The 111,370-nt window shown below is 71.7% G+C and carries 104 protein-coding genes (1 of these 104 cut by a window edge); 41 read left to right on the top strand and 63 right to left on the bottom strand.

All coding sequences use genetic code 11. The features are described from left to right. Nucleotides 1–213: 213 nt before the first annotated feature. From BLR02_RS06100 to BLR02_RS06040, 13 genes are all read right to left on the bottom strand, one after another. Nucleotides 214–957: a sulfite exporter TauE/SafE family protein gene (locus tag BLR02_RS06100; protein ID WP_090661423.1), complete on the bottom strand. Its 744-nt coding sequence runs from the start codon at nt 955–957 to the stop codon at nt 214–216. Continuing rightward, on the bottom strand, nt 954–2,285 hold the full coding sequence (locus tag BLR02_RS06095; protein WP_090661421.1) for a hypothetical protein: 1,332 nt from the start codon (nt 2,283–2,285) through the stop codon (nt 954–956). The genes BLR02_RS06100 and BLR02_RS06095 overlap by 4 nt, the downstream gene beginning before the upstream one ends. Next, nucleotides 2,282–2,656, bottom strand: coding sequence for a VOC family protein (locus tag BLR02_RS06090; RefSeq protein WP_090661418.1), 375 nt, complete (start codon nt 2,654–2,656; stop codon nt 2,282–2,284). The genes BLR02_RS06095 and BLR02_RS06090 overlap by 4 nt, the downstream gene beginning before the upstream one ends. After that, nucleotides 2,653–3,108, bottom strand: a complete 456-nt coding sequence (locus tag BLR02_RS06085) for a molybdenum cofactor biosynthesis protein MoaE (protein ID WP_090661415.1) — start codon at nt 3,106–3,108, stop codon at nt 2,653–2,655. Before BLR02_RS06085 ends, BLR02_RS06090 begins: the two co-directional genes overlap by 4 nt. Next, the gene (gene moaD / locus BLR02_RS06080) at nt 3,105–3,356 is read right to left on the bottom strand and encodes a molybdopterin converting factor subunit 1 (RefSeq protein WP_090661412.1); all 252 of its coding nucleotides are present in this window, start codon (nt 3,354–3,356) and stop codon (nt 3,105–3,107) included. Before moaD ends, BLR02_RS06085 begins: the two co-directional genes overlap by 4 nt. A 9-nt stretch (nt 3,357–3,365) precedes the next feature. Continuing rightward, nucleotides 3,366–4,052 carry a hypothetical protein gene (locus tag BLR02_RS06075; RefSeq protein WP_090661409.1) on the bottom strand — a complete coding sequence of 229 codons (687 nt, stop codon included), beginning with the start codon at nt 4,050–4,052 and terminating at the stop codon, nt 3,366–3,368. A gap of 91 nt (nt 4,053–4,143) precedes the next feature. After that, nucleotides 4,144–4,764 (bottom strand): CDP-diacylglycerol--glycerol-3-phosphate 3-phosphatidyltransferase, encoded by a 621-nt coding sequence (gene pgsA, locus BLR02_RS06070; RefSeq protein WP_090661407.1) that lies wholly within the window; start codon nt 4,762–4,764, stop codon nt 4,144–4,146. 57 nt (nt 4,765–4,821) lie between these two features. Beyond that, on the bottom strand, nt 4,822–6,693 hold the full coding sequence (gene uvrC / locus BLR02_RS06065) for an excinuclease ABC subunit UvrC (protein WP_245704625.1): 1,872 nt from the start codon (nt 6,691–6,693) through the stop codon (nt 4,822–4,824). 378 nt (nt 6,694–7,071) lie between these two features. Beyond that, the gene (folB, locus tag BLR02_RS06060) at nt 7,072–7,461 is read right to left on the bottom strand and encodes a dihydroneopterin aldolase (protein WP_408735504.1); all 390 of its coding nucleotides are present in this window, start codon (nt 7,459–7,461) and stop codon (nt 7,072–7,074) included. A gap of 5 nt (nt 7,462–7,466) precedes the next feature. Then, a complete protein-coding gene (locus BLR02_RS06055) occupies nt 7,467–8,246 on the bottom strand; it encodes an SDR family oxidoreductase (RefSeq protein WP_090566526.1) in 780 nt (259 codons plus the stop codon). A 205-nt stretch (nt 8,247–8,451) separates the two neighbouring features. Continuing rightward, nucleotides 8,452–9,714 carry a DNA polymerase IV gene (locus BLR02_RS06050; RefSeq protein ID WP_090661402.1) on the bottom strand — a complete coding sequence of 421 codons (1,263 nt, stop codon included), beginning with the start codon at nt 9,712–9,714 and terminating at the stop codon, nt 8,452–8,454. After that, on the bottom strand, nt 9,714–10,097 hold the full coding sequence (locus tag BLR02_RS06045) for a hypothetical protein (protein WP_090566531.1): 384 nt from the start codon (nt 10,095–10,097) through the stop codon (nt 9,714–9,716). Before BLR02_RS06045 ends, BLR02_RS06050 begins: the two co-directional genes overlap by 1 nt. Next, nucleotides 10,087–10,983 (bottom strand): ROK family protein, encoded by an 897-nt coding sequence (locus tag BLR02_RS06040; protein WP_090661399.1) that lies wholly within the window; start codon nt 10,981–10,983, stop codon nt 10,087–10,089. Before BLR02_RS06040 ends, BLR02_RS06045 begins: the two co-directional genes overlap by 11 nt. A 44-nt stretch (nt 10,984–11,027) precedes the next feature. Between BLR02_RS06040 and BLR02_RS06035 the strand changes: the two genes are divergently transcribed. The 4 genes from BLR02_RS06035 (at nt 11,028) to BLR02_RS06020 (ending at nt 14,184) form a co-directional block, all read left to right on the top strand. Beyond that, the gene (locus tag BLR02_RS06035; RefSeq protein ID WP_090566537.1) at nt 11,028–11,261 is read left to right on the top strand and encodes a sulfurtransferase TusA family protein; all 234 of its coding nucleotides are present in this window, start codon (nt 11,028–11,030) and stop codon (nt 11,259–11,261) included. Further along, a complete protein-coding gene (locus BLR02_RS06030) occupies nt 11,258–12,196 on the top strand; it encodes a histone deacetylase family protein (protein ID WP_090566540.1) in 939 nt (312 codons plus the stop codon). The genes BLR02_RS06035 and BLR02_RS06030 overlap by 4 nt, the downstream gene beginning before the upstream one ends. 119 nt (nt 12,197–12,315) lie before the next feature. Beyond that, a complete protein-coding gene (locus BLR02_RS06025) occupies nt 12,316–13,284 on the top strand; it encodes a methyltransferase (protein ID WP_090661396.1) in 969 nt (322 codons plus the stop codon). Next, nucleotides 13,285–14,184 carry an iron-containing redox enzyme family protein gene (locus tag BLR02_RS06020; protein WP_090661392.1) on the top strand — a complete coding sequence of 300 codons (900 nt, stop codon included), beginning with the start codon at nt 13,285–13,287 and terminating at the stop codon, nt 14,182–14,184. 3 nt (nt 14,185–14,187) lie between these two features. Here BLR02_RS06020 and BLR02_RS06015 read toward each other — a convergent pair whose 3' ends face one another. Then, nucleotides 14,188–14,445 (bottom strand): hypothetical protein, encoded by a 258-nt coding sequence (locus BLR02_RS06015; protein WP_090661389.1) that lies wholly within the window; start codon nt 14,443–14,445, stop codon nt 14,188–14,190. Nucleotides 14,446–14,508: 63 nt separating this feature from the next. Between BLR02_RS06015 and BLR02_RS06010 the strand changes: the two genes are divergently transcribed. Further along, nucleotides 14,509–14,931: a VOC family protein gene (locus tag BLR02_RS06010; protein ID WP_090661386.1), complete on the top strand. Its 423-nt coding sequence runs from the start codon at nt 14,509–14,511 to the stop codon at nt 14,929–14,931. A 102-nt stretch (nt 14,932–15,033) separates the two neighbouring features. Then, the gene (locus BLR02_RS06005) at nt 15,034–16,278 is read left to right on the top strand and encodes a Zn-dependent hydrolase (protein WP_090661383.1); all 1,245 of its coding nucleotides are present in this window, start codon (nt 15,034–15,036) and stop codon (nt 16,276–16,278) included. A gap of 193 nt (nt 16,279–16,471) precedes the next feature. On the opposite strand, the gene BLR02_RS06000 is transcribed toward BLR02_RS06005, so the two are convergent. After that, nucleotides 16,472–17,209 (bottom strand): VIT1/CCC1 transporter family protein, encoded by a 738-nt coding sequence (locus BLR02_RS06000; protein WP_090661380.1) that lies wholly within the window; start codon nt 17,207–17,209, stop codon nt 16,472–16,474. A 220-nt stretch (nt 17,210–17,429) separates the two neighbouring features. Here BLR02_RS06000 and tkt point away from each other — a divergent pair, with 220 nt between their 5' ends. From tkt to BLR02_RS05970, 6 genes are all read left to right on the top strand, one after another. Beyond that, complete coding sequence (tkt, locus tag BLR02_RS05995) at nt 17,430–19,376, top strand: transketolase (protein ID WP_090661632.1); 1,947 nt, start codon at nt 17,430–17,432, stop codon at nt 19,374–19,376. 48 nt (nt 19,377–19,424) lie between these two features. Further along, on the top strand, nt 19,425–20,465 hold the full coding sequence (gene gap / locus BLR02_RS05990; RefSeq protein WP_090561904.1) for a type I glyceraldehyde-3-phosphate dehydrogenase: 1,041 nt from the start codon (nt 19,425–19,427) through the stop codon (nt 20,463–20,465). A 55-nt stretch (nt 20,466–20,520) separates the two neighbouring features. Continuing rightward, complete coding sequence (locus tag BLR02_RS05985; protein WP_090661378.1) at nt 20,521–21,717, top strand: phosphoglycerate kinase; 1,197 nt, start codon at nt 20,521–20,523, stop codon at nt 21,715–21,717. 62 nt (nt 21,718–21,779) lie between these two features. Then, complete coding sequence (locus tag BLR02_RS05980; protein ID WP_176849393.1) at nt 21,780–22,073, top strand: hypothetical protein; 294 nt, start codon at nt 21,780–21,782, stop codon at nt 22,071–22,073. 37 nt (nt 22,074–22,110) lie between these two features. After that, nucleotides 22,111–22,656 (top strand): NUDIX hydrolase, encoded by a 546-nt coding sequence (locus tag BLR02_RS05975; protein WP_090561910.1) that lies wholly within the window; start codon nt 22,111–22,113, stop codon nt 22,654–22,656. Then, nucleotides 22,653–23,090 carry a hypothetical protein gene (locus tag BLR02_RS05970; RefSeq protein WP_090661372.1) on the top strand — a complete coding sequence of 146 codons (438 nt, stop codon included), beginning with the start codon at nt 22,653–22,655 and terminating at the stop codon, nt 23,088–23,090. Before BLR02_RS05975 ends, BLR02_RS05970 begins: the two co-directional genes overlap by 4 nt. On the opposite strand, the gene BLR02_RS05965 is transcribed toward BLR02_RS05970, so the two are convergent. From BLR02_RS05965 to BLR02_RS05940, 6 genes are all read right to left on the bottom strand, one after another. Beyond that, on the bottom strand, nt 23,084–23,884 hold the full coding sequence (locus BLR02_RS05965; RefSeq protein WP_090561913.1) for a creatininase family protein: 801 nt from the start codon (nt 23,882–23,884) through the stop codon (nt 23,084–23,086). The genes BLR02_RS05970 and BLR02_RS05965 overlap by 7 nt on opposite strands. A gap of 18 nt (nt 23,885–23,902) precedes the next feature. After that, nucleotides 23,903–24,361, bottom strand: a complete 459-nt coding sequence (locus BLR02_RS05960; RefSeq protein WP_090661369.1) for a hypothetical protein — start codon at nt 24,359–24,361, stop codon at nt 23,903–23,905. Beyond that, nucleotides 24,358–25,257, bottom strand: coding sequence for a signal recognition particle-docking protein FtsY (gene ftsY, locus BLR02_RS05955; protein ID WP_245704649.1), 900 nt, complete (start codon nt 25,255–25,257; stop codon nt 24,358–24,360). Before ftsY ends, BLR02_RS05960 begins: the two co-directional genes overlap by 4 nt. A 422-nt stretch (nt 25,258–25,679) precedes the next feature. Further along, nucleotides 25,680–26,918, bottom strand: a complete 1,239-nt coding sequence (gene mtaB / locus BLR02_RS05950; RefSeq protein ID WP_090661366.1) for a tRNA (N(6)-L-threonylcarbamoyladenosine(37)-C(2))-methylthiotransferase MtaB — start codon at nt 26,916–26,918, stop codon at nt 25,680–25,682. 10 nt (nt 26,919–26,928) lie between these two features. Next, the gene (dapF, locus tag BLR02_RS05945) at nt 26,929–27,738 is read right to left on the bottom strand and encodes a diaminopimelate epimerase (RefSeq protein ID WP_090661363.1); all 810 of its coding nucleotides are present in this window, start codon (nt 27,736–27,738) and stop codon (nt 26,929–26,931) included. 41 nt (nt 27,739–27,779) lie between these two features. Continuing rightward, nucleotides 27,780–29,393: a helicase HerA-like domain-containing protein gene (locus BLR02_RS05940; protein ID WP_090661361.1), complete on the bottom strand. Its 1,614-nt coding sequence runs from the start codon at nt 29,391–29,393 to the stop codon at nt 27,780–27,782. A gap of 155 nt (nt 29,394–29,548) precedes the next feature. Between BLR02_RS05940 and rpmI the strand changes: the two genes are divergently transcribed. From rpmI to pheT, 4 genes are all read left to right on the top strand, one after another. Further along, nucleotides 29,549–29,755: a 50S ribosomal protein L35 gene (gene rpmI, locus BLR02_RS05935; protein ID WP_043363447.1), complete on the top strand. Its 207-nt coding sequence runs from the start codon at nt 29,549–29,551 to the stop codon at nt 29,753–29,755. A 13-nt stretch (nt 29,756–29,768) separates the two neighbouring features. Further along, on the top strand, nt 29,769–30,149 hold the full coding sequence (gene rplT / locus BLR02_RS05930) for a 50S ribosomal protein L20 (RefSeq protein ID WP_043335970.1): 381 nt from the start codon (nt 29,769–29,771) through the stop codon (nt 30,147–30,149). Nucleotides 30,150–30,229: 80 nt separating this feature from the next. Then, a complete protein-coding gene (gene pheS, locus BLR02_RS05925) occupies nt 30,230–31,312 on the top strand; it encodes a phenylalanine--tRNA ligase subunit alpha (RefSeq protein WP_090561923.1) in 1,083 nt (360 codons plus the stop codon). Between the two features lies 1 nt (nt 31,313). Next, a complete protein-coding gene (gene pheT, locus BLR02_RS05920; protein ID WP_090661358.1) occupies nt 31,314–33,785 on the top strand; it encodes a phenylalanine--tRNA ligase subunit beta in 2,472 nt (823 codons plus the stop codon). 60 nt (nt 33,786–33,845) lie between these two features. Here the strand turns inward: pheT and BLR02_RS05915 are convergent, their stop codons facing one another. Next, nucleotides 33,846–35,105, bottom strand: coding sequence for a Y-family DNA polymerase (locus BLR02_RS05915; RefSeq protein WP_090661355.1), 1,260 nt, complete (start codon nt 35,103–35,105; stop codon nt 33,846–33,848). A gap of 190 nt (nt 35,106–35,295) precedes the next feature. On the opposite strand from BLR02_RS05915, the gene lepA reads away from it, so the two are divergent. After that, complete coding sequence (gene lepA / locus BLR02_RS05910; RefSeq protein ID WP_090561929.1) at nt 35,296–37,101, top strand: translation elongation factor 4; 1,806 nt, start codon at nt 35,296–35,298, stop codon at nt 37,099–37,101. A gap of 77 nt (nt 37,102–37,178) precedes the next feature. Beyond that, nucleotides 37,179–38,153 (top strand): tripartite tricarboxylate transporter substrate-binding protein, encoded by a 975-nt coding sequence (locus tag BLR02_RS05905; RefSeq protein WP_090661352.1) that lies wholly within the window; start codon nt 37,179–37,181, stop codon nt 38,151–38,153. 6 nt (nt 38,154–38,159) lie between these two features. Here BLR02_RS05905 and BLR02_RS05900 read toward each other — a convergent pair whose 3' ends face one another. Next, the gene (locus BLR02_RS05900; RefSeq protein ID WP_090661349.1) at nt 38,160–39,062 is read right to left on the bottom strand and encodes a LysR family transcriptional regulator; all 903 of its coding nucleotides are present in this window, start codon (nt 39,060–39,062) and stop codon (nt 38,160–38,162) included. Nucleotides 39,063–39,261: 199 nt separating this feature from the next. Here BLR02_RS05900 and BLR02_RS05895 point away from each other — a divergent pair, with 199 nt between their 5' ends. Next, nucleotides 39,262–40,470 (top strand): MFS transporter, encoded by a 1,209-nt coding sequence (locus BLR02_RS05895; protein ID WP_090661347.1) that lies wholly within the window; start codon nt 39,262–39,264, stop codon nt 40,468–40,470. A gap of 60 nt (nt 40,471–40,530) precedes the next feature. Here BLR02_RS05895 and BLR02_RS05890 read toward each other — a convergent pair whose 3' ends face one another. Beyond that, entirely contained in the window at nt 40,531–41,361 is an 831-nt protein-coding gene (locus BLR02_RS05890) for an alpha/beta fold hydrolase (RefSeq protein WP_090561937.1), read from the bottom strand. 163 nt (nt 41,362–41,524) lie between these two features. Then, complete coding sequence (locus tag BLR02_RS05885; RefSeq protein WP_090561939.1) at nt 41,525–42,394, bottom strand: HpcH/HpaI aldolase/citrate lyase family protein; 870 nt, start codon at nt 42,392–42,394, stop codon at nt 41,525–41,527. Between the two features lie 85 nt (nt 42,395–42,479). Between BLR02_RS05885 and BLR02_RS05880 the strand changes: the two genes are divergently transcribed. Together BLR02_RS05880 and tcuA are read left to right on the top strand one after the other, a co-directional pair. Next, on the top strand, nt 42,480–43,124 hold the full coding sequence (locus BLR02_RS05880; protein WP_090561941.1) for a GntR family transcriptional regulator: 645 nt from the start codon (nt 42,480–42,482) through the stop codon (nt 43,122–43,124). A gap of 52 nt (nt 43,125–43,176) precedes the next feature. After that, the gene (tcuA, locus tag BLR02_RS05875) at nt 43,177–44,694 is read left to right on the top strand and encodes an FAD-dependent tricarballylate dehydrogenase TcuA (protein ID WP_090661344.1); all 1,518 of its coding nucleotides are present in this window, start codon (nt 43,177–43,179) and stop codon (nt 44,692–44,694) included. Here tcuA and BLR02_RS05870 read toward each other — a convergent pair. After that, nucleotides 44,681–45,655: a Bug family tripartite tricarboxylate transporter substrate binding protein gene (locus BLR02_RS05870; RefSeq protein WP_176849392.1), complete on the bottom strand. Its 975-nt coding sequence runs from the start codon at nt 45,653–45,655 to the stop codon at nt 44,681–44,683. The genes tcuA and BLR02_RS05870 overlap by 14 nt on opposite strands. A 206-nt stretch (nt 45,656–45,861) precedes the next feature. Here BLR02_RS05870 and BLR02_RS05865 point away from each other — a divergent pair, with 206 nt between their 5' ends. Further along, on the top strand, nt 45,862–46,524 hold the full coding sequence (locus BLR02_RS05865) for a hypothetical protein (protein WP_090661336.1): 663 nt from the start codon (nt 45,862–45,864) through the stop codon (nt 46,522–46,524). Nucleotides 46,525–46,533: 9 nt separating this feature from the next. On the opposite strand, the gene BLR02_RS05860 is transcribed toward BLR02_RS05865, so the two are convergent. After that, the gene (locus BLR02_RS05860; protein WP_090561949.1) at nt 46,534–47,370 is read right to left on the bottom strand and encodes a flagellin; all 837 of its coding nucleotides are present in this window, start codon (nt 47,368–47,370) and stop codon (nt 46,534–46,536) included. A 197-nt stretch (nt 47,371–47,567) separates the two neighbouring features. Here BLR02_RS05860 and kdsA point away from each other — a divergent pair, with 197 nt between their 5' ends. Genes kdsA through BLR02_RS05835 form a run of 5 tightly spaced genes read left to right on the top strand, consistent with a single transcriptional unit; the run spans nt 47,568 to nt 53,512 of the window. Next, nucleotides 47,568–48,410, top strand: a complete 843-nt coding sequence (gene kdsA / locus BLR02_RS05855) for a 3-deoxy-8-phosphooctulonate synthase (protein ID WP_090661625.1) — start codon at nt 47,568–47,570, stop codon at nt 48,408–48,410. Next, a complete protein-coding gene (locus tag BLR02_RS05850) occupies nt 48,407–49,153 on the top strand; it encodes a 3-deoxy-manno-octulosonate cytidylyltransferase (protein ID WP_090661333.1) in 747 nt (248 codons plus the stop codon). Before kdsA ends, BLR02_RS05850 begins: the two co-directional genes overlap by 4 nt. Next, nucleotides 49,150–50,145, top strand: coding sequence for a KpsF/GutQ family sugar-phosphate isomerase (locus BLR02_RS05845; protein ID WP_090661330.1), 996 nt, complete (start codon nt 49,150–49,152; stop codon nt 50,143–50,145). The genes BLR02_RS05850 and BLR02_RS05845 overlap by 4 nt, the downstream gene beginning before the upstream one ends. A gap of 8 nt (nt 50,146–50,153) precedes the next feature. Beyond that, a complete protein-coding gene (locus BLR02_RS05840; protein ID WP_090661327.1) occupies nt 50,154–52,820 on the top strand; it encodes a sensor histidine kinase in 2,667 nt (888 codons plus the stop codon). Beyond that, nucleotides 52,817–53,512 carry a response regulator gene (locus tag BLR02_RS05835; RefSeq protein WP_090661324.1) on the top strand — a complete coding sequence of 232 codons (696 nt, stop codon included), beginning with the start codon at nt 52,817–52,819 and terminating at the stop codon, nt 53,510–53,512. The genes BLR02_RS05840 and BLR02_RS05835 overlap by 4 nt, the downstream gene beginning before the upstream one ends. On the opposite strand, the gene BLR02_RS05830 is transcribed toward BLR02_RS05835, so the two are convergent. Next, a complete protein-coding gene (locus BLR02_RS05830; RefSeq protein WP_090661321.1) occupies nt 53,466–54,707 on the bottom strand; it encodes an O-antigen ligase family protein in 1,242 nt (413 codons plus the stop codon). The two genes, BLR02_RS05835 and BLR02_RS05830, sit on opposite strands and share 47 nt — an antisense overlap. Further along, a complete protein-coding gene (locus BLR02_RS05825) occupies nt 54,704–56,098 on the bottom strand; it encodes an aspartate aminotransferase family protein (protein WP_090661318.1) in 1,395 nt (464 codons plus the stop codon). The genes BLR02_RS05830 and BLR02_RS05825 overlap by 4 nt, the downstream gene beginning before the upstream one ends. Before the next feature lie 178 nt (nt 56,099–56,276). Here BLR02_RS05825 and BLR02_RS05820 point away from each other — a divergent pair, with 178 nt between their 5' ends. Together BLR02_RS05820 and BLR02_RS05815 are read left to right on the top strand one after the other, a co-directional pair. Further along, nucleotides 56,277–58,586, top strand: coding sequence for a molybdopterin-dependent oxidoreductase (locus BLR02_RS05820; protein ID WP_090661315.1), 2,310 nt, complete (start codon nt 56,277–56,279; stop codon nt 58,584–58,586). Further along, nucleotides 58,583–60,103 (top strand): PhoX family protein, encoded by a 1,521-nt coding sequence (locus tag BLR02_RS05815; protein WP_090661311.1) that lies wholly within the window; start codon nt 58,583–58,585, stop codon nt 60,101–60,103. Before BLR02_RS05820 ends, BLR02_RS05815 begins: the two co-directional genes overlap by 4 nt. A 36-nt stretch (nt 60,104–60,139) precedes the next feature. On the opposite strand, the gene BLR02_RS05810 is transcribed toward BLR02_RS05815, so the two are convergent. The 8 genes from BLR02_RS05810 to BLR02_RS05775 form a co-directional block, all read right to left on the bottom strand. Continuing rightward, nucleotides 60,140–60,937, bottom strand: a complete 798-nt coding sequence (locus BLR02_RS05810) for an energy transducer TonB family protein (RefSeq protein WP_090661308.1) — start codon at nt 60,935–60,937, stop codon at nt 60,140–60,142. A gap of 5 nt (nt 60,938–60,942) precedes the next feature. Further along, nucleotides 60,943–61,434 carry a biopolymer transporter ExbD gene (locus BLR02_RS05805; RefSeq protein ID WP_090661305.1) on the bottom strand — a complete coding sequence of 164 codons (492 nt, stop codon included), beginning with the start codon at nt 61,432–61,434 and terminating at the stop codon, nt 60,943–60,945. Then, nucleotides 61,431–62,132 carry a MotA/TolQ/ExbB proton channel family protein gene (locus tag BLR02_RS05800; protein WP_090661302.1) on the bottom strand — a complete coding sequence of 234 codons (702 nt, stop codon included), beginning with the start codon at nt 62,130–62,132 and terminating at the stop codon, nt 61,431–61,433. Before BLR02_RS05800 ends, BLR02_RS05805 begins: the two co-directional genes overlap by 4 nt. Next, nucleotides 62,129–63,244 (bottom strand): PepSY-associated TM helix domain-containing protein, encoded by a 1,116-nt coding sequence (locus tag BLR02_RS05795; protein ID WP_090661299.1) that lies wholly within the window; start codon nt 63,242–63,244, stop codon nt 62,129–62,131. The genes BLR02_RS05800 and BLR02_RS05795 overlap by 4 nt, the downstream gene beginning before the upstream one ends. Then, nucleotides 63,241–63,924: a Fe2+-dependent dioxygenase gene (locus BLR02_RS05790; protein ID WP_090561975.1), complete on the bottom strand. Its 684-nt coding sequence runs from the start codon at nt 63,922–63,924 to the stop codon at nt 63,241–63,243. The genes BLR02_RS05795 and BLR02_RS05790 overlap by 4 nt, the downstream gene beginning before the upstream one ends. A gap of 27 nt (nt 63,925–63,951) precedes the next feature. Beyond that, entirely contained in the window at nt 63,952–66,081 is a 2,130-nt protein-coding gene (locus tag BLR02_RS05785; RefSeq protein WP_176849391.1) for a TonB-dependent receptor, read from the bottom strand. An 85-nt stretch (nt 66,082–66,166) separates the two neighbouring features. Continuing rightward, nucleotides 66,167–67,840, bottom strand: coding sequence for a peptide ABC transporter substrate-binding protein (locus BLR02_RS05780; protein ID WP_090661293.1), 1,674 nt, complete (start codon nt 67,838–67,840; stop codon nt 66,167–66,169). A gap of 15 nt (nt 67,841–67,855) precedes the next feature. Further along, nucleotides 67,856–68,575, bottom strand: coding sequence for an orotate phosphoribosyltransferase (locus BLR02_RS05775; protein ID WP_090561980.1), 720 nt, complete (start codon nt 68,573–68,575; stop codon nt 67,856–67,858). A gap of 60 nt (nt 68,576–68,635) precedes the next feature. On the opposite strand from BLR02_RS05775, the gene BLR02_RS05770 reads away from it, so the two are divergent. Beyond that, nucleotides 68,636–69,562, top strand: a complete 927-nt coding sequence (locus tag BLR02_RS05770) for a mitochondrial fission ELM1 family protein (RefSeq protein WP_090661289.1) — start codon at nt 68,636–68,638, stop codon at nt 69,560–69,562. Between the two features lie 41 nt (nt 69,563–69,603). Beyond that, entirely contained in the window at nt 69,604–70,563 is a 960-nt protein-coding gene (locus tag BLR02_RS05765; RefSeq protein ID WP_090661286.1) for a protein-methionine-sulfoxide reductase heme-binding subunit MsrQ, read from the top strand. On the opposite strand, the gene BLR02_RS05760 is transcribed toward BLR02_RS05765, so the two are convergent. After that, nucleotides 70,466–71,455, bottom strand: coding sequence for a phosphoribosylaminoimidazolesuccinocarboxamide synthase (locus tag BLR02_RS05760; protein ID WP_218127863.1), 990 nt, complete (start codon nt 71,453–71,455; stop codon nt 70,466–70,468). The two genes, BLR02_RS05765 and BLR02_RS05760, sit on opposite strands and share 98 nt — an antisense overlap. Before the next feature lie 97 nt (nt 71,456–71,552). Between BLR02_RS05760 and BLR02_RS05755 the strand changes: the two genes are divergently transcribed. Both BLR02_RS05755 and BLR02_RS05750 read left to right on the top strand, forming a co-directional pair. Next, nucleotides 71,553–72,629, top strand: coding sequence for a tartrate dehydrogenase (locus BLR02_RS05755; RefSeq protein ID WP_090661283.1), 1,077 nt, complete (start codon nt 71,553–71,555; stop codon nt 72,627–72,629). 178 nt (nt 72,630–72,807) lie between these two features. After that, entirely contained in the window at nt 72,808–73,056 is a 249-nt protein-coding gene (locus tag BLR02_RS05750) for a hypothetical protein (protein ID WP_408735465.1), read from the top strand. 3 nt (nt 73,057–73,059) lie between these two features. Here the strand turns inward: BLR02_RS05750 and cuyB are convergent, their stop codons facing one another. The 12 genes from cuyB to ruvX form a co-directional block, all read right to left on the bottom strand. Next, nucleotides 73,060–73,758 carry a cysteate racemase gene (gene cuyB / locus BLR02_RS05745; RefSeq protein WP_090561986.1) on the bottom strand — a complete coding sequence of 233 codons (699 nt, stop codon included), beginning with the start codon at nt 73,756–73,758 and terminating at the stop codon, nt 73,060–73,062. A gap of 17 nt (nt 73,759–73,775) precedes the next feature. Then, on the bottom strand, nt 73,776–74,333 hold the full coding sequence (locus BLR02_RS05740) for a hypothetical protein (RefSeq protein WP_245704624.1): 558 nt from the start codon (nt 74,331–74,333) through the stop codon (nt 73,776–73,778). A gap of 386 nt (nt 74,334–74,719) precedes the next feature. After that, the gene (gene gltA / locus BLR02_RS05735; RefSeq protein ID WP_090561988.1) at nt 74,720–76,039 is read right to left on the bottom strand and encodes a citrate synthase; all 1,320 of its coding nucleotides are present in this window, start codon (nt 76,037–76,039) and stop codon (nt 74,720–74,722) included. A gap of 130 nt (nt 76,040–76,169) precedes the next feature. After that, complete coding sequence (locus BLR02_RS05730; RefSeq protein ID WP_090561990.1) at nt 76,170–76,715, bottom strand: thermonuclease family protein; 546 nt, start codon at nt 76,713–76,715, stop codon at nt 76,170–76,172. Between the two features lie 68 nt (nt 76,716–76,783). Next, nucleotides 76,784–78,280: a S41 family peptidase gene (locus tag BLR02_RS05725; protein WP_090561992.1), complete on the bottom strand. Its 1,497-nt coding sequence runs from the start codon at nt 78,278–78,280 to the stop codon at nt 76,784–76,786. A gap of 17 nt (nt 78,281–78,297) precedes the next feature. Then, entirely contained in the window at nt 78,298–80,418 is a 2,121-nt protein-coding gene (gene rnr, locus BLR02_RS05720; protein ID WP_090661277.1) for a ribonuclease R, read from the bottom strand. Next, on the bottom strand, nt 80,418–83,210 hold the full coding sequence (topA, locus tag BLR02_RS05715) for a type I DNA topoisomerase (RefSeq protein ID WP_090661274.1): 2,793 nt from the start codon (nt 83,208–83,210) through the stop codon (nt 80,418–80,420). The genes rnr and topA overlap by 1 nt, the downstream gene beginning before the upstream one ends. A gap of 72 nt (nt 83,211–83,282) precedes the next feature. Continuing rightward, nucleotides 83,283–84,380, bottom strand: a complete 1,098-nt coding sequence (gene dprA, locus BLR02_RS05710; RefSeq protein ID WP_245704623.1) for a DNA-processing protein DprA — start codon at nt 84,378–84,380, stop codon at nt 83,283–83,285. 52 nt (nt 84,381–84,432) lie between these two features. Further along, on the bottom strand, nt 84,433–85,014 hold the full coding sequence (gene plsY, locus BLR02_RS05705) for a glycerol-3-phosphate 1-O-acyltransferase PlsY (RefSeq protein ID WP_090562000.1): 582 nt from the start codon (nt 85,012–85,014) through the stop codon (nt 84,433–84,435). Continuing rightward, on the bottom strand, nt 85,011–86,288 hold the full coding sequence (locus tag BLR02_RS05700) for a dihydroorotase (protein ID WP_090661268.1): 1,278 nt from the start codon (nt 86,286–86,288) through the stop codon (nt 85,011–85,013). The genes plsY and BLR02_RS05700 overlap by 4 nt, the downstream gene beginning before the upstream one ends. After that, nucleotides 86,281–87,231, bottom strand: coding sequence for an aspartate carbamoyltransferase catalytic subunit (locus BLR02_RS05695; protein WP_090562003.1), 951 nt, complete (start codon nt 87,229–87,231; stop codon nt 86,281–86,283). The genes BLR02_RS05700 and BLR02_RS05695 overlap by 8 nt, the downstream gene beginning before the upstream one ends. Before the next feature lie 16 nt (nt 87,232–87,247). Then, on the bottom strand, nt 87,248–87,730 hold the full coding sequence (ruvX, locus tag BLR02_RS05690; RefSeq protein WP_090661265.1) for a Holliday junction resolvase RuvX: 483 nt from the start codon (nt 87,728–87,730) through the stop codon (nt 87,248–87,250). A 44-nt stretch (nt 87,731–87,774) separates the two neighbouring features. Here ruvX and gatC point away from each other — a divergent pair, with 44 nt between their 5' ends. From gatC to gatB, 4 genes are read left to right on the top strand one after another with little or no spacing between them, the layout of a single operon-like run. Next, nucleotides 87,775–88,062: an Asp-tRNA(Asn)/Glu-tRNA(Gln) amidotransferase subunit GatC gene (gatC, locus tag BLR02_RS05685; protein ID WP_090562006.1), complete on the top strand. Its 288-nt coding sequence runs from the start codon at nt 87,775–87,777 to the stop codon at nt 88,060–88,062. Between the two features lies 1 nt (nt 88,063). Beyond that, entirely contained in the window at nt 88,064–89,551 is a 1,488-nt protein-coding gene (gene gatA, locus BLR02_RS05680; protein ID WP_090661262.1) for an Asp-tRNA(Asn)/Glu-tRNA(Gln) amidotransferase subunit GatA, read from the top strand. 1 nt (nt 89,552) lies between these two features. Beyond that, on the top strand, nt 89,553–89,915 hold the full coding sequence (locus BLR02_RS05675; RefSeq protein ID WP_090661259.1) for a hypothetical protein: 363 nt from the start codon (nt 89,553–89,555) through the stop codon (nt 89,913–89,915). Continuing rightward, nucleotides 89,912–91,360 (top strand): Asp-tRNA(Asn)/Glu-tRNA(Gln) amidotransferase subunit GatB, encoded by a 1,449-nt coding sequence (gene gatB, locus BLR02_RS05670; RefSeq protein WP_090661619.1) that lies wholly within the window; start codon nt 89,912–89,914, stop codon nt 91,358–91,360. The genes BLR02_RS05675 and gatB overlap by 4 nt, the downstream gene beginning before the upstream one ends. A 76-nt stretch (nt 91,361–91,436) precedes the next feature. On the opposite strand, the gene BLR02_RS05665 is transcribed toward gatB, so the two are convergent. Continuing rightward, nucleotides 91,437–91,706: an NINE protein gene (locus BLR02_RS05665; RefSeq protein ID WP_090562834.1), complete on the bottom strand. Its 270-nt coding sequence runs from the start codon at nt 91,704–91,706 to the stop codon at nt 91,437–91,439. A gap of 251 nt (nt 91,707–91,957) precedes the next feature. On the opposite strand from BLR02_RS05665, the gene BLR02_RS05660 reads away from it, so the two are divergent. Beyond that, nucleotides 91,958–92,587, top strand: coding sequence for a glutathione S-transferase family protein (locus BLR02_RS05660; protein ID WP_090562011.1), 630 nt, complete (start codon nt 91,958–91,960; stop codon nt 92,585–92,587). Nucleotides 92,588–92,671: 84 nt separating this feature from the next. On the opposite strand, the gene BLR02_RS05655 is transcribed toward BLR02_RS05660, so the two are convergent. Then, entirely contained in the window at nt 92,672–93,910 is a 1,239-nt protein-coding gene (locus BLR02_RS05655; RefSeq protein ID WP_090661256.1) for a metal-dependent hydrolase family protein, read from the bottom strand. Between the two features lie 134 nt (nt 93,911–94,044). Here BLR02_RS05655 and BLR02_RS05650 point away from each other — a divergent pair, with 134 nt between their 5' ends. Continuing rightward, nucleotides 94,045–96,129, top strand: coding sequence for a TonB-dependent receptor (locus tag BLR02_RS05650; RefSeq protein WP_090661254.1), 2,085 nt, complete (start codon nt 94,045–94,047; stop codon nt 96,127–96,129). A gap of 113 nt (nt 96,130–96,242) precedes the next feature. Here BLR02_RS05650 and BLR02_RS05645 read toward each other — a convergent pair whose 3' ends face one another. Next, a complete protein-coding gene (locus BLR02_RS05645; protein ID WP_090562016.1) occupies nt 96,243–97,196 on the bottom strand; it encodes an acetamidase/formamidase family protein in 954 nt (317 codons plus the stop codon). Between the two features lie 108 nt (nt 97,197–97,304). Here BLR02_RS05645 and BLR02_RS05640 point away from each other — a divergent pair, with 108 nt between their 5' ends. Further along, a complete protein-coding gene (locus tag BLR02_RS05640) occupies nt 97,305–98,066 on the top strand; it encodes a DUF169 domain-containing protein (protein WP_090661251.1) in 762 nt (253 codons plus the stop codon). Here the strand turns inward: BLR02_RS05640 and BLR02_RS05635 are convergent. The 9 genes from BLR02_RS05635 to BLR02_RS05595 form a co-directional block, all read right to left on the bottom strand. Continuing rightward, entirely contained in the window at nt 98,051–99,025 is a 975-nt protein-coding gene (locus tag BLR02_RS05635; RefSeq protein WP_176849390.1) for a sensor histidine kinase, read from the bottom strand. The genes BLR02_RS05640 and BLR02_RS05635 overlap by 16 nt on opposite strands. A gap of 69 nt (nt 99,026–99,094) precedes the next feature. Beyond that, entirely contained in the window at nt 99,095–99,691 is a 597-nt protein-coding gene (gene folE / locus BLR02_RS05630; protein ID WP_090562022.1) for a GTP cyclohydrolase I FolE, read from the bottom strand. Between the two features lie 53 nt (nt 99,692–99,744). Beyond that, nucleotides 99,745–102,846: an efflux RND transporter permease subunit gene (locus BLR02_RS05625; protein ID WP_090661247.1), complete on the bottom strand. Its 3,102-nt coding sequence runs from the start codon at nt 102,844–102,846 to the stop codon at nt 99,745–99,747. 2 nt (nt 102,847–102,848) lie between these two features. Beyond that, a complete protein-coding gene (locus BLR02_RS05620) occupies nt 102,849–105,995 on the bottom strand; it encodes an efflux RND transporter permease subunit (RefSeq protein WP_090661243.1) in 3,147 nt (1,048 codons plus the stop codon). 3 nt (nt 105,996–105,998) lie between these two features. Further along, on the bottom strand, nt 105,999–107,288 hold the full coding sequence (locus BLR02_RS05615; RefSeq protein ID WP_090661240.1) for an efflux RND transporter periplasmic adaptor subunit: 1,290 nt from the start codon (nt 107,286–107,288) through the stop codon (nt 105,999–106,001). An 89-nt stretch (nt 107,289–107,377) separates the two neighbouring features. After that, nucleotides 107,378–108,817 (bottom strand): efflux transporter outer membrane subunit, encoded by a 1,440-nt coding sequence (locus BLR02_RS05610; RefSeq protein ID WP_090562030.1) that lies wholly within the window; start codon nt 108,815–108,817, stop codon nt 107,378–107,380. A 1-nt stretch (nt 108,818) separates the two neighbouring features. Further along, nucleotides 108,819–109,256 carry a periplasmic heavy metal sensor gene (locus tag BLR02_RS05605; RefSeq protein ID WP_090661237.1) on the bottom strand — a complete coding sequence of 146 codons (438 nt, stop codon included), beginning with the start codon at nt 109,254–109,256 and terminating at the stop codon, nt 108,819–108,821. Then, on the bottom strand, nt 109,256–109,681 hold the full coding sequence (locus BLR02_RS05600; RefSeq protein ID WP_090661234.1) for a hypothetical protein: 426 nt from the start codon (nt 109,679–109,681) through the stop codon (nt 109,256–109,258). Before BLR02_RS05600 ends, BLR02_RS05605 begins: the two co-directional genes overlap by 1 nt. Beyond that, nucleotides 109,678–110,292, bottom strand: a complete 615-nt coding sequence (locus BLR02_RS05595) for an RNA polymerase sigma factor (protein ID WP_245704622.1) — start codon at nt 110,290–110,292, stop codon at nt 109,678–109,680. The genes BLR02_RS05600 and BLR02_RS05595 overlap by 4 nt, the downstream gene beginning before the upstream one ends. Before the next feature lie 241 nt (nt 110,293–110,533). Between BLR02_RS05595 and BLR02_RS29300 the strand changes: the two genes are divergently transcribed. Further along, nucleotides 110,534–110,692: a hypothetical protein gene (locus tag BLR02_RS29300; RefSeq protein WP_176849389.1), complete on the top strand. Its 159-nt coding sequence runs from the start codon at nt 110,534–110,536 to the stop codon at nt 110,690–110,692. A 3-nt stretch (nt 110,693–110,695) separates the two neighbouring features. On the opposite strand, the gene BLR02_RS05590 is transcribed toward BLR02_RS29300, so the two are convergent. Next, nucleotides 110,696–111,370, bottom strand: the 3' portion of a protein-coding gene (locus BLR02_RS05590; RefSeq protein ID WP_090661232.1) for a YdcF family protein. The gene runs 126 nt beyond the window's last position; 675 of the gene's 801 nt are visible here — the last part of the coding sequence; its start codon lies beyond the right edge, outside the window — the gene reads right to left on this strand; its stop codon occupies nt 110,696–110,698.

Raw genomic sequence — 111,370 nt, 5'->3', positions numbered from 1 at the left:
GTGCGCGACACTCCGTCGTAAACGGCAGCCAAGGCCAGCAGGCGACGGGCTTGGGCCGCATCCTTGGTCCGGCGAGCCGCAGCACGAAGCCCAGCTGCGTCAAAGTCAGCTCGGAGTGGGATGGGCATGGCGAAGCTCCCCTGTTCGCCATGTTGAATCAGAGCGACGCCAGTCTGGGAATCCCCAACGAGTCACGCTCTCGGAGACTTGGTATTAGGTGAAAGCGCGCAGCGCGAGGTAGAGGCCGAGCAGCCCGAGCGCTGCCTGCACCACCTTGCGGAACCGTGCCTCGGGCATGCCGCGCCGCAGGCGCTGGCCGAGGGCCATGCCGAGGAAGGCCGGCACCACCCCGGCCAGCGAGGCGAGGCCAATCTCCGGCGGCAGCAGCCCGCCACCGGCGAGGCCGATCGCCAGGGCACCCGTCGCCACGATCACGCCGAGGCCGAAGCCCTGGATGAATTGCTGAGGCGGCAGCCGCAGCGCGACAAGGTAAGGCGCCGCCGGCATCAGGAAGCTGCCCGTCATCCCCGTCACCAGTCCAGAGGCGAGTCCGACCAGAGGCGAGACCCACCGCTCCCGCTCCGGTCCGGGTTGGGGCACGGGCCAGCCGGAGAGGGAGAGCGCCGCCGAGGCCACCAGCAGCAGCCCAAGCAGGCCGGAGAGCATCACGGCGTCCGATCGCGCCAGGATGCCGGTGCCCGCCAGGGCCCCGAGCCCCGCCGCGAGCAGGAAAGGCCAGAGCCGCCGCAGCGCCGGCACCAGGGCCGGGCCGACGAAGCCCTGCCAGATATTGGTCGCCAGCGCCGGCACCAGCATCAGGGCCATCGCATCCGGCAGCGGCCGGACGAGGACGAGGAGGCCGAGGGTCACGGTCGGCAGGCCGAAGCCGGCCAAGCCTTTGACGAAGCCGGCAAGGAGGAAGGCGCCGATCACCGGCAGGGCATCGATCAGGGTCATGCCGGCAGTCTGGATGCGGCGCCCGCCGCTTGCTTCGGCACCGGCCGAAGCGCCAGCAGCGCGGCGAGTGGCAGGAGCCAAGCGATGCGCGCGCCGTAGCGGTCATGCGGGCCGGAAAGGGCTCCGGTCACCAGCGCATTCGCCAGCACGCCGACCAGCACTCCGACAACCAGCCCGAGCAGTGCCCGGTCCCCCGCCCGCCAGGCCCGCCAGCCGCCCAGCAGGGCGCCGGCGGCGCCGCATAGCAGGACGACCGGATGCACCAGCAGGAAGGGGGCCGCCGCCATCGGCAACTGGCCAACCGCCTGCAGCCCGGCGGCGAATCGCGCGCCCTCAGCCGTTGGGAAGCCGAGGCTCAATTGCCGACCGACCGATGCAGCCAGGTGTTCCGGCCCGAGCACGTCGCCCACCCTGTCCCGCCAAAGCTGCGCCCAGCCATTCGCCAGGGCCGCCCGCAGCACGCCGAAGGGCTCCCGCAGCAGCGTCTCAGCAAGGATGGCGCTGGCCTCCGGTGCGAGGCTGATCGGGCCGCCTGGAAGCGCGCCATCGCCGCGCGGGCTCCAGACCGGGCCGGTTCGGGACCACAGGAACTCGTCCGAGTCTTGTGGCAGGCGCCCAACCCAGCGGCAGAGCTCCCAGCCGGAGGCCGGGCAGCGCGCCGCGATAATCCGCGCGGCGGGCCCATCCGCCACCAGACGGGCGAGCGGGAAGACGGCGCCGAAGGGGGAGAGGGCAGGGCGCCCATGCAGGGCGAGATTGCCCGCCATCACCAACCCGAGCGCCACGCCCAGCGGCAGCGCGCAGCGCAGCACCGGGCGCCGCAGCGCGAGCACCGGTACCAGCAGCGCCATGCCGAGCGGCAGGTGGGAGGGGTGCGCCGCCATGGTGAAGGCCGCCAGCGCCTGGAGGCCAAGGCGTTCGGCCACCGACAGGCGCTCTCCGACGAAGCCAAGCAGGGCGATGGAGAGCACCAGGGCCGGCGCCAGGATATCCGGCAGCAGCAGCGCGGTGAACCAGGGCGCGGCCGTCCCGGCGGCGAGGCCGGCGCACAGCAGCAGGTGGCGCCCCGCGCCGGCCTCGCCAAGGAAGCCCCGCTGCACGAGCCGCAACAGCCAGGAGAGCAGCAGCCCCTGGGCCAGCGCCGGGCCCCAGAGGCCTATCCCGAGGCTGAAGGCGCGCAGCGCCAGCCCATAGGCGGGCGGCTTGTCCCAGACCGGCCAGCCCTCGACTGTCAGCGCAAGGAAGGCGCCGGTATCGCTGAAGACAAGCGGATAGCCGTTCAGCAGCGCCGGCCAGATCAAGAGCAGTGCCCCGAGGAGGAGGCTCACGCCGGGACGAAGAGCTCGATCACATTGCCCTCGGGATCGGCGACCCGCATCATCCTCGGCGGTGCCCCGGCCGGGCCCGGCGCATCCAGCACCGCGACGCGCAGCGTCAGCATGCGCCGGTGCCAGCGGTCCAGCTCGGCGTCCTCGACGGTGAGGGCGATGAGCGTGCCCGGCTCGCAAGGGCCAGCCGCCGAGGCGGGGAAGAGCACATCGCCCCGCGGCCGCAGCACCAGCGTCACCGGCCCCATGGCGAAGCTGAGCCCGGGCCCGGGGCCAAGTACCGGCAGCTGCAGGATGCGGGCATAGAATTCCCGTTGCCGCTGCAGGTCATGGCAGGCGAGTTCCAGGCGGGCCAGCGGGCCGAGGGTCAAGCCGCGGTCCAGCGCGCGGCGGCCGCGTCGTCAGCCGCCTTGGCCTCGACCCAGCGGGACTCGCCATCGGCGAGTTCCTCGCGCTTCCAGAAGGGCGCGCCGGTCTTCAGCCAATCGATCAGGAAGGCGCAGCTCTCGAGCGCCGCGGCGCGATGGGCCGAGGCGGTGAGCACGAGCACGATCGGCGCCCCCGGCGGCAACCGCCCGACCCGGTGGATGACAGTGATCCCGAACAGCGGCCAGCGCCCGGCGGCCTCCTCGGCGATTCGGGTGATCGCCCGCTCCGTCATGCCCGGGTAATGCTCGAGCACCATCGCCGCCAGCCCGTCATCGGCGCGGCAGAGGCCGACGAAGCTGGCGAGGCCGCCGATATCGCTGCGGCCCTCGGTCAGCCGCGCGGTCTCCTCGGCGAGGTCGAAGGGCGCCTCCTGGATGGCGATGCGGGGCGTCATCCGCCGGTCACCGGGGGGAAGAAGGCGATCTCGTCGCCCGCCGTCACCGGGTGGTCAGGCCCGGCGAAATCCTGGTTCACCGCGGCGCGGATCGTCTTGCGGTTGGCGAATGCGGCGGCATGGCCAGGGCTGCGTCCGGCCAGCCAGTCGATCAGCCCGGCCACGTCCCGCACCTCGGGCGGCGGGGCCACCTCCTCCTCCGCAACGCCGACATGCTGCTTCACCCAGGCGAAATAGAGCACGCGCACGGGTTGGCCTCAGCGCGGCGTGGGCATGGTCTGCACCTGACCGTTGGGGCCGACGAAGGTGGTGGTGTTGCCGTCATTATGCAGCGTGCCGGTGCCGCCGCCCGGGGTGACGTAGCCCTGCACCCGGCCGGTGCCGCCGGTGGTGGTGACGGGACCGGAGGGGGTCTGGATCACCCGCCCATCCGTCCGCGCCGGCGGCGGCGAGGTGGCGCCGACAGGCGGCGGAAGGACTGTGGCGCGCGGCGGATCCATCTGGCGGATCGGCGGCGGCGGCGGGGATGAGGAGCTGTTGATGCCGGGCGGGGCCCGTGGCGGAACCGGCGGGTCGGTCGGCTGCCAGGTCGAGCGGCCGGCCGGTGCCGACATGCGGTCCAGCTCGCCCGGACGATAGGCGGGGATGTTGCGCATGGCGGCGTCGGGATTGGCGAGGGTCGCGCGCGGGCCTTCCTGCGCCGGCCAGACATTGCCCTCCTCCGGCCGCAGCGAGGCGAGCTGCGGCGGCTGGCCGCTGATGCGGGCAATGGTCTCGCTCTGCTCCGGCGGCGTGGCGTCCATCCGGCCCCAGGGCATGCCGACGGATGCACCGGCATTGGTCACGCCGTTCACCGCCTTGTAGCTGGCCGTATTCGCCCAGCCGCAGCCCCCGAGCAGCGCGGCCAGGCCGAGTGCCGCCGCCGATCCGCCAATCCGTCGCATCGTCAACTCCTGTGGTCCCGGCCGAGCGTGCCGGCCGGGTGAATCGGCTGCACCATGCGCTGCCACCGGCCGCGCCTCAAGGGAAAGAGCGTCAAGGACGTATGGCTGGTTCCGTGCGGCGATCCGCCGGCTTGGGCGACGCCGTCGTCTCCGCATTGCGGATGCCCGCCAGCAGATAGTCCCAGCCGGTGACGAGCGTGAGGGCCGCCGCGGTCCAGAGCATCGCCTCGCCGATGAGCGCCACCGGCAGGAAGGAGAGATGCAGGACGGCGGCGCCGGTCTCGCCGGCCAGTAGCGTGCCCAGCGCGCCCATCTGGAAGCCGGTCTTCCACTTCGCCAACCGCGTCACCGGCAGGCCGATGCGCAGTTCGGCCAGGTATTCGCGGAGGCCGGAAACCAGGATCTCCCGCAGCATGATGAGAATCGCGGGGTAGAGCGACAGGCCCGGCAGGCGGCCGAGCCCGGCCAGCAGCATCAGCGCGGCGGCGACCAGCAGCTTGTCGGCGATCGGGTCCAGCATGCGGCCGAAGCCGGAGATGCTCTGGCGCTGGCGCGCGATCTTGCCGTCGAAATAGTCGGTGATGGCGGCGAGCGAGAAGACCAGGCAGGCGCCGACATCGCCCAAGGGCGTGCGCAACGCCACCAGCAGCACCAGCAGCGGGATGGCTGCGATACGCGACAGCGTCAGCAGGTTGGGCAGGTCGGTTGGCATGTCGGCGCAGTCATGGCGGAGCGGCGCGCGCCCGTCCAGTCATGCTGTGCCGCCCGATCAGCTCCCGCCCGGATGGAAATGCCCATGGATCTTCCGTGCCACGGCCGGGCCGATGCCGGGAGCATTCGCCAGATCCTCCAGCGCCGCGTTCCGCACCCCGCGGGCCGAGCCGAAATGATTGAGCAGCTTGCGCTTCAGGGCGCTGCCGACGCCCGGGATCTCGTCCAGCTCCGAGGTGGTCAATGCCTTCGAGCGCCCGGCGCGGTGGGTGGTGATGGCGAAGCGATGCGCCTCGTCCCGCAGCCGCTGCAGGTAATAGAGCACCGGGTCGCGCGGCGGGAGCTGGAAGGGCTGCTGCCCGGCACGGTGGAACCATTCGCGCCCGGCATCCCGGTCCGGCCCCTTGGCGACGGCGACCAGGGGAATGTCATGCGCGCCGAGCTCCGCCATGATCTCCCGCGCCGCGTTGAGCTGGCCGAGGCCGCCATCGATCAGCACCAGGTCGGGCCAGGTGCCGCTCTCCCGCTCCGGGTCCTCCTTCAGGGCGCGGCCGAAGCGGCGCTCAAAGACCTCGCGCATCATGCCGAAATCGTCGCCGGGCTTCACCGGGCCACGGATCGAGAATTTCCGGTAGGCCTGCTTCAGGAAGCCGCTCGGCCCGGCTGCGACCATCACCCCATAGGCATGCGCGCCCTGGATATGGGAGTTGTCATAGACCTCGATCCGCTCCGGCATGGAGGGCAGGTCAAAGAGGGTGGCGACGCCGGCCAGCAGGGTCTGCTGCGCCGTGCCCTCCGCCATGCGGCGCTCCAGCGCCTCACGGGCGTTGGTCTCGGCATGCTCGACCGCCGAGCGCTTGTCGCCGCGCTGCGGCCGGTGCAGCTCCACCTTCCGGCCGGCCTTGATGGACAGCGCCTCGGCGATCAGCCCCCGCTCCGCCGGCTCATGGCTCAGCAGGACGAGGGGCGGCGGCGGCAGGTCGTCATAGAGCTGGCCGAGAAAGGCGCCCATGACCTCCTCCGGCCCCTGCTCGCCCTTCGACAGGAAATAGGGCCGGTTGCCGTTGTTCCGCCCGCCGCGGAAGAAGAAGACCTGCACGCAGGTCTGCCCGGCAAGCTGGTGCAGCGCCACGACATCGGCATCGCCGATGCCTTCCATGTTGATCCGGTCACGGCCCTGGATATGGGTCAGGCCGCGGATGCGGTCACGTAATGCCGCGGCCCGTTCGAATTCCAGCGCCTCGGCGGCCTCCTCCATCTCGCGGGCGAGGTTCTTCTGGATGGAAGGCGTCTCACCGGAGAGGAACTGCTTCGCCTCCGCCACCAGCTCCGCGTAATCCTCCTTCGAGATGCGGTCGACGCAGGGGGCCGAACAGCGGCGGATCTGGAAGAGCAGGCAGGGCCGGTCGCGGCTGTCGAAGACCGTGTCCCGGCAGGAGCGCAGCAGGAACACCCGCTGCAAGGCCGTCAGCGTCTGGTTCACCGCCCAGGCGGAGGCGAAGGGCCCCCAATAGCTGGCGCCCTTCCGCCGTTCGCCGCGATGCTTGGTGATCTGCGGATAGGGGTGGTCCTCCGTCAGGACCAGCCAGGGATAGGATTTGTCGTCCCGCAGGACGATGTTGTAGCGCGGCCTCAGCCGCTTGATGAGATTGGCCTCGAGCAGCAGGGCCTCGGCCTCCGAGGCCGTAGTGATGACCTCGAGGCTGCGGGTCTCATGGACCATGCGGCGCAGGCGCTCGGGCAGGCGGCCGATCTGGGTATAGGCCACCACGCGCTTCTTGAGGGCACGCGCCTTGCCCACATAGAGGGCATCCCCCTTGGCATCGAGCATCCGGTAGACGCCAGGCGAGAGCGGCAGGGTGGCAAGCGCCGCCTCGATCACCCGCACGCCCTCCATCACGGGCGCCTCAGGGGCGGCCTCCTGAGGCATGTCCGGGGACACATCCGCAGGCATATCCGCCGCTTCGGTGTCGATCGGGGGCTCGGATCCGGCTTCCGTCATGCCGGGTGATAAGGGCAGCAGGAGTGTCGGGCACAACCCGTATTTCTCCACCGATCCTGTGGACAAGTCTGTGGACCGGATGGTGGTATCGAGCCGAAACTGGCTGTCATCCGCCAGTCATATGTGTTTGCGCGTTTTTTAAGCATCTGCGTAACATCTTGAAATCGCTCGTGTTTACGTTTTGGACGCGGTCATCGGCAGGTCAAGGGAGTTGTTGGGCTTGACAGGAATGCCGCCTTGGCTGCGTTCAATTTATCGGTGGATGGATTTTCGGGCGAACCGTTGCTGCCTCGCCGTGTCAGGCGCTCAGCCGCGGATCCGCTCGATCGTAACGCCTACGGTCGCGGCGTCCGGGAAGGCATCCGGCTTCTCCACAGTGACACGTGCCCGCACCACGCGCGGGTCCGCCAGCGCCGCGGCAGCGATCCGCTCCGCCAGGGTCTCGACAAGCAGGGTATGGCCATCCACGGCAGCGCGGGCGGCGCGCACGACGCTCTCGTAATTCACCACCCGCCGAAGGTCGTCGCTGCCGACCGAGGCCGGCGCCGCCTCATCCTCCACGGCCAGTTCCACGCCGATGATGACGCGTTGCGGTGCCGCCTTCTCGTGCGGATAGATGCCAAGCCGCGCCTGAAGGGCGAGGCCGCGGACGAAGACGAGGCGCAGCTGCCGCTCGGCATCGGGGGCAAATCCCATCCCGCTCATTCCTCCGGCGCCCCCGTCTCGGGGCAAGGAGCCCATTGCAGGTGCTGGCCGCCATCGAGGGCGATCATCTGACCGGTCATCGAAGGCAGGGCGAGGACCGCCAGTACGGCGCGGGCGATCTCTTCCGGACTGGTGCCGTGGCGAAGCGGGACCGAGAGACACTGCTTGCGGAACTGCTCCTCGGTCTGGCGGGGGCTCGGCAGCGCCGGGCCCGGGCCGATGCCGTTCACCCGGATGCGCGGGGCAAGCGCCAGGGCAAGGGTCTGGGTCAGGGTCCAGAGACCGGCCTTCGAGAGGGTGTAGCTGGTGAAATGCGGCGTCAGCGACCAGACCCGCTGATCGAGCATGTTCAGCACCAGCCCCTCGGCCCCGGCGGGCAACGCGCGAGCCATGGCCTGAGCAAGCAGGAAGGGCGCGCGGAGATTGGGCTCGATATGGCGGTCCCAGCTTTCCCGGCTCGCATCCTCCCACTCGTCGCGCTCGAAGGTGCTGGCATTGTTCACCAGCACGCCGACCGGGCCGAGCGCGGCGGTGGCCGCAGGCAGCAACGCCGCCGTCTCCGCCTCTGCCGCCAGGTCGGCTTTCAGCACCGTCGCACGGCGGCCGAACGCGCGGATCTCCTCGGCGGTACGTGCCGCCTCGTCGGCGCTGCCGGCGTAATGCACCGCGATGTCGAAGCCGGCCTCGGCAAGGCCGAGGGCAATGGCCCGGCCAAGGCGCTTGGCGCCCCCGGTGACCAGGGCCGCGCGGGGGATGGAGGGGGAAATGGGGAACATGGCGGCGCTGTAGCAGCCCTCCGGCCCGCTGTCGCCTGCCTGGTGGGGTGGTCAGCCGCCGGTGACGCAGGCGACAAAATCCCGCTGCGCCGCCGTCTCCGACCGGAAACCTCCAGCGGCGCATGGCGGCCTGGCACGGTGCCCGGATACAGCCGCCCTGGAATGCCAGCCGGCATGGGCAGGGGTCAGAAGCCGGCGGTCTCCGTCATGCGCGCGGCTTCAGCCCGCGGCCCTGCATCACCGCCGCCTCGCCGAAGCGTGCCCGCAGCGCCTCCACCGCCTGCCAGCGGGCAGCGCGGCGGGGCGCGTCCGGATCGGCCAGATCGCCGCGATCGGCGCCGATGGCTGGGGCGAGGGGCTGAGCGCCGATACCGATCAGCCGGAAGCGCGTGCCATCCGCCTCCCGCGCCAGCAGCGGCCGGGCAGCGGCGAAGAGCGTCTCCGGCAGCCGCGTGGGCGAGGGCAGCCGGGCATTGCGGGTGCGGAGCGCGAAGCCGGCCGTCTTCAGCTTGAGCACCACCCCGGCGGCGGCCAGCTCCTTCTCCCTCAACCGGCGGGCCAGTTTCTCGCACAGCCGCCAGAGCGGTGCTTCCAGCTCGGGGATCGCCGAGAGATCGTGGTCGAAGGTGGTCTCGGCGCTGATGCTCTTGGTGTCGCGCGCCGGGTTCACCGGACGGTTGTCCTCGCCGCGGGCGCGGGCGGCGAGGGAGGGTCCCTCCTCGCCGAAGCGCAGGGCCGCCTCGCGCGGGGTCAGCACCGCAAGCTGGCCGAGCCGGGTGAAGCCCGCCGCCTCCAGCCGCCGGGCGAGCGCAGGGCCGACGCCGGGCAGCAGCGTCACCGGCTGGGGCGCCAGCCAGGCCGCCGCCTCGCCGGCGCCGATCACGGCGAAGCCGCGCGGCTTGTCCCGCTCCGCCGCCAGCTTGCCCATCAGCCGGTTGGCGGCGAGGCCGATGGAGACGGTGACGCCGACCTGCTGCTCCACCGCGCGGGCGAAGCGGGCGAGCACGGCAGCGGGCGGGGCGCGGTGCAGCGCGTCGGTGCCGCGGAGATCGAGCACCGCCTCGTCGATCGAGAGCGGCTGCACCAGCGGCGTCAGCCCTTCCATCAGCCCGCGGATCTGCCGGGCGGCGGCCACGTATTTCGCCATGTCCGGCTTGATGACGACGGCATCCGGGCAGAGCGCCAGCGCCTTGAACATCGGCATGGCGCTGCGCACGCCGCGGGTACGGGCGATATAGCAGGCGGCCGAGACCACGCCCCGCTTGCCGCCACCGACGATGACCGGCAGGGCCAGCAGCTCCGGCCGGTCCCGCTTCTCGATGCTGGCATAGAAGGCGTCGCAATCGACATGGGCGACGGTGAGGGTCCACAGCTCCGGATGGCGCACCAGGCGGCGTGAGGTGCAGGCCGGGCAGGTGCCACGACCGTCAGGCACCTCGCGGAAGCAGTCGCGGCAGAGGCTCGGCATCAGCGGGGCCGCAGCGCCGGCATGGCGGCGAAGGCGGCGAGCAGGCCGAGGCCGATCCAGCCGGCCGGGCTCCGCATCCGTTCGAGCCAGAGCGTCTGGCCGCGCACCAGCACATCAAGGGCACTCTCGGCCAGGATCAGCAGCAGGAGGCCAGCGGCCCCCATGCCGAGCCGGGCGGGCAGCGCCGGCGGCACCGCCAGCCGGCCAGCGATCAGGGGGGCGAGAATCGCCATGCCGAGCAGCATCGGCACCGCCTCGATCGCGGCTGCGGCGGTGGCGCCGAGGCGGGGCGCGAGGACCAGCTCGCGCAGCAGGCCGAGCAGGGCGCCGAGCCCGAACATCGCCGCGGCATAGGCAGCGCCGGCGCGGAGCTCAGGCCGCATCCCAGAGCCTCGCCGCGCCGAGCACGCCGGAGCTGTCGCCGTGCTGCGCCCGGAGCAGGGGCGTCTCCACCACGTCGGAGAAGACGAAGTCGCGCCAGCGGCGCGGCACCTCCTCGTACAGATGCGCCATGTTCGACAGCCCGCCCGCCAGCACGATGCAGTCCGGGTCCAGCAGGTTGATCACATGGGCCAGCGCCCGGGCGAGCCGGTCGGCATGGCGTGCAAGCGCCGCAGCGGCGGACTGGTCTCCGGCCGCGGCTCGCAGGGGGAGGGGGCCGGCGTCGCGGGCGCCCCGTCCATCGGCATCGGCGGCGAGCGCCGGGCCGCAGAGGAAGGTCTCGATGCAGCCCCGCCGGCCGCACCAGCAGGCCGGGCCGGGATGCTCGGCCGGCGTCATCCAGGGCAGCGGGTTGTGCCCCCATTCGCCCGCGATGCGGTTGCGCCCCTCCACCAGCCGGCCGCCGATGACGATCCCGGCGCCGACGCCGGTGCCGAGGATCGCGGCGAAGACGGTGCCATGCCCCGCCCCGGCGCCGTCCGCCGCCTCGCTCATCGCCAGGCAATTGGCGTCATTGCTGAGGCGCACGGGCCGGCCGAGGCGCGCGGCGATGTCCGCATCCAGCCGCCCGCCATTCAGCCAGGTGGAATTCGCCCCGCGCACCAGACCCGTGGCCGGCGACAGGCTGCCGGGGATGCCGATGCCGACGGTGCCCTGCTGGCCGAGCTCCCGCTCCGCGGCCTCCACCAGCCCGCCGATGAGGGCGACCACCCCGGCATGGGCCGGTGGCGTCGGGGCGCGGCGGCGGAGCCGGATGGCGCCGGCCTCGTCGAGGGCCACGATCTCCGTCTTGGTGCCGCCGAGATCGATGCCGAGGCGTATCGCCATGACTGCTGCTTGTCATCCGAAGGGGCGGGTGCTGGACTCGCAGCATGTCGGAAACGCTGCTCGATGTGCAGGGGCTGTCCTGCCCCCTCCCGGTGCTCAAGGCCAACAAGGCGCTGCGCGGCCTGCCCGCCGGGGCGCGGCTGGTGGTGCTTGCCACCGACCCGGCGGCGGCGAAGGACTTTCCCGCCTATTGCGCCGAGACCGGGCACAGCCTGGACGAGGCCGGGGAGGCGGACGGGGTCTGGCGCTTCGTCATCCGCAAGAAGGAGACGGCATGAGCGTCCTGCTGCTGACCCATCGCGCCTGCCTGCGGCACGACCCCGGCGACTACCACCCGGAATGCCCCGACCGCCTGCGCGCCGTGCTGCGCGCGCTGGAGGCGGAGGAGTTCAGCGACCTGGTGCGCGCCGAGGCGCCGGAGGCAACGGTGGAGCAGCTGGTCCGCGTCCATCCGCGGAACTATGTCGAGGCCATCCTGGCGATCCGCCCGGCGGCCGGCGAGACCGTCGCGCTGGATGCCGACACGCTGATGAGCGATGGCAGCGCCGAGGCCGCGCTGCGCGCCGCGGGCGCCGCCGTCGCCGCGGTGGATGCCGTACTGGGCGGCCCCGCCGGGGGCAGCGTCCGCCGCGCCTTCTGCGCCACCCGCCCGCCCGGCCACCATGCCGAGCCGGCGCGGCCGATGGGCTTCTGCTTCTTCGCCAATGCCGTCATCGCCGCCCGCCATGCCCAGGCGATCCATGGCGTCGAGCGCATCGCCATCATCGATTTCGACGTGCATCACGGCAATGGCAGCCAGGCCTGCGTCGAGACGGATGGCAGCATCCTCTACGCCTCCTCGCATCAATGGCCGCTCTATCCGGGTACCGGCGATGCGCGGGAGCGCGGCGTCGGCAATATCTTCAACGTCCCGCTCCGCCCCGGCGCGGATGGCGCCGAGTTCCGCGAGGCCTGGCAGGGCCTGTTGCCGGCGATCGATGGGTTCGACCCCGGGCTGCTGGTGATCTCGGCCGGCTTCGATGCCCATGCACGGGACCCGCTGGCGCAGCTCCGCCTGCGGGAGCCGGATTTCGCCTGGCTGACGGCGGAGCTCTGCGCCATCGCCGAGCGGCGCTGCGGCGGGCATGTCGTCAGCCTGCTGGAGGGCGGCTACGACCTCGACGCGCTCGCCAGCAGCACGGCGGCGCATCTGCGGGTGCTGATGCAGGCCTGACAGCCCCGCCCGGGACCAGGGCGGCGAAGCCCGCCGCGGCTTGCGAAGGGATGTCCTGCCGGGGCATGCCGCACCCTTGTGCGGAACCTCGCGACGCGGTTGCCGTTCGCTCTGGCTGAATGTCCACTCCCGCCCCCCTCCTGTGCGAGGCCGATGCGTCGCTTCTTGCCCTGGCCAAGGCACTGCGAGACGGCGGCTACCGCTTCGTCACGCCGACGCCCGCGACCCATGCGCGGGTCAACCGGCGACCCGGCAACGAGGTTGCCCGTGACCTGCGCGGGGTGTTCGGCTGGAGCAGGCCGTTCTCGCCGGATGTGATGCCGGCCGAATTGTTCGCGCTGATGCAGCGTGCCGAGGTGGCGGTGCCGGAGTCCGAAGGCGGTCTCTGGCGGAGCTTGGTGCGGCTTTCCAGCCTGGACGGGGCGCTGTTCCTGCATTCCGCCTATCCGACCGATGCCGCCGATGCCGTGTTCTTCGGCCCCGACACCTATCGCTTCGCCTCGGCGATCCGGATCGAGTTGGCCGCCCGCGCCGCCCCCATCCACCGTGCCGCCGATATCGGTTGCGGCGCGGGTCCGGGCGGCATCCTCGTAGCCGCGGCCTGTCCGGGCGCGGCGGTCGCGATGCTCGACATCAACGATGCCGCGCTCCGCCTCGCGCGGATCAATGCCGTCCTGGCCGGCACGTCCAACGCCGCGGCCTTCCGCAGCGACCTGTTGTCCGGGGTACCGGGCGATTTCGATTGGATCGTCTCCAATCCGCCCTATCTGCTGGACCCGGCACGGCGTTCCTACCGGCATGGCGGCGGATCCCTCGGCGAGGGCCTGTCCATCGCCATCCTCGACGCGGCGCTGGAGCGCCTGGCGCCGGGTGGCACCCTGGTCCTCTACACCGGCGTTGCCATCGTGGAGGGGCATGACGCCTTCCACGCAGCGGCCGCGGGGCGCCTCGCCGGGATGGACATGGCCTGGCGCTACCGTGAGGCCGACCCAGACGTCTTCGGCGAGGAGCTTGAGGACGGCGCCTATGACCAGGCTGACCGCATCGCCGCAGTTGTACTCACCATCACGAAGCCAGGAGGGCGATGAATGCCGGAAGGCAGCCTGTATCCGATCACCACGCCCGAGGACGCCGCGCAGGACCGCCTGCAACGTCGGCTGTCCGGGCTGAACCGCCGCCGCTTCACCCCGGCGCTTCCCGACAGCGACTGGGACCAGGACCGGGAGGAGATGAGCGTCCTGGAGCGGGAGGAAGCCCGGTACCTGGAGGTGCGCCGTGCCGCGGTCGCCGCCCGCGCCGCCGAGGCCCCGACCGATCCCGACGGCTTCATCGCCTGGTTCGAAGCGCTGGACCGCACCGGCCCTGGCCAGGGCGACCCGCTCTTCCCCTGGCTGGCCGGGCAGGCCTCGATGGAGGAGATGCGCTGGTTCCTGACCCAGGAAGTCGCCGGTGAGGCCGGCTTCGAGGATCTGGCCGCCCTGACGCAGGTGCGGATGCCGCAACGGCCGAAGCTCGAGATCGCGCGCAACTACTGGGACGAGATGGGCCGTGGCAACCCGAAGGGCATGCACGGCCCGTTGCTGGACACGCTCGCCCACCGGCTCGGCCTCGAGCCGCGGATCGAGACGACGGTGTGGGAGGCGCTGGCGCTGGCCAATGTCATGGCCGGGCTCGCGGCGAACCGGCGCTACGCCTATCACTCGGTCGGTGCGCTCGGGGTGATCGAGCAGACGGCCCCTGGCCGCTCGGCCATGGTCGCGCGGGGGCTGAAGCGGCTGAAGGTGCCGGCGGGCGACCGGCACTATTTCGACCTGCACGCCATACTGGATGTGAAGCACTCATTGGCCTGGAATGCCGAGGCTATCCGACCGCTCGTCGCCGAGGATCCGCGCTATGCGACGGCCATGGCCGAGGGCGCGCTGATGCGGCTCGAATGCGGCGCGGCCTGTTTCGCGCGCTACCGGCAGGCCCTGCGCCTTCCGTTCTGAGGCTTAGAAGGGCGGCGGCGGGATTCCCCGCCGCCGGTCGTTCTGCCGGTTCCAGCGCTCGAACTGGTCGCGCGTCAGGTCGCGCCGCGCCTCGCGCGGGCCGTTGATGGCGCGGTCGGTCGCCTCCTTCTCGCGCTGCCGGGCCCACCAGGCGTCGAGCTGGCGCTGGCGCTCGGCCGGTGTCGCGGGGATGGGCGGGAGCTGCTGCGCCGCGGCCGGCAGCGCGGCGCCGATCAGGCCAAGGAGGAGGAGCCATCGCATCCCCATCATGTCGTGTGGCATGGCCGGCTTGCGAAGGGGCGCGGCGTGGAGGGAGGATGCGGCATGACCGATGCCCCGCCGCTCGCCGGATTGCTCGAGACCGCGCTCTATGCCGCCGACATGGCGCGGGCGCGCGGCTTCTACGAGGGCGTGCTCGGCCTTGCGCCGATGTTCGCCGATGAGCGGCTGACCGCCTATCCGGTCGGTGGGCGGAGCGCGCTGCTGGTCTTCCTCCGTGGCAGCACCACGGAGACGGTGCATCTGCCGGGCGGCACCATCCCGCCGCATGACGGCATCGGCGGGGTGCATGCGGCGCTCGCCGTCACGGCCGAGGCGCTGCCGGCCTGGGAGGCGCGGCTGGCCGGGCACGGCATCGCCGTCGAGGGGCGTACGCGATGGCCCCGCGGCAGCATCAGCATCTATTTCCGCGACCCGGACAGCAACCTGCTGGAGCTGGCGACGCCGGGGCTCTGGCCGGTCTGGTAGGGCGGGACCCTTCCGTGACCGACATGCGGGCGCAGCCAGTGTGCCGAGGCTTGCGGCACAGGCTGGCCCGGCCTATGGCGCCGGCAGCAAGGGGTCTTGGCGATGAGCGGCACCAATCAGCGGATCGACGGCAAGCGGCTGTGGGACAGCCTGATGAGCATGGCCGAGATCGGCGCCACGCCGAAGGGCGGCGTGAAGCGCCTGACCCTGACCGATCTGGACCGGCAGGGGCGGGAGCGGTTCCGCGGCTGGTGCGAGGCGCTCGGCCTCACGGTGCGGGTGGATGCCATCGGCAACATGTTCGCCCGGCGCGAGGGGCGCGACCCGACGCGGCTGCCGGTGCTGATGGGCAGCCATCTCGACAGCCAGCCCTCGGGCGGGAAATTCGACGGCGCGCTCGGCGTCATCGCCGGGCTCGAGGTGATGCGCTCGCTCAACGACCTCGGCATCACCACCGAGGCGCCGGTCGAGCTGGTGAACTGGACCGATGAGGAAGGCAGCCGCTTCGGCCATTCGCTGATGGGCAGCGGCGCCTGGGCCGGCATCTATCCGCTGGAGAAGGTCTATGGGCTGCGCGATGTCGAGGGCGTCTCGGTCGAGGAGGCGCTGACCTCGATCGGCTACAAGGGCGAGGTGCCGGCGAAGCCCTTCCCGGCGGATGCCTATTTCGAGCTGCATATCGAGCAGGGGCCGATCCTCGAGAAGGAAGGTAAGGCGATCGGCATCGTCACCGGGGCGCAGGCGCAGGTCTGGTACGATGCGGTGGTGACCGGGCAGGACGCGCATGCGGGCACCACGCCGCCCTCCGCCCGGCGCGATGCGCTGGTCTGCGCGGCGCGGATCATCGACCTCGTGGACCGCATGATGCGGGCGCGGGGCGAGGACGGGCGCGGTACCGTCGGGCAGCTGCATGTGCTGCCGAACAGCCGCAACGTGGTGCCGGGCGAGGTGCGGTTCAGCGTCGAATTCCGGCATCCGGATTTCGCCGAGATCGAGCGGTTGGCGGCGCAGTTTCCGCGCGAGGCGGGGTTCATCGCCCGCGACTGCGGGACGCCGCTGAAGCTGGAGGAGCTGTTCCGGCTGCCGGCGCAGCCTTTCGATCCGGGCTGCGTCGATCTGGTGCGGCAGGCGGCGGCCAGGCTCGGCCTGCCGGCACGGGAGATCGTCTCGGGCGCCGGGCATGACGCGGTCTATGTCGCGCGCAGCGTGCCGACGGCGATGATCTTCACCCCCTGCAAGGACGGGCTCAGCCACAACGAGGCGGAGAGCATCGAGCCGGGCGAGGCGGAGGCGGGGTGCCAGGTGCTGTTCGAGGCGGTGCTGGCGCGGGCGAACCGGGCGGTCTAGGGCCGGCCGTGGCTTCAAACCGCTTCAATTCCGCCGCCCCCGATGCGGCTCAAACCTTTGGAAAGCTTGGATTCAGGCGGCGGGATTTGAAGGTTTTAGGGATTGAGGCGGGTGGCCGGGCCACCGGGACGGCCGAAGCTTTAGGCGAGAATTCCTATACGCCCACCCTGCCGGGATGGCAAGCGCGGCTGGGTCAGCCGCCTACCCAACTCGCCACCGCATAGGCGACGGCCGCCGCCAGCCCGCCGATGCCGAGGGTCTGCAGGGCGCCCCGCAGCGGCGGCAGGCCGGTGGCGCGGGCCTTCAGCCAGCCGAAGCCGAGCAGGGCGAGGCCGGTCATCAGCGCCGAGACCTGCAGGGCGGCGTGGGTCTCGTCCAGCAGGATATAGGGCGAGAGCGGGATCATCCCGCCCACCACATAGGCGCCGCCGATGGTCGCGGCGGAGCGGGCGGCGCGGCCGGGCAGGGGCTCGGCGAGCTCCAGCTCGAAGCGCATCATGAAGTCGACCCAGCGGCGGCGGTCGGCGGCGATGGCCTCGGTCGCCCGGTGCAGCACCTCGCCGCGCAGGCCGTAGCGGTGGAGGATGACCGAGACCTCCCAGCGCTCGCGGTCCGGGTATTCGCGGATCTCCTGCTCCTCGCGGGCCCGCTCGGAGGCGAAGTGCTGGGCGTCGGTGCGGGCGGCGAGATAGCCGCCGAGGCCCATGGCGACGCAGCCGGCGGCGATCTCGGCGAGGCCGGCGGTGACGATCAGCGGGTTGGCGGCGACGGCGCCGGACAGGCCGGCGGCGAGGGCGAAGGGCACGGTCAGCCCGTCGGCCATGCCGATAACCAGGTCGCGCACCGTCGCGGAGGCGGTGAAGTGCTGCTCGCCCTCCGGCGGTCCCGGGGGCGGGGGCGGCAACTCCTCGCGTTGCAGGGCGGTGTCCATGCGCCCAGACTAGACTGCCGCGGCCTCCGTGTCGCCTCCGAGATCCCCCGCGGCCTGGCCGGGTTGCCGGCCCGGACCCGGCGTCCTATAGGGCGCGCAAGCCTGGAGGATACCCGTTTTGGCCAGCCTGGAGCCCGATTCCCAGCCGCAACCCAAGCCGAACCCGGCGCTTGCCCTGCAGGCCGAGATTCTCGCCCGACCGGCGACGGATGAACGGCGGATGGCGGATGCGATCCGGGCGCTCGCCATCGACGCGGTCGAGAAGGCGAAGTCCGGCCATCCCGGCATGCCGCTCGGCATGGCCGATGTGGCGACGGTGCTGTTCTCGCAATTCGTCAAATTCGACGCCGCCGACCCGCGCTGGCCGGACCGCGACCGCTTCGTGCTCTCGGCCGGCCATGGCTCGATGCTGCTCTATTCCATCCTGCACCTGACCGGGCAGCCTGGGATGACCATCGACGACATCAGGCATTTCCGCCAGCTGCACTCCCCGGCGGCGGGGCACCCCGAATTCGGCGAGGCGCCGGGCATCGAGACCACCACCGGGCCGCTCGGCCAGGGCATCGGCAACGCGGTCGGCATGGCGCTGGCCGAGCGGCTGATGGCGGCACGCTTCGGCAAGTCGCTGGTCGATCACCGCACCTGGGCGATCTGCGGCGATGGCTGCCTGCAGGAGGGGATCAGCCATGAGGCGGCCTCGCTCGCCGGGCATCTCGGCCTCGACAAGCTGACCCTGCTCTGGGACGACAACAGCGTCACCATCGACGGCGCGACCGATCTGTCCTTCACCGACGACACGCTGCGGCGCTTCCAGTCCTATGGCTGGGCGGTGCGGCGGGTCGACGGGCACGACACGGCGGAGGTGGCGGCGGCGCTGGCCTGGGCGACGCGGACGCCGCGGCCGGTGCTGATCGCCTGCAGGACCATCATCGGCTTCTCGGCGCCGAAGAAGGCGGGGACGGCGGCGAGCCATGGCAGCCCGCTCGGTCCGGAGGAAGCGGCGGCGGCGAAGTCGGCCCTTGGCTGGAACCACCCGCCCTTCGAGGTGCCGGACGGGCTGCGCGAGCGCTGGGAGGCGGCGGGCCGCCGCTCGGCAGGGACGCGGCGGGCCTGGCTGAAGCGGCTGGCCAAGCACCCGATGAAGGCGGATTTCGAGCGCGCCGTCGCGGGCCGGCTGCCCGAGGCCTGGCACGAGGCGCTGGCGGCGCTGCGGGCCAAGACCGCCGAGGACCGGCCGAAGATCGCCAGCCGAATCGCCAGCCAGCGCGCGCTCGAGGCGCTGGTGCCGGCGGTGCCGGAGATGGTGGGCGGCTCGGCCGACCTCACCGGCTCCAACAACACCAACGTGAAGGGCATCCCCTCCGTCACGCCGGAGAATTTCGCCGGGCGCTACGTGCATTACGGCGTGCGCGAGCATGGCATGGCCTCGGCCATGAACGGCATGGCGCTGCATGGCGGCATCATCCCCTATGCCGGCACCTTCCTGGTCTTCGCCGACTACATGCGCCCGGCGATCCGCCTCGCCGCGCTGATGCGCCAGCGCGTGATCCATGTGCTGACGCATGACAGCATCGGCCTCGGCGAGGACGGGCCGACGCACCAGCCGGTGGAGACGCTGGCCGGGCTGCGCGCCATCCCCAACCTCTTCGTCTTCCGCCCCGGCGACGCGATGGAGACGGCCGAGTGCTGGGAGCTGGCGGTGAAGCGGGCGGACGGGCCAAGCGTGCTGGCGCTGTCGCGCCAGAACCTCACCCCCTACCGCACCGAGGCCGGCGAGAACCGCTGTGCGCGTGGCGGTTACGTCGTCGAGGAGGCCAGCGGCACCCGCCGCGCAACCTTGATCGCCACTGGCTCGGAAGTGTCCCTCGCCCTGGTTGCCCGCACGGCGCTGGAGGCCGAAGGTATCCCGACGGCCGTGGTCTCGCTGCCCTGCTGGGAGCTCTTCGCCGCGCAGGATGCCGGCTACCGCGAGGCGGTGCTCGGCGATGCGCTGCGCGTCGGGATCGAGGCGGCGGTGAGTTTCGGCTGGGACCGCTGGCTGGGACCGGAGGGGCTGTTCATCGGGATGGAGGGCTTCGGCGCCTCCGGCCCGGCGGAGGAGCTGTTCCGTCATTTCGGCCTCACCGCCGAGGCGGTGACGGCAGCGGTGAAGAAGCGTATCGGTTGAGCATGGTGTCGAGCCCCCTGGCGGGGCTCCAAAAGAAGGACGACGATGATGGCCGTGAAGGTCGGGATCAACGGGTTCGGGCGCATTGGTCGCCTGGTGCTGCGCGCGATGATCGAGAGCGGGCGCGACGATGTCGAGTGCGTTGCCATCAACGACCTCGGCTCGGTCGAGGCGAATGCGCATCTCTTCCGCTACGACAGCGTCCATGGCCGCTTCCCGGGCGAGGTGCAGGTCGAGGGCAACTCGATGATCATCTCGGCCAATGGCCGCCGCTATGCGCCGATCAAGGTGACGGCCGAGCGCGACCCGACCAAGCTGCCCTGGCAGGGCGTCGATGTCGCGGCCGAGTGCACCGGCATCTTCACCAACTCGGACAAGGCCTCGCTGCTGCTGCAGTCGGGCGCGCGGAAGGTGCTGGTCTCCGCCCCCGTCACCTGGGCCGAGGCGCATGCCGATGACAGCGCCCAGGCGACCATCGTCTATGGCGTGAACCACAAGATCCTGAAGCCGAGCCACCAGATCGTCTCGAACGCCTCCTGCACCACCAACTGCCTCGCCCCCGTGGCGAAGGTGCTGCACGAGAAGTTCGGCATCCTGCGCGGCTACATGGTGACCATCCACGCCTATACGGGCGACCAGAACACGGTCGATACGCTGCACAAGGACCTGCACCGGGCCCGCGCCGCGGCGGTCTCCGCCATTCCGACCTCGACGGGCGCGGCGAAGGCCGTTGGCCTCGTGCTGCCGGAGCTGAAGGGCAAGCTGGACGGCACCGCCATCCGCATCCCGACGCCGAATGTCTCGCTCATCTCGCTCGACGTGAACCTGAAGGCGACCGGCGTGACCAAGGAGATGGTGAACGCGGCGATGAAGGAGGCGGCGGAGGGCGAGCTGCGCGGCATCCTCGGCTACAACACGGCGCCGCTGGTCAGCATCGACTTCAACCATGACAGCCATTCCTCGACCTTCGACGCGACGCAGACCCAGGTGGTCGATGGCGCGCTGGTGCGGGTGATGAGCTGGTACGACAACGAGTGGGGCTTCTCCAACCGTATGTCGGACACCGCCGCGCTGCTCGGCAGCCTCTGAGCCTGGACAACACGGCGCCTGCCCACCCGGCAGGCGCCGCATGAGGACCCACTGGATGGCCCGCTTCCGTACCCTCGACGACCTCGACCCCAAGGGCCGCCGCATCCTGCTGCGCGCGGACCTGAACGTGCCCATGAAGGACGGCGCCATCACCGACCGCACCCGGATCGAGCGGCTGGCGCCGACCATCCAGGAGCTGGCGGACCGGGGCGGGCGGGTCATCGTCTGCAGCCATTTCGACCGGCCGAAGGGCCAGCGCGTGCCCGAGATGTCGCTGCGGCCGATGGCCGAGGCGCTGTCGGTCGCGCTCGGCCGCCCGGTTGGCTTCGTCGATGACTGCATCGGCCCGGCGGCCGAGGCGGCGGCGGCGGCGCTGCAGGACGGCGAGGTGCTGCTGCTGGAGAACACCCGCTACCATGCGGGCGAGGAGAAGAACGACCCGGCGCTCTCCGCGGCGCTGGCGAAGCTTGCCGAGGCCTATGTGAACGACGCCTTCTCGGCGGCGCACCGGGCGCATGCCAGCACCGAGGGCGTGGCGCGGTTGCTGCCCGCCTATGCCGGGCGGCTGATGCAGGCGGAGCTCGAGGCGCTGGACGCGGCGCTCGGCAACCCGGCGCGGCCGGTCGTCGCCATCGTTGGTGGCGCCAAGGTCAGCACCAAGCTCGACCTGCTGGGCAACCTGACAAAGAAGGTGGATGTGCTGGTCATCGGCGGGGCGATGGCCAATACCTTCCTCGGCGCGCAGGGGCATGCCATGGGCAAGTCGCTGCAGGAGGCCGGGATGTACGACACGGCGCGCGAGATCCTCGCCGGCGCCAAGGCGGCCAATTGCGAGATCATCCTGCCGAGCGACCTGGTGGTGGCCGCCACCTTCGCCGAGAACGTGCCGACGCGTGAGGTGTCGGTCGATGCGGTGCCCGCCGACATGATGGCGCTGGATGTGGGGCCGGATACGGTGGCGGCGATCGAGGCGCGGCTGCGCCAGGCCTCCACCCTGGTCTGGAACGGCCCGCTCGGCGCCTTCGAGACGCCGCCCTTCGATGCGGCGACCGTCTCGGTGGCGCAGTCGGTGGCGGGGCTCACCCAGTCGATGGGGCTGAAGTCGATCGCCGGCGGCGGCGACACGGTCTCGGCGCTGAAGCATGCCGGCGTGGTCGAGCGGATGACCTATGTCTCGGCGGCGGGCGGTGCCTTCCTCGAATGGCTGGAAGGCAAGACCCTGCCCGGCGTGGCCGCGCTGGAAGTGGCGTAGTCCCAGGCAGGTGTGACCAAAGCTTACTGGACGGTTAACGGGGCGGGACGCCATGCTGCGGCATGCGCATCCCGCCCCGCGACCGTCGCCTTCCTGCCCATGCCTTTCGTGATCGGGCCTTTACCGTCGATTCAGGGCTGGAGGGCATGATCCGGCGCATGATCAGCACGAATGCGCTGGCTGCCTTCACCTCCCAGGTGGCCCAGACCCGACCGACCCAGCCGGTGCGCGGCGTCAACCCAACCCCGAACGGCCCGGCCGCCGAGGCCCAGCCGACCCAGCGGACGCTGGAAGCGGTGCCGGCCGCGCCGGGCCGGCCATTGCCGCGTGGCTCTTTGTTGGATCTACGGGTCTGAGCTTGCGCCGGCCGGGGGTGCCGCGCATCTTTATGCGATGGCGAGCTTTGTGCGCAGCATCCCCGAGGGTGAGGACCGCGAGCGGCTAACCTGCGCCGATTGCGGCTTCATCGCCTATGAGAACCCCAAGATCGTCGTCGGCAGCGTCGTCGAGGTGGAGGGGCAGGTCCTGCTTTGCCGCCGGGCGATCGAGCCCCGCCGCGGCTTCTGGACCCTGCCGGCCGGCTATATGGAAATGGCCGAGACGGTGGAGGAGGGCGCCAGGCGCGAAGCCTGGGAGGAGGCCCAGGCGCGGATCGCCATCGAGGGCGTGCTCGCCATCTATTCCATCGCCCGTATCGGGCAGGTGCAGGTGATCTTCCGCGCTGGCCTGGCCGAGCCGGGCTTCGCGGCGGGGCCGGAGAGCCTGGATGTGCGGCTCTTCGCCTGGGACGACATCCCCTGGGATGAGATCGCCTTCCCCTCGGTCCGCTGGGCGCTGCATCACTGGCGGGAGGCAGAGGGGGCGCCGCTCGGCCTTCCGGCCATGAACCCACCGGACGACATGCGCGGCATGCGGCCGCTGCCGGGGGATGGGTTATGAGGCTGGGTCCGGCCTTGCTGATGCTGGGCCTGCTCGCGGCGCCCGGGGCTTGGGCGGAGGAGGCGGCGGTCGTCGCGCCGGGCGGACCAGCGGCGGAGGCGCCGGCTCCGGCCGCGCGGCCGCCGGTGGTGCGGCGCCGCCCGGCGGCCCGGCCGGCCACGCGGAAGCCGCAGCCGCTCGACCTCTCGAAACATGCCGCCGTGCCGCCGCCGCCGCGCACGTCATCGCCGCTGGGCAGCCGGGCGCCGGTGCCGAACCGGGATATCGAGCGCCAACCGGTCCTGCCGGATGCGCGGACGACCCTCGGCCCGAGCCTGCTCTACCGGAACCTGCCGGGGCGGGGGCTCGCCGAGGAGGGCTCGCCGAACCTGCTGGAGGAGAAGCTCTACAAGCCGGCCCCTGGTGCCCGGCTGCTGGTGCCCTTCGCCTATTGAGGCCTGAGGCCCCGGCCGGCATCCCAGACCGGGTCCGGCGTGGTCCAGAGCACCGGGTCGCGCATGGCGGCGGCCAGCGCCCGGGTGACGGCGGCGAAGATGGCCTCGCCCTTCTCGGCCGTTGCCGCGCGCGGATCGCCGCGGACGCCGGTGCGGGGCGCGCGCTCCTCGAAGGAGTAGAAGCGGACGAAGCCGGCGGGTGGGTTGGGCGGCGGGTTGGAGAGGCTCTCGGCGATTCGCTCCTGGCGGACCTGCGCGGCGTCGAGGGCGAGCCAGAGGCTGGTCTCGCCCTCGCAGGCATGCTGCACGCCGGGCTGGGTGGTGAGGATCGCGGCGATCTCCTTCGCCGCCACCTGCGGCCAGGTGGTGGTGACGATGGGGATGCCGAATTCCACCGCCAGCTCCCGCCCGGCCACGGCCAGCGGGTCGATATTGCCGCCATGGCCGTTGACGATCAGCAGGCGGCGGAAGCCATCGGCGACCAGCGAGCGCACCACGCAGCGGAGCACGGCCTGGAAGGTGGCATGGTCGAGGGTGATGGTGCCGCCGAAGGGCAGGTGATGCTCCGAGAGGCCGAGCCAGATCGGCGGCAGCACGGCGACCGGCACCTCATCGGCGACGGCGGCGGCGGCGCGAAGGGCGAATTCATGAGCGCAGGCGCTGTCGGTCCAGACCGGCAGATGCGGGCCGTGCTGCTCGAGGCTGCCGATGGGCAGCACCACCAGCGCGTCGCGTCCGGCAAGGGCCTTGAGCTCGGGGCCGGTCATGCGGTCCCAGCGGATCTCGGTCGGCATCGGTGGTCCCTTTCTTCCCTACGGGGCGGCGGCGATGGCGGCCATCGCCTCGGCGACCGTCTCGCGCACCGCCACATCGGTGGCGAAGCGGAGCCCGGCGACGACGATGGCGGCGCGGGCGCCCGCCGCATGCCGTTCCTCCGAGGGGCGGAGGAGGACGATGCGGTCGAGCGCCAGATAGGTGCGGGCGCCATTCAGGTCGGTCAGCGCCACCAGGCGGAGTCCGGCGGATTGCAGGCGGCGCACGACCGCCTCCAGCGCCTCGCTGCTGCGCTGCTGCACATAGGCGGTGGTGTCGAGGATGGTCGCGCCGTCGAGCCGGGCGATGCGCACGACCTGCAGCGCGTTCAGGCGGACCGCGGCGCGGCCCTCCATGGGCTGCAGCTCGATGAAGCGGGCGGGCGGCTCCTGCGCCGCGGCGGCGGGGGCGAGCAGCAGCGCCAGGGAGGACAGGACCAGGGCGCGCCGCCGGATCACGGCAGGCCGACCAAGCCCCGGGCGTAGTCCCGCGCGGTGAAGGGGCGCAGATCGGCCGCCTTCTCGCCGACGCCGACGAAATGCACCGGCAGGCCGAATTCCTGGGCCAGCGCCACGACGACGCCGCCCTTGGCGCTGCCGTCGAGCTTCGTCACCGCGAGGCCGGTGACGGCGACCATCTCCTTGAAGACCTTCACCTGCTGCAGGGCGTTCTGGCCGGTGGTGGCATCGAGCACCAGCAGGACCGAATGCGGCGCCTCGGGATCGACGCGCCGCATCACGCGGATGACCTTGCGCAGCTCCTCCATCAGGGCGGACTTGTTGTGGAGGCGCCCGGCGGTATCGACCAGCAGCACCTGGGTTCCATCGGCGCGGGCGGCGGTCAGCGCATCGAAGGCGAGGCCGGCGGCATCGGCGCCTTCCTTCACCGGGGCGTGGACGCGGGCGCCGGTGCGGTCGCCCCAGATCTGCAATTGCTCGACGGCGGCGGCGCGGAAGGTGTCGCCGGCGACGAAGGCGCAGCGCAGGCCCGCCTCGCGGTATTGCTGGCCGAGCTTGGCGATGGTGGTGGTCTTGCCGGTGCCGTTGACGCCGACGACCAGCACCACATGCGGCGACCGGGCCGGCTCGATCGGCATGGGCGCGGCGACGGGGGCGAGGATGGCCGCGATCTCCTCGGCCAGCGCCGCCTTCACCTCCTCGTCCGTGACCTCCTTGCCGAAGCGGGTGCGGCGGAAGCCCTCGACGATGCGGTGGGCGGCGGCGACGCCGAGATCGGCAGCGATCAGCGTCTCCTCCAGCTCCTCCAGCGCCTCCTCGTCGAGGCGGCGCTTGCGGAACAGGGAGGTGACGCTGTCGGTCAGCCGGGCGGTGGAGCGGGAGAGGCCGGTGCGCAGGCGGGAGAACCAGCCGGTGCGGGCGGCCTCCTCGGCCTCGGCGGGGAGGACGGCCGGCGCCTCAGGCTGGGGCTCGCGCTCCGGCTCGGCCTCCTCCGTTTCGGCTGCGGCCTCGGCCTCCGCTTCGGCGGCCTCCACCTCGCGCAGGGCGGCGTCATCCTCGGCCGGGGGCAGGATCTCGGCGGGGGGCTCGGCCACCGTGCCGATGCGGGCCTGTGGCGATGGGGTGGTATAGGGTGGCGGCACCGGGACGGGCGGGACCGGGATTCCCGGCGAGGCCGGGGGCGGCATGGTCGGCGCGCCCTGCGGTGCCTCGGGCCCTGGCAGCTGGCCGGGCGCGGTGGTGAGCGGCGCTTCCGGCGGCGGCGGCGGCTCGGGCGCCTTGCCGCGGATGCGGCTGATCCAGTCCTTCAGCGCCATGGTCAGGCGGCCTCGGCCAGCAGGCCATCGGCATCGGCGCCGGTGACGCGCAGGTGGTGCAGCGCCCCCGGCTCCGCCCGGCCGGCGGCCAGGCGGATCGGGGCGAAATGTGCGGTGTGGCCGCGATCCTCACGCTCGAACAGCACCGCTTCCTCCTGACCCAGTCGCGCGGCGAAGAAGCGGGCCGCGCCCGCCGCCCCGGCCGCCCGCAGCCGGGCGGCGCGGGCCTTGCGCACCGGCACCGGCACGGGCGGCATGCGCGCGGCCGGCGTGCCGGGGCGTTCGGAATAGGGAAAGACGTGCAGGAAGGCGAGTTCCATCTCCGCGACGCAGTCGAGCATCTCGGCGAACTGCTCCTCGGTCTCGGTGGGGAAGCCGGCGATGAGGTCGGCGCCGAAAGCCATGTCGGGGCGGAGGGCGCGGGCTCGGCGGACCACGGCCAGCGCATCCGCCTTCAGGTGGCGGCGCTTCATGCGCTTCAGGATGAGGTCGGCGCCGTGCTGCATCGAGAGGTGGAGATGCGGCATCAGCCGCGGCTCCTCGGCGATGAGGCGCCAGAGGTCGTCATCGATCTCGACCGGGTCGAGGGAGGAGAGGCGGAGGCGCGGCAGCTCCGGCACCAGGGCGAGCAGGCGGCGGATCATCTGGCCAAGGCGCGGCCGGCCGGGCAGGTCCGGCCCGTAGCTGGTGATGTCGACGCCGGTGAGGACGACCTCCTTGTAGCCATGCGCGACCAGGGTGCGGACCTGCTCGACGATGGCGCCGATCGGGACGGAGCGGGAGGGGCCGCGGCCATAGGGGATGACGCAGAAGGTGCAGCGGTGGTCGCAGCCCTGCTGGACCTGGACGAAGGCGCGGGCGCGGCCGGCGAACTCGGTCACCAGATGGGCGGCCGTCTCGGTGGCGGCCATGATGTCCGTCACCGGCGCGGGGGGCGTGCCGAGGGCCCAGCTTTCCGGCTTCAGCTTGTCGGCATTGCCGATGACGCGGGTGACGCCGGGGAGGGTGGCCCACTTGTCCGGCGCGATCTGCGCGGCGCAGCCGGTGACGATGATCGGCGTGCCCGGATTCTCGCGGGCGGCGCGGCGGATGGCCTGGCGGGCCTGGCGCTCGGCCTCGGCCGTGACGGCGCAGGTATTGACGATGATGCCCTGCTGCCCGGCCTTGCCGGCGAGGTCGCGCATCGCCTCCGACTCATAGGTGTTGAGCCGGCAGCCGAAGGTCAGGAGTTCGAGCGTCACAGCGACCGTATCATTGGGGAAGACCGTCGAGGTCGATGGTGCCGGTGAAGGCGGTGGCGACGGGGCCGGTCATCAGCACATGGCCATCCGCGCGCCATTCGATATGGAGGTCGCCGCCGGGGAGGGTGACGGTGGCGGCCCGGCCGGTGAGGCCGCGGCGGGCGGCATTCACCAGGGCGGCGCAGGCGCCGGAGCCGCAGGCCAGCGTCAGGCCGGCGCCGCGCTCCCAGACGGTCAGGCGGATGTGCTCGGGGTTCAGCACCTGGACGAAGCCGATATTGGCACGGTCGGGGAAGAGCGGGTCGTGCTCCAGCCGGGGACCGAGCGTCTCGACCGGGACGGCGTCGAGATCGGGGACGAAGAGCGTCGCATGGGGGTTGCCCATGGAGCAGGCGGCGGCATCCTCCAGCGGCAAATGGAGGGTGTCCATGGCGCGGGCTAGGGGGATGTCCTGCCAGCCGAGGCGGGCGGGGCCCATATCGACGCGCCAGAGATCGCCGAGGCGCTCCGCCGGCAGGTCGCCGCTGATGGTGCGGACCACGACGCGGTCGGCGCCGGAGTCCCCGGCGACCAGGGAGGCGATGCAGCGGGTGGCGTTGCCGCAGGCGCCGGCCTCGGAGCCGTCCGGGTTGCGGATGCGCATGAAGACATCGGCGCCGTCCGTGCCCGGCTCCAGCAGGATGAACTGGTCGCAGCCGATGCCGCGCCGCCGGTCGGCGATGGCGGCGGCGCGGGCGGGCGTGACCGGCAGGGGCTGGGCGCGCGCATCCAGCACGACGAAGTCGTTGCCGAGGCCGTGCATCTTGCGGAAGGGAACCATCACGGGAGGAGATATGCCCTCTCCGCCGGAGGCTTCCAACCCTACCGTTTCAGGATGGAGCCCAGCACGCCGCGCAACACGGCCTGGCTGATCTGGCGGCCGACCGAGCTGCCGATGCTGCGGGCGGCGGATTTCGCCATGGATTCGGCGACGCCCTCCCGCCTGCCGCCGCGGCCGGTGAGGATGTCGCCGAGGATCTCGCCCATGCCTCCCCCTTGGCTACCGCCGCCAGCCTGGCGGGGCGGGATCTGCGGGATGCGGCTGCCGCGGGCTGGCGGGTGTTGCGGCTGTGGGCGCGGGGGCGGGGTGGCGCCGCCCCAGGGGTTGCTGTCGCGGGTCGGGGCGGGGCCGGTGCGCCAGGGGCCGGAGGCGGGGGCCGCTGTGGCGCGGCCCTGCAGCAGCTCATAGGCCGATTCGCGGTCCACTGCATGGTCGTAATGGCCGGCGAGGGGGCTCGCCTGCAAGGTGGCGGCGCGTTCCTCGGGCGTGATGGCGCCGATGCGGCCGCGCGGGGGCAGGATGCGGGCGCGCTCCACCGGGCTCGGCGTGCCGTCCTCCCGCAGCGTCGAGACCAGCGCCTCGCCAACGCCGAGATGGGTGATCGCCTCCTCGACGCGGAGCTTCGGGTTGGGGCGGAAGGTCTCGGCGGCGGCGCGGACGGCTTTCTGCTCGGCGGGGGTGAAGGCGCGGAGCGCATGCTGCACGCGGTTGCCGAGCTGGCCGAGGACGGTCGCCGGCAGGTCGAGCGGGTTTTGCGTCACGAAGTAGATGCCCACCCCCTTGGAGCGGATCAGGCGCACCACCGTCTCCACCTTCTCGACCAGCGCCTTCGGGGCGTCGCGGAACAGGAGATGGGCCTCGTCGAAGAAGAAGACGAGCTTCGGCTTCTCGATGTCGCCGACCTCGGGCAGCTCCTCGAACAGTTCGGAGAGGAGCCAGAGCAGGAAGGTGGCGTAGAGGCGGGGCGAGGCGATGAGCTTGTCGGCGGCGAGCACGTTGATGGCGCCGCGGCCATCGGGGGTGAGGAGCATGAGGTCGGCCAGCGAGAGGGCGGGCTCGCCGAAGAATTGCTCGCCGCCGGCCTGTTCCAGCATCAGCAGGCGGCGCTGGATGGTGCCGATGGTCGACTTGCTGACATTGCCGTAGGTCGCGCCGAGCTCGCTGGCGCGCTCCGCGACATGGGTGAGGATGGCGCGGAGGTCCTTGAAGTCGAGCAGCAGCAGGCCCTCGTCATCGGCCAGCTTGAAGGCGATGGTGAGCACGCCTTCCTGCGTCTCGTTCAGCTCCAGCATCCGGGCCAGGAGCAGGGGCCCCATCTCGGCGACGGTGGCGCGGAGCGGATGGCCCTGCTGGCCGAAGACGTCCCAGAGGATGGCGGGGGAGGGCTCATAGGCGAAATCCGCCTCGCCCAGCTCATGGGCGCGCTGCTCGAGCTTCGGGTTGGGCCGGCCGGGCTGGGAGAGGCCGGCCAGGTCTCCCTTGATGTCGGCGCAGAAGACGGGGACGCCGGCGCGGGAGAAGCCCTCGGCCAGGGTCTGCAAGGTAACGGTCTTGCCGGTGCCGGTGGCGCCCGCGACCAGCCCATGGCGGTTCGCGCGGGAGAGGAGAAGGGTGCAGGGGTGCTCGCCCCGGCCGATGAGGATGTTGTCCGGCATGAGATGGTTATAGGGCAGGAGGCTGGCGCTTGCATCCGGGGCGGTGCGCGGCTATACGCCCGCCTCTCTTTCCGCGCGACGGGCCTGTAGGGCATGCCCGGCCGCGGCTTCGCGCGCCCTCGCGGTGCGCATCCTGACCGGACAAGGAGGTCCAAATGCCCAAGATGAAGACGAAGTCTTCTGTGAAGAAGCGCTTCAAGGTGACGGCCACGGGCAAGGTGCTCGCCGGCCCCGGCAAGAAGCGGCACATGCTGCGCAACCGCTCCTCCAAGGTGAAGCGGCAGAACACCGGAACCCAGGTGCTGCGGCACCAGGATGGGCTGACGGTGTTGCAATGGGCGCCCTATGGGCTGGTCCGGTAAGGGGGTCTGAGCCATGGCACGCGTCAAGCGGGGCGTCACTGCGCACGCCCGTCACAAGAAGGTCCTCAAGCTCGCCAAGGGCTATGTCGGCCGGTCCTCCACGAATTTCCGCCCCGCGCTCGAGCGGGTCGAGAAGGCGCTGCAATACGCCTATCGCGATCGCCGCAACAAGAAGCGTGACTTCCGCGGCCTCTGGATCCAGCGGATCAACGCGGCGGTGCGCGAGCATGGGCTGACCTATTCGCAGTTCATCGCCGGCATCAAGGCGGCGGGGATCGAGCTGGACCGCAAGGTCATGGCGACGATTGCCTTCGACGATCCGACGAGCTTCGCGGCGCTGGTCGAGAAGGCCCGCGCGGCGCGTCCGGCCCCGGCGGCGACGCCGGCGGCCTGACTCCTTCCCCCTTGGGGGAGATCTTGCGCAAGGGCCGCTCCCGGAAGGGTGCGGCCTTTTGCCTGTTCGGGACCTGACGCATGAGCGATGACCTCGACACCCTGCGGGGCGAGACCGCCGACGCCCTCGCCGCCGCCGCCGACCTCCGCGCCTGGGATGCGGTGCGGGTCGGCACGCTCGGCAAGAGCGGGCGGCTGACCGGGCTGCTGAAGGGGCTCGGCCAGGTGCCGGCCGAGGCGCGGAAGGAGCGTGGGGCGGCGCTCAACCGGCTGAAGGCGGAGCTGGAATCGGCGATCGAGGCGCGGCGCGCGGCGCTGGAGGCGGCGGCGCTGGAGGCGCGGCTGGCCGCCGAGCGGATGGACGTCTCGCTGCCGCCGCGGGCGCATGCGCCGGGCGGGGCCGGGGAGGGCGGCATCCACCCGATCAGCCGGACGATCGAGGAGCTGACGGCGATCTTCGGCGCCATGGGGTTCCGGGTGGCGGAGGGGCCCGACATCGAGAGCGACTGGCTGAACTTCTCGGCGCTTAACATCCCGGACCATCATCCTGCGCGGCAGGACCACGACACCTTCTACCTGCCGGCGGGGGCGGATGGGCGGCGGCCGGTGCTGCGCACGCATACCTCGCCGGTGCAGGCGCGGACCATGCTGGGCCAGGAGCCGCCGATCCGCGTCATCGTTCCCGGGCGGACCTGGCGGGCGGACCATGATGCGACGCACAGCCCGATGTTCCACCAGGTGGAGGGGCTGGTGATCGACCGCGGGATCACGCTCGGGCACCTGAAGGGTTGTCTGATCGATTTTCTCCGCGCCTTCTTCGGCATCGGCGACCTGCCGGTGCGGTTCCGCGCCAGCTACTTCCCCTTCACCGAGCCCTCGATGGAGGTGGATATCGGCTGGAACCGCAGGACGGGCGAGCTGGGGAAGGGTGGCGACTGGCTGGAGATCCTGGGGAGCGGGATGGTGCATCCGCGGGTGCTGGCCAATTGCGGCATCGATGCGCGGGAGTGGCAGGGCTTCGCCTTCGGCATGGGGATCGAGCGCATCACCATGCTGAAGCACGGCATGCCGGACCTTCGCCCCTTCTACGAGAGCGACCTGCGCTGGCTCCGGCACTGGGCCACCGACCCGCTCTCGCCTCCCTCGCTGACGGAGGGTTTCTGAGATGAAGTTCACCCTGTCCTGGCTCCGCGCGCATCTCGAGACCGAGGCGCCGCTGGCCGATATCCTGGCGGCGCTGAACACCATTGGCCTCGAGGTCGAGGGGGTGGAGGATCGCGGCGCGGCGCTCGCCTCCTTCCGCATCGCCCATGTGGTGGAGGCGGTGCAGCACCCGAATGCGGACCGGCTGCGCGCCTTGAAGGTGGATGCGGGCGACGGCAAGTTGCTCTCCGTCGTCTGCGGCGCACCGAATGCGCGGGCGGGGATGAAGGGCGTCCTCGCCTTGCCGGGCGCCTTCATCCCGGGCACCGGCATCACTCTGAAGCGGGGTGAGATCCGTGGCGTCGCCTCCGAGGCGATGATGCTCTCGGCGCGGGAGATGGGGCTCGGCGACGACCATTCGGGCATCGTCGACCTGCCGGAGGACGCGCCGCTCGGCGAGAGCTATGTGCGCTGGGCCGGCATGGATGACCCGATCATCGAGATCAGCGTCACGCCGAACCGGGGCGATGCGCTCTCGGTCCATGGCGTGGCGCGGGACCTGGCGGCGGCGGGGCTCGGGCGGCTGAAGCCGTTGCAGCCGGCACAGGTGGCGGCCGCCTATCCGGCGCCGCTGCGCTGGGAGATCGCCGACCCGCGCGCCTGCCGGTGGGTCCTGGGCCGGGGCATCCGCGGCCTGCGCAACGGGCCTTCGCCGCAATGGCTGCAGGATTGGCTGGTGGCGATCGGGCAGCGGCCGATCAACGCGCTGGTCGATGTGACGAACCTCTTCACCTACGGCCTCGGCCGGCCGCTGCATGTCTTCGACGTGGCGAAGGTGCGGGGCGGGACGCTGACCCTGCGCATGGCGCGGGAGGGCGAGGAGCTCGCCGCGCTGAACGGCAAGACCTATGCGCTGACGGCGGAGGATGGCGTCATCGCCGACGAGGCCGGGCCGGAATCGCTCGGCGGCATCATCGGCGGCTCCCATACGGGCTGCGACGAGGGCACGCGCGAGTGCTTCATTGAATGCGCGGTCTTCGACCCGGTGCGCATCGCGCTGTCCGGGCGGCGGCACGATATCCGCACCGATGCGCGGGCGCGGTTCGAGCGGGGGGTGGACCAGGCGCTGCCGCCCGTGGCGCTCGACCTGGCCACGGCGCTGATGATCGAGCTCTGCGGCGGGGAGGCGAGCGAGGTCGCCGCGGCGGGGGCGGAGCCGGACTGGCGGCGGAGCGCCATGTTGCGCTTCGAGCGGCTGGCCGGCCTCGGCGGCGCCGAGGTGGCGCCGGATGAGGCGGTCGGCATCCTCGAGCGGCTGGGCTTCATGGTCGAGGCGCGGGATGCCGGTTCGGTGACGGTGGCGGTGCCGTCCTGGCGCAACGACATCGCAGCCAAGGGCGCGCTGGACCAGGCGCCGGGCCTGCCGGCCGAGCGGGCCCGGGCCGCGGCCGAGGGCTGCGCGCAGGTGGAGCCGGAGGCGGACCTCGTCGAGGAGGTGCTGCGGATCCAGGGGCTGGACCGCATCCTCCCGGTCTCGCTGCCCGTGGCCGGGATCGTGCCGCCGCCGGCCCTGAGCGCGAAGCAGGCGCGGGCGGTGCTGGCGCGGCGGGTACTGGCAGCGCGGGGGATGCTGGATTGCGTCAGCTTCGGCTTCATGGAGGCGAAGGTCGCGGCGCTGTTCGGCGAGGCGCCGGCGGCGCTGCGTCTCGAGAATCCGATCGCGGCCGATCTCGACCAGATGCGTCCCACCCCGGTCGCCAGCCTGCTGCAGGCAGCGGCCCGCAATGCGGCCCGCGGCTACCCGGATGCGGCCCTGGCCGAGCTGGGTGCGGCCTATCGCAGCGCCTCGCCCGAGGGGCAGCTCCAGGTGGCCGCCGGGATACGCACGGGCCATACGCCGCGGCATTGGGCGGAAGCCTCGCGCCCCGTCGATGCCATGGATGCCAAGGGCGATGCGCTGGCGGTGCTGGCGGCGCTCGGCGTGCCGATGGCTGCCGTCAGCGTCACCACGGATGCGCCGGGCTTCTACCACCCGGGCCGGAGCGGCGTGTTGCGGCAGGGGCCGAAGACCGTGCTCGCCACCTTCGGCGAGATCCATCCGCGCGCCAGGGCCGCGCTCGACCTCGTGGGGCCGGCGGTTGGCTTCGAGGTCTTCCTCGATGCCATCCCGGAGCCGAAGCGGCGGAAGCGGGGTGCGCCGGACCTGCCGGCCTTCCAGCCGGTGCGGCGCGACTTCGCCTTCCTCGTCGATGAGGGTGTCCCGGCCGAGGCGGTGCTGCGGGCGGCACGGGGCGCGGACAAGGCCCTTGTCACCGAGGTGGTGCTGTTCGACCGCTATGCGGGGGACAAGCTGCCGGAGGGCAAGGTGAGCCTCGCCATCCAGGCCGTGCTGCAGCCGCGTGCCGCGACGCTGACCGATGCCGAGATCGAGGCGGCGGCGGCGAAGGTCGTGGCGGCTGTGGGCAAGGCGACGGGGGCCGTGCTCCGCGGCTAGAGCAAACTCCGACCGGATGGCATCATCCGGTCGGAGGAATGTTCCCGTCTCGACAAAAGCTTAGTCCGGCACGCGGGAGAAGGCGACCTTGTGCTCGGCATAGGCGTCGCGGTCACGTGGCGCCGGGCCGAAGAGCAGGCTATCGCGGCCGAAGCGGCGGTGGATGCGCGCCATCGCCTCGGCAAGGCGGGGGCTGGACCGGCCCGCCGCCCAGTCCAGCAGGTCGGGCGTGGCGTTGGCGGCGGGGATGAGGCCGGCGAGCGTCACCGCGACGCGCCAGTAGCGGATGGGCGGGAGTTGCCCCCAGAGGCGATCGAGCTCGCCCAGCACCACGCGGTCATCATCGGTCTGGCGCAGGCGGGTCTCGCCTTGCAGGCCCTGCTCGCGCGTGGCGCTGCCGCGGGCCGGCTCGACATGAAGGATCAGGATGGTGGCGAGGCTGGCAGCGGCGCGCAGCCGGGCCGCTGCCTTCATGGCCAGCAGGCGGGTGACGTGGTGGGCGGCCTCGGCCTCGCGCAGGGCGGGGGGCAGGACCCGGGCATGGCCGATGGAGCGCGGGATGGCGGGGGCGCGGGGCTCCGGCAGGTCGGCGCCGCGGAGGCCGTACCAGAAACGCTCGCCCTCGACGCTGTTCCAGATCAGCCGGGCGCGCTTGGGGCCGAGGCTCCAGAGGCCGGCCATGTCCGTGATGCCGCAGCGCGCGAGGCGCGCCGCCATGCCGCGGCCGATGCCGGGAATGTCGCGCAGGGCGAGGTGGAGAAGGGGGCCGGGGAGATCCTCCGGGCGCAGGGCGACGAGGCCGTCCGGCTTCTGCAACTCGGTCGCCAGCTTGGCGAGGTGGCGGCTGGGGGCGAGGCCGATGGAGCAGCGCAGGCAGGAGCCGATGTGCTCGGCGAGGCCCGCCTTGATCGCGCGGGCGAGGGCGAAGGCCGCCTCCGGCCGGCGCTGCGGGCCGAGGAGGCGGGCGGAGACCTCATCGATCGACCAGACCCGCTCGACGGGGAGGTGGCGGTCGAGCTCGGCCAGGATGCGGCGGTGATAGGCGGTGTAGAGCGCATGGCGGGCGGGGCGGAAGATGATGCCGGGGCAGAGGCGGCGGGCCTCGTGCAGCGGGGTGCCGGTCTTCACGCCATGGGTGCGGGCCTCGATGCTGGCGGCGATGACGCAGGTGTTCTCGCCGGGGGCGGCGAGGATGCCGACGGGGCGGCCGCGGAGCTCCGCATGGTCCTGTTGCTCGACGCTGGCGAAGAAGCTGTTGAAGTCGAGATAGAGCCAGCGGAAGGGTCGGGACGGGTCGCAATCCAGCAGGGGGTCGGTCACGGGCGCCTCCGATGGAGGCGGCAGTCTGGAACAAATAGCGAACTTTAGGCAAGGGGAATGATCGCTCGGGGCGGTGCCGAAAGGGCGGGGCGCGGGGCGCCCATCAAGCTGCTATAGCTTTCCCTTCGCGCTCCGCTGCCTTATCTGCACCCCCAAAGGCCGGACACCCTGACCCGGCCGCCGGAATCCCATGCCCGACACCCCGCTCGCCCGCATCCGCAACTTCTCCATCATCGCCCATATCGACCACGGGAAATCGACGCTCGCCGACCGGTTGATCCAGGCCACCGGCACCGTGACCGCGCGGGAGATGAAGGAGCAGCTCCTCGACAACATGGAGTTGGAGCGGGAACGGGGCATCACCATCAAGGCGCAGACGGTGCGCCTCGCCTACAAGGCGAAGGATGGGGAGACCTACATCCTCAACCTGATGGACACGCCTGGCCATGTGGACTTCGCCTATGAGGTGAGCCGGAGCCTGGCGGCCTGCGAGGGCAGCCTGCTGGTGGTCGATGCCTCGCAGGGCGTCGAGGCGCAGACGCTGGCCAATGTCTATCAGGCGATCGACGCCAACCACGAGATCGTGCCGGTCCTGAACAAGATCGACCTGCCGGCGGCGGAACCCGAGCGAGTGAAGCAGCAGATCGAGGACGTCATCGGCATCGATGCCTCGGATGCGGTCGAGATCAGCGCCAAGACGGGCCTCAACATCGAGGGCGTGCTGGAAGCGATCGTCACGCGGCTGCCTCCCCCCACTGGCGATGCCTCGAAGACGACGACGGCGCTGCTGGTCGATAGCTGGTACGACGCCTATCTCGGCGTCGTCGTGCTGGTGCGGGTGAGGGACGGGCACCTGCGCAAGGGCCAGCGCATCCGCATGATGTCGAACGGCGCGGTGCATACCATCGAGCAGGTCGGCGTCTTCACCCCGAAGATGATCGCTGCCGAGAGCCTGGGCCCCGGCGAGATGGGCTATGTGACGGCGGCCATCAAGACGGTGGCCGACACCAATGTCGGCGACACCATCACCGATGACCGCAACCCGGCCTCCGAGGCGCTGCCGGGCTTCAAGCCGAGCATCCCGGTGGTGTGGTGCGGGCTCTACCCGGTCGATGCCGACGACTTCGAGAAGCTGCGCGAGAGCGTCGGCAAGCTGCGGCTGAACGACAGCAGCTTCCACTACGAGATGGAGACCAGCGCCGCGCTCGGCCTCGGCTACCGCTGCGGCTTCCTCGGCCTGCTGCATCTGGAGATCGTGCAGGAGCGGCTGTCCCGCGAGTTCGACCTCGACCTGATCGCGACCGCGCCCTCCGTCGTCTACAAGCTGAGGCGGACGAACGGGGAGGAGTTCGACCTGCACAACCCGGCCGACATGCCGGACCCGAGCGTGATCGAGGAGATCCAGGAGCCCTGGATCAAGGCGACCATCATGGTGCCGGACGAGTATCTCGGGCCCGTGCTGACGCTCTGCAACGAGCGCCGCGGCCGGCAGGTGGAGCTGACCTATGTCGGCACCCGCGCCATGGCGGTGTACCGGCTGCCGCTGAACGAGGTGGTCTTCGACTTCTACGACCGACTCAAGTCGCTCAGCCGCGGCTATGCCAGCTTCGACTACCAGGTCGATGGCTACGAGGCCGGCGACCTGGTGAAGATCTCCATCCTGGTGAATGCCGAGCCGGTCGATGCGCTGTCCTTCATGGCGCATCGCAGCCAGGCCGACCGGCGCGGCCGGCAGATCTGCGAGCGGCTGAAGGAGCTGATCCCGCGCCAGCTCTTCAAGATCCCGATCCAGGCGGCGATCGGCGGGCGGGTGATCGCGCGCGAGACCATCTCGGCGATGTCGAAGGACGTGACCGCGAAATGCTACGGCGGTGACATCAGCCGCAAGCGCAAGCTTCTCGACAAGCAGAAGGAGGGCAAGAAGCGCATGCGGCAGTTCGGCAAGGTCGAGATCCCGCAGAGCGCCTTCATCGCCGCGCTGAAAATGGATGCCTGACAGGGTTGGGGGTTGATTCCTGAACCCCATGTCATCTAAGCGGCCCGATCGGAACGACGCCGCACCGGGAGAACTCCATGATTCGAATCGCTCGCCGTGCCTTGATGGCGCTGTCGCTGGTCGCCGCAGGGCCGGCGATGGCCCAGCAATTCCCCAGCCGCACCATCACCATCATCGTGCCCTTCGCAGCCGGCGGGCCGACCGACACGGTCTCGCGCCTGGTCGCCGAGGCGATGGGGCGCGACCTCGGCCAGACCGTGGTGGTGGAGAATGCCGGCGGGGCCGGGGGCACCATCGGCTCCCAGCGTGTGGCCCAGGCCCGGCCGGATGGCTATACGCTGCTGCTGCACCATATCGGCATGGCGACGACGCCTTCGCTCTACCGGCGCCTCGCCTATGACCCGGTGGGCGGCTTCGAGCCGGTCGGCCTGATCACCGAAGTGCCGATGACGTTGGTGGCGAAGAAGGATTTCCCGGCGAACACCCTCGCCGAGGCGATCACGGTGATCCGGCGGGAGCGGGAGAACCTCAATTACGCCAATGCGGGCATCGGCGCGGCGAGCCATCTCTGCGGCCTGCTGCTGATGAAGGCCGTCGATGCGCCGATGACGACCGTGCCCTTCCGCGGCACCGGCCCGGCCATGCAGGAAATCCTCACCGGCCGCATCGACCTGATGTGCGACCAGACGACCAACACCACCGAGCAGATCAATTCGAACGCGCTGAAGGTCTTCTCGGTGACGACCGAGGCGCGCATCCCGGCGCTGCCGAATGTGCCGACCTCGGCCGAGGCGGGGCTGCCGGCCTTCCAGGTCAGCGTGTGGCACGGGCTCTACGCGCCGAAGGGGACGCCGGCACCGGTGGTGCAGCGCCTCTCCCAGGCGCTGCAGGTGGCGCTGCGCGACGAGAAGCTGGTTGCCCGCTTCGGCGAGCTCGGCACCGCGCCGGTGGCGCAGGACCGGGCGACGCCGGAGGCGCATCGCGCCTTCTGGCAGGCCGATATCGCCAAGTGGCGGCCGATCATCCAGGCGGCGGGGCAATACGCCGACTGAGCAGGGTCAGCCCCCGCGCCTCAGGAAGGCCTGCAGGCGCGGGACCATGAAGTCGAGGAAGGCGCGGACCCGCTGCGGCAGCAGCGGGCCGCCGAGATAGAGCGCGTGGATCTCCTCCTCGTCGCCCGAATCAGGCAGGACCTCGACCAGCCGGCCTGCCGCCATGTCGTCGCGGACATGGAAGTCGCCGAGCCGGGCGAGGCCGGCCCCCGCCACCGCCAGGCGCCGCACCGTCTCCCCGTTATTGGCGAGCAGCGTGCCCGTCACCATCCGGTCGAGGATGCGCCCGCCTTCGCGGATCGGCCAGACCGGTGCGGTCCGGCGGAAATTGAAGGCGAGGCAGTTGTGCCCGTCGAGCTCGGCGATGCTGCGCGGCGTCCCGTGGCGCGCCAGATAGGCGGGTGAGGCGACGATCTTCCGCCGCGCCACGCCGATCCGCCGCGCGATGAGGCTGCTCTCGGTCAGAGCGCCGACGCGGAAGGCGATATCCGTCCGGTCCATGTAGAGGTCGACAAGCTCGTCCGAGAGGGAGAGGTCGACCAGGACCCGTGGATAGGCCTCCCAGAATTCGGGCAGCAGCGGCTCGAGCGCGAGGGTGCCGAAGGGGACGGAGGCGTTGACGCGGAGCGTCCCGCCGGGCGTGCCGGCGCCCTGTGCCAATTCGCGCTCGAAGGCGTCGAAATCGGCGAGCAGCGCGCCGCCCCGTTCGTAGAGCAGCCTCCCCTCATCGGTGAGCGCGAGATGGCGGGTCGAGCGCTCGATCAGCTTCACGCCGAGCCGCGCCTCGATGCGGGCGATCAGCCGGCTGATGGTGGAGGGCGTCATCAGCAGCTGGCGTGCCGCCTCGGAGAAGCTGCCGGCCTCCGCCACGCGCAGGAAGACCTGCAATTCCCCGATCCTGTTGTCCATCCGTGCCCCTCGGCCATGACGGAGGGGATCATGCGCCGGCTGTGAATTGGATTCACGGCTGATGTGGCGGCGGGCCGGCTTATCGCCTGCCCCCGGCCTCGCCATCCTGGGTGCAAGGCTGCGCCATTGCCGCGATCACGCCGGTTCAAGCCGGGGAGCGGCCCGGGCGCGCAGCATGACGAATCCCGAGGAGAATCCCATGCCTTCACCCGCAGCCGGCGACCCGTCGCCGCAACCCGGATCACGTGCCGCCGCCACCTGGCCGCTGCTGGCGCTCGCCGTCGGTGCCTTCGGCATCGGCACCACCGAATTCGCGCCGATGGGGTTGCTGCCCGTCATCGCCACCGGTGTCGGTGTCTCCATCCCGACCGCCGGGCTGCTGGTCAGCGCCTATGCGGTTGGCGTGATGCTCGGCGCGCCGGTGATGACGCTCGCGCTCGGGCGGATGCGCCGGCGCAACGCGCTGATCCTGCTGATGAGCATCTTCACCATCGGCAACCTGCTCTCGGCCATCGCGCCGGACTACTGGACGCTGCTGGCGGCGCGCATCGTCACCAGCATGAACCATGGCGCCTTCTTCGGCCTCGGTGCCACGGTGGCGGCGAGCGTGGTGCCGAAGGAGCGCCAGGCAAGCGCGGTGGCGACGATGTTCATGGGGCTGACCATCGCCAATGTCGGCGGCGTGCCGGCCGCGACCTGGCTCGGCCAGACGATCGGCTGGCGCATGGCCTTCGCCGGCACGGCGGGCCTCGGCATCCTGGCGATGGCGGCGCTCTTCCTCGTCCTGCCAAGGGGCGAGCTGGGCCGGATGCCCGATATCCGGCGGGAGCTGACGGTGCTCATCCGCCCGGCCGTGTTGCTGGCGATGGCGACGACGGTGATGGGCTCGGCGGCGATGTTCACCCTCTACACCTATGTCGCGCCGGCGCTTGAGACGCTGACCGGAGCTTCCGCCAGTTTTGTCACCCTGGCGCTGGTGCTGATCGGCATCGGCTTCACCATCGGCAACGGTCTGGGCGGGCGGCTGGCCGACTGGTCGCTGGATGGAGCGACCAAGATCTTCCTCGGCGCGCTGGCGGCGATCATGGCGGTGCTGCCGCTGCTACTGACGAGCCATGTCGGCGCGGCGATCGGCCTGCTCGCCTGGGGCGTCGCGACCTTCGCCATCGTGCCGCCGGTGCAGATGCGGGTGATGCAGGCGGCGGCCGATGCGCCGGGCCTCGCCTCCTCGGTGAATATCGGGGCCTTCAACCTCGGCAATGCCCTCGGCGCCGCGGTGGGCGGCGGGGTGATCTCGCTCGGCTTCGGCTATGGCGCGGTGGCCCTGGCCGGGGCGGTGCTGGCGCTGGCCGGGCTGCTGCTGGTCGCCCTCGCCTCGGGCGGCCGCAAGGTGCCTGCGGCGGCCTGAGATGGGCGATGCAGGACACCGGGGGCGCAGGCATGGCCCGCGCCCCCGGTTGCCCTTCGCTCAGCCCCGGATGAAGGCGAGCAGGTCCTCGTTGATGACATCGGCATGCGTCGTGCACATGCCGTGCGGGTAGCCTTTGTAGACCTTGAGGACCGCGTTCTTCACCAGCTTGGCGGAGAGCAGCCCGGCATCGGCGATCGGCACGATCTGGTCGTCATCGCCATGCATGACGAGGGTCGGCAGGTCGACCATCTTCAGGTCCTCGTTGAAGTCGGTCTCCGAGAAGGCCTTGATGCCGTCGTACTGCGCCTTGGCGCCGCCGATCATCCCCTGGCGCCACCAATTCTGGATCACGCCCTGGGAGACCGCCGCGCCCGGCCGGTTGAAGCCGTAGAAGGGGCCGCTCGGGAGGTCGAGGTAGAATTGCGCGCGGTTGGCGGCGAGCTGCTGGCGGAGGCCGTCGAACACCTCGATCGGCAGGCCGCCTGGGTTGGAGGGCGTCTTCACCATGATCGGCGGCACGGCGCTGATCAGCACCAGCTTCGCCGCGCGGCCGCGGCCATGGCGGACGACGTAGTGCAGCGCCTCGCCGCCGCCGGTGGAATGTCCGATATGGACGGAGTTCCGCAGGTCGAGATGCTCGAACACCGCCGCGGCATCGGCGGCGTAGTGGTCCATGTCATGGCCGTCTCCGACCTGCGTCGAGCGGCCATGGCCGCGCCGGTCATGCGCGACGACGCGGAAGCCCTTGCCGAGGAAGTAGAGCATCTGGGCGTCCCAGTCGTCCGAGCTGAGCGGCCAGCCATGGTGGAAGACGAGGGGCTGGGCGTCCTTGGGGCCCCAGTCCTTGTAGAAGATCTCGACGCCGTCCTTGGTGGTGATCATGCCCATCGGATTGGTCCTCGCAGTGGATGGAACGGATTGGCGAAGGCGTTGCGGCAGCCCGAAGCCCGGTGGGGGCCGAGCGGTCGATGCCGGGCGGTCAGCCTCGGGCCTGGCGGGCCGCCTGGCTTGTCTGGTTATGAGGCGATGATGCGAGCGGGCCGCAGCAGCGTCAGCGGTCCCCGGCGCGGGCGAGGAGGCGGCGGGCGCGTTCGACCACCGGCTCGTCGATCATCCGGCCCTCGAAGCTGACGGCGCCGATGCCACTGGCGAGTGCGGCCTCGAAGGCGGCGACCATGCGGCGGGCCTGGTCTATCGCCTCCGGGCTGTCGCCATACTCCTCGTTGATCACCGGGACCTGCGACGGGTGGACGCAGCTGGCGCAGGCGAAGCCGAGCTTGCGCGAGCGGCGGAGCATGGCGCGGTAGCCCTCCGGGTCGGAGAGGCCGGCGACGGTGCCGATGAAGCCGAGTGGCAGGATTCCGGCGGCGCGGGCGGCCAGCACCGCCATCATCTTCGGCACATAGAGCGCATCGGGCGAGGGCTCGGCACCGAGATCGGTCGCCAGGTCCTCGCCGCCGGCGCCGAGGGCGACGAGGCGCGGGTCGGCGCGGGCGATGGCCTCCATGGAGGAGAGTGCCTCGGCGGTCTCGACCAGGCCGATGCAGCGGGTGCGGCCGGGCGGGATGCCGTGGGCGGCCTCGCTCTCGGCGATCAGCTCCGACAGCAGGCGGACATGGTCGGGGCCCATCAGCTTGGTGAGGACCAGCGCATCGGCGCCGGCGGCGATGGCGGCCTCGATGTCGAGCGCGGCCATCCGCAGCGGACGGTTGATGCGGACGCAGGCCTCGGCGCCGCCCTGCCTCACGCGCGGGATGGCGCCGGCCAGCGCGGCGCGGGCGGCGGGCTTCTCGGCCGGGGCGACGGCATCCTCGAGGTCGAGGATGATGGCATCGGCGCCGCGGGTATGGGCGCGGGCGATGAAGCTCTCCCGCGTCGCCGGGACATAGAGCAGGGATCGCCAGGTCGGGAGGGTGCGCATGGGGGATGGTTGCCCCGGCGCGCGGCCCGGTCAATGTTTGCGGGCCATGCTTGCGGGAGCCTTGCATACGGCTGTATCCAGAGCCATGCCCCGTATAGCCGGAAGCCTCGCCGACCAGGCCTATGACCGATTCCGCGAGGGGCTGCGGAGCGGCGCCTTCCGGCCGGGCCAGCGGGTGGTGGAGGTGGAACTGGCGGACTGGCTCGGCATGAGCCGGACGCCGGTGCGGGAGGCGATCCGCCGGCTGCAGGCAGAGGGTCTGATCGCCCACCGTCCGGCGCGCGGCCTCTGCGTCGCGCAATACGACCATGCCGAGGTGGATGAGCTCTACGGCATGCGGGAGGCGCTGGAGGCCACCGCGGCCCGGCTTGCGGCGCGGCATGCCGGGCGACCGGACATCATGCTGCTGCAAAGGCTGGTCGAGGAGGAAGCACGCATCCCACCCGAGGCGGTGGCGGAGCACAACCGGCGTTTCCACCGCGCGCTGCACCAGGCGGCCCATAACCGCTACCTGCTGCGGGCGCTGGCCCCGATCAGCGATGCGCTGCTGCTGCTGGGCCCGACGACGCTGGAGGAGCCGGGCCGCGCCGCCGCGGCGCGGGAGGAGCATGGGCGGATCGTCGCTGCCGTGGCGGCGCGGGATGCGGCGGCGGCGGAGGCGGCGGCGCGGGCGCATATCGCCGCGGCGCATGAGGCAAGGCTGGCGATGGCGGCGGCGGAGCCGGCCTAGACAGCCGCTCCAGCCGATGTATACATCGGTGCACAAATTTTGGAGGGCGGGCATGGCCGAGGAATTCGATGTCATCGTGGTCGGCGGCGGGAACGCGGCTTTCTGCGCCGCCCTCTCGGCGCAGGAGCAGGGCGCGCGGGTGGTCGTGCTGGAACGGGCGCCGGAGGAGGAGGCGGGCGGCAATACCCGCTTCACCGCCGGCAACATCCGCTTCGCCTATCGCGGCGTCGAGGACCTGAAGGCGATCATGCCCGACCTGACGGAGGCCGAGATCGCCATCACCGATTTCGGCACCTATACCGAGGACCAGTTCTTCGACGACATGTTCCGCGTCACGCGGAACCGCACCGACCCCAACCTCTGCGAGATCCTGGTCCGCCAGAGCTTCGAGACGATGAAGTGGCTGCACGGCAAGGGGGTGAAGTTCGCGCCGATCTGGGGCCAGCAGGCCTTCAAGGTGGATGGGCGCTTCAAATTCTGGGGCGGGCTGACCGTCGCCGCCTATGGCGGCGGGCCGGGCCTGGTGCAGGCCGAGACCGAGATCGCCAGGAAGAAGGGGATCGAGATCCGCTACGCGACGCGGGCGCAGAAAATCCTTTATGACGGCTTCAAGGTGCTGGGCGTGCAGGTGAAGTCGCCCGGCCGCATCTACGACATCAAGGCGCCGGCGGTGATCCTGGCGGCAGGCGGCTTCCAGGGCGATGCCGAGATGCGTACCCGCTATCTCGGCCAGGGCTGGGAGCTGGCGAAGGTGCGCGGCACCCGCTTCAACACCGGCGACGGGATCAAGATGGCGCTCGAGATCGGCGCCTCGCCCTTCGGCAATTACTCCGGCTGCCATGCGGTGCAGTGGGACTTCAACGCGCCGGAATATGGCGACCTGGCGGTGGGCGACGCCTTCCAGAAGCATTCCTACCCCTGGTCGGTGCTGATCAACGCGAACGGCAAGCGCTTCCTCGACGAGGGCGCCGATTTCCGCAACTACACCTATGCGAAATACGGCCGCGTGGTGCTGGAGCAGCCGGGCAATTTCGCCTGGCAGGTCTTCGACCGGAAGGTCGAGAAGCAGCTTCGCGACGAGTACCGCATCAAGCAGGTGACGAAGGTGAAGGCGGATACGCTGGAGGAGCTGGCGGGCAAGCTCGAGGGCGTGGACGGCCGCGCTTTCCTCGAGGAGATCCGCGCCTACAACGCCGCGGTGCGGAAGGACGTGCCCTTCAACCCGAACATCAAGGATGGCCGCTGCACGGAAGGCCTCGCCGTCAACAAGTCCAACTGGGCGAACACCATCGATGAGGGGCCTTTCGAGGCCTATCAGGTGGGTTGCGGCATCACATTCACCTTCGGGGGCCTGCGCATCGATACCGAGGCGCGGGTGCTGGATGACGACCAGCAGCCGATCCCCGGCCTCTATGCGGCCGGGGAGCTGGTGGGCGGGGTGTTCTACTTCAACTATCCCGGTGGCTCGGGCCTCATCAACGGGATGGTCTTCGGCAAGCTGGCCGGCGCCACGGCGGCGGGCGACATGAAGACCAATGCCGGGGGGATGGCGGCGCCTATTCCAGCCTGACATTCGCCGTGCGGATGACGGGCGCCCAACGTTCGTACTCCGCGGCGACGAAGCGGTCGGTCTCGGCCGGGTCCATCCAGATCGGCTCGCTCGCCATCTCGGTGAGGCGGGTGCGGATGGCGGGCATGGCCAGGATCTCCCGCAGGGCCGGGGCGAGCGCCTCGATGACCGGGCGGGGCGTGCCGCGGGGGGCGAAGAGCCCGGTCCAGGAGCGGACGGCGTAATCCGGCACGCCGCCCTCCTGCATGGTTGGGATATCGGGCCGGCTGGCGACCCGCTGGTCCGTGCCGACGGCGAGGATCACCACCTGGCCGGACTCGGCCGGGCCGATCACGGTGGGCAGGTTGAGGAAGACCATCGGCACCGTGCCGGCCACGAGGTCGGTGATGGCCTGGCCGCCGCCGCGATAGGGGATATGGGTCAGGTCGAGCCCGGTCCTCAGCCGGAAGAGCTCCCCCGCCAGGTGGTTGGAGGAGCCGACGCCGGAGGAGCCGAAGCTCATCCCGCGCGGGTCCGCCTGCACCTTGGCGATCAGCTCCGGCACGGTCCGCACCCCGAGGCCCTTCGTGGCGGCCAGCACATTCGGCACATCGACCAGCATGGCGATGCCCTGCAGCGCCTCCCGGGGGTCATAGCCGAGGTCGCGGGCGATGAGCGGGTGGAAGACATGGTTGGAGGCGGAGGAGACAAGGAGGGTGAGCCCGTCCGGCCGGGCCCGCGCTACCAGCCCCATCCCGACGCTGCCGCCGCCGCCCGGGCGGTTCTCGATGATGAAGGGCTGGCCGAAGCGGGCCTCCAGCTGAGGGGTGAGCAGCCGGGCCACCACGTCATTCGAGCCGCCGGGCGCCCAGGGGACTATCAGCGTGACCGGCCTGCCGGGCCAGCCGGGCTGGGCCCGGGCGCCGCTGGCCAGCAGCATGGCCGGCGCGGCCAGCGCGGTACGGCGGGTGATAGCGGCCATGATGCTCCTCTCCGACCAGTCCTGATGGTCCGCGGCAGCATGCGCCACGCGGCGGCCGCAGGCGAGAGTGGCCGGCCTGTCACGCATGAGGGGAAGCCGGACCGCTGGCGATCCCGCCCTGCGTTTTGCGCTGCCGTCCGCCTCACTAAACCGTTACAAGGCGGCCGGGCAGGGGAGTCAGGGGGCGGATGCGGGCGGCAGCATGGATGGCGATCGCGATGGGGGTGCTGGCCGGCTGTTCGCCCCCGCGCTCCTCAGGCGTGACACCGCTGGCCGATGGCAACTTCCGGCTGGCCGTGGCGAGCCGCGACCTCGGCGGCGCGGCCCGGCAGGCGCTGAACGAGGCGGCCGCGCATTGCGGCAGCCTTGGCCGCCAGGCCCAGATGCTGCGCCGGCAGATCAACCCGACGGATTACGACCTGATCTATCGCTGCGCGGATGGCGCGGCGCCGCTGCAGGCCGGGGCGGCGCCGATCCTGTTGGCGCAGCCCATGCCGGCCGGCCCGGCAGCCCTGCCTGCCGCGCTGCCAACGGGCCGGGCCAGCCTGCTGCCGGCCGAGCCGCCCTCGCTGGCGGCGCTGACGGGCAGCCCGGTGGCGCCGGCATCCCCGCCGGCCGCGGCCGTCAGTAGCGGGCCAATCTTCAGCGAGCCGGTCTTCGCGCCGGTGCCGGACGTGTCGCCCCGCCCGCCGGCGCCACGGTCCTATGAAGCCCTGCCGCCCGTCACCGGCACGCCCGGAGGGCCGCCCCAGCGTCCGCTGACGCCCTTGCCGCCGATCGCCGAGCCTGCCCCGGTTGGGCCGCCGCCGCGCCTCGGGGCTGCAAGCGCCACGCCGCCGCCCGGCTTCTGGGCCATGCGGCGGAATTGAGCGGCGTGCTCAGCCGCGGAACAGGCTGACCAGGGACTGCGGCGCCTGGTTGGCGATGCCGAGCGCCTGGGTGCCGAGCTGCTGGCGGATCTGCAATGCCTGGAGGCGGGCGCTTTCCTTCGCCATGTCGGTGTCGATCAGCGCGCCGAGGCCGCTCTGCTGCGCATCCAGGATCGACTTGTTGTAGTTGATCTGGCTGTCGATGTAGTTCGAGTAGCTGCCGAAATTATTGAGCTGGGTAAGGGTGTTGGTGATGGCCTTGCCGACCGCGCCGGTCTTGGTCAGCGCGGCGGAGGCGGCGCCGCGCGTCCAGGTGCTGGCAGCGGAGACGCTGTTGAAGACATTGGTCAGCGCCTTGAAGCCGCTGAAGGTGTAGTAGGTGCCGCTGCCGTTGGTGACGACCTGCACGGCGAGGGTGCCCGGGTCGTTCAGCACGTTCAGGCCGTTATAGCTGGCGTCCTTGATGAAGGACTTGATGTTCTTCGTCAGCTCGCCGGCCTGGGACTGGTACTGGCTGCGCTGCTCCGGCGTGATGGTGCCGTCCGCCAGCTTCACCGTCACGGCCTGCAGCTTGTTCAGCGTGGAGGAGACGTTCTCGAGCGCGGCGTTCGAGACATCGAGCAGGCCCTTGACGCCGCCCAGCTGTTCATTGGCCGAGGTGGTGGCCGCAACCGCGCCGCGGATGCGCTCGGCGACCGCATAGGCCGCGCCGTCATCCTTCGCATCGGCAACGCGGTAGCCGGTCGAGATGCGCTTCTGGGTTGCGGATAGCTCGTCGCCGGTACGGTTCAGCGACTGGAGCGCCACCATGGCGCCGACATTGGTGTTCACGGAATTCAGCGGCATCGGGCTTTTCCCTTGGCTGGCGACCGCAATCCTCGGGCCGGTTGAGGCGATGATTCCCGTTCCGGGTAAAGAACCGATGAAGCGGGCCGGGGAATTCCGCGGCGCCGCCGATAATCCGCCCTGTCTTGATCCGGCCGGGCGGAATGGGGGATACCGGCGCCACGGCGCGCATCCGCGCCCTGAGGAACAGCATCGCCATGTCCGCCCCAGATCCGGTCGTCACCATCGGCCAGGTCCGCATCGGCAACCAACTGCCGCTCGCCGTCATCGCCGGCCCCTGCCAGCTGGAAAGCCGCGCGCATGGGCTGGAGATGGCCTCGGCGCTGCGCGAGATCGCCGCCGGGCTCGGCTTCGGCCTCGTCTTCAAGGCGAGCTTCGACAAGGCCAACCGCACCAGCGCCGGCGGCGCGCGCGGGATGGGGATGGCGCAGTCGCTGCCCGTCTTCGCCGAGATCCGCGAGAGCCTGCGCCTGCCGGTGCTGACCGACGTGCATGAGCCAGGCCAGTGCGCGCCCGTCGCCGAGGCGGTGGATGTGCTGCAGATCCCGGCCTTCCTGTGCCGGCAGACCGACCTGCTGGTGGCGGCCGCCGCGACCGGGCGGGTGGTCAACGTCAAGAAGGGCCAGTTCCTGGCGCCCTGGGACATGAAGAATGTCATCGCCAAGGTCACCGGCGCCGGCAACCCGCGCGTGCTGGCGACGGAGCGTGGCGCCTCCTTCGGCTACAACACGCTGGTCTCCGACATGCGGGCGCTGCCGATCATGGCGGCGATGGGCGCGCCGGTGATCTTCGATGCCACCCATTCCGTGCAGCAGCCGGGCGGGCAGGGCACCTCCTCCGGCGGCCAGCGGGAATTCGTCCCCGTGCTGGCGCGCGCCGCGGTCGCGGTCGGCGTCGCCGGCGTCTTCATCGAGACGCACCAGGACCCGGACCATGCGCCCTCGGACGGGCCGAACATGGTGCCGCTGCGCGACTTCCCGAGGCTGATCGAGACGCTGATGGAGTTCGACGCGCTGGCTAAGCAGCGGGCGGGGGCATGAACCCCATCGTCCTGATCCCGGCGCGGCTGGCCGCCACGCGCCTGCCGGGCAAGCCGCTGGCCGATATCCATGGCCTGCCGATGATCGTCCACGTCCTGCGCCGGGTGCAGGAGGCCGATGCCGGGCCGGTGGCGGTGGCGACCGACAGCCCCGCCATCGTCGAGGCGGTACGGGCAGCGGGCGGGCAGGCGGTGATGACCGGCGCGGACCACCCTTCCGGCTCCGACCGGATCCATGAGGCGCTTGGCCGGCTCGACCCGGACGGCCGGCATGACCTGGTCATCAACGTCCAGGGCGACCTGCCGACCATCGACCCGGCGGCGATCCGCGCCGCGGCGGCGCTGATGGCGGCGCCCGAGGTGGCGCTCGGGACGCTGGTCGCCGAGATCGTGCGGGAGGAGGAGCGCACCGCCCCGCAGGTGGTGAAGATGGTGGGCAGCCCGCTCGGCGGCGGACGGCATCGCGCGCTCTACTTCACCCGGGCGACGGCGCCCTGGGGCGAGGGCCCGCTCTACCACCATATCGGCCTCTATGCCTGGCGGCGGGAGACGCTGGCGCGCTTCGTCGCCCTGCCGCCCTCGGCGCTGGAGCGGCGGGAGCGGCTGGAGCAGCTGCGGGCGCTCGAGGCCGGCATGCGGATCGACGCGCAGGAGGTGGATGTGGTGCCGCTCGGCGTCGACACGCCGGAGGACCTGGCGCGCGCCCGGGAGATGCTCGCCCGCTGCGAGATGCCCGCCCGATGAGCGCGGCGCTGAAGCACGGCACGGATGCGGGCCGCATCCGCGCCACCATCGCCCGCACCATCGCGGTGGAGCAGGAGGGGATGGCGGCGCTCGCCACGGCGCTCGACGGCCCGCTCGGCGAGGCGCTGGCGCGGGCGGTGGAGACGATCTTCGCCGCCACCGGCCGCGTCGTCGTCACCGGCATGGGCAAGAGCGGGCATGTCGGCCGCAAGATCGCGGCGACGCTCGCCTCCACCGGCACGCCGGCGCTGTTCCTGCATCCGGCCGAAGCCAGCCATGGCGATCTCGGCATGCTGACGGCGGCGGACGTCGTGCTGGCGCTCTCCTGGTCCGGCGGCACGGCGGAGCTGCGCGACATCATCCATTACTCGCGCCGCTTCGGCGTCAGGCTGATCGCCATCACCGGCCGGGCCGAGAGCGCGCTCGGCCATGCCGCCGACATCCCGCTGATCCTGCCCGGCGTGACCGAGGCCTGCCCGCATGGGCTGGCGCCGACCACCTCCACCCTGATCCAGATGGCGATCGGCGATGCGCTGGCCATGGCGCTGCTGGAGCGGCGCGGCTTCACCCCGGCCGAGTTCCACCGCTTCCATCCCGGCGGCAAGCTCGGCGCTCAGCTGCTCACCGTGGGCGAGGTGATGCAGCGCGCGCCCGACCTGCCGCTGGTGCGCGAGGACGCGGCGATGGGCGAGGCGATCATCGCCATGACCGGCCACAGCCTCGGCTGCGCCGTGGTGGTGGATGCGGCGGGCGAGGTGGTCGGGATCGTCACCGATGGCGACCTGCGCCGGCACATGCATCCCGGCATCCTGGCCGAGCCGGTCCGGGCGGTGATGACCCGCGCGCCGCGCCATACCGTGCCGGAGGAGATCGCCAGCGCGGCGCTCGCCGAGATGAATGCGCGGAAGATCAACGTGCTGGTGGTGCAGGACGGGCGGCGCCCGGTCGGGCTGCTGCATGTGCAGCAGCTGCTCTCGGCGGGGGTGGTCTAGCCGCCCCCATGGAGGAGCCGGCGCGCCCCGACCCGGATGCGCTGCTGGCCCTCGCGCAACGGGAGGGGCGGGGACGGCTGAAGGTCTTCCTCGGCGCGGCGCCCGGCGTCGGCAAGACCTTCGAGATGCTGGCCGAGGCGCGGCGGCGCCACGCCGGCGGGGCGGATGTGCTGGTCGGCATCGTCGAGACCCATGGGCGGGCGGAGACCGCGGCGCAGCTCGGCCCGCTGCCGGTGCTGCCGCGTGCGGCGATCCCCTACGCCGGGCCGGGCGGCAGCCGCAGCCTCGAGGAGTTCGACCTGGACGCGGCGCTGGCGCGGCGGCCCGGCATCCTGCTGCTCGACGAGCTCGCCCATAGCAACGTGCCGGGCAGCCGCCACCCGAAGCGCTGGCAGGATGTGGAGGAGCTGCGCGAGGCGGGGATCGAGGTCTGGACGACGATGAACGTCCAGCATCTGGAAAGCCTCGCCGACCCTGTTGCCCGTGTCACCGGCATCCGCGTCGCCGAGACGGTGCCGGACCGCGTGCTGGCCGAGGCGGATGCGGTGGAGCTGATCGACATCCCGCCCGCCGAATTGCTGGAGCGGATGCGCGCCGGCAAGGTCTATCGCCCCGACCAGGCGGAGCGGGCGCTGCGCGGCTTTTTCCGCGAGGGGAATCTCGCCGCCTTGCGCGAGATGGCGCTGCGGCGCACCGCCGAGCGGGTCGATGCCGATGTCACCGGCTATATGCGCGCCCATGCCATCGCCGGCCCCTGGCCGAGCGGTGAGCGGGTGCTGGCGCTGGTCGGCAGCGAGCCGGGGGCGGAGGCGGTGGTGCGGCATGCGCGGCGCATCGCCGATGCGCTGCGGGCGCCGCTGCTGGCGCTGCATGTCGAGCGGCCCGCGGCGCCGGGCGATGGCGGCGCCGCTGCCGCCGCCCTGCGCGAGGCGGAGGCGCTCGGCGCCCAGGCCGAGACGGTGGTGGCCACGGACCTGCCCCGGGCGATCCTCGCCGAGGCCCGGGCGCGCAACGCGACGCATCTCGTCCTCGGCCGTGGCCGCCCATCGGCCTGGCGGCGCCTGACGGGCCGGACGCTCTCGGCGGCGCTGCTGCGGCAGGGGGTGGATTTCGCCCTGCACCTGGTGCCGGAATCCGCGCTGCCGCCACCGCCGCCGCGCGAGGCGCGGGCCTGGCCGGCATGGCTCGGCTGGGCCGCGGTGCCGGGGCTGGTCGGGGCGGCGACGCTCGCCGCCTTCGTCCTGGATGGCATCGTGCCGGAAGGCGCGATGGGGATGATCTATCTCGCCGGCATCGTCGCGGCCGCTGTGGGCTTCGGCGCGCCGCACGGCCTGGCGGTGGCGGCGCTGTCCTTCCTCGCCTGGAACTACCTGTTCCTGCCGCCGCGCTACAGCCTGACCATTGCGGCGGCGCAGGATATCGTCGGCGCCGCTGTCTTCAGCCTGGTGGCGCTGCTGCTGGCGGGGACGACGGGCGGCCTTGGCCGCTCGGTGCGGGCGGCGCGGGCGCGGCTGCTCGGGCTGCGGCGGCTGGTGGAGTTCAGCCGGCGCCTCGGCGCGCCCGGCACCCTCGGGGACCTGCTGGAGGCGGTGGCGCGGGAGGCGGAGCGGATCGCCGGCCGCCCGGCCTGCGTGCTGATGCCGCTGCCGCCCGCGCCCGGCCAGGCGGAACCGGAGCCGGTGCTGCGCGCTGCCATCCCCATCGATGCCGAGCCGGATGACGCCGCCATGGCCGCCGCTCGTTGGGCCATGGCGCATGGCCGCCCGACCGGGCGCGGGACGGATACGCTGCCCGCCGGCACGGCATGGCAGTTCCGCCCGATGCGGACGGCGCGCGGGCTTGTCGGGCTGGTCGGGCTGCGGCTGGGCGAGGCGGCACGGCTCGAGCCGGAGACGGACCGCAGCCTCGCCGCGCTGCTGGACCAGGCGGCGGTCGCCATCGAGCGCATCGAGCTGGTCGAGGCGGCGGCCCGCGACGCGGCGCGGGCGGAGACGGAGCAGCTGCGCCTGGCCCTGCTCACCTCGCTCGGCCACGACCTGCGGACGCCGCTGACCTCCATCCGCGGCGCGCTCGGCGCGCTGCGCTTGCCGGGCGAGGCGCTGGCCCCGGCGGTGCGGGACGACCTGCTGGCGACGGCGGAGGAGGAGACGGTGCGGCTGACCCGCACCCTGGCCAATATCCTCGACATCGTCCGGCTGGAGAACGGCCAGGTGGAGCCGCGGCGGGAGCCGGTGGATCTGGTCGAGGCGGTGGAGGCAGCGGCGGGGCGGCTGGAGCGCGCCACCGGCCGGCGGATCGCGCGACGCTTCGACCCGCGCCTGCCGGCCCCGCGGCTGGACCCGGCGCTGCTCGACCAGGTGCTCGGCAACCTGCTCGACAATGCGCTGAAATTCTCGGGCGCCGCGGGCGAGGTCTCGGTGACGGTGCGGCGCGAGGGGCATGAGGTGGCGGTTGCCATCGAGGATAGCGGGCCGGGCATTCCGGCCGAGGCGCTGGGTCGGGTTTTCGATCCCTTCTTCCGGGCCAGCCGCACGGACCGGATCGTCGCCGGCACGGGGCTCGGCCTCGCCATCGCACGCGGGCTGACCGTGGCGATGGGCGGGCGGATCGGGGCGGAGAGCCCGGTGGTGGCGGGCGGGCAGGGGACGCGGGTGACGCTGCGCTTCCCGGCATGAGTGGCGCGGGGCCGCGCGTGCTCGTCATCGACGACGAGGCGCAGATCCACCGCTTCCTCGGCCCGGCACTGGCGGCGGCGGGCTATGAGCCGCTGCGGGCGGAGACGGCGGCCGAGGGGCTGCGGCTGGCGGCGACGCGGGCGCCGGCCCTGGTGCTGCTCGATCTCGGCCTGCCCGATCTCGACGGGAAGGAGGCGCTGGCCCGGCTGCGCGCCTTCAGCGCCGCGCCGGTCATCGTCGTCTCGGCCCGGGACCGCGAGGCGGAGAAGGTGGCGGCGCTCGATGCCGGGGCCGATGACTATGTGGAGAAGCCCTTCGCCCTGGCGGAGCTGCTGGCGCGCATCCGTGCCGGGCTGCGCCGCGCGGCGGCGGCGGCGGGGGAGCCGGATCCGGGCGGGGTGGTGCGGCTCGGGCTGCTCGAGGTCGATCTCGGCCGGCGCCTCGCCCGCCTGGCCGGCGAGGCGCTGAAGCTGACGCCCCGGGAGTGGGAGCTGCTGGTCGTGCTGCTGAAGGCGGGCGGCCGGGTGGTGACCCAGCGCCAGCTGCTCACCGCCGTCTGGGGCCCGGCGCATGCCGAGGACGCGCAGTATCTCCGCGTCTATGTCGGGCATCTCCGGCAGAAATTGGGGCCGGCCGCCGCCCTGGTCAGGACGGAGCCGGCGGTGGGCTACCGCCTGGCGGAGGAAGGCTAGGCCGCCGCCGCACCCCAGCCGCGGCGGCGACGGCCAGCAGCTCCGCCCCGACCCACCATTCCTGCCAGGCGCCGAAGCTCAGCATGGCGGTGACGGCGCCGGCCGCCAGCATCGCCAGCGCCACCGGCGAGACGCAGGCCAGCGCCAGCGCGGCCGCCAGCGCCGCGGCGATCAGCACGCCGGGCCAGCCGAGCTCCAGCCGCAGCTGCAGCGCGCCGTTATGCGGGTGCAGCGGCAGCAGCTCGGCGCCGGACAGCCAGGCGGTCCGCTCCGTCAGGCCGAGGCCGAAGCGGACCATGGCCTCGGGGCCCGGATGGCTGCGGTGGCCGGGCACGGCGCGGCTCGCCTCCATCCCCCAGCCGAGCAGGGGGCGGTCGGCGATGCGGGTGATGACGAAATCCCAGATCAGCAGCCGGTGCGCCGCCGAGGGCGGGATGCCGGCGGCGGGCACGCCGCGGGCCAGCACCGGGCCGAGCAGCATCGGCATGGCGATGAGGGCGATGGCCAGGACGGCGCCGAGCGCAATGCGGCCACCACGCGGCAGCAGCAGGGCGAGGCCGCCGACCAGCAGGCCGGAGAGCACGGCGAGCTTCGCCGCCTCGCCGGGCAGCAGCACCAGCACGGTGGCGCCGGCCGCGATGACGGCCGCCCGCAGCCAGCGGCTCAGCGGCGCCGCCGCGACCAGCGGCAGCCAGAGCGCCATGGCGGAGGCGGCCGGCTTGAGGCCGAAGGCCAGCGTCGGCGGGATCTCCTTCAGCCCGCGCACGGCGGCGCGGATGGCATTGCCCGTCGCGGCATCGAGGCCTGCGAGCAGGATGCCGGCGGTGAGGCCCCCGGTCGCCGCCAGCATCAGCCGGCGCCTGGCGGCCTCGTCATCCTCCGCCACCGCCCGCGCCGCCGCGGCGCCGAGGGCGACGAAGCCGCCGAGCTGGAGCGAGGTGCCGAGGGCGCGCAGCGGCTCGATCGCCCAGAGCGCCGTCACCGCCGCCCAGCCGAAGAGGCCGATCGCGAGCCAGGCCGCGGCGCCGCGCGGCCAGGGCCAGGCGCCGTGCCGCCGGCGATGCGCCAGCACGGAGAGGAGGAGCGCCGCCACCGCGATGGGCGCCAGCGCCTTCGATTGCAGCACCCCCGCCGCCGGGCCGACCGCGAGGGCTGCGGCGACCGGCAGCGAGGGGGACCAGGCGAGGCGCGTCAAACGGCGGAGAGGCTCTCGCGGCGCACCTGCACCATGACCTCGTCCAGCGACTTCGCCACCCGGTTCAGCATCTCGTCCACCTCCTCCTCGCTGATGATGAGCGGCGGGGAGAAGCCGATGCTGTCATTGGTCATGGCGCGCATGATGACGCCGTTCTGCTCGCCGAGCTTGGTCAGGCGGGCGCCGACCTTCTGGGCCGGGTCGAAGTTCCGCTTCGCGTCCTTGTCGGCGACCAGCTCGATGGCGCCGATCAGGCCGGTGCCGCGCACCTCGCCCACCATCGGGTGGTCGGCGAAGCGGGCGCGGAGCTGCGCCTGCATATGCGCGCCAACTTTCTTCACATGGCCGCCGATATCCATCTCGTCATAGATCTTCAGCGTCTCGATCGCGACGGCGGCCGGCACCGGATGGCCGGAATAGGTGAATCCATGGCCCCAGGTGCCGACGGAGGAGGAGCCCTCGGCGATGCCCTGGAAGACGCGCTCGTTCACCAGCACCGCCGAGATCGGCAGGTAGGAGGCCGAGAGCGCCTTGGCGCAGACCAGGATGTCCGGCTGGATGTCGAGCGTCTGGCTGCCCCAGTAGCTGCCGGTGCGCCAGAAGCCGCAGATCACCTCATCGGCGACGAAGAGCACGTCGTACTTCTTCAGCACCGCCTGGATCTTGGGGAAGTAGCCGGCGGGCGGCAGGATGACGCCGCCGGCGCCCATGATCGGCTCGGCCCAGAAGGCGGCGACCGTCTCCGGCCCCTCGGCCAGGATCTTCTGCTCCAGCTCCTCGGCGAGGCGGGTGGCGAAATCCTCCTCCGACTCGCCGGGCAGGGCGTTGTGGTAGTGGTGCGGCGTCGAGACGTGGTGGAAGCCGGCGATCGGCAGGTCGAACAGCTTGTGGTTCGCCGGCAGGCCCGTCAGCGAGGCGGCCGCCAGGGTGATGCCGTGATAGCCCTTCAGCCGGGCGATGATCTTCTTCTTCTCGGGCCGGCCGATGGCGTTGTTCATGTACCAGATCATCTTGATCGCGCTGTCATTCGCCTCCGAGCCGGAATTGGCGAAGAACACCTTGCTCATCGGCGAGGGCGCGCGCTCGATCAGCATCTCGCTGAGGTCGATCAGCGGCTCGTGCGACTTGGCGGTGAAGGCGTGGTAGAAGGGGAGCTTCCGCATCTGGTCGGTCGCGGCCTGCACCAGGCGCTCATTGTCGAAGCCGAGGCTGGCGCACCAGAGGCCGGCGACGCTCTCGATGTATTCCTTGCCCTGCTCGTCGAAGACCCGCACGCCCTTGCCGCGGCTGATCACCAGCGGGCCGTTCTGCAGATGCGCCTTGTGGTCGGTGTAGGGATGCAGCGCATAGGCGATGTCGCGGGCGGCATTGGAATTGCGGGGCGGGGTCATGGCAGTGGCCTTCCTGACGGATGGGGGAGTGTAGGCGCGGAATGGCGGGCAACCCAAGTCCCGGCGACGCGGCGTGTTCGCGGCGCGGCCGAACACCAGGCCGCGAAGGTCTGGCCGCCCCCGTGGACGGCATCGGCCATCAGGTGGCAAGGTCCGCGGCCAAAGCAGAGTTCGAACCATGACCGAAATCAAGCCGCATGCCTCCCATTGGGGCTATTTCGATGCCGTGGTGGAGAATGGCCGCGTCACCGGCGTCCGCCCCTTCGGCCCGGATCCTTTCCCCGGCAGCCTGATCGAGGCGGTGCCGGATGTGGTCCACGCGCCGTCGCGCATCGACCGGCCCTATATCCGCCGTGGCTGGATCGAGGGGCGGCGGCGCGGGCATCTGCGGGGCGGCGATCCCTTCGTGCCCGTCTCCTGGGACGAGGCGACGCGCATCCTCGCCGAGGAGACGGCGCGCATCCGCGCGGAGCATGGCGCGACCTCCATCTTCGGCGGTTCCTATGGCTGGTCCTCGGCCGGGCGCTACCACCATGCGAAGACGCAGCTGCAGCGCTTCCTCGGGCTCGGTGGCGGCTTCACCTCCTCGGTGCATGCCTATTCCTATGCGGCGGCGCAGGCGCTGCTGCCGCATGTGCTCGGCACCAACGAGGTGCTGCTGGGCCGCACCACGGATTGGATGGCGATCGCGCGGCATGCGCGGCTGATGCTCTGCTTCGGCGGGCTGGCGGCGAAGAACGGCATGGTCGCCTCGGGCGGGCAGGGGCGGCACGAATACGGGCCGCTGATGCGGCAGGCGGCGGCGGCCGGGGTGCGCCTCGTCAACATCTCGCCCTTCCGCGGCGATACCGAGGCGGAGCTCGGCGCCGAATGGGTGTCGATCCGGCCGGGGACGGATACCGCGCTGCTGCTGGCGATGGCGCATGTGCTGGTGAGCGAGGGGCGCGAGGATCGCGGCTTCCTCGCCACGCATTGCACCGGCTGGCCGCAGCTGCGGGCCTATATCCTGGGCGAGAGCGACGGGCAGGCGAAGACGCCTGACTGGGCCGCGCCGATCACCGACATCCCGGTGGAGGTGATCCGCCGCCTCGCCCTCGACTGCGCGGCGCAGCCGACCATGCTGACCGCCGCCTGGTCGCTGCAGCGGGCGGATTACGGCGAGCAGCCCTACTGGATGCTGGTGGCGCTGGCGGCGATGCTGGGTGCCATCGGCAAGCCGGGGCAGGGCGTCGCCTTCGGCTATGGCAGCATCGGCGGCATGGGCGTGCCGCGGCGGGAACTGCCGGCCGTTTCCTCGCCCGGCATCCGCAACCCTGCGGGGCTCGCCATCCCCGTGGCGCGGGTGACGGAGCTGCTGGAGCGGCCGGGCGAGGTGCTGGAGTTCAACGGCCAGCGCATCACCCTGCCCGATATCCGGATGATCTGGTGGGCGGGCGGCAACCCCTTCCACCACCACCAGGACCTGCCGCGGCTGCAGCGCGCCTGGGCACGGGCCGAGACGATCGTGGTGCAGGAGCCCTGGTGGACGGCGCTCGCCCGGCAGGCCGATATCGTGCTGCCGGCGACGACGACGCTGGAGCGCAACGACATCGCCTCGAGCAACCGCGACCGCTTCGTCCGCGCCATGCACCAGGCCATCCCGCCCCAGGGCCAGGCGCGCAACGATACCGACATGCTGGCCGATATCGCCGATGCGCTCGGCTACCGCGACCGCTTCACCGAGCAGCGCGACGAGGGCGCCTGGCTGCGCCACCTCTATGGCCAATGGCGGGTGGCCTGCGGCCGGCTCGGCTTCGAGGCGCCGGAATTCGAGCGCTTCTGGGCGGAGGGCCATGTCGAGGCACCGCCCGTCGCGCCGGGCGAGGAATACACCCAATTCGCCGATTTCCGTGCCGACCCGGAGGGCGAGCCGCTGAATACGCCCTCCGGCAAGGTGGAGCTGTTCAGCGAGACCATCGCCAGCTTCGGCTATGACGACTGCCCGGGCCACCCGGTCTGGCGTGAGCCGCGCGAGTGGCTCGGCGCGCCGGCCGCGGCCGAGTATCCGCTGCACCTGCTCTCCTTCCAGCCGGCGACGCGGCTGCACGGCCAGCTCGACCCCGGCCGCGTCGCGGCGGCGGGGAAGATCCAGGGGCGGGAGCCGATCCATCTGAGCCCGGAGGATGCTGCGGCGCGCGGGCTGCGCGAGGGCGATATCGTCCGCGTCTTCAACGCACGCGGCGCCTGCCTCGGCGGTGTGCGGATCAAGGAGGGGATGCGGCCCGGCGTCGCCGCCATGGCGACGGGCGCCTGGTACGACCCGCAGGTGCCGGGGGACCCGGATGCGCTCTGCGTCCATGGCAACCCGAATGTGCTGACGGCGGATGTCGGCACCTCGCGGCTGGGCCAGGGACCCTCGGCCCAGTCCTGCCTCGTGCAGGTGGAGCGCTGGGACGGGCCGCTGCCGCCGGTGACCGTGCACCAGCCGCCGCCGATGGTGCCGGCATGATCGGCCGCCGCCCCCTCCTGGCGGCCGGGGCCGTGGCGCTGGCCCGCCCGGCCTCCGCCCTCGACCTCGGCCCGCTCGCCCTGCCGGTGAAGCAGGATGACACCGTGGCGCCCGGCTACCGGCGCGACGTGCTCGTCCGCTGGGGCGACCGGGTGACCTTCGATGCGCCGCGCTGGACGCCGCGCACGCCCGACCCGACCGCGGCCGCGGCGCAATTCGGCTGGGATGCCCGGGTGCTCGGCATCGCCGTGCCGCAGCAGCCGGCCGCCGATGGCGTGCCGCGGGCCATCCTCGCCGTTGCCCACCCGACCGTCGAGGCGGCCATGGCCTTCCCCGGCGGGCAGGACCAGCCGGCCGCGGCGGCCGCCATGCAGGGCGTGTCGCTGCTGAACATCGAGCGGCAGGCGGGGCGCTGGGTGGTGGTCGATGGCGGCTACCAGAGCCGGCGCCTCGGCATCTCCACCCTCTGCCGCGTCTCGGGCGGCGGGGCGGTGCGGGGCGTGCTCGGCGTCGGCGGCGGCTGCGTCACGCCCTGGGGCACGCTGCTGCTGGCCGAGGGCGACCCGGGCTTCTGGCAGGCCCGGCTCGGCGGGCTCGACCCGGCCATCGCCGATGGCTCGGGCTATGGCTTCGTCACCGAGCTGAACCCCTTCGACCCGCAATCCGTGCCGGTGAAGCGCCGCGCGCTCGGCCGCTTCGCCCATGGCGATGCCGCGGCGGCGCTCAGCCGCGACGGGCGGGCGGTGGTGTACCTGACCGACAGGCGGGTGGGCGGCTTCCTCTTCCGCTTCGTCTCCGCCGGCCCGGCGACGGCCGAGCATGCGCTGGATGCCGGCACCTTCTTCGTCGCCCGGGTGGAGGGCGACCGGCTGAGTTGGCTGCCCCTGCCGGATGGCGCCGGGCCCCTGGCCGCGGCCCAGGCGGCGGGCGGCAGCCCCTTCGATGCGCCCTCCGGCCTCGGCCTCGACCCGATGGGGCCGCGGCTGCTGCTGGCCTGCCATGGCAGCCCCGCCCGGCCCGCCGGCCATGTGCTGGAATTCTCGGCCGATGGCGGCGATGACGGGGGGGCGGGCGCGGCGGCCCGGCTGCTCTTCGCCGCCGGCAACCAGCGCAGCCCGCAGGCCCGCTACGGCGCCGCCGGCCTGCCGGCGGGCAGCGCCTGGCCGGAGAACCCGGATACGGTGACGGTGGATGCGCGCGGGCGGGCCTGGATCGGCACCAACCGGGGCGGGCGCGTGGGCCAGCAGGCGGAGGGGCTCTATGCCTGCGACCTCGCCGGGCCGGATCGCGGCGTGCCGGTCCCGATCTATGGGGCGCCGCGCGGTGCCTCGGTCGGCGGCGCGGCCCTGACGCCGGACGGGGAGACGCTGTTCACCGCCATCCGCCACCCCGGCGCCGAGCCGGGGGCCACATTCGACCGGCCCGGCACCCGCTGGCCCGAATTCGAGCCCGGCGTGCCGCCGCGCAGCGTGCTCGCCGGGCTGGTGCGCACCGCCGGCGGCGCGGCCGGGGGCTGACCCCGGCGGGCGCGGCACCCCGCAGGCACGAGGCGGTCAGCGCAGGCTGAACCGCACCGGGACCGTCAGCTCCACCGGATCGCCCGACATCTCGGCCGGCGGGGCGGGGAGCGGCGAGGCGTTCTGGATCATCGTCTGCACCGCCTGGTCCAGCGCCGGGTCCCCGGCGCTGCGCTCGATGCGGTAGCCGACCACCGTCCCGTCCCGCTTCATGCGGAAGCGCAGCAGGGCCACGCCCTGGGCGTGGCGCCAGCGCGCCTCGTCCGGATAGCGGCGATGGCGCTCCAGCGCCCGCATCAGCATGGCCGTGTAGCTGGGCGGCGGCGCGGATGCGACCGGGGCGGCGGTGGGTGCTGGCGCCGCGGGTGCGGCCGGGGCGGGTGGCGCCTCGGCGATGGTGGGCGTTGCCGGCCGCGGCGGCGGCGGGGGCCGGCGGGGCTGGACGACCGGCTTCGGCGCCGGCTCCGGTGGCGGCGGGGGCGGCGGCATCGGCAGCTCGGCGACCTCCGCCGGTGGCGGCGGCTCGGGCGGGGGCGGCTCCGCCTGGGGCGGTGGCTCGGGCGCCATGGGCTCGGGCGGTGGCGGCTCGGCCATGGCGACGGGCTCGGGCGGCGGCGGCTCCGGCGGCGGGGCGGGTTGCGGCGGCGGTGCCTCGGCGACCGGCTCGGGCGGCGGCTCGGCTTCGGGCTCGGGCGCGGCCGGCTCAGGCATCTCCACCAGCATCACCGGCGTCACCACCTCCGGCTCGGCCGGCAGCCCATGCAGCAGGGCCGTGGCGCCGGCGGCATGCAGCCCCAGCGAGATGGCCCAGGCGATATGGCGGGCTTGGGCCATGCGGCTCAGCGCCCCGGCGCGGCGGTGGGGGATGGTGCCGGCGGCGAGGCGTCGGGGGCAGGCGCCACCGGGTCGCCGCCCGGCATCGAGACCAGGGCGAGCTTCGAGATGCCGGCCCGCTGCACGAGGCCCATGACGCGCAGCACCTCGCCATAGTCGATGCCGCGATCGGCACGGAGATGCAGCGCGCGATCCGGCGCCTCGGCATGCAGCGCGGCGAGGCGGGGCTCCAGCGCCTCCTGCGGCACCGGTTCCTTGTCGAGGAACAGCGCGCCCTCCAGGGTGATGCTGAGCTCGAGCGGCGGCTTCGGCGGGCTGAGCGGGGCCGCGGCCGTCCTCGGCAGGTCGAGCGGGATGCCGGCGGTCATCATCGGCGCGGTCACCATAAAGATGACCAGCAGCACCAGCATGACATCGACCAGCGGCGTGACGTTGATATCGGAGACGGGGCTGCCCTCGTCATCCGAATCCCCGCCGGCGGGGAGCTGCATGCTCATGCGGATTCACCGGCCTTCCGCCGGCCGTCCAGCACCGCTGGGCGGCGGGCGAGGCGGCTGGCGAGGCTGGCGGCGGCGCCCAGCGCCTCCTGCCGGATGCGGGAGAGGCCGATGCTGTAGCGGTTGTAGGCGATCACCGCCGGGATGGCGGCGACGAGGCCGATCGCCGTGGCGAAGAGCGCCTCGGCGATGCCGGGGGCCACGGTGGCGAGGCCGGTATCCTGCTTCGCCGCGATGCCGAAGAAGCTGTGCATGATGCCCCAGACCGTGCCGAACAGCCCGACGAAGGGGCTGACCGAGCCGATGGTCGCCAGCAGCGGCAGGCCGGGCTCGGCGCGGCGCAGCGTCGCGGTGACGGCGGCGCGCATGGCGCGCTCCAGCCGGTCGCGGAACTCGCCGGCGCTCTCATGCTGGTCGCGGCCCTCGCGCCATTCCGGCAGGCCGGCCCGCAGCACGGCGCCGGAGAGGCTGTCCTTCGCCGCATCGCCCTCGGGGGGCTGGATGGCGCCGGAGGCGGCGAGCGCCGCGAGGCTGCGCGCCTCGCGCTTCAGCCGGCCGAACAGGATGGATTTCTCGATGATGATCGCCCAGCAGGCGAGCGATGCCAGCACCAGCATCGCCATCACCCCCTGCACGACCGGGTCGGCATTGAGGATGAGGCTCTGGATGGTGAAGTCGGGGACGGACGCGGGATTCATGCGGGTCTCCCTTGGGGGACGGCGAGACGGCGGCGGTTGCGGCGGCGAAGCAGCCAGGCTGCGAGGCCGGTGACGAAGAGAGCGGGCATGGCGATGCCCGAGGCGAAGACGAGGAGCCGCCCGGTCCAGCCGAGCAGCGCGCCGCCATGCAGCCAGCGCTGCATGGCCAGCACCTCCTCGCCGAGGCTGCGGGTGCGGGGGCCGCGCTCCTCGACCACCGCGCCGGACCAGGGGTCGATGGCGAGGAAGCTGCGGACCCTGACCTCGGTGCTAGCATCGGCCGGGCGCAGCGTCACCTGCCAGGCCTGGCGCTGGCGGGATGGCAGCGTCACGCCGGTCGCCACCTGGCCTGGCAGATGGGCGAGGGCGGCGGCGACGGCGGCATCGGCATCGACCGTCATCGGCTCGCGGCGCGGCGGCACCGGCGCGGGCGGCGTGGCCCCGGCGATGCCGAGCAGCGGGCGGAACCAGCCGGGGAAGATGATGGCGGTGCCGGAGACGGCGACGACCGACAGCACCACCGCCATCCAGATGCCGATGACGCGGTGCAGGTCGAGGTTGAGCACCACGCTTGGGCGCCGGCGGATGGTGACGAGGGCGGCGGCAAGGGATCCCTGGCGCGGCCACCACAGCCAGATGCCCGAGAGGCAGAACAGCAGCAGCAGCACGCCGAACCAGCCGACCGCCTCATGCCCGCTCCATTCGCGCAGCAGCAGCGCCTCGTGCAGCTGGCGCGTCACGCCGATGAAGCTGCCGCGGCCGTCGCGCTCGCCGAGCAGGGTGCCGGTGGCGGGGTCGAGGAAGGCCGTGGGGCCGGGCGGGGTGCCGCGCATGCGGGGCGGCGAGACGACCCAGACCGGCCAGACGGCATCCGGCGCGCGGATGCTGCCGGGCGCGCGGCCTGTGGCCTGCTCGGCCAGCTTCAGGATGGCGGCGTAGCCGAGGTCGGGGTTGGGCGGGCCGCCCGGGCGGAACAGGGCCGGGTTCAGCGCGGCGTCGATCTCGCGCTGGAAGGAGAGGATGCTGCCGGTCACGCCGAGCAGCAGCATCACCAGGCCGAGGATCAGGCCGAGCCAGCGATGGCCGAGCAGGAGGGCGCGGCGGATGGTCATGCGTCGGCCCAGCGGCGGAGCAGGTTGTGGTACACGGCGGTCAGCTCCGTCGGCGAGGAGTGGCCGGCCGGCAGGTCGCCACGGGCCCGGTTGATGGCCATGTCGAGATCGAACAGCAGGGCGCGCTGCCCGTCGTCGCGGACCATGCTCTGGATCCAGAAGAAGCTGGCGAGGCGGGAGCCGCGGGTGACCGGCGAGACGCGGTGCAGGCTGGTCGAGGGGTAGATCACCGCATCGCCCGCCGGCAGCTTCACCCGCTTCTCGCCATAGGTGTCCTCGACGATCAGCTCGCCGCCGTCATAGCTCTCGGGCGGGGCGAGGAAGAGGGTGCAGGAGACATCGGTGCGGATGCGCGAGGTGGTGCCGGTGACCTGGCGGATGGCGTTGTCCACATGCGCGCCGAAGGTCATGCCCGGGTCGTAGCGGTTGAAGAGCGGCGGGAAGACCCGCAGCGGCAGCACGGCGGAGATGAACAGCGGGTTCCGCTCCAGCGCGCCGAGCACGATGTCACCGAGCGCGCGGTGCTCCGGGCAGCCTTCGGGGATCTGCAGGTTGTCCTTCACCTGCGCGGATTGGTGGCCGGCGGTCACGCGGCCATCCACCCAGGGCGCACGCGCGAGCAAGGCCTGCGCTTCCGCAAGCCTTGCCGCGTCCAGCACCTCGGTGATGTGCAGAAGCACCTGGTCAGCGTCCTTTCGGTGCGCGGCTCAGTAGCGCGCGGTGAGGCTGGCGATGAAGGTGCGCCCGGCACCGGGGGTGATGTTCCCGGCGTAGACGCCCTCGTAGAAGCGCTTGTCGGTCAGGTTCAGGGCGTTGAGCCGCACGCCCAGCTGCTCGGTGATGGCCCAGGAGATGGCCGCGTCGTAGCGCATGTAGGCGGGGGCGATCACGGTATTGGCGTTGTTGCCGTAGCGCTTGTCGATGTAGCTGAGGCCGCCGCCGACCTGGACGCCGCGCGGCAGGTCATAGCTGGTCCAGAGCGTCGCGGTGTGGCGCGGCGTGTTCAGCAGCTCCTTGCCGACCTCGGCGGCCGTGCCGGAGCGGGTGATCTGCGAGTCGATGTAGGTGTAGCCGGCGATGACGTTCCAGTCGCGCGTGATGCGGCCGGCGGCCGAGATCTCGAAGCCGTCCGAGCGCTGCTCGCCGTTCAGCACGTTCAGCGTGCCATTGGCCGGGTCCGGCGTGCGGGCATTGGTCTTCTCGATGCGGAAGATGGCGCCGCGGATGGCGAGGTCCGGCGTGATGTCCCAGCTCGCGCCGATCTCGAAGGAGCGGTTCTTCTCGGGCTCCAGGTTGGTCGTGTTGGCGGCGAGCGTCAGCGACTCGGCGCTCGGGTTGAAGGAGGTGCCGGCCGAGAAGTAGGTGCGCACCGTGCTGATCGGCTTGAAGACCAGCGCGCCGCGCCAGCTGAACATGTCATCGGTGCGGTTGAAGTTGCTCCGCGCGCCCGTGGCGCCGGCGAGGCTGGTGTAGTCGGCGTCGAACCGGTCGTAGCGGCCGCCCAGCAGCACCTCGAAATACTCGCCGACGCGGATCTGGTCGGCGACGAAGGCGCCGAAGGTGTTGGCGGTGGTGTCGGTGTCGGTGTTGACCGAGAGGGTCTGGTCGAAGGCCTGGTAGAAATTCGGGTTGAAGAGCGTGGCGGCGGGCCGGTTGTTGCTGGTGAAGCGGGTGAGCTGCGAGGTCTCGCGCCCGACCTCGATGCCGGTGACGATCTGGTGCCGCAGCGGGCCGGTATTGGCCACGGCCCGCAGCTCGGTCTGGTTCTGCAGGATGGTGTCGGTGCCGCGCCGCACCTGGGGCTGGCGGTTGACCAGCACGGTGGAGAGGTTGGTCGCCGGCGTGATGGCGCCGATGATGCGGGGCGCCGTCGCGTTCAGGTCGCGGTCGTAATTGCCGTAGCGGAAGGTGTTGCGGAGGCTGATGCCGTCGGCGAAGCGGTGCTGCGCCGTCAGCGTCATCACATTGGTCTCGGTCCGCTCCCGATCGACGCCGGCGAGGCCGTAGAAGGTGCCGTAGGAGACGGGCGCCGGGCGGCCGCGCAGGATGGGCACGCCGAAATCGGGGATGTTGTCCTCCGACTGGTGGAGGAAGTGCAGCGAGACCTGCGTGTTGGTGCCGAGGCCCCAGGTGACGGAGGGGGCGACGCCCCAGCGCTCATTCCTCACATGGTCGCGCCGGGCGATGTCCTGGCGCGTCGCCATGGCGTTCAGCCGCACGCCGACCGTGCCGGAATACATGCCGATATCGGCGGTGGAGCGGAGGCCGAAGGGCGACATGCCGGTCAGCGACAGCTCGCCGAAATTGCGGGCCTGCGGCATGCGCGTCGAGAGGTTGATGGCGCCGCCGGTGGAGCCACGGCCGAACATGACGGAGGAGGGACCCTTCAGCACCTCGACGCTGTCGAGGAAGAAGGGGTCGCGGGTGTACTGCGCGCTGTCGCGGATGCCGTCGATGAAGAAGTCGTTGCGGGCGCTGAAGCCGCGCAGCGTGAGGTTGTCGCCGGAGAAGCCGCCCTCGCCGGCGGCGAGGCTGATGCCGGTCACGTTGCGCAGCGCCTCGCGCAGGGTGGTGGCGCCGCGCTCCTCGATCAGCTCGCGCGGGACGACGGTGATGCTCTGCGGCGCCTCGCGCACCGAGGTCGGCATGCGGACCACGGGGGTGTCGTCGGCCCGGTAGCGGGGCGGGTTGGCGCCCTGGACATTCATCTCCGGCAGGGCGACGGCACCGGCCGGCGCCGCATCCTGCGCCAGGGCACCGGGACCGGCGGCGAGCAGGCCCATGCCGGCCAGGCCGAGGCTCGGTTGCAGACGAGGAAGCGGTGCGCGGAGTGACATCAGGGCAGGTTCCCAGCGGAAGCGAGGCTGGGGTACCGCAACTGATAATGACTCGCAATGCCAATTCGCAACGCGACGTTGCAGGTCACGGTTGCCTGACGCGCCACTCCTCGGCCCAGAGGGAGGTCGGGTTGAGGTGCCCGGTCGGCCGCACGCCCTCCAGCCAGCGGGGCCAGACATGCGCGTCCGCACGGAACCAGAGCGGCAGCTGGGGCAGGTCCTCGGCGAAGATCGCCTGCAGCCGCGACCAGAGGGCGCGGCGCCGCTCCCGGTCCAGCTCCTGCGGGATGGCTTCCAGCAGCGCATCCATCTCCGGGTTGCGGTAGCCGGTGTAGTTCTGGCCGGACCAGTTGCGCGCCGCGGTCGGGATCTCCTCCGAATGCAGCGTGCTGCGCGGCACGTTCTCGGGCGATGAGATCCAGGCGAAGAGGGCAGCCCCGGTGAAGCGGCGGCGCGACAGCGTCTCGCCGAACAGCACGCGCGGCGGCTCGTTGCGGATGCGCGCCTCGATGCCCGCCTGCCGCCACATGCCCTGGATCACCTGCTGCACCGACTCGCGGGCGCGGTTGCCCGCCGTCGTCATCAGCTCGAGGGAGAGGCGCTCGCCGGCCGCGTTGCGGCGGATGCCGTCCGGCCCCGGGCGCCAGCCGGCCGCCTCCAGCAGCGCCGCGGCCCGCACCGGGTCATGCGGCCAGCGCTGCACCTGCGGGTCGTGCATCGGGTCGAGCGGGTTGACGCCGCTATCGGCCACCACCTGCCGGCCCTCGAACAGCCGGGCGACGATCTGCGCCCGGTCGATCGCCAGCAGCAGCGCCTGGCGGACCCGGCGATCCGCCAGCAGGGGCTGGTCGAGGCGGAGGTCGAGATGCTCGTAGATCAGCCCGGGCTTGTACTCGATGCGGAAGCGCCCGGCGGTGCGCCGCTCCAGCGCCGCCGCCTGCTCCACCGGCAGGCCGAGCTCGCCGGCGACCATGTCGAGCTGGCCGGCGAGCAGTTGCGCCTCCATCGCCGCGGTGTTCTCGATGGTGCGGATCTGGATGCGGCGGAAGGCCGGGGCGGGGCCCGCCCAGGCCTCGTTGCGCTCCAGCGTGACGCCGGCGCCGGGCTGCACGGCGGTGACGCGCCAGGGGCCCGACCAGAGGCCGGGATTGGTGGTCTCGGTGTCGTAGGCGGTGCGGTTGCGGTAGCCGCGCGGGTCGTCCTGCCAGCGGGCGCGGTCGATATGCGCCGGCAGCGGCTGGAAGTCGCCGGCCGAGTTGTACTCGAAGGTGACCTTGTCGTAGCGCAGCGTGACGGTGCGCGCGTCCTCGACGATCAGCTCATAGGCCGAGCGGTAGAACTCGGCCGGGCCGAAGCCCGTCGCGCCCTCGCGCCCCGCCTCCCAGGCGAAGCGGAGATCCTCGGCCGAGACCGGGCGGCCGTCGCCCCAGCGGGCATCGGCGCGGAGGCGGTAAGTGACGCGGATGCCGGGCTTGCCGTCCGGCGTCGTCTCCAGCCGCGCGCCGCCATTCCCGAGCGTCGGCAGGCTCTCGCAGCCGAGGCAGGCGAGCTGCCAGTCGGGGCCATAGGCGGTCAGCGGCCGGCGGGTGAAGCCGAGCACGTAGGATTTCGCCGCCATGGCTTCGATATTCGGGTGGAAGGTCGAGGGGTACTGGCTGATGCCGATGGTCAGCGTCTCGCGCGGCTGGGCGAGGGCGGGGCCGGAGGCGGCCAGCGCCAGCAGGACGGCGCCGGCCAGGGGCCGCAGGAGATCCGTCATCGGCGTCGCCACCCGCTACTCCGCGTCCTTCGCGCGGGCCTCCGCGGCCGAGCCGATGCCGCCATGGGACTTCGACCAGCTCACCGGGTCCTCGAGGAATTTCCGCACCTCCTTCAGCGCGGACTCGCTGAAATAGGGCCGCTCGCGGCAGACCTCGAGCACGTCCCACCAGGTGCAGAGATGGTGCAGCGAGAGGTTCATGCCCTTCATCGTCTCGAAGCTGCCGGGGAAGACGCCGTAGAAGAAGACGACGAAGGTGTGGTCGCAAAGCGCGCCGGCATCGCGCAGCGCCTGGGCGAAGCGGATCTTGGAGGCGCCGTCGGTGGTCAGGTCCTCGACGAGGAGGGTGTTCTTGCCCTCGGGCACGTCGCCCTCGATCTGGGCGTTGCGGCCGAAGCCCTTCGGCTTCTTACGGACATAGGCCATGGGCGCCATCATCCGGTCGGCGATCCAGGCGGCGAAGGGGATGCCCGCGGTCTCGCCACCCGCCACGGCGTCGATCGACTCGTAGCCGATATGGCGGCCGATCTTCTCCACCGCCAGGTCGCAGATGCGGTTCCGGGCGCGGGGGAAGTAGATGATCTTGCGGCAGTCGATATAGACGGGGCTCTTCCAGCCGCTGGTGAAGGTATAGGGCTCCTCGGGGCGGAAATTCACCGCCTTGATCTCGAGCAGGATGCGCGCCGTCGTCAGCGCGGCGTCCCGGTCCCAGTCGGAAGCATGTTGCATGGCCATGACGCATTCCCCTGCCGGCGGCGTTCGGCCCATCCGTAACCGCGGCGCGGGACGGCGTCCATGACCGAACCATCGGTCTGGGTGCTGGCCGATCCCCGCGCCGGGACGGCGGCGCAGGCCCTCGGCATCGCCGAACGGCTGGGCCTGCCCTTCCGGACGGTCGAGCTGCGATGGGGGCCGTGGGCCCGGCTGCCCATTGCCTGGCCGAGCCTCGCCGGGCTGGCGGCGGAGGTGCGGGGCGGGCTGCGGCCGCCCTGGCCGAGCCTCACCCTCTCGGCCGGGCGGCGCTCGGCCCCGGTCGCGCGCTGGCTGCGGCGGCACGGGGCGCGGGCGGTGCATTGCATGCGCCCCGGCCTCGGCGCGGCGGATCTCGACCTGCTGGTGGTCGGCGCGCATGACCGGCCGCGCCCGGCGCCGAACCTGATGGAGATCCTCGGCGCCTGCCATCGCATGGCGCCCGGCCGGCTGGCGGCGGCGCGGGCGGAGTGGGCCGGGCTGGCGGCCTTGCCCTCGCCCCGTGTCGCCCTGCTGGTGGGCGGGCCGGTGCGGGCGGAGGGGATGCGGCCGGAGGTGGCGGCCGCCATCGGGCGGCAGGTGGCCGGGATGGCGGCCAGCGTGCTGGCGACCACCAGCCGGCGGACCGGCGCGGCGGCGACCGAGGCGCTTTCGACCGTGCTGGCGGACCGGCCGCACCGGCTGTTCCGCTGGGGCGAGGCGGGGAGCAACCCCTATGCCGGCTTCCTCGCCTGGGCGGATGCGGTGGTGGTGACGGGAGACAGCGTCTCCATGCTGTCGGAGGCGCTGGCCACGCCGGTGCCGGTCTTCATCGCCGATCCGGGCGGGCTCGGGCCACGGCATCGGCGGCTGCGCGAGAGCCTGGTCGCCGCCGGCCAGGCGCGCATGCTGGGGGAGGGGATGTTCGAGCGGGTGCCGCTGGATGAGAGCGCGCGGGTGGCGGCGGCGATCCTCGCGCGGGGTTGGACATGACAAGGGGTTACCGGACGGGTGGCCGGGGCGAAATAGGGGACATGATTCAGGCCATCCTCCGCACCGCCTTCCCGCCCGCCCTGAGCCGGGGGACGCGACCCTTTCCCTGGCCATGGCGCGACCGGGCCGGGCGCCTCTCCGCGCTGCGGGCGGTTGTGCTCGCCCTGCTGCTGGCGCCGGCCGCCTGGCTGCTGGTGACCGCGCTGACCGAGGGGCTGGGGCCGGAGCCGGCCAAGGCGGCGCTGCGCGAGATCGGGCTCTGGACGATCCGGCTGCTGCTGGTGACGCTGGCGGTGACGCCGCTCGGGCGCATCCTCGCCGCGCCGCGTATCCTGGCGCTGCGGCGGATGCTGGGGCTGGGGACGCTCGCCTATGCGCTGCTGCACCTGCTGCTCTATGCGGCCTACCAGGACTTTGCGCTGCCGCGCATCGCCTCGGAGATCGCGCTGCGCTTCTACCTGACGATCGGCTTCGTCGCGCTGCTCGGCCTCGCGGTGCTCGGCTGGACCTCGACCGATGGCTGGATGCGCAAGCTCGGGCGGCGCTGGAAGCGGCTGCACCTGCTGATTTTCCCGGTCGCCGCGCTCGGGGTCTTCCACTTCTTCCTGCAATCGAAGTCGCAGCTCTGGGAGGCGGTGCTGGCGGCGGGGCTGCTCGCCTGGCTGATCCTCTGGCGACTGCTGCCGGCGGAGGCGCGGCTGCACCCGGTCGCCCTGCTGCTGCTGGCCCCGGCCACCGGGCTGGCGGCGGCCGGGGTGGAATATGCCTGGTACGCGCTGGCGACCAACCTGCCGGCCGGACGGATCCTCGCCGCCAACCTGGATGTCGCCTTCGGGCTGCGCCCGGCGGTCTGGGCCGCGGTGGCGGTGGTGGTGCCGCCGCTGCTCGCCCTGCCGGGCTGGATCAGGGCGCGGCGAGCGGGAAGAACGGCGCCAGGTTCCGCCGCACCCGGTCCAGCACCGGCTCATCCGCCGGCGGCAGCGGGAAATCCTGCCCGGTGATGGTCTCGAAGACGCTGACATAGATGCGTGCGGCCTCGAGCACGATCTCGGTCGGGATCTCCGGCAACTCGTCCCGGTAGGGGTCGCAGCGGGCGGTGACCCAGCGGCGGATGAAGTCCTTGTCGAAGCTCTCCGGCGGCTCGCCGGCCTCGAAGCGCGTCGCATAGCTGCCGGCGAACCAGTAGCGGCTGGAGTCGGGCGTGTGGATCTCGTCGGCGAGGATGATGCGGCCCTCGGCGTCGAAGCCGAATTCGTATTTGGTGTCCACCAGGATGAGGCCCTGCCGCGCCGCCAGCTCCCGCCCGCGGGCGAAGAGGTCGAGGGCGAGTGCCGAGACCTCGGCCCATTGCGCCTCGGTCAGCAGCCCGCCCTCGATGATGCGCTCCGGCGTCAGCTCCTCGTCATGGCCGGCATCGAAGGCCTTGGTGGTCGGCGTCAGGATGGTCTGCGGCAGCTTCTCGTTGGCGCGCAGCCCCTCGGGGAAGCGGTGGCCGTACATCTCGCGCCGCCCGGCCTTGTACATCGAGAGGATGGAGGTGGAGGTGGTGCCGGCCATGTAGTCGCGCACCACCACCTCGACCGGCATGATCCTGAGCCCCTGGCAGAGCAGGACATTCGGGTCCGGGTAGGCGATGACGTGGTTCGGGCAGATGTCCCGCGTGCGGTCGAACCAGAAGCGGGCGATCTGGGTCAGCACCTGGCCCTTCAGCGGCACGGCGGTGATGGCGCGGTCGAAGGCGGAGAGCCGGTCCGTCGCGATGATCAGGCGCCGTCCGTCCGGGAGGTCGTAATTCTCCCGCACCTTGCCGCGGTAATGACCCGGCAGTTCCGGGATCGCAGCGTCGCGGAGGACGAAGCCGGCATAGGGGGCGAGGTCGGCGGTGCTGATCATCCGGCTTGGGGTCCTTGGCGGCGAAGGGCCTGAGCATAGCCCATCCGGTTGAGCCGCGCCGCCCTCTGCGCCATGGTGCCGGCGAGGAGACCAGCGCATGAGCACCCCCAGGAAACACCGTATCGCCGTCATCCCGGGCGACGGGATCGGCAAGGAGACCACGCCCGAGGGGCTGCGCGTGCTGGATGCCGCCGCCCGGCGCTTCGGCTTCGAGCTCGAGCTCAAGCATTACGACTGGTCCTGCGAGACCTATGCGCAGACCGGCAAGATGATGCCGGATGACGGGCTGGACCAGCTGCGGGACTCGGACAGCGTCTTCCTCGGCGCGGTGGGCTGGCCGGGCGTGCCGGACCATGTCTCGCTCTGGGGCCTGCTGATCCCGATCCGCCGCGGCTTCGACCAGTATGTGTCACTCCGCCCCTGCAAGCTGCTGCCGGGGTCGAAGTCGCCGCTGGCCAATCGTGGGCCGGAGGATATCGATTTCTACGTGGTGCGGGAGAATACCGAGGGCGAGTACAGCTCGATCGGCGGCCGCATGTTCCCAGGCACCGACCGGGAATTCGTCTCGCAGCAGAGCGTGCTGACCCGGATCGGCTGCGACCGGATCATGAAATATGCCTTCGAGCTGGCGATGACGCGCAAGCGCAAGAAGGTGACGAGCGCCACCAAGTCGAACGGCATCACCTTCACCATGCCCTACTGGGACGAGCGCTTCGCCGAGATGGCGACGAACTACCCGGAGGTGACGACCGACCAGTTCCATATCGACATCCTCTGCGCGCATTTCGTGCAGCACCCGGACTGGTTCGACGTGGTGGTCGGCTCCAACCTGTTCGGCGACATCCTCTCCGACCTTGGCCCGGCCGTCGCGGGCTCCATCGGCATCGCCGCCTCGGCCAATATCAACCCGGAGAAGGCCTATCCCTCGATGTTCGAGCCGGTGCATGGTTCGGCGCCCGACATCGCCGGCAAGTGGATCGCCAACCCGATCGGGCAGATCTGGTCGGGGGCGATGATGCTCGAGCATCTCGGCGAGAAGGCGGCGGCGGATGCCATCGTCCAGACCATCGAGCGGCTGCTGGCCGAGGGCGGGCCGCGCACCCGCGACATGGGCGGGCAGGCCGGCACGGTGGATGTCGGCAAGGCGATCGCCGAGGCCGTGGCGCGGGCCTGAGGACGGCGCGGCCGCCCCGGCCATGGCCGGGGCGGCCCCCTACCGCAGATTGCATCGAAGATTTCGATCGGTCCCGGTGATGCTCTCGATGGGCCCTTGAAGGATCGGGAGCGCATCGCTAGCATGCTCTTCTGTTGCGAGTGATTCTCAACTCGCTTGCGACCGAAGGAGTGGGTTGATGGGTCAACTGGCCATTGAGACCAGCGTCATAGCCCGCCGCTGCGAACGCGCGGTGGTGACCGCCTATCGCGAGCTGCGCGACACCGGCAATGACGACCTCTCAGCCTTCCGTGCCTGCACCACGCTCTATCGCGTGCATCACCCGGAGTCCTCGGTGCAGGAGGCACGCCGCCTGGTGGCCGAATGGATCGACCACCACGTCATCCGCGGCGATACTGGCCCGACCGACGGCTGCGACTGCGACTGATCCTCAGTCGGAACGCGCCCAGCGGATGGCCGCCCGGGCGAGCGCATCGATGCTGTCGGCCACGGGGAATGGCAGCGCCGGCCCGGCCGCGATGCCGAGCGGGATCTCGGTACAGCCCAGCACCACCGCCCGCGCGCCACGATCGACCAGGCGCTGCGCGACCTCGGCCAGCGGCGCATAGGCCTCCGCCACCCGGTTGGCCTTCACCAGACCGATTCCGGGCGTGACCCGCTCGGCCATCTCGGTCCCATCCGGCACCAGGCAGCTCCAGCCGCGCCCTTCCAGCCCCTGTTGATAGAGCCTCATGGCGAGCGTCGCCGCGGTGCCCATCACGCCGATCGGGCCGGAGGGCACGCCGAGCCGCTCCAGCTCCGCCGCCGTCGCCTCGACGATATGCAGGATGGGCAGCCGCGTGGCCGCCTGCATCTCCGCATGCCAGCCATGGGCGGTGTTGCAGGGGATGGCGATGGCGCCGCACCCCGCCGCCTCCAGGCCGCGGAGGCCGTGGAGCAGGGCCGGCAACGGGTCCGTCCCGCCGGCGAGGCGGGCCGCGGTGCGGTCGGGCACGCGCGGGTCGGACCAGAGCACGGCCGGGATATGCTCCTGGTCGCGCTCGGCCGGGGTCAGCAAGGTGAGGCGGAGCATGAAATGCGCGCTGGCCAATGGGCCCATGCCGCCCAGGACGCCGAGGATCTTGGTCATCCCGCCAGCATGCCCGATCAGGGCAGGCGCATGAAGTTGGCTGTTGCGCTGGCGCGGGCGATCAGCGCGCGCATATCCGGATTCTCATGCCCATGCTCGGCGGTCAGCGCGTCCATCGGGCAGTAGAATTCATGCGGCTGCGCCACCTGGTAGCGGACGAAGCCCTCGTAGTGGCGCGTCTTCAGCCCGAAGACGACCCGCACGTCGCGCACCGGCAGGATCATCGGCCCGGCCGGCTCCGTCCGCAGCATGCGGATCAGCCGCCAGCGCGGCGTCTCGTCATTCGGCTGCGCGGGGCCGAGCAACCAGTCGAGCGGGCAATAGGCCATCAGCGAGGAGGTGGTCGGCGAGAAGCGGGACCGCTTGTCGAGCAGGTTCTGCAGCGAGGAGCAGGCCTCGATGCAGAGGATGTCGACATAGGGGTCGACCGGGGAGGGTGAGAAATGCAGCCAGAGCCCGTCTGGCAGCGTCCGCAGCCGGTTGGAGCCGGGCAGCTTCAGGAAGGGCTGGTTGGTCGCCGCCCAGTCGCCGGGCCGCCCGCGAAGCCAGGTGCCCGGCTGCTTCGGGCTGGGCATCACCCCGGGCGGCCGTTGCGGCCATTTCCGCAGTTGCGTACGCACTTGTTGGTCGAGGGAGTGAGGTGGTGCGGACCGCAGAGTCTCGCTCATGAAATGTATCCCAGGCCGTTTATGCAACCAGCGCCGCATCTTGCGCTGAATTGATTCGAAAACGCAACATACAACCGGCAGGTTTTCGCCCTGTTCTGAGAACGACCAAGAATCGAGCCGAGAAACATTCGGAGACACTTAAAGAAAGGGCGGTAACGACTTGTCCCTTCTCAGAATTACACGGCTGCTATCCTGGCATCCTTCGCGCCCTGGGCTGCGGGTCCGGGCAGCGGACATGAAAAAACCGGCCGGGGTTGCCCCCGGCCGGCCTGTTGCAACCGCCGAATCCGCGATCAGCCGCGCTGGGTGACCGGCGTGTAGTCGCGCGTCCCGGCGCCGCTGTAGATCTGCCGCGGCCGGCCGATGCGCTGCGCCGGATCCTCGATCAGCTCCTTCCACTGGCTCACCCAGCCCACCGTCCGGGCGACGGCGAAGAGCACGGTGAACATGTGCGTCGGGATGCCCATCGCCTTCAGGATGATGCCCGAGTAGAAATCGACGTTCGGGTAGAGCTTGCGGGAGACGAAGTAGTCGTCCTCCAGCGCGATCCGCTCCATCTCCATCGCCATGTCGAGCAGCGGCTCGTCCTTGATGCCGAGCTCGGCGAGGACCTCGTGGCAGGTCTCCTTCATGATCTTCGCCCGCGGGTCGAAATTCTTGTAGACCCGGTGGCCGAAGCCCATGAGCTTCACATGGCTGTTCTTGTCCTTCACCTCCTTGATGAAGGCGGGGATGTTCTCCGGCGTGCCGATCTCGCCGAGCATCTTGAGCACGGCCTCGTTCGCGCCGCCATGCGCCGGGCCCCAGAGGGCGGCGATGCCGGCGGCGATGCAGGCAAAGGGGTTGGCGCCCGTCGAGCCCGCCAGCCGCACCGTGCTGGTGCTGGCATTCTGCTCATGGTCGGCATGCAGGACCAGGATGCGGTCCATGGCGCGCGACAGGATCGGGTTGTTGACATAGGGCTCCGCCGGCACGGCGTTGAGCATGTAGAGGAAATTCTCCGCATAGCTCAGGTCGTTGCGCGGATACATGAAGGGCTGGCCGATCGAGTACTTGTAGGCCCAGGCCGCGATGGTCGGCACCTTGGCGATCAGGCGGAAGGCCGCGATCTCGCGCTGGCGCGGGTCATTGATGTCGAGGTTGTCGTGGTAGAAGGCGGCCAGCGCCCCGACCACGCCGCAGAGGATCGCCATCGGGTGCGCGTCGCGGCGGAAGCCGTCGAAGAAGCGCCGCAGCTGCTCGTGCAGCATGGTGTGGTAGGTGACGTTCTTGCGGAAGTCGGCGAGCTGGCCGGCGGTCGGCAATTCGCCCTCGAGCAGCAGATAGGCCACCTCGATGAAGTCGGACTTCTCGGCCAGCTGCTCGATCGGGTAGCCGCGATAGAGCAGCACGCCGGCATCGCCGTCGATATAGGTGATCTTGCTCTCGCAGGAGGCCGTCGCACCATAGCCCGGGTCGAAGGTGAAGACGCCGAGATCGCCGTATAGCTTGCGGATATCGGCCACTGCCGGACCCAGCGTGCCGGTCAGCAGCGGCAGGGTGGTGGTGCGGTTGGTCCCGTCCAAGGTGACGGTGACGGACGCTTTCGCCGCCCCGGGTGCCGTGCTGCTCATTCGCTGTGTCCTCGGATGTTGCGGCCGCGCCAGGAGACGCGGCCGGATGGTGCAGTGCAGGATATCGGGTGGTGTCGCGGCTTGGCAACGCGGCCTGGAACGGGCCAGGAACGCCTTGGTTGCCAGCGGCTCAGCGGCGGTTGCGCCAGCTTTCGGCGGAGGGGCCGTCCGTGCTCCAGAGGCCGCGCCCGGCGCGGCGCGCCACGGCTTCAGCGGGCTGCAGCGCCATTGCGCCGGGCTCGGCGAGGGCCCAGCCGGCCTCGACCAGCGCCTGGTTCAGCCCGGCCTCGCCCGCCTCGCAGGTGCCGAGTGCCCGGCCATGCCGGTCCCGGCCGTGCAACACGCAATCCACGGCCCGGCCGCGGACCAGATGGGCCAGCGCATCGGCCGCGGCGGCGGCGCAATCCTCCGCGCCGCAGCGGGCCGCGCCACGCGCCGGCACGCTGAGGCCGGCGAGCCGCAGCACCCGGTCGCCGAGGCGGAGCGCGTCGCCATCCAGCACCATCACCTCGGGCGCCGCGGCCGACCAGCGCTGCTCCGGCGCGGCGGAGCCCAGGAGGTCGCGCGGAACGGCCACCGCCAGCAGGGCCGCGGCGCCGAGCAGGCCGCAACCCAGCGCGAACGCGCCCCACCGACGCGGAGCAGGGGCAGGGCGGAAGATGCGGCGCTGTCGCATGCGCCAAGGCCTAGCAACTTCGTGATCGGCCCGCAATCAACCATGTGGCAAGGAGTGCGGCGCGCCCCTCAACGTGCAAGCGCCGCCTCGTAGGCATTCGGTTCGGTGAGAAGGATGCGGGCGATGGCGGCATCGCCGGGGCGGCCCTCGGCGGGCGGGCAGGCGCTGCGGAGGGCGGCCACCTCGCTGGCCGGCACCGGGGCCCGCGCCGCCCGCTCCCGGGCCAGCACCGCGGCCATCGGCGGATCGTCGAGGCGGAGGCGGGCAAGGGCGGCGGCCGTGGCCTCCTCGCCAAGGCTGGTGCAGAGCGCCGGCAGCACGCCGAGCCCCTGGATCGGCCAGCCCTTCGGCGCCAGCACCCGCGACCAGGTCACCAGCAGCTCCCCCCCATTCGGCAGCGGCATGACAAGCTGGACGAGGCCCTTGCCGGTGGTGGCGCTGCCGACCACCACCGCGCGGCCCTGATCGGCCAGCGCCGCGGCCACGATCTCGGCCGCCGAGGCGGTGCGGCCATCGACCAGCACCACCACCGGGGCGCCGGCGGTGCGGTCGCCGAGCGCCGCCAGGTAGATCCGCGCGGCATCGGGGTGGCGGCCGGCGGTCTGCGCCACCACGCCGCCGGGCAGGAAGGCGCCGGCCACCGCCACAGCCTGGCCGAGCAGCCCGCCGCGATTGCCGCGCAGGTCGAGCACCACGCCGCGGGGCCGGGTGGCGCGGGCGCCATCGGGCGGGAAGCCCTCGGTCAGGGCCTGGAGGACGTGGCGGTCCGTGGCGGTCGAGAAATTATCGAGCCGCAGCCAGAGGATATCGTCCCGCCTTTCGACATGGACCGTCTCCGGCGGCAGCAGGCTGCGCAGCAGGCGCACCTGGAAGCGCCGTCCGCCGCGTTGCAGCCGGAGCACCACCTCGGTCCCGGCCGGGCCCTCCAGCAGGGCGGCGGCACCGGCGAGGTCCTGCGCCGAGACGGGCTCGCCATCGATCGCGATCACGCGGTCGCCGGGCCTGAGCCCCGCCTCGATGGCCGGGCCGCCCGGCGTCACCGTGGCCAGCACCACCTCCCGCCCCCGCCCGGCGGCAAGCCGCAGGCCGAGTCCCACCTGGCCGATGCGCCGCCCGCGCGCGGCCTGCGCCTCCTCCGGCGTCAGGTAGCGGCTATAGGGATCGAGATGGTTGAACAACTCCTCGAAGCCGCTGCGCAGCATCCGCTCCGGCCCGGCCCGGCGCAGCAGGGGGGAGGCCTGCCAGGCTGCCTCGAACAGGGCGGCGAGGCCGAGGGCAAGGGCCGGGGCCGCGGCATCCGGCGGCGCATTGGGCAGGGGCGGGGGCAGGGGGCGGGCGGCCAGCAGCCGGTCCCCCGCATTCAGCAGCAGCGTGCCGGACTGCATCTCGGCCTTCAGCTGCGGGTCCAGCACCTCGAGCCCGCGAAGGGTCCAGAGGCCGAGATCGGCGGGTGGCGCCGCGTCGAGGTGGCGCTCCAGCACCGCGCCGAGGGCGGCGGCGAGCACGGCCTGCACCGGCTCCCGCGGGAAGGCCTCCTGCGCCGCCGCGCCGTGCCCCAGCAGCACGGCCAGCAGCAGCAGGATCAGCGCCGCCGCGCGCCGCGGGGCTTCGGGGGCGGCAGGCCCTGCATGAGGTGGAAGACCAGCCCGCCGGTACGCGGAACCGCCTCGGCCAGACGAACCTCGACCGCCTGCCCCAGGGCAAAGCGAAGCCCGGTCCTCTGGCCCGCCAAGGCGTGCCGCGGCAAATCCTGCAACCATCGGTCGTCCGGCAGGGACGCGAGAGGAACAATTCCCGCCGCGCCATTCGCCTCCACGGTGACGAACAGCCCAAAGCGTGTCACCCCGGAAATGTGTGCCGGAAACACGTCTCCGATACGATGTGCCATATAGGCCGCAAGGTAGCGCTCGATGGCATCCCGCTCCGCCGCCGCGGCGCGGCGCTCGGTGGCGGTGATGTGCTCGCCGGTATCGGGGAAGCGGGCCGCCTCCTCCTCCGCCAGCCCATCCGGGCCAAGCCGCAGGCCGCGGATCAGCGCCCGGTGGACCAGCAGGTCGGCATAGCGGCGGATCGGGCTGGTGAAATGGGCGTAGCGCGGCAGGGCCAGGCCGAAATGGCCGATATTGTCCGGCGCATAGGCGGCCTGGGACTGGCCGCGCAGCAGCGTCTCGTTGACCAGCCGCTCCTCCGGCGTGCCACGGACGCGCTCCAGCACCCCGGCGAAATCGGCCGGGCGCACCCGGTCGCCGGGCGGCAGGCTGATGTCGAAGGTGGCGAGGAAGCTCCGCAGCCCCTCCAGCTTCTCATCCGAGGGGCGGTCATGCACCCGGTACATGCAGGGCTGGCCGAGCCGTTCCAGCTCCTCCGCCGCGCAGACATTGGCGGCGACCATGAATTCCTCGATCAGCCGATGGGCGGCGAGGCGGCTGCGGGGCTCGACCGAGAGCACCTGGCCGGCCGGGTCCAGCACGACGCGGCGTTCCGGCAGGTCGAGATCGAGCGTGCCGCGGCGGTCCCGCGCCGCCTGCAGCGCCTGGTAGGCGCCGAGCAAGGCCCCTCGCGTCCCGGCCGGATCCTCGCCGGACTCGAACCCCTCATAGGTGAGGCGGGCGGCGCTCCGCATGATCCCCCGGCCGAAGCGGTGGCCGGTCTTGGTGCCCGCCGCGTCGATGGTGATCTCGGTGAAGAGGCAGCCGCGGTCCTCGCCCGGCTTCAGGCTGCACCAGCCATTGGACAGCGCCTCGGGCAGCATCGGCACGACGCGGTCGGGGAAGTAGACGCTGTTGCCGCGCAGCCAGGCCTCGCGGTCGAGCGCGCTGCCGGGGCGGACGTAATGCGCCACATCGGCGATGGCGACCAGCAGCCGCCAGCCGCCGGAGGTAGGCTCGGCCCAGACCGCATCGTCGAAGTCGCGCGCATCCTCGCCATCGATGGTGACGAGGGGGATGGCGCGCAGGTCCTCGCGGCCCTCGGGCGGGGCGCCGCGGGCGGCCTCGGCCTCGGCCAGCGCCGCATCCGGCATCCCATGCGGGATGCCATGGACATGGATGCAGAGGAGGGAGACCGAGCGCGGCTCCCCCATCCGCCCCAGCCGCTCGACGATCCGGGCGGGGCGGAGGCCCATGGGCTTGCCGGGCAGGGGCTCGGCGAGGACCAGCTCGCCATGCTCGGCACCGCCGGCAGAGCCGGCCGGCACCTCCCACTCCGCCTTGTGGCGGCGGTCCACCGGCTTGATCCGGCCCTCCTCGTAGAGGCCGAGCAGCCGGGCCGGGGCGCTGCCGATGCGCTTGACGGTGGTGCCGTCATAGCGCCCGCGCCCGGCATTCTTCAGCCGTGCCAGCACCCGCTCGCCGGGGGCGAGGGCCGGCTGGCCCGGGCGTTCAGGGCGCATATAGACGATCGGCATCTCGCCCTGCGCCGGCTTCCAGCCGAGCGGGCGGGCAATCGGGTCGCCATCCGGGTCGGTGCCGAAGACCTCGACCACGGCCATCTCGGGCAAGCGGCCCGGAGCGGCGAGGCCGCGGCGGCCGGCGGGCATCGCCGAGCCCTCCTCCTGCAAGGCTTTCAGCAGGGCGCGGAGGGCCGAGCGCTGATCGGAGCTCAGCCCGAAATGCCGGCTGATCTCCGACTTGCCGACCTTGCCCGGCGCGGCCGCGATGAAGCGGCGCAGCTCCTCCTTCGAGGGGAGGGGGCGTTCCGCCATCAGGCCTTGGCGGCCGGCTTCCGCGCCGGCGCCTTGCGGGCGGCGGGCTTCGCCGCCGGCTTGGCCTTGGCGGCCGCGGGCTTCTTCGCCGCTGCGGCGGCCGGCTTGCGCGCGGCCGGCTTGGCGGCGGTGGCGGCCTTGCGGGGCGCGGGCCTGGCCGGGGCGGCATCGGCGGGCGCGGCGGCGCCATTCGCCTTGGCGGCCGGCTTGGCCTTCGCCTTGCCCTTGCCGCCCTTGGCCATGGGCTTCAGCTCCTTGCCCTTCTCGGCCAGCAGCGCGACGGCCTGCTCCAGCGTCGCATCCTCCATGGCGAGGTTGCGCGGCAGGTTGGCGACGACCTTGCCGTGCTGGACATAGGGGCCGAAGCGCCCCTTGCGGATCTCGACCGGTGCCTGGTCCTTCGGATGCGGCCCGACCAGCCGCACCTTCGCCCGGGCTTTCGCCAGCAGCTCCATGGCCCGGTTCATGCCGAGCGAGAGGACGTCATCCCCCGGCTCCAGCGACTGGAAGATGGAGCCCACCTTGATGTAGGGACCGAAGCGGCCGAGCCCGGCCTGGATCTCCTCGCCCGATTCCGGGTCCCGCCCGACGACGCGCGGCAGGGAGAGCAGCTTCAGTGCCCGGTCGAGGTCAAGCGTGTCGGGGTCCATATCCCGCGTCAGGCTGGCGCGGCGGGGCTTGGTCGGCTTGCCCTTGGCATCCGTGCCCCCCTCGCCGAGCTGGACATAGACGCCGTAGGGGCCGCGGCGGACCGTCACCTGCTCGCCCGAGGCCGGGTCGCTGCCCAGCTCGCGTGGGCCTTCGGTGAGGCCGGTCGCGCCCTCGCCCTCGGCGCCCGGCGCGATCAGCGGGCGGGTATAGCGGCATTCCGGGTAGTTGGAGCAGCCGATGAAGGCGCCGGTGCGGCCGAGGCGGAGGCCGAGCCGCCCGCCGGCGCAGGCCGGGCAGACGCGCGGGTCTGCGCCGTCGCCGCGCTCGGGGAAGAAGTGCGGCCCCAGCTCCTCGTCCAGCGTGTCGATGACGTCGCTGATCTTGAGGTCCTTGGTGGCGTCGACCGCCTTGCGGAAATCGTCCCAGAAGGCGCGCATCACCGCGCGCCAGTCGATCTTGCCGCCCGAGATGTCGTCGAGCTGCTCCTCGAGCCCGGCGGTGAAGCCGGTATCGACATAGCGCTCGAAGAAATGGACGAGGAAGGTGGTGACGAGCCGGCCGCGGTCCTCGGGGACGAAGCGGCGCTTGTCGAGCTTCACATAGTCCCGGTCCTGCAGCGTCTGCAGGATGGAGGCGTAGGTGGAGGGGCGGCCGATGCCGAGCTCCTCCATCTTCTTGACCAGCGTCGCCTCGGAGTAGCGGGGCGGCGGCTGGGTGAAGTGCTGGAGTGCCGAGATCTCGCCGCGCTTCAGCGGGTCCCGCTCGCGCATGGGCGGGAGGGTGCGGCTCTCCTCGTCCTCCTGGGCCCCGGTGACGAGGCCGGCGCGGGCATCGGCGGCGCGGTCGTCCTCATCCTCGCGGTAGAGCTTGAGGAAGCCGTCGAAGGCGATGACGGAGCCGGTGGCGCGCAGCACCGTCTTCCGTGCCGGGTCGGCGATCTCGACCGTGGTCTGGTCGAGCTCGGCCGACTGCATCTGGCTGGCGACGGCGCGCTTCCAGATCAGCTCGTAGAGCCGGCGCTGCCGGTCGTCGAGGAAGCGGGCGACGCGATCCGGCGTGTTGCTCACATCGGTCGGGCGGATCGCCTCGTGGGCTTCCTGGGCGTTCTTCGCCTTGCTGCTGTATTCGCGCGGCGCGCCGGGCAGGTAGTCGGCGCCGAAGCTGTCCTTCACATGGTCGCGGATGGCGGTGATCGCCTCGCGGGCCATCTGCACGCCATCGGTCCGCATATAGGTGATGAGGCCGACCGTCTCGCCCTGGATATCGACGCCCTCATAGAGCTGCTGGGCGGTGCGCATGGTCTGCTGCGCGCCCATGCCGAGCTTGCGGCTGGCCTCCTGCTGCAGCGTCGAGGTGGTGAAGGGCGCGGGCGGGTTGCGGCGGACGCGGCGCTTCTCGACCGAGACCACCGAGAAGGTGCCGGCCTCGACCGCCGCCTTGGCGCGCATCGCGCTCGCCTCGTCCGGCAGGTCGAATTGGTCGAGCTTCTTCCCGTCGAGATGCGTCAGCCGGGCGGTGAAGGGAGCGCCCTGGGGCGTGGTGAAGCGGCCCTCGACCGTCCAGTACTCGCGGGCCTTGAAGGCCTCGATCTCCGCCTCGCGCTCGCAGATCAGGCGCAGCGCCACGGACTGCACGCGGCCGGCCGAGCGGCTGCCCGGAAGCTTGCGCCACAGCACGGGGGAGAGGGTGAAGCCGACGAGGTAGTCGAGCGCGCGGCGGGCCAGGTAGGCATCGATCAGCGGCGCGTCGAGGTCGCGCGGATGGGCGATGGCGTACTGGATGGCGCGCTTGGTGATCTCGTTGAAGGTGATGCGCCGGACTTCGACGCCCTTCAGCGCCCCCTTCCGGGCCAGCATGTCCTGGACGTGCCAGGAGATGGCCTCGCCCTCGCGGTCCGGGTCGGTGGCGAGGAAGAGGCGGCGGGCGCCCTTCAGCGCGCGGGCGATCTCGTTGACCTGGCGCTCGCCACGATCCTCCGATTCCCAGTCCATGGCGAAGTCCTCGTCCGGGCGGACGGAGCCGTCCTTCGGGGGCAGGTCGCGGACATGGCCGAAGCTGGCGAGGACCTTGTAGTCCCCACCGAGATACTTGTTGATCGTCTTGGCCTTGGCGGGCGATTCGACAACGACGACGTCCGTCATGGACTCCCGATCCCTCGACCCTTGCGGCCGGGCGAATAAGTTGCGGTCCTGGCGGGGCTCCGCCCCATCCCGTCAGGCCTGGCCGGTGAGGGCCACGCGGTTGCCCGGCAGCATCTCCACCCGTCCGGCCAGTTCGAGATCGAGAAGGATCGCCTGGACCGCGGAGGGCGAGAGGTGGCAGCGCCGCACCACCTCGTCAACCGCAATAGGTGCGGCTCCAAGCATTTCAATGAGTTGACCGGCCTCGCCCGGGGGCCCAGGCGGTGCGGGCGCCGCCGGAGCCGCCGCGTCGGGCTCCGGGCGGGGCGAGAAGAGGGGGCGGTCATGCGGCGCGGCGGGCAGGTGCTCCAGCACGTCAGCGGCCGATTCGGTCAGGTGCGCGCCCTGGCGGATCAGGTCGTTCGAGCCGCGGCAGCGCAGGTCGAGCGGGTTGCCGGGCACGGCGAAGAGCTCCCGCCCCATCTCGAGGCCCAGCCGGGCGGTGATGAGGCTGCCCGAGCGCTGCGCTGCCTCGACCACGACGACGCCGAGGGAGAGGGCGGCGACGATGCGGTTGCGGCGGGGGAAGTGCTGGGCGAGCGGGGCGGTGCCGAGTGGGGCCTCGGCCAGCACCGCGCCGCCCTCGGCGGCGATGCGCGCCTGCAGCCCGGCATTCTCCGGCGGATAGGGGCGGTCGAGCCCGGTGGCGACCACGGCGACCGTCCGTCCCGCGCGCATCGCCCCGCCATGCGCCGCGGAGTCGATCCCGCGTGCCAGGCCGGAGGTGATGACGAGGCCCTCGGCGGCGAGCTCGGCCGCCAGCGCATCGGCCAGGCGGCGGCCGGCGGCGGAGGCGTTGCGGGCGCCGACGATGGCGACGGCGCGGCCGGTCAATGCCTCCGGCTCGCCGAGCAGGGCAATGGCGGGCGGCGGGTCGTAGAGCGTCCCGAGCAGCGGCGGATAACCGGAGAGGCCAAGGAAGAGGAAGCGGCCGCCGAGACGGGCGAGGGCTGCCATTTCCCGCTCCGCCGCGGCGGGCGGCGGCGGGACCAGCCGGCCGCGGCTGAAATCCGGCAGGGCATCGAGCGCCGCCGCGGCGGAGCCGAAGCGGGCCAGCAGGCGCTGGAAGGTCTGCGAGCCCAGACCCTCGGTGCGGGCGAGGCGAAGGCGGTCGAGCGCATCGGCGGTCATCGGTCCGCCAGGAACCATGGCCCCGGGCTGGAGTCCAGCAAATCGTTCCGGATTATTTACGACCGATGCGCGGCTCCGTGCCCGCCATCAGCCGCTCGATATTCGCGCGATGGCGGATGGCGACCAGCAGGGCGATTCCCGCGCTGAACAGGGCCAGGTCGTACCGCCCCGCCAGCAGGGCGATGGCCGGCGCCACGGCGCAGGCGGCCAGCGAGGCGGCCGAGGAGATACGGAGCGTGGCGGCAACGGCCAGCCAGACCAGGGCCGCGCCGAGGCCGAGCCACCAGGCGGCAGCCAGCAGCACGCCGCCACCGGTCGCCACGCCCTTGCCGCCCTTGAAGCCCAGCCAGACCGGGAAGGCATGGCCGAGCATGGCGCCGAAGCCGGCCGCCAGCCCCGCCTGCTCGCCCCAGAGGCTGCCGGCGATCCAGAGGGCCAGCGCCCCCTTGGCGATGTCGAGGGCGAGGGTGGCGGCGGCGAGCGGCTTGTTGCCGGTCCGCAGCACATTGGTCGCGCCGATATTGCCGGAGCCGATGGCGCGGATGTCGCCGAGTCCTGCGGCGCGGGTCAGCAGCAGGCCCCAGGGGACGGAGCCGAGCAGGTAGCCGAGGAGGAGGGCGAGCAGCAGGTTCATGCGGCGAAGACCCGGCGCCCCGCCTTCCAGGTGCCCGTCACCCGGCCTTCCAGCGCGCGGCCATCGAAGGGAGAATTCTGCGCCTTGCCGGGCAGGCTGCCGGCCTTCACCTGCCAACCGCGCTCGAGGTCGAACAGCACGAGGTCCGCTGCCGCGCCCTTGGTCAGGCGCCCGACCGGCAGGCCGAGCAGCGCCGCCGGCCGTGCCGTCAGCAGGTCGAGCGCCCCCAGCAGGGGCAGGTCGGCGCCATGGACGCGGGCCAGGGTGACGCCGAGCAGGGTGGCGAGGCCGGCGCCGCCCGCCTCGGCCTGGGCGAAGGGCAGGCGCTTGTCGTCGGCGTCATGCGGCTGGTGGTCGGAGACGATGGCGTCGACCGTGCCATCCCGCAGCGCGGCCACCACCGCCAGCCGGTCCGCCTCGGGCCGCAGCGGCGGGGAGAGCTTGGCATAGGTGCGCCAGTCGCCGATCGCCGTCTCGTTCAGGTCGAAATAGGGCGGCGCGGTGTCGCAGGTGACGGCCAGCCCCTCGGCCTTCGCCGCGCGGATCAGGTCGAGCGCCGCGCCGGTGCTGACATGGGCGAAATGCACATGGCCCCCCGTCAGCCGGGCGAGGGTGATGTCGCGCTGGACCAGCATCGCCTCCGCCGCCGCCGGGATGCCGGGCAGGCCGAGCCGCGTCGCCAGCTCGCCCTCCGTCGCGGCGCCGCCTGCGGCGAGCGAGGGCTCCTCCGGGTGCTGCACGACCATCCGGCCGAAGGCGCGGGCATAGGAGAGGGCGAGGCGCATCACCCGCGCATGGCCGATGGCGCGCCTGCCATCGGTGAAGCCGATGGCGCCGGCCTCGAGCAGCAGCCCGTACTCGGCGATCTCGCGCCCCTCGCAGCGCTTGGTCGCGGCGCCGTAGGGCAGGAGGGTGATGCTGCCCGTCGCCTCGCCGCGGCGGAGGACGAATTGCACGAGGGCGGGGTCGTCGAGCGCCGGGTCGGTGTCGGGCAGGGCGCAAAGCGTGGTGATGCCGCCCGCCGCGGCGGCCGCGGCGGCGGAGGCGATGGTCTCGCGGTGCTCCGCCCCCGGCTCGCCGATGGCGGCGCGAAGATCGACCAGGCCGGGGGCGAGGCAGGCGCCCTCGGCGGCGACGACCTCGGCGCCCTCGGGGCGGGAGAGGTTGGGGCCATGGTCGAGGATGAGGCCGTTGCGGATGAGGAGGTCGCCCGGCGCGTCGAGGCCGGTGGCGGGGTCGAGCAGGCGGGCGCCCGCGATCAGCACGTCACGCATTGCGGCGAAGGTCCCGCGCCAGCACGTCCAGCACCGCCATCCGGCAGGCAACGCCCATTTCCACCTGCTCGCCGATCACGCTGCGCTCCGGGTCGTCGGCGATGGCGCTGTCGATCTCGATGCCGCGGTTCATCGGGCCGGGATGCATCACGATGGCATCGGGCTTGGCCCAGCCCAGCTTCTCGCGGTCAAGGCCGTAGAAGCGGAAGAACTCGCGGGAGGAGGGGACGAGGCCGCCCGTCATCCTCTCCTTCTGCAATCGCAGCATCATCACCACATCGGCGCCGGCCAGGCCCGCCTTCATGTCGTGGAAGACCTCGACGCCGAGCCGCGTCGCCTCGGCCGGGATCAGCGTCGGCGGGCCGATGAGGCGGACGCGGGCATTCATCGCCGTCAGCAGGTGGATGTTGGACCGCGCCACGCGGCTGTGCAGCACGTCACCGCAGATGGCGACGACCAGCCCCTCGAGCCGCCCCTTGCGGCGGCGGATGGTCAGCGCGTCGAGCAGCGCCTGGGTCGGGTGCTCATGCGTGCCGTCGCCGGCATTGATGACGCTGGCCGAGACCTTCTGCGACAGCAGGGCGGGGGCGCCGGACTGGGCGTGGCGGACCACCAGCAGGTCGCAATGCATGGCGTTCAGCGTGGTGGCCGTGTCGATCAGCGTCTCGCCCTTGTTCACCGAAGAATTGGAGACGGACATGTTGATGACGTCCGCCCCGAGCCGCTTGCCAGCCAGCTCGAAGCTGGTGCGCGTCCGGGTGCTGTCCTCGAAGAAGAGGTTGATCAGGGTCCGGCCCTTGAGGAGGTCCCGCTGGGTCTTCCCCTGGCGGTTGAGGAGGGCATAGCTCTCGGCCAGGTCAAGAAGGGCGCCGATATGCGGCGGCTCCAGCCCCTCGATGGCGAGGAGATGGCCATCGGGGAGGATGGGGAAGGAGAAGGACATCCAGGACTCGCCACTCTCAGGTCGGCGGGACACTAGCCGCCGGGCGGCTGGCGTCCAAGGCCGCCTGGAGCATATAGGCGGCCGCCGCCGCATCCACCGCCGCCGCCCGCTTGGCCCGGCTGAGGTCGGCCGCCACCATCATCCGGTTCACTGCCGCGCTCGATAGCCGCTCGTCCCACATGGCGACCGGCAGGCCGACCGCGGCGGCGATGGCCATGGCCCAGTCCTTCGCCGCCTGGGCGGCCGGGCCGAAGCTGCCATCCATGGAGAGCGGCAGGCCGGCGACCAGCCCGCCCACCTCCTCCTTCCGGATGATGGCGGCGAGCTCCGCCGCATTCGCCGCCATCTTGCCCCGCCTGAGGCTGCCATAGGGGCTGGCCAGCAGCAGCGAGGCATCGGAGAGGGCGAGGCCCACCAGCTTGCTCCCGGGGTCGAGGCCGAGCAGGCGTTGCCCCCGGGGCAGGGCGGCGCGGAGGTCGGTCAGGTTGAACAGGGCCATGCGGCGCCTTATAGCCCCCTCTCTCGTGCAGACTGGAATGGCCCATGTCCCTCGATATCGCGACGGTACGGCGCATCGCCGCCCTGGCCCGCATCCGGCTGGAGGAGGGCGAGCTGGCCCAGGCCCAGGCGGAGCTGAACGGCATCCTCGGCTGGATCGAGCAATTGCAGGCCGTGGATACCGAGGGGGTGGAGCCGATGGCCGGCGGCGGCGCCGTGGCGCTGCGGCCCCGGCCCGATGCGGTGACCGATGGCGGCATCGCGGACCGGATCCTCGCCAACGCGCCCGACCGGCAGGGCGAATATTTCGGCGTTCCCAAGGTGGTGGAATAAGATGCACCCGACCGATTTCACCCTGCGCGGCGCGATCGACGCGCTGAACGAGGGCATCATCACCTCCGTCGAGCTGACGCAGGCGCATCTCGATGCCATCGCCGCGCTGAACCCGCGCCTCAACGCCTATATCACCGTGACCGGCGAGCAGGCGCTGGAACAGGCTCGGGCGAGCGATGCGCGACGGAAGGAGGGCATCGCCGGCCCGCTCGAGGGCGTGCCGCTCGCCATCAAGGACCTGTTCTGCACGGCGGGGACGCTGACCACGGCGGGCAGCCGCATCCTCGGCAATTTCACCCCGCCCTATGAGAGCACCGTCTCGGCCAACCTGCTGCGGGATGGGGCGGTGTTCCTCGGCAAGGCGAATCTCGACGAATTCGCCATGGGCTCCTCCAACACGACGAGCGCCTTCGGCCCGGTGGAGAATCCCTGGTCCCGCGCCAATGACCCGGATACGCGGCTGGTCCCTGGCGGCTCCTCCGGCGGGTCGGCGGCGGCGGTCGCGGCGCGGCTGGCGCTCGGGGCCACGGCGACCGATACGGGCGGCTCGATCCGCCAGCCGGCGGCCTTCTGCGGCATCGCCGGGATCAAGCCGACCTATGGGCGGTGCAGCCGCTTCGGCATCGTCGCCTTCGCCTCCTCGCTCGACCAGGCGGGGCCCGTCGCGCGCACCGTCGAGGATTGCGCCATCCTGCTGAAGTCCATGGCCGGCTTCGACCCGAAGGACAGCACCAGCGCCGACATCCCCGTGCCGGACTTCGCCGCCGCCTGCGCCCGCGGCGTGAAGGGCCTGCGCATCGGCGTGCCGAAGGAATACCGGCTGGAGGGCACGCCGCCCGAGATCGAGGCGCTGTGGGAACAGGGCCTTGCCTGGCTGCGCGAGCAGGGGGCGGAGACGGTCGAGATCAGCCTGCCGCACACCAAGTATGCGCTGCCGACCTACTACATCGTCGCGCCGGCCGAGGCCTCCTCCAACCTCGCCCGCTATGACGGCGTGCGCTTCGGCCTTCGCGTGACGGAGCCGAACAGCGACCTGCGCGACCTCTATGAGCGGACGCGCGCGCAGGGCTTCGGCGCCGAGGTGCGCCGGCGCATCCTGATCGGCACCTATGTGCTGAGCGCCGGCTATTACGATGCCTATTATCTGAAGGCGCAGAAGATCCGCGCCCTCATCAAGCGCGACTTCGACGACGCTTTCGGCAAGGTTGACGCCATCGTCACCCCGGCGACGCCCTCCGCCGCCTTCGGGATGGACGAGAAGCAGGACGACCCGGTGAAGATGTACCTCAACGACGTCTTCACCGTGACGGCCAACCTCGCCGGGCTGCCGGGCCTCGCCGTGCCGGCCGGGCTCGACGCCCAGGGGCTGCCGCTCGGGCTGCAGGTGATCGGCCGCTCCTTCGACGAGGAGACGGTCTTCGCCGTCGGCACGGCGATCGAGCAGGCGGCGGGCTTCACCGCCCTGCCGCGGCTTCGGGCGGGCGCCTAGCATGCTCGACATGGACCGCAGCGTCGGGGCGATCCGCGCCGCGGCGGCGGAACAGCGCTTCATCAGCTACGGCCAGATCGCCCGGGCGAGCGACGTGCCGTGGAGCATGTCCGTCCGCAGCCAGATGCGGCCGCATCTGGAGGGCGTCTGCGGCAAGATGTTGCAGGATGCGGGCGCCATGGTTTCGGCCATCGTCGTCAACCAGGATAACCTCGCCACCGGCACGCTCGACCCGCAATCCCTGGCCGGCTTCGCCGATTGCGCGAGGCGCCTCGGCTTCGGCATCGTCGAGGACCGGGAGGCATTCCTCCGTGAACAGCAGCGCCTGACCTTCGAATGGGGCGCAAGGACGGCAAGCGCATGACCTACACGATCGAAGGCCGCACCGGCCCCTGGGAAGTCGTCATCGGCCTCGAGGTCCATGCCCAGGTCACCTCGCAGGCCAAGCTGTTCAGCGGCGCCGCCACCGAGTTCGGCGCCGCGCCGAACAGCCAGGTCTCCTTCGTCGATGCCGGCTTCCCCGGCATGCTGCCGGTGATCAACGAGGAATGCGTGGCGCAGGCCGTGCGCACCGGGCTCGGGCTGAAGGCGGAGATCCATCTCTGGTCGCGCTTCGACCGGAAGAACTACTTCTATGCCGACCTGCCGCAGGGCTACCAGATCAGCCAGTTCGCCCATCCGATCGTCGGCACCGGCACGGTCGAGATCACGCTGGCGGACGGCAGCACGAAGCAGATCGGCATCACCCGGCTGCATCTCGAGCAGGATGCGGGCAAGTCGCTGCACGACCAACACCCAAGCAAGAGTTTCATCGACCTGAACCGGTCCGGCGTCGCGCTGATGGAGATCGTCTCCGAACCCGACATGCGCTCGCCGGAGGAGGCCGGGGCCTATCTGACGAAGCTCCGGCAGATCCTCCGCTACCTCGGCACCTGCGACGGCAACATGGACGAGGGCTCGATGCGGGCCGACGTCAACGTCTCCGTCCGCAAGCCGGGGGAGGGGTTCCGCACCCGCTGCGAGGTGAAGAACGTCAATTCCATCCGCTTCGTCATGCAGGCGGTGGAGGCCGAGGCGCGGCGCCAGGTCGAGCTCTGGGAGGAAGGCGGCACGGTCGAGCAGGAGACGCGGCTGTTCGATACCGGCCGCGGCGTGACGCGCAGCATGCGCTCCAAGGAGGATGCGCATGACTACCGCTACTTCCCCGACCCCGACCTGCCGCCGCTGGTGCTGGCGGCCGATTGGGTCGAGAGCCTGAAGGCCGCGCTGCCCGAGCTCCCGGATGCGCGCCGCGCCCGCTACGTGGCGATGGGACTATCGCCCTATGACGCGCATGTCCTGACGCTGGAGCGGGAGACGGCCGCCTTCTTCGAGGCGGTGGCCCGGGGGCGCGATGCCAAGACGGTGGCGAATTGGGTGACGGGCGACTTCTTCGCCGCCCTCAACCGCACTGGCCTCGGCGTCGAGGAGAGCCCGGTCAGCGCCGCCGCGCTCGGCGAGCTGCTCGACCTGATCGCCGACCGGACCATCAACGGCAAGATCGCCAAGGATGTGCTGGCGATCATGTTCGAGACCGGGGAGCGGCCGGGCGCCATCGTCGATGCGCGCGGGCTGCGCCAGGTGGTCGACACCGGCGCCATCGAGGCGGCGATCGAGCAGGTGATGGCGGCCAATGCGGGCAAGGTGGCGGAGTACCGCAGCGGCAAGGACAAGCTCTTCGGCTTCTTCGTCGGCCAGGTGATGAAGGCCATGCAGGGCAAGGGCAACCCGGCCCTGGTGAACGAGGTGCTGAAGCAGAAGCTGGGCTGAGGCGGCGGGCGCCTCAGCTCACGGCACAGGCTGGATACGAGGCGCGGCCCCCCGGGGGGTGGGGCCGCCCCATCGCTCAGGGTGCTGCGGCGACCGGCGTGTTGAGCGCCTTCGCCATGCCGGGGATCAGGATCGCGTCGGCCAGCGCCCAGGTGCCGGTGGTGACGAAGCCGAGCAGGCCGAGGCCGCTCCAGATCAGCGGCACGGACAGGACCGTGATGGCGGCCATGCCGGCCGCGGAGAGGTTGCGGCCCAGATAGAGGCGGTGCAACCCGAACAGGCCGAACAGGGCCCAAAGCACATAGGCAAGCCCCACCGACTTACGGCGCGCGGCCGGAAGCGTCATTGCCAGCATGAAGATCATCCCCCAAAGAGCTGCCCCGGAACCGTTTTCCCCATCCCGGCGGCAGCACGCATAGGTTGCGTCAGCGCCAAGCCTTTGGGAAGCGGCTACAATGTTCCGCACGCGGCTTCGTGAGCGCACGTGGCCTAACTGCCACGCTTCTGGTCGTTGCGGAGGCGGGAAAACCAGCCGGCAGGTGCTGCTATGCGGCCCGGCTTTGCCCTAGGCTTCGCGGGAGCACAGCGGAGGGCGCAATGATCGAGCTGCATACCTGGAACACCCCGAACGGCCGCAAGATCAGCGTCGCGCTGGAGGAGATGGGCCTGCCCTATACGGTGAAGACTGTGAATATCAGCAAGGGGGAGCAGTTCGACCCGGCCTTCCTCGCCTTCAGCCCCAACAATCGCATCCCCGCCATCATCGATTCGGAGGGGCCGGGCGGGCAGCCCATCACCGTCTTCGAGAGCGGGGCCATCCTCCTCTATCTCGGCGAGAAGACCGGGCGGTTCCTGCCGCGCGACCTGCGCGCCCGGGTGCCGGTGCTGGAATGGCTGATGTGGCAGATGGGCGGCTTCGGCCCGATGCCGGGCCAGGTCCACCACTTCCTGATGCAGCCGGACGGGCCGGCGAAGGAGTATGGGCTGAAGCGCTATGGGGACGAGACCCGGCGCCTCTACGGCGTGCTCGACCGGCGGCTCGCGGGCCGGGAATTTGTGGCGACCGAGGGCGAGCCGAGCGTGGCCGATTTCGCCATCCTGGGCTGGGCCTGGCGGCATGAGCGCCATCAGGTGCCCTTCGACAGCCTGCCGAATGTCGGCGCCTGGTATGAGCGGATGATGGCGCGCCCGGCGACGGCGCGGGGCTTCGAGGTCCATCTCGGCTGATCCGGGCAGGCTGTCCGCGTGGCAAGGGTCTCGGCAGAAATCGGCCGGGGAGATCCCCCTCTCCGGCACGCTGCGGCTGGTGCGTCAGGCCGCCAGCCGGTCGATCATCGCCACGCCGCCCTTCATGACGAAGGGGATGCGCTCGCCCTGGCCGGTGAGCACGCCGATATCGGCCAGCGGGTCGCCATCGACCAGGATGAGATCGGCCAGCGCGCCGGGTGCCACCACGCCGAGCGCGCCTTCCTGTTTCAGCAGCGCGGCCGCCGTGCTGGTCGCGCTGCGCAGCACCTCGGCGGCCGGCAGCACCTGGCGGCGGATGACGAACTCGTCCGACTGGCGGCGATGCATGGTGCCGAGCAGGTCGGAGCCGAAGGCCATCCGCACGCCGGCGCGGGCCAGGATCTCGAGGCTGCCGAGCCCGGCCTCCTTCACGCTGGCGAGCTTCGCCATGCTCGCCGCCGGCAGGCCGAGCGCCGGGCCCTCCTCCTCCAGCGCGTCATAGGTGACGAGGGTGGGCACGGCGAAGGCCTCGCGCTCCGCCATGAACGCGGCGGTCGGCGCGTCGATCAGGTTGGCATGTTCGATCGAGCGCACGCCGAGCCGCACCGCGCGATGGATGCTCTCTGGCGTATAGGCATGGGCGAGCACGTAGCTCCGCCAGGCCTTCGCCTCCCAGACCGCGCAGGCGATCTCCTCGTCGCTGTATTGCAGGGCGTAGATCGGGTCGGAGGGTGAGGCGACGCCGCCGCTCGCCATGATCTTGATGGCGTGCGCCCCGCGCTTCAGCTCGCCGCGCACCGCCTTCCGCACCTCGTCGACGCCATCGGCGATGACGCCGAGCGCCATGGCCGGCGCGCAGCAGCCGCAGAACTGGTCGAGCATGGTGTTCGGCCGCATGTCGCCATGGCCGCCGGTGGGTGACAGCGCGCGGCCGGGATAGAACAGCCGCGGCCCGGCGATGAGCCCCGTCTCGCAGGCGATGGCGAGGCCCCAGTCGGCGCCACCCGCATCGCGGATGGTGGTGAAGCCGCGCTGCAGGGATTGCCGCAACCGCTCCGCCGCCTGCAAGGCCTGCAGGCTGCGCGGCAGCCGCTCCAGCCGGCCGAGATCGGCCTCGCTGCCATAGGCATGCACATGCGCGTCGATGAGCCCGGGCATCAGCGTGCGCCCGCCGGCATCGATGACGCGCGCGGTGGCGCTGGTGATGGGCCGGTCCGCCACCTCCTTGATCCGGTCGCCCTCGACCAGCAGTTCGACCCCCTCGGCGAGCGTGTCGGCGAGGCCGTCGAAGAGCCGGACATTGCGGAACAGCGTGGCGTCCATGGGTCCCTCCTCCTGCGCGGCACGAGCATCGCGCAAGACGCCGCCTTGCGCCATCCAGCGGCATGGATGAGTATAACCCACTGAAAACAAAGAACAAATACCTGAATACATCAACAGCCGTGGATGATGCAGAGATGAATATCTGTCGAATTGTCGTCGTCGCATCGCTCCTCGCGGCGGCCAGGGCCGGGGCGGAGGAACCGGTCTTCGAGCTGCCGGACCTCGTCGTGCAGTCGCGCGGGCTGGACGCGGCGCGCAACGCCATCGCCCCGAGCCTCGGCGCCAGCCGCTACGAGATCGACCGCGAGACCATCCAGAAGCTGCCGCAGGGCGAGAGCGCCCGCCTCACCGACGTGCTGCTGCAGGCGCCAGGCGTGGTGCAGGAGGCCTTCGGCGACCTGCATGTCCGCGGCGACCACCGCAACCTGCAATACCGGGTGAACGGCGTTCTGCTGCCGGAGGCGATCAGCGGCTTCAACCAGCTGTTCGACGCGCGGGCGCTGCGCAGCGTCTCGCTCATCACCGGCGCGCTGCCGGCGCAATTCGGCTACCGCACCGCGGGCGTCGTCGACATGCAGCTCCGCTCCGGCCGCGAGGAGCCGGGCGGCAGCCTCGGGGTCTATGGCGGCAGCTTCGGCACCATCCAGCCGGGCGCCAGCTATGGCGGCAGCGCCGGGCCGGTCGAGTATTTCGGCTCCCTCTCCGGCCTGCGCAGCGACCGCGGCTTCGAGAACCCGACGCCGGGCCCCGACGGCATCCACAACCGCACGAACCAGATCCGCGGCCTGGTCCATACCGCCATGCCGGTCGGCGACCGCAGCCGCATCTCCCTCATCGCCGGCAGCATGCTCTCGACCTATCAGGTGCCGAACACGCCGGGCCTCCGGCCGGGCTTCACCGCCTATGGACAGTCCGGCTTCGACAGCGCCGGTTTGCGGGCGCGGCAGGTGCAGCGCAACAGCTTCGCCATCCTCGCCGGCCAGCACAGCCTGGGCGATGCCGACCTGCAGCTCTCCGCCTTCATCCGCCGCTCCTCCATCCGCTACCGGCCTGATGGCCTCGGCGACCTGCTCTTCGACGGCGCGGCGAGCGCGGTGGGGCGGGAGAGCCTTTCCTACGGCACCCAGGGCGACGCCGCCTGGCGCCTGCATCCCGATCACACGCTGCGCGGCGGCTTCTTCCTCTCGCAGGACACGACGCGGAGCGTGACGGACAGCACCGTCCTGCCGCTCGATCCCTTCGGCAATGCCTTCGACGCGCCCTTCAACCTGCGCGAGTCGGGGCGCGTGCGGCAGACGCTGTTCGGCGTCTATCTCCAGGACGAGTGGCGCATCGCCGAGCGGCTGACGCTGAATGCCGGCGGCCGCTTCGATACCGTCTCCGGCATCGTCGAGGCCTCGCAATTCAGCCCGCGCGCCAATCTGGTCTGGACGCCGGACGAGGTGACGACCATCGCCCTCGGCTATGCCCGCTACTTCACCCCGCCGCCGGCCGAGCTGGTCGGCACCATCGACATCGCCCGCTATCGCGGCACGACCCTGCAGCCCGCGACCCGGCAGGCAGACCCGGTGCAGGCGGAGCGGGCGCATTACCTCAACCTCGGCATCCGCCGCCGCGTCACCGAGAGCCTGACCCTCGGCATCGAGGCCTATGGGCGCACGGTCGAGGACATGCAGGATCTCGGGCAATTCGGCCGGGCCTATGTCTTCTCGCCCTACAACTACCGCCGCGGCCGGGTCTTTGGGACGGAGCTGACGGCGGATTGGCGCCAGGGGCCGTGGCGGCTCTACGGCAACCTCTCCATCTCACGCTCCGAGGGCCGGGGCCTCGTCTCCAACCAGTATTTCTGGTCGCCGGCGGAGCTGGCGCAGATCGGCCGCAAATGGGTCCGCACCGACCATGACCAGCTGCTCACCGGCTCCGCCGGCGGCGCCTATGAGGCCTGGCAGGGCGGCACCGTCTCCGCCTCCATGGTCTATGGCAGCGGCATGCGGAAGGGCTTCGCCAATAGCGAGGTGATGACGCCCTATGTCACCGTCAATCTCGGCCTCTCGCAGCGCCTGACCCTGCCGGATGGCGGCGACTGGACGCTGCGCTTCGACGTGCTCAACCTGTTCGACCGCGCCTATCAGCTGCGGGACGGCACGGGGATCGGCGTGGGCGCGCCGCAATACGGGATGCGGCGCGGATTCTTCGCCGGGCTGTCGCGGGCGATCTAGAGCAAACTCCGATCAGGCGGGAGCACCTGATCGGAGGCATTTGCTCGATCAAACAACAAGCCAGAGCGGCTTCCGTGAGCCGATGCGAACGGAGCACGCTCTAGCGGGACTGCTCAGAACAGCAGGCCCTTCTTCAGCATGCCGTGGATGCCCTTCTCGCCGTTGACCGTCTGCGTCACGCGGAAGTCGACGGCGAGCGAGCAGAAGGCATAGGCCTGCTCGCGGGAGAGGTTGGTGCGGCTGGTGATGAAGCCGATCATCTCGCGCAGCGCCTGCTTCATGGCCTGGTCGAGATCCTCGTTGAGACCCATGCTGATGTAATGCGTCGACGTCTCCGCCCGCGGCCGCTCAAGCAGCGGCGCTCCGCCCTGGGCCTTGTGCAGCTGGAAGGTGAAGGTGCCGTTCAGGCACATCTCGAGCGCGGTGACGCAGACCTCGCCATCGCCCTGGACCCCGTGCCCGTCACCCACCGAGAAATTCGCCCCCGGCACGAAGACGGGCAGGTACAGCGTGCTGCCTGCCATCAGCTCCTTGTTGTCGAGATTGCCGCCATGGATCCGCGGCTCCTTGCTGCCGATCCGCCCGAAGGCCGGGGGAGGGGCCACGCCCATCACGCCGAAGAAGGGCGCGAGCGGCAGCTCCGTCCCCCAGGGCAGCCGGCAGGCCCCGGCCGCACGGTCGACCGGGATGATCATCAGGGAGGTTTCGTGGAAATCCTCCGGCAGCGTCCCGACCAGCGGGCGGATCGTGTTGTAGCCCCAGTCCGCGCCCGGCTCGATCCGCTCGATCCGCACCTCCAGCATGTCGCCCGGCTCGGCGCCGGCGATGGCGATCGGCCCGGTGCAGATATGCCCCGGCGCCATGCCGGGATTGGCGGCGATGATGGCCGAGAGCGCCTCCGGCACGGTGAGCCCGCTGCCCGGCGGCGGCAGCACCTCCTCCCGCCCCGAGACGCATTGCACCTCGACCGTATCGCCCGGCTGGATGGTCAGCACCGGCGGGATCCGTGCGTCGAAGGTGCCGATGCGGACGGTATCGGGCGCGGCATGCAGGCGGTGCAGGGCCATGGGGAAGCTCCTTCGGGCGGAATGGGGGGCAAGTCTCGGCACCCCGACGGCCATGGTCAACCGGCCCCGGCTTCGGGCTAGGATCATCCCATAAGGGGAGAAACGCCAATGCTGGACCTGCCAGCCCTCGTCGCCGAGCTGAATGCTCTGCTGCGCCTCAAGACCACCACCATCGGCATGAAGATGTACGAGACGGTCGCCGAGATGGAAGCCATCCCCCGTATCCGCCGGCCGAAGACGGTGCATGCGACGGACCAGATCGTCAGCATGGCCTCCCGCCTCGGCTGGACGGTCGGCATCACCGGCGACGACCTGGTCGGCTCCCAATGCCGCGCCGTCATCGGCCTTGGCCCGCAGGATGAGGAATGGCGGCGGGGCGAGAAATATGTCGGCATCTGGCACGGCACCCAGCCCGATGCCCAGGCGCGGCAGGAGGCGCTGGATGTCGTCCCCCATGGGCGCTACCAGGCCATGGCGGTGAGCCCGCTCGATTCAGGCCGCATCCCGGACCCGGACATCGCCCTCGTCTATGCGACGCCGGGGCAGATGATCATCCTCATCAACGGGTTGCAGTACCGCAACTACCGCAAATTCGAGTGGAGCGTCGCCGGCGAGAGCGCCTGCGCCGATAGCTGGGGCCGCGCCCTGAAGACCGGGGAGCCGAGCCTGTCGCTGCCCTGCTATGCCGAGCGGCGCTATGGCGGCGTGCCGGATGAGGAGATGCTGATGGCGCTGAAGCCCGCCGATCTCCGCATTGCCGTTGATGGCATGAAGGCGCTGGCGAAGAATGGCCTGCGCTACCCCATCCCGGCCTATGGCATCCAGAACGACCCTTCGGCCGGCATGGGCGTCAGCTACGCCAGGCCCTGAGGGGCGGGCAGCCTCATCGCGCAGCGCAGGCCTGCCGGGGCGAAGTCGAGGTCCACTGTCCCGCCGATCTGCGCGCCGAGCCCGCCCTCCAGCAACCGCGTCCCCATGCCGCGGCGGCTTGGCCGGCCCGGCACCGGCGGGCCGCCGCTCTCCTCCCAGCGGAGCAGGTGCCAGCGCCGTCCCGCCGCATCGGCTTCCGCCTCGCCCCAGGCGATACGGACCTGGCCCGCCGGGGTGGAGAGCGCGCCATGCTTCAGCGCGTTGGTCGCCAGCTCATGCAGCGCGATGCCGAGGGCGACGGCACCGCCCGCGGGCAGCTGTACCGGTGGGCCGGCGATGGCGATCTGGCCTGGCTCCATATGCGGCGCCAGCGCTTCCCGCACCACCAGCTCGAGCGAGGTGCCGATCCAGCCCTGGCGGAACAGCGCGTCATGCGCACGGGACAGGGCGTGCAGCCGGCCGAGGAAGCGCGGGTGGAATTCCTCGAGCGCCGGGCTGTGGCGCCGGGTCTGGTCGGCCATGGCGACCACGACGGCAAGGGTGTTCTTGATGCGGTGCGTCAGCTCCGCCACCAGCGCGTCCTGCTGGTCGAGCGCCTGCTTCATCTCGGTGACGTCGATGCAGGAGCCGAAATAGCCGGCGAAGTGGCCATCGACATGATAGGGCCGGCCATTGTCGAGCAGCCAGCGATAGACCCCGTCATGCCGCCGCAGCCGGTACTGCATGCTGAAGTCGCGGCGCGCATCGAAGGCATCGGTATAGATCGCGATGCAGCGGTCGAGATCCTCCGGATGGACGCCCTCGGCCCAGCCGAAACCCATCTCCTCCTCCAGGCTCCGGCCGGTGAAGTCCAGCCAGGGCTTGTTGAAGAAGTCACAGGCCTTGCCGGGGTCCGCCCGCCAGACCATCACCGGCGCATTGTCCGCAAGGACACGGAACCGGGCATCACCGTCCGGCATGGGATGCTCCTTGTCCAGAACTGTCCGGGCGAACATGGGCCGGGGCTGCGCCAGCGCCAGGGGCATGCGCTAGGAGGAGGACTGGATCAGGGACAGCAACTCGCGACGGGTATCGAAATTGTCGCGGAAGGCGCCCAGCATGCGGCTCGTGACCATCGTCACGCCCGTCTGGTGCACGCCGCGGGTCGTCATGCATTGATGCGCGCTCTCGATCACCACCGCGACGCCGCGGGGCTGCAGCACGGCATCGATGGTGTTGGCGATCTGGGCGGTCAGCTTCTCCTGGATCTGCAGGCGCTTGCCATAGGCCTCGACCACCCGGGCCAGCTTGCTGATCCCGACCACGCGGCGGTCCGGCAGATAGGCGACGTGGCAGTGGCCGATGATCGGCACCATGTGGTGCTCGCAATAGCTCTCAAGCCGGATGTTCTTGAGCAGGACGATCTCGTCATAGCCCTCGACCTCGTCGAAGGTGCGCTCCAGCAGCGCCACCGGATCGACCTGGTAGCCCGAGAACAGCTCCTCATAGGCCCGCACCACGCGGGAGGGGGTATCGAGCAGCCCCTCCCGGGTCGGGTCGTCGCAGGCCCAGCGGATGAGGGTGCGCACCGCGGCCTCGGCCTCGGATCGGCTGGGACGGGAGGGCATCTCGGCAGGCGCGGTCATGGCGGGCTCCGGTCGTTGCGGCGCGGTCGGGTGCCGCGCCTTCAGCCCCCTACCTACTCCGCCGGTGCCGGTGCCGTCACGCCTTGGTGAGCCGTCCGGCGACGTCCGACGCCGTCGAGTGCCAGATAAACCACGGGTGTGGTGTAGAGGGTCAGGAGCTGGGAGAGCAGCAGCCCGCCGATGATGGTGACGCCGAGCGGTTGCCGCAGCTCGGAGCCGGCGCCGGAGGCCATGGCCAGCGGCACTGCGCCGAAGACGGCGGCCAGGGTCGTCATCAGGATGGGCCGGAACCGCTCGCGGCAGGCGGCCATGATGGCCTCGACGCCGCCGATGCCCTCGCTCCGCTCATGCTCCAGGGCGAAGTCCACCAGCATGATCGCGTTCTTCTTCACGATCCCCATCAGCAGGATGACGCCGATCAGGGCGATGACGGTGAAGGGCGTGTCGGTCACCAGCAGCGCCAGCAGCGCGCCGATGCCGGCCGTGGGCAGGGTCGAGAGGATCGTCACCGGGTGCAGCAGGTGCTCGTAGAGCACGCCGAGAACGATATAGATCGTCAGCAGCGCCGCCAGGATCAGCAGCGGCTGGTCGCGGGCGAAGGACTGGAAGGCCTTGGCATTGCCGGCGAATTCCGTCCGCATGCCGTCCGGCAGGCCGATCTCGCGCGTTGCCTGCTCGACCGCCGCGGCGGCCTGGCCGAGCGACATGTCCGGGGCGAGGTTGAAGGTGATCGTCGCCGCCGGGTACTGGCCCTGATGGGTCACCGCCAGCGGGGCGGTGCCGCGGCTGAGGGTGACGAGGCTCGAGAGCGGCACCTGCACCCCGCCCGCGCCGGGGACGTAGATGTCGTCCACCTGCTCGGGGAATTGCTGCATCCCCGGCTCCAGCTCCAGCACCACGCGATACTGGTTGCGGGCGCGGTAGATGATGGAGACCTGGCGCTGGGCGAAGCCGCTGTTCAGCGCCGAGGCGATGGCCGCGACGCTGACGCCGAGCCGCGCCGCCGCCTCGCGGTCGATCGCCAGCCGGGTGACGAGCCCGGCCCGTTGCTGGTCGGACGAGACATCGGTGAGGCCCGGCAGGGTGCGGAGCTTCTGCACCAGCGTCTCCGACCAGGTCTCCAGCCCCTCGAGATCGGGCGAGAGCAGGACGAACTGGAACTGCGCATTCCCGGCCCGGCCGCCGATGCCGATATCCTGCACCGCGCGCAGGAAGGTCTGCATGCCGGGGATGACGCCGAGTGGCCGCCGCAGCCGGTCGATCACCTGGGAGGCGGAGACATTGTCCCGCTCCGCCAGCGGCTTCAGGCTGAGGAAGATGCGCCCCTGGTTGCCCGAGGAATTGCCCCCGCCACCGCCGACCTGGGAGGCGATGCTGGCTACCGCCGGGTCCCGCATCAGCACCTGCACAACCCGCTCCTGCAGGATCTGCATCGCCTCGAACGAGGTGTCGGGCGGCGCCCGCGTCGTGCCGATGACGAGGCCGGTATCCTGGTCGGGGAAGAAACCCTTGGGGACGATGACATAGAGCCAGACCGTCACCCCGATCAGCCCGAGGGTCAGCACCAGCATGATCCGCCGGACGCGCAGCACATGGCGGAGCGACCAGATGTAGCCCCGCGTCATGCGCTCCATCCCCGCATCGACCAGGCGGATGACGAGGCCCGGCCGGTGCGGGCCTGGGCGGGCGAGGCGCCCCGCCATCATCGGCGTCAGGGTGAGCGAGACGACGCCCGAGATGCCGACCGCGATGGCGAGGGTCGCCGAGAATTCGCGGAACAGCCGCCCGACGATGCCCCCCATGAACAGCAGGGGGATGAAGACCGCGATCAGCGAGACGGTGATGGAGACGACGGTGAAGCCGATCTGCCGCGCGCCAAGGAGGGCCGCCTCCAGCGGCTTCATGCCGCGCTCCATCAGGCGCGCCATGTTCTCGATCATGACGATGGCATCGTCCACGACGAAGCCGACCGAGATGGTGAGCGCCATGAGCGAGAGGTTGTCGAGCGAGTAGCCGATCATCCACATCACCGCCAGCGTCCCCAGCAGCGAGAGCGGCACCGAGGCGCCCGCCGCCGCCACCGCCGAGGTCCGGCCGAGGAAGAGCGCCACGACGGCGATGACCAGGGCGATCGAGATCAGCAGGGTCTGCTGCACGTCATGCACGCTGGCGCGGATGGTCTCCGACCGGTCGCGGATGGTGCGGATATGCACCCCGCCCGGCAGCCAGCGCTCCACCTCCGGCAGCATGCGCTGAATGCCGTTCACCACCTCGATGACATTGGCATCCGGCTGCTTGAAGATGATCATCAGCACCGCCGGCCGCCCGTCGACCGAGCCGCCCTGCCGCCGGTCGCGCACGTCGAGCGCCACGCGGGCGATGGAGCTGATGCGGACGATGGCGCCATTGGCGGATTTCAGGATGATCCGGCCGTATTCCTCCGGCGTGTTCAGCCGGTCGTTCACCGCGATGGCGGCGGATTGCTGGGTGCCGTCGATCAGCCCGGTGGCCTGGGTGACGTTGTTGTCGTTGATGGCCCGGCGGATCTGCTCCATCCCGATGCCGGCCGCCTTGGCCGCCGCCGGGTCCACCGTGACGCGCACCGCCGGCTGCTCCGCCCCGGCGATGGCGACCTGGGCGACGCCCGGGATCTGGGCGATGCGGGGGCCGACCAGGCTGTCGGCCGCGTCGTAGACGGCGCCGGGCGTGGCGGTGTCCGAGCCGAGCGCCATGATGAGCACGGGCGCGTCGCCCGGATTGGCCTTGCGGAAATAGGGTTGGATGGCAAGGCCCGCCGGCAGGTCGCTGCCCGCCGCGTTGATCGCCGCCTGCACGTCCCGCGCCGCACCCTCGACGCTGCGGGAGAGGTCGAACTGGACGATGATGGAGGTGGCGCCGAGCGAGGAGGTGGAGGTCATCTCCGTCACGCCGGCGATGGCGCCGAGCCGGCGCTCGAGCGGCGCCGCGACGGAGGAGGCCATGGTCGCCGGGTCCGCACCCGGCTGCCCGGCGCCGATGACGATGGTCGGCAGGTCCACGCTCGGCAGCGGCGCGACGGGCAGGTTGAAGTAGGAGACGATGCCGGCGAGCGCGATGCCGATCGAGAGCAGCGCCGTGGCGATCGGCCGCCGGATGAAGGGTTCGGAGATCGACACGGCTACTCCGCCGCCTGCGCCTGCGGCGCCCGCACCAGCCGCCTCGCCCGTGCGCGCAGCCCCTCCATCGCCAGGTAGATCACCGGCGTGGTGTAGAGGGTGATGACCTGGCTCAGCAGCAGGCCGCCGATGACCGAGACGCCGAGCGGCAGCCGCAGCTCCGACCCCGTGCCGCTTTCGAGCACCAGGGGCAGGGCGCCGAGCAGGGCGGCGAGCGTCGTCATCATGATCGGGCGGAAACGCATGAGCGAGGCCTCGATGATCGCCTCGCGCGGCGGCATCCCGCGGTCGCGCTGCGCCTCGAGGGCGAAGTCGATCATCATGATGGCGTTCTTCTTGACGATGCCCATCAGCAGCACGATGCCGATCAGCCCCACCACCGAGAGGTCGAGCCCGAAGAGCTGGAGCGCGAGCAGCGCGCCGATGCCCGCCGAGGGCAGGGTGGAGAGGATGGTGATCGGGTGGATCACGCTCTCGTACAGGACGCCGAGCACGATGTAGATGACGATGATGGCGGTGAGGATCAGCCAGGGCTCGCCCGCGAGCGAACGCTGGAATTCCGCCGCGTCGCCGGCGAAGCGGCCGACGATGGTCTCCGGCATGCCGATCTCGGCCTCCGCCGCGCGGATCGCCGCCACCGCCTCGCCAAGGGAGGCGCCGGGGGCGAGGTCGAAGCCGATGGTGACGGAGGGGAACTGCCCCTGCTTCGTCACCGTCAGCGGCCCGGCGGCCCGGCCGATCCGGGCCAGCTCCGACAGCGGCACCTGCGGGGTGTTGCTGGCGGTGGCCGGCGTGCCCTGGGCGGTGGTCTGCTGCCCGGCCGTCGCCGGCACGCGCAGCATGCCCACCTTGTCGGGGTCGTCGCGGATGGCCGGGTCCGCCTCCAGGACCACGCGGTACTGGTTGTTCTGGGCGTAGATGGTGCTGATCTGGCGCTGGCCGAAGGCGTCGTAGAGCACGTCGTCGATCGCCTGCATGGTCACGCCGAGCCGCCCGGCCTTGTCGCGGTCCACATCGATGGTGACGCGGATGCCGCCGTCGCGCTGGTCGGAGGCGACGTCGCGCAGGATGGGCAGGGTGCCGAGCTTCCGCTCCAGCTGCGGCGCCCAGCGGCCGAGCTCCACCGGGTCCGGGTTCATCAGCGTGTACTGGAAGGCGGTGCTGCCCGCCCGGGCGCCGATCTGGATGTCCTGCACCGGCTGGAGGTGGACCACCACCTGGGGCAGGACGTCGAGCTTCGGCTGCAGCCGGTCGATGATCGCCCGGGCATCCGCCTGCCGCTCCTCCCGCGGCCGCAGCACGGCGCTGATGCGCCCGGTATTCTGCGCCGCGTTGACGACGCCGGCGCCGACCACGGAGGCGACGCCGGTCACGTCCGGATCGGCGCGGATGATCGCCGCCACCTCCTGCTGCAGCGCCGACATGCGGCTGAAGGAGACGTCGTCCGGCGCCTCGACGGCCGCGACCAGCAGGCCGGTATCCTGCTGCGGCAGGAAGCCCTTCGGCATCTCGATGTAGAGCCAGACGGTGCCGGCGACGGTCAGCGTCGCCAGCAGCAGCATCAGCCCCTCATGCCGCAGCGCCCGGCGCAGGCTGCGGCCATAGGCATCGCGGCAGGCATCGAGGAACCGCTCGGTCGCCTGGGAGAGCCGGCCCGGCCGTGCCTGCGCATGCGGCTTCAGCAGCCAGCCGCACATCATCGGCGTCAGAGTCAGCGACACGACCATGGAGACCAGCACCGCGATGGTCAGCGTCAGGGCGAATTCCTGGAACAGCCGGCCGACCACGCCCGGCATGAAGAGCAGCGGGATGAAGACGGCGATCAGCGAGACGGTCAGCGAGACGATGGTGAAGCCGATCTGCCGCGCGCCCTCATAGGCGGCGGCCAGCGGCTTCATCCCCTCCTCGATCAGCCGGACGATGTTCTCGATCATCACGATCGCATCGTCGACGACGAAGCCGGTGGCGATGGTCAGCGCCATCAGCGAGAGGTTGTCGAGCGAGAAGCCGCAGAGCGCCATCACCCCGAAGGTGCCGATGATCGAGAGCGGCAGGGCGATGCCGGGGATGAGCGTGGCCCGCAGGCTGCGCAGGAAGACGAAGATCACCGCGACGACCAGCACGACCGCGAGCGCCAGGGTGAACTGCACGTCATGGACCGAGGCGCGGATCGTCCCCGTCCGGTCGGCCACCACCGCCAGCCGCGCCCCCTGCGGCAGGGCACGCTCCAGCATCGGCAGCTGCTCGCGGATATCGGCGACGGTCTGGACGATGTTCGCCCCCGGCTGCCGCTGCACGTCGATCAGCACCGCCTGGCCGCCGTCGAACCAGGCGCCGGTGAGGGTGTTCTCCAGATCCTGCACGGCGGTGCCGACATCGCGCAGCCGCACCGGGGCGCCGTTGCGCCAGGCGATGATGAGGTCGGCGAAGGCCTCCGGCCGGTCGATCTGGTCATTCGCCATGACGGTGCTCGCCTGGCGTGGCCCGTCCACGCTGCCCTTCGGCGTGTTGACGTTGCCGGCGGCGACCGCCGTCCGCACATCCTCGAGCGACAGGCCATAGGCGGCGAGGCGCACGGGGTCCGCCTGGATGCGCACCGCGGGACGCATGTTGCCCTGCACCAGCACCCGCCCGACGCCGCTCACCTGCGCCAGCCGCTGGCCGAGCAGCGTATCGGCCGCATCCGACAGGCGATGCAGCGGCAGGGTCCCGGAGGTAAGGGCGAGGGTGATGATGGGCGGGTCGGCCGGGTTCACCTTCGCATAGGTCGGCGGGTAGGGCAGGTTGGCGGGCAGCGTCCCCCTGGCCGAGTTGATCGCCGCCTGCACGTCCTGCGCCGCATCGTCGATGTTGCGGCCGAGGTTGAACTGCATGGTGATGCGGCTCGTCCCCGGGCCGCTGGTGGAGACGATGTCGGTCAGCCCGGCGATCTGCGCCAACTGGCGCTCCAGCGAGGCGGTGACCAGCAGCGCCACCGTCTCGGGCGAGCCGCCGGGCAGGCTGGTCGTCACCTCGATGGTCGGGAAGTCCACCTCCGGCAGGGCGGAGACGGGCAGCCGCAGATAGCCGAAGCCGCCGCAGAGCAGCACGGCGATGGCGAGCAGCGTCGTCGCGATCGGCCGGGCGATGAAGGGGGCCGAGATGTTCACGCCCTACTGGCCCGCATCCGCCGCCTGGCGGGGGCGAAGGCGCCGCTGCCCGGGCGCCGGCGCATTCTCGGGCGCGCCCTCCTCGGTCGGGGTGACGGCCGTGCCGGGGCTGAGGCGCAGCGCGCCCGAGGTCACCACCTTCTCGCCCGGCTCCACGCCGCGCCGCACCACGGCGTCGGCCGCGGTCAGCACGCCGAGCTGCAGCATGCGCTGCTCCACCGTCTGGTCGTCCTTCAGCACGAAGGCGAAGGCGCCGTCCGGCCCGCGCTGAACGGCCACCAGCGGCACCGTGACCGCATCGGGGACGGTGTCGATCCGCAGCCGGGCATTGACGAAGGCACCCGGCCAGAGCCGGCTGTCCTCATTGGCAAAGACCGCCTTCAGCTTGATGGTGCCGGTCGAGGCATCGACGGCGTTGTCGAGGGTCTGCAACTCGCCGAGGATCGGGCCGGGCACCCCGGCCCGGCCGGCGCCCAGGGTCTGCGGCGCCCCGCCGCTCATCGACCGCAGGACCTGGACCGGCACCTTGCCCCGCTCCAGCGCCTCGAGCACCCGCCCGAGCTCCTGCTGCGGCAGGGTGAAGGTCACCGCGATGGGCTGCAGCTGGGAGATCGTGACGATGCCCGTGGCGTCGCCCGAGCGGACCAGATTGCCCTGGTCGACCAGGCGCAGCCCCACCCGGCCGTCGATCGGCGAGCGGATGGTGGTGAAGGAGAGCTGCGTCCGCGCGCTGTCGATCGCCGCCTGGTCGGCGGCGACGATGGCCTCGTACTGCGCGACTGTGGAGCGCTGCGTGTCCTGCTGCTGGCGGGAGACGCCCTCGTTCCGCGCCAGGGTGGTGTAGCGCTGGAGATCGAGCCGCGCATTGGCCAGCAGCGCCTCGTCCTGCGCCTTCTTGGCGACGGCCTGGTCGAGCGCCGCCTGGTAGCTGCGCGGATCGATCCGCGCCAGCACATCGCCCTTCCTGACCATCTGGCCTTCCTGGAAGGCGATCTCGACCAGCTGCCCGTCGACCTGGGCGCGGACGGTGATGGTGTTGAAGGCCTGCACCGTGCCGATGGCATCGAGCATGATCGGCACGTCCTGCCGCCGCGCCTCGGCGACCGTCACCGGCACCGCCCCGCCGCGGCCTGCCCGGCCCGCGCCGGGGCCAGCCGGGCGTGGCCCGGCCGCACCCGGACCGCCTGGGGCCTGGGCTGCCGCCTGCTCGCGGCCCTTCCAGTAGTACCAGGCACCCGCACCGGCGCCGCCAATCAGCCCGAGGGTCAGCAGGATCAGGAAAAAACGGCGCATGGGCGGGTCGGGAACCTCGGTACGGAATGTGGATGATACGGCGGGAGGGCAGCCTCCCCATGAGGTTATTCAGGTGACGAACTGCAACCTCAAATGCCGGTCCAGCCCCCGCCCAGCGCACGGAACAGCGCGACCGCCGCCTGCAGCCGGGCCAGCCGGGCATCGGCAAGCGTCACGCGGGCCGAGAACAGGGTCTGCTGGGTGTTCAGCAAGGTCACCTGGTCGATGGTGCCGGCCTCGAGCTGCGCCTCGCTGATATTGTAGGCCCGCTCGGCCATCCGCACCGCATTGGATTGCAGCGCCTCCTGCTCGGTGGTCTGGCGCAGCGCCACCAGGGCGTTCTCGGCATCGACCAGCGCATTGAGGATGGCATTGCGGTAGAGGGCCAGCAGCTCCTGGGCCCGCCCCTCATTCAGCTCGACCTGGCCGCGCAGCGCGCCGCCGCGGAAGATCGGCTGGACCAGCCCGCCAGCGATGTTGAAGATGACGGAGCCCGGCCGCAGCAGGTTCTCGAGCGCGAGGCTGCTGAATCCGCCCGTGCCGGTCAGCGTGACCGAGGGCAGCAGCTGGGCCCGTGCCACGACGATATTGGCATTGGCCGCGGCCAGTGCCGCCTCGGCGTTCAGCACGTCGGGGCGGCGCGCCAGCACCTCGGCCGGCAGGCCGGGCGTCACCTTCGGCACGGCGAGGCGGTTGAACACCCCGCCTTCCAGCCGCACCGTCTCCGGCGGCCGCGCCACCAGCGTGCCGAGGGAATTGCGGTTCTGCTCCAGCTCCTGCACCAGGGGCGGGATCTGCGCCTGCTGCTGCGCCACCACCGTCTCCTGCTGGGCGAGGTCGAGGCCGGTCGCGGTGCCGACGGCCACGCGCTGGCGGATCACCCGCAGCACCCGCTGGGCGATCACCAGGTTCTGCCGCTGGATCTCGAGCGTCTCCTGGGCCGAGAGCACGGCGAAATAGGTATTCGCCACCGAGGCCTGGGTGGTGAGCGTCACCGTCCCGGCATCGAAGCGGGTGGCCGAGGCGGATTGCTGCGCCGCCTCCACCTGGCCCCGGTTCTTGCCCCAGAAATCGATCTCGTAGCTGGCCGAGAAGGTGAGCTGGTCGTTCGAGCTCACCCGGATACGGCTGCCGCCGCCGCCGAAGCCCGCGATGGAGGCGGAGGAGGCGCTGCCGCTCTGCGAGCGCGTCGCCCGGGTGGTGAGGTCGAGCGTCGGCAGCAGCGTCGCGCCGGCGATGCGGATCTGCGCATCGGCCTGCCGGATGCGCGCCACGGCGGCGGCGATGTCGTTGTTCGCCGCCATCGCCTCCGCCATCAGCCCGTCGAGCTCGGCCGAGCCGAAGCCGCGCCACCAATGCGGGTCCGGCCACTGGATCGGCTCGGCCGCATCCACCGCCGCCATGCGGCCTGGCAGGGGGATGCCCGAGGAGGTGCCGGGCGGCGTCAGCCAATTGCCGAGCGTGGAGCAGCCGCCGAGCAGCAGCGCCGCGGCGGCCGGGGCCGCGCGGCGGAGAGGGGAGCGGGCCATCTCAGCCGCCTGGCCGGCGCGCGGCGGCGATCTGGGCGCGGCCCTCGGGCGAGACAGCGCTGAGCGCCTCGGCCAGGGTATCGCCGAAGGCGAGGTTGAAGGCCGTCATCCGCTCGGCCCAGATCGCCATGGCGCCGCGCAGGGCGGCCGGGTCATAGGGGTCGCGCCGGATCACCGCATCGACCTCGGCGCTGGCGGCGCGCATGGCAGCCAGCGCATCGGCATAGCGGGGCCGTTCGGCCGCCAGCACGGCACGGAAGCGGGGCCGGTCGGGTTCCGGCAAGGCCGCCTCGATCCGCCCGACCATGCGGTCGAAGCCGCGACCGCCCCGTGGCGGTGGCCCCGGCCGCCACCAGAGCAGCCCGCCGAGGACGAGGTTGAGCATCAGGGAGGCGCCGCAGAGGGCGGTGATGAGGGTCCGGCCGGATGGGCGGAGCATCAGAAGAGGTCTCCCGCGAGGGGCAGGGTTTGCAGGGGGCCGAAGGGATCCTCCGGCGCGGCGCGGGGCGGCGAGAGGCTGAGCCAGAGGGCGCAGGTCGCCATGGTGGCCAGTGCCCCCCAGCCCGCCGGCGCGGCGGGGCGGAGCAGCGCCAGCAGGCGGGGCAGGGGCCCTGGCGGCGACGGCAGCGGCGCGCGGGCGATGCGCCGGGCGATGCCGGCCTGCAGCCGGGCCACCGCCGCCGCATCCGGCTGCGGCAGGTCCCGCTGCAGCCGCGCGTCGAGTGCCAGCGCCGCCTGCAGCAGCCCGCGTGCCTCGGCCGAGCCGGCGAGCAGCGTGGCGGCAGCGGCGCGCTCGGTCTCCGGCCAGCCCGCCATCACCGGGCCATGCCGGTCGAGCGCCCGGGCGAATTGCTTGGTGTTCATTGGCCCCCCAATCGGCTGCGCAGCAGCAGCCGGGCACGCCGCAACAGGCCTTCCAGCGCGCGTTCCGAAACCTTCAGCACGGCCGCTGCCTCGGCCCCGCTCAATTCCTGCTCGTAGGCGAGGGCGATGGCGGCCCTTTGCCGGGGCGGCAGGCCCTCCAGCGCGGCGGCGAGCGCCGCCCGCGACTCGGCCGCCGATGCCGCCGCCTCGGGGCCCGGCCCCGGATCGGCCAGCTCGGCCACGGCGTCGAGCCCGGCCATGGGCGCGCCGGCGCGGCGCCGCGTCCGGTCGATCGCCAGGTTGACGACGATGCGGTGCAGCCAGGTGGTGAAGCGCGCCCGCCCCGGGTCGAAGCCGGCGGCGGCCTGCCAGGCGCGCAGGAAGGCCTCCTGCGCCACCTCCTCCGCCTCGGCCGCATCGCCGAGGATACGGAGCGCGAGGCGCAGCGCCCTTTCGCCATGCCGGCCGACCAGGAGATTGAAGGCAGCCCGGTCGCCCGCGCCGGCGAGCGCCATCAGCGCCGCGTCGTCGGCCGCCGGGTCGATCATCGGGCGCGGTGCGCAGCGTGGCGCCTCGAGCGGCAAGCGGGCGAAGGGGAGGGTGAGTAGCATCGGCATCCGGTTCCGCGGGTTGATACGATGCGGCTCCGGCCAACCCACGGCGCTGATTCACTTCCCCGGGTGGCGATGCTCATGACCCCGGCCTAGCCGATCGAAAACCGTGCGGGCAAGCAACCTGGCGTGTCCTTGCGACGCAGCGCGTGACATCCGCGACGCAGCGGGATCGTCGCGCGACCGGCCACTGGCATCTCCCCGGCCCTCACACGGGACCGGGGACGGGATGATGCAGAGGATGACGGAGATGTCCGGGCTTTGGACGACGCTGCGGCTGCGCTGGCTGGACGGGTTGGACCAGCCGCAGCCGGAGCATCGGCGCGAGGAGGCCGGCCCGGCCGCCTGTCCAGCCGACGGGACCCATCATCCCCTGCCGGTCCAGGCCTGGCGGCGGTAGCGCTCAGGGCGCCGGGAAGACCGCATCCGTCCGGCCGAGGAGGTGATAGGCGACCAGCCCCACCCATTCGCGGACGCTCCACTCGAATTCGCGCAGGCGGTCGGGGAGGGAGGCATCGGTTTGCGCGGCGAAGGTCGACCCGGTGCGGTAATTCACCGGCCAGGGGGTGATCTCCGTCCAGCCCGCCCGGCGGAACACGCCCATGGCGCGCGGCATGTGGCTGGCCGAGGTGACCAGCAGCCAGGTCTCGCCCGGCTTCGGCTGCACCAGCTGGCGGGTGAGGGTGGCGTTCTCCCAGGTGTTGCGCGCCTGCCGCTCCAGCACCAGCCGGTCGGCCGGCACGCCGAGGTCGCGCCAGAGCGCGGCGGCGACATCGGCTTCCGTCACGCCGCCATGCACCAGCGAGCCCTGGCCGCCGGTGAAGACCAGCCGCGCCTCGGGGTGGCGCCGCAGCAGGGCGACGGGCTCCGTCATCCGCTCGGCGGCGCCGTTCAGCGCCGGGATGCCGCGCGCCTCGGTCAGGTTCTGCTCGACGGCGCCGCCAAGCACGACGATGCCGTCGATATGCGCCGGCTCCGCCGCCGGCCGGGCGAAGCGGTCCTCCAGCGGCGCCTGCACCCACTGGTGCAGCGGCAGCGCCATCAAGGCGACGAAGAAGCCGAGCCCGGCCAAGGCCGG

The organism is Belnapia rosea (genome assembly GCF_900101615.1).
GTDB lineage: Bacteria > Pseudomonadota > Alphaproteobacteria > Acetobacterales > Acetobacteraceae > Belnapia > Belnapia rosea.
Note: the sequence above shows the minus strand (reverse complement) of the source record. Positions and strands in the feature narration are given on the sequence as shown.

Coding starts and splice junctions, on each gene's coding strand:
- BLR02_RS06100 (WP_090661423.1), bottom strand. CDS start 957: ATGACCCTGATCGATGCCCTGCCGGTGATCGGCGCCTTCCTCCTTGCC.
- BLR02_RS06085 (WP_090661415.1), bottom strand. CDS start 3,108: ATGACGCCCCGCATCGCCATCCAGGAGGCGCCCTTCGACCTCGCCGAG.
- BLR02_RS06075 (WP_090661409.1), bottom strand. CDS start 4,052: ATGCGACGGATTGGCGGATCGGCGGCGGCACTCGGCCTGGCCGCGCTG.
- pgsA (WP_090661407.1), bottom strand. CDS start 4,764: ATGCCAACCGACCTGCCCAACCTGCTGACGCTGTCGCGTATCGCAGCC.
- uvrC (WP_245704625.1), bottom strand. CDS start 6,693: ATGCCTCAGGAGGCCGCCCCTGAGGCGCCCGTGATGGAGGGCGTGCGG.
- folB (WP_408735504.1), bottom strand. CDS start 7,461: ATGGGATTTGCCCCCGATGCCGAGCGGCAGCTGCGCCTCGTCTTCGTC.
- BLR02_RS06055 (WP_090566526.1), bottom strand. CDS start 8,246: ATGTTCCCCATTTCCCCCTCCATCCCCCGCGCGGCCCTGGTCACCGGG.
- BLR02_RS06050 (WP_090661402.1), bottom strand. CDS start 9,714: ATGCCGAGCCTCTGCCGCGACTGCTTCCGCGAGGTGCCTGACGGTCGT.
- BLR02_RS06045 (WP_090566531.1), bottom strand. CDS start 10,097: ATGCGGCCTGAGCTCCGCGCCGGCGCTGCCTATGCCGCGGCGATGTTC.
- BLR02_RS06040 (WP_090661399.1), bottom strand. CDS start 10,983: ATGGCGATACGCCTCGGCATCGATCTCGGCGGCACCAAGACGGAGATC.
- BLR02_RS06035 (WP_090566537.1), top strand. CDS start 11,028: ATGTCGGAAACGCTGCTCGATGTGCAGGGGCTGTCCTGCCCCCTCCCG.
- BLR02_RS06030 (WP_090566540.1), top strand. CDS start 11,258: ATGAGCGTCCTGCTGCTGACCCATCGCGCCTGCCTGCGGCACGACCCC.
- BLR02_RS06025 (WP_090661396.1), top strand. CDS start 12,316: ATGTCCACTCCCGCCCCCCTCCTGTGCGAGGCCGATGCGTCGCTTCTT.
- BLR02_RS06020 (WP_090661392.1), top strand. CDS start 13,285: ATGCCGGAAGGCAGCCTGTATCCGATCACCACGCCCGAGGACGCCGCG.
- BLR02_RS06015 (WP_090661389.1), bottom strand. CDS start 14,445: ATGCGATGGCTCCTCCTCCTTGGCCTGATCGGCGCCGCGCTGCCGGCC.
- BLR02_RS06010 (WP_090661386.1), top strand. CDS start 14,509: ATGACCGATGCCCCGCCGCTCGCCGGATTGCTCGAGACCGCGCTCTAT.
- BLR02_RS06005 (WP_090661383.1), top strand. CDS start 15,034: ATGAGCGGCACCAATCAGCGGATCGACGGCAAGCGGCTGTGGGACAGC.
- BLR02_RS06000 (WP_090661380.1), bottom strand. CDS start 17,209: ATGGACACCGCCCTGCAACGCGAGGAGTTGCCGCCCCCGCCCCCGGGA.
- tkt (WP_090661632.1), top strand. CDS start 17,430: ATGGCGGATGCGATCCGGGCGCTCGCCATCGACGCGGTCGAGAAGGCG.
- gap (WP_090561904.1), top strand. CDS start 19,425: ATGGCCGTGAAGGTCGGGATCAACGGGTTCGGGCGCATTGGTCGCCTG.
- BLR02_RS05985 (WP_090661378.1), top strand. CDS start 20,521: ATGGCCCGCTTCCGTACCCTCGACGACCTCGACCCCAAGGGCCGCCGC.
- BLR02_RS05980 (WP_176849393.1), top strand. CDS start 21,780: ATGCGCATCCCGCCCCGCGACCGTCGCCTTCCTGCCCATGCCTTTCGT.
- BLR02_RS05975 (WP_090561910.1), top strand. CDS start 22,111: ATGGCGAGCTTTGTGCGCAGCATCCCCGAGGGTGAGGACCGCGAGCGG.
- BLR02_RS05970 (WP_090661372.1), top strand. CDS start 22,653: ATGAGGCTGGGTCCGGCCTTGCTGATGCTGGGCCTGCTCGCGGCGCCC.
- BLR02_RS05965 (WP_090561913.1), bottom strand. CDS start 23,884: ATGCCGACCGAGATCCGCTGGGACCGCATGACCGGCCCCGAGCTCAAG.
- dapF (WP_090661363.1), bottom strand. CDS start 27,738: ATGGTTCCCTTCCGCAAGATGCACGGCCTCGGCAACGACTTCGTCGTG.
- BLR02_RS05940 (WP_090661361.1), bottom strand. CDS start 29,393: ATGCCGGACAACATCCTCATCGGCCGGGGCGAGCACCCCTGCACCCTT.
- rpmI (WP_043363447.1), top strand. CDS start 29,549: ATGCCCAAGATGAAGACGAAGTCTTCTGTGAAGAAGCGCTTCAAGGTG.
- rplT (WP_043335970.1), top strand. CDS start 29,769: ATGGCACGCGTCAAGCGGGGCGTCACTGCGCACGCCCGTCACAAGAAG.
- pheS (WP_090561923.1), top strand. CDS start 30,230: ATGAGCGATGACCTCGACACCCTGCGGGGCGAGACCGCCGACGCCCTC.
- pheT (WP_090661358.1), top strand. CDS start 31,314: ATGAAGTTCACCCTGTCCTGGCTCCGCGCGCATCTCGAGACCGAGGCG.
- lepA (WP_090561929.1), top strand. CDS start 35,296: ATGCCCGACACCCCGCTCGCCCGCATCCGCAACTTCTCCATCATCGCC.
- BLR02_RS05905 (WP_090661352.1), top strand. CDS start 37,179: ATGATTCGAATCGCTCGCCGTGCCTTGATGGCGCTGTCGCTGGTCGCC.
- BLR02_RS05900 (WP_090661349.1), bottom strand. CDS start 39,062: ATGGACAACAGGATCGGGGAATTGCAGGTCTTCCTGCGCGTGGCGGAG.
- BLR02_RS05895 (WP_090661347.1), top strand. CDS start 39,262: ATGCCTTCACCCGCAGCCGGCGACCCGTCGCCGCAACCCGGATCACGT.
- BLR02_RS05890 (WP_090561937.1), bottom strand. CDS start 41,361: ATGGGCATGATCACCACCAAGGACGGCGTCGAGATCTTCTACAAGGAC.
- BLR02_RS05885 (WP_090561939.1), bottom strand. CDS start 42,394: ATGCGCACCCTCCCGACCTGGCGATCCCTGCTCTATGTCCCGGCGACG.
- BLR02_RS05880 (WP_090561941.1), top strand. CDS start 42,480: ATGCCCCGTATAGCCGGAAGCCTCGCCGACCAGGCCTATGACCGATTC.
- tcuA (WP_090661344.1), top strand. CDS start 43,177: ATGGCCGAGGAATTCGATGTCATCGTGGTCGGCGGCGGGAACGCGGCT.
- BLR02_RS05870 (WP_176849392.1), bottom strand. CDS start 45,655: ATGGCCGCTATCACCCGCCGTACCGCGCTGGCCGCGCCGGCCATGCTG.
- BLR02_RS05865 (WP_090661336.1), top strand. CDS start 45,862: ATGGCGATCGCGATGGGGGTGCTGGCCGGCTGTTCGCCCCCGCGCTCC.
- BLR02_RS05860 (WP_090561949.1), bottom strand. CDS start 47,370: ATGCCGCTGAATTCCGTGAACACCAATGTCGGCGCCATGGTGGCGCTC.
- kdsA (WP_090661625.1), top strand. CDS start 47,568: ATGTCCGCCCCAGATCCGGTCGTCACCATCGGCCAGGTCCGCATCGGC.
- BLR02_RS05850 (WP_090661333.1), top strand. CDS start 48,407: ATGAACCCCATCGTCCTGATCCCGGCGCGGCTGGCCGCCACGCGCCTG.
- BLR02_RS05845 (WP_090661330.1), top strand. CDS start 49,150: ATGAGCGCGGCGCTGAAGCACGGCACGGATGCGGGCCGCATCCGCGCC.
- BLR02_RS05840 (WP_090661327.1), top strand. CDS start 50,154: ATGGAGGAGCCGGCGCGCCCCGACCCGGATGCGCTGCTGGCCCTCGCG.
- BLR02_RS05835 (WP_090661324.1), top strand. CDS start 52,817: ATGAGTGGCGCGGGGCCGCGCGTGCTCGTCATCGACGACGAGGCGCAG.
- BLR02_RS05825 (WP_090661318.1), bottom strand. CDS start 56,098: ATGACCCCGCCCCGCAATTCCAATGCCGCCCGCGACATCGCCTATGCG.
- BLR02_RS05820 (WP_090661315.1), top strand. CDS start 56,277: ATGACCGAAATCAAGCCGCATGCCTCCCATTGGGGCTATTTCGATGCC.
- BLR02_RS05815 (WP_090661311.1), top strand. CDS start 58,583: ATGATCGGCCGCCGCCCCCTCCTGGCGGCCGGGGCCGTGGCGCTGGCC.
- BLR02_RS05810 (WP_090661308.1), bottom strand. CDS start 60,937: ATGGCCCAAGCCCGCCATATCGCCTGGGCCATCTCGCTGGGGCTGCAT.
- BLR02_RS05805 (WP_090661305.1), bottom strand. CDS start 61,434: ATGAGCATGCAGCTCCCCGCCGGCGGGGATTCGGATGACGAGGGCAGC.
- BLR02_RS05800 (WP_090661302.1), bottom strand. CDS start 62,132: ATGAATCCCGCGTCCGTCCCCGACTTCACCATCCAGAGCCTCATCCTC.
- BLR02_RS05795 (WP_090661299.1), bottom strand. CDS start 63,244: ATGACCATCCGCCGCGCCCTCCTGCTCGGCCATCGCTGGCTCGGCCTG.
- BLR02_RS05785 (WP_176849391.1), bottom strand. CDS start 66,081: ATGTCACTCCGCGCACCGCTTCCTCGTCTGCAACCGAGCCTCGGCCTG.
- BLR02_RS05780 (WP_090661293.1), bottom strand. CDS start 67,840: ATGACGGATCTCCTGCGGCCCCTGGCCGGCGCCGTCCTGCTGGCGCTG.
- BLR02_RS05775 (WP_090561980.1), bottom strand. CDS start 68,575: ATGGCCATGCAACATGCTTCCGACTGGGACCGGGACGCCGCGCTGACG.
- BLR02_RS05770 (WP_090661289.1), top strand. CDS start 68,636: ATGACCGAACCATCGGTCTGGGTGCTGGCCGATCCCCGCGCCGGGACG.
- BLR02_RS05765 (WP_090661286.1), top strand. CDS start 69,604: ATGATTCAGGCCATCCTCCGCACCGCCTTCCCGCCCGCCCTGAGCCGG.
- BLR02_RS05760 (WP_218127863.1), bottom strand. CDS start 71,455: ATGATCAGCACCGCCGACCTCGCCCCCTATGCCGGCTTCGTCCTCCGC.
- BLR02_RS05755 (WP_090661283.1), top strand. CDS start 71,553: ATGAGCACCCCCAGGAAACACCGTATCGCCGTCATCCCGGGCGACGGG.
- BLR02_RS05750 (WP_408735465.1), top strand. CDS start 72,808: ATGGGTCAACTGGCCATTGAGACCAGCGTCATAGCCCGCCGCTGCGAA.
- cuyB (WP_090561986.1), bottom strand. CDS start 73,758: ATGACCAAGATCCTCGGCGTCCTGGGCGGCATGGGCCCATTGGCCAGC.
- BLR02_RS05740 (WP_245704624.1), bottom strand. CDS start 74,333: ATGCCCAGCCCGAAGCAGCCGGGCACCTGGCTTCGCGGGCGGCCCGGC.
- gltA (WP_090561988.1), bottom strand. CDS start 76,039: ATGAGCAGCACGGCACCCGGGGCGGCGAAAGCGTCCGTCACCGTCACC.
- BLR02_RS05730 (WP_090561990.1), bottom strand. CDS start 76,715: ATGCGACAGCGCCGCATCTTCCGCCCTGCCCCTGCTCCGCGTCGGTGG.
- rnr (WP_090661277.1), bottom strand. CDS start 80,418: ATGGCGGAACGCCCCCTCCCCTCGAAGGAGGAGCTGCGCCGCTTCATC.
- topA (WP_090661274.1), bottom strand. CDS start 83,210: ATGACGGACGTCGTCGTTGTCGAATCGCCCGCCAAGGCCAAGACGATC.
- dprA (WP_245704623.1), bottom strand. CDS start 84,380: ATGACCGCCGATGCGCTCGACCGCCTTCGCCTCGCCCGCACCGAGGGT.
- plsY (WP_090562000.1), bottom strand. CDS start 85,014: ATGAACCTGCTGCTCGCCCTCCTCCTCGGCTACCTGCTCGGCTCCGTC.
- BLR02_RS05700 (WP_090661268.1), bottom strand. CDS start 86,288: ATGCGTGACGTGCTGATCGCGGGCGCCCGCCTGCTCGACCCCGCCACC.
- BLR02_RS05695 (WP_090562003.1), bottom strand. CDS start 87,231: ATGTCCTTCTCCTTCCCCATCCTCCCCGATGGCCATCTCCTCGCCATC.
- ruvX (WP_090661265.1), bottom strand. CDS start 87,730: ATGGCCCTGTTCAACCTGACCGACCTCCGCGCCGCCCTGCCCCGGGGG.
- gatC (WP_090562006.1), top strand. CDS start 87,775: ATGTCCCTCGATATCGCGACGGTACGGCGCATCGCCGCCCTGGCCCGC.
- gatA (WP_090661262.1), top strand. CDS start 88,064: ATGCACCCGACCGATTTCACCCTGCGCGGCGCGATCGACGCGCTGAAC.
- BLR02_RS05675 (WP_090661259.1), top strand. CDS start 89,553: ATGCTCGACATGGACCGCAGCGTCGGGGCGATCCGCGCCGCGGCGGCG.
- gatB (WP_090661619.1), top strand. CDS start 89,912: ATGACCTACACGATCGAAGGCCGCACCGGCCCCTGGGAAGTCGTCATC.
- BLR02_RS05665 (WP_090562834.1), bottom strand. CDS start 91,706: ATGACGCTTCCGGCCGCGCGCCGTAAGTCGGTGGGGCTTGCCTATGTG.
- BLR02_RS05660 (WP_090562011.1), top strand. CDS start 91,958: ATGATCGAGCTGCATACCTGGAACACCCCGAACGGCCGCAAGATCAGC.
- BLR02_RS05655 (WP_090661256.1), bottom strand. CDS start 93,910: ATGGACGCCACGCTGTTCCGCAATGTCCGGCTCTTCGACGGCCTCGCC.
- BLR02_RS05650 (WP_090661254.1), top strand. CDS start 94,045: ATGAATATCTGTCGAATTGTCGTCGTCGCATCGCTCCTCGCGGCGGCC.
- BLR02_RS05645 (WP_090562016.1), bottom strand. CDS start 97,196: ATGGCCCTGCACCGCCTGCATGCCGCGCCCGATACCGTCCGCATCGGC.
- BLR02_RS05640 (WP_090661251.1), top strand. CDS start 97,305: ATGCTGGACCTGCCAGCCCTCGTCGCCGAGCTGAATGCTCTGCTGCGC.
- BLR02_RS05635 (WP_176849390.1), bottom strand. CDS start 99,025: ATGCCGGACGGTGATGCCCGGTTCCGTGTCCTTGCGGACAATGCGCCG.
- folE (WP_090562022.1), bottom strand. CDS start 99,691: ATGACCGCGCCTGCCGAGATGCCCTCCCGTCCCAGCCGATCCGAGGCC.
- BLR02_RS05615 (WP_090661240.1), bottom strand. CDS start 107,288: ATGCGCCGTTTTTTCCTGATCCTGCTGACCCTCGGGCTGATTGGCGGC.
- BLR02_RS05610 (WP_090562030.1), bottom strand. CDS start 108,817: ATGGCCCGCTCCCCTCTCCGCCGCGCGGCCCCGGCCGCCGCGGCGCTG.
- BLR02_RS05605 (WP_090661237.1), bottom strand. CDS start 109,256: ATGCTCCGCCCATCCGGCCGGACCCTCATCACCGCCCTCTGCGGCGCC.
- BLR02_RS05600 (WP_090661234.1), bottom strand. CDS start 109,681: ATGAACACCAAGCAATTCGCCCGGGCGCTCGACCGGCATGGCCCGGTG.
- BLR02_RS05595 (WP_245704622.1), bottom strand. CDS start 110,292: ATGCTACTCACCCTCCCCTTCGCCCGCTTGCCGCTCGAGGCGCCACGC.
- BLR02_RS29300 (WP_176849389.1), top strand. CDS start 110,534: ATGACGGAGATGTCCGGGCTTTGGACGACGCTGCGGCTGCGCTGGCTG.